Annotated in this window: 85 protein-coding genes, 3 tRNA genes and 5 pseudogenes; 44 read left to right on the forward strand and 49 right to left on the reverse strand. The window is 43.2% G+C overall.

Going from position 1 to position 104,014, the window contains the following annotated elements; translation table 11 throughout:
- Window positions 1–166 precede the first annotated feature (166 nt).
- The 4 genes from M2R47_RS04510 to M2R47_RS04525 all read left to right on the forward strand — a co-directional run bounded on the left by M2R47_RS04510 (window position 167) and on the right by M2R47_RS04525 (window position 3,410).
- Window positions 167–694, forward strand: coding sequence for a GspH/FimT family pseudopilin (locus M2R47_RS04510; RefSeq protein WP_249099578.1), 528 nt, complete (start codon window positions 167–169; stop codon window positions 692–694).
- An 8-nt stretch (window positions 695–702) separates the two neighbouring features.
- Entirely contained in the window at window positions 703–1,734 is a 1,032-nt protein-coding gene (locus M2R47_RS04515; protein WP_249099807.1) for a 5'-nucleotidase, read from the forward strand.
- Between the two features lie 76 nt (window positions 1,735–1,810).
- Window positions 1,811–2,650, forward strand: a complete 840-nt coding sequence (locus M2R47_RS04520) for a TatD family hydrolase (protein WP_249099581.1) — start codon at window positions 1,811–1,813, stop codon at window positions 2,648–2,650.
- Window positions 2,643–3,410: a tRNA threonylcarbamoyladenosine dehydratase gene (locus M2R47_RS04525; protein WP_249099585.1), complete on the forward strand. Its 768-nt coding sequence runs from the start codon at window positions 2,643–2,645 to the stop codon at window positions 3,408–3,410. Before M2R47_RS04520 ends, M2R47_RS04525 begins: the two co-directional genes overlap by 8 nt.
- 441 nt (window positions 3,411–3,851) lie before the next feature.
- Here the strand turns inward: M2R47_RS04525 and glyA are convergent, their stop codons facing one another.
- The 5 genes from glyA to nagZ all read right to left on the reverse strand — a co-directional run bounded on the left by glyA (window position 3,852) and on the right by nagZ (window position 8,665).
- Entirely contained in the window at window positions 3,852–5,231 is a 1,380-nt protein-coding gene (glyA, locus tag M2R47_RS04530; protein WP_249099589.1) for a serine hydroxymethyltransferase, read from the reverse strand.
- Window positions 5,232–5,365: 134 nt separating this feature from the next.
- Window positions 5,366–5,827: a chorismate--pyruvate lyase family protein gene (locus tag M2R47_RS04535; RefSeq protein WP_249099591.1), complete on the reverse strand. Its 462-nt coding sequence runs from the start codon at window positions 5,825–5,827 to the stop codon at window positions 5,366–5,368.
- A 78-nt stretch (window positions 5,828–5,905) separates the two neighbouring features.
- On the reverse strand, window positions 5,906–6,553 hold the full coding sequence (leuE, locus tag M2R47_RS04540) for a leucine efflux protein LeuE (RefSeq protein ID WP_249099593.1): 648 nt from the start codon (window positions 6,551–6,553) through the stop codon (window positions 5,906–5,908).
- 34 nt (window positions 6,554–6,587) lie between these two features.
- A complete protein-coding gene (locus tag M2R47_RS04545; protein WP_249099596.1) occupies window positions 6,588–7,571 on the reverse strand; it encodes a DHH family phosphoesterase in 984 nt (327 codons plus the stop codon).
- A 14-nt stretch (window positions 7,572–7,585) separates the two neighbouring features.
- On the reverse strand, window positions 7,586–8,665 hold the full coding sequence (nagZ, locus tag M2R47_RS04550) for a beta-N-acetylhexosaminidase (RefSeq protein ID WP_249099599.1): 1,080 nt from the start codon (window positions 8,663–8,665) through the stop codon (window positions 7,586–7,588).
- Between the two features lie 166 nt (window positions 8,666–8,831).
- Between nagZ and M2R47_RS04555 the strand changes: the two are divergent.
- Window positions 8,832–11,005 (forward strand): annotated as a pseudogene (locus M2R47_RS04555) (carboxy terminal-processing peptidase).
- 33 nt (window positions 11,006–11,038) lie between these two features.
- On the opposite strand, the gene M2R47_RS04560 reads toward M2R47_RS04555, so the two are convergent.
- The 3 genes from M2R47_RS04560 to M2R47_RS04570 all read right to left on the reverse strand — a co-directional run bounded on the left by M2R47_RS04560 (window position 11,039) and on the right by M2R47_RS04570 (window position 14,580).
- A complete protein-coding gene (locus tag M2R47_RS04560) occupies window positions 11,039–12,562 on the reverse strand; it encodes a HAMP domain-containing sensor histidine kinase (protein ID WP_249099602.1) in 1,524 nt (507 codons plus the stop codon).
- Between the two features lie 93 nt (window positions 12,563–12,655).
- The gene (locus M2R47_RS04565) at window positions 12,656–13,378 is read right to left on the reverse strand and encodes a response regulator transcription factor (protein ID WP_249099605.1); all 723 of its coding nucleotides are present in this window, start codon (window positions 13,376–13,378) and stop codon (window positions 12,656–12,658) included.
- Between the two features lie 179 nt (window positions 13,379–13,557).
- Window positions 13,558–14,580: an efflux RND transporter periplasmic adaptor subunit gene (locus M2R47_RS04570; protein WP_249099608.1), complete on the reverse strand. Its 1,023-nt coding sequence runs from the start codon at window positions 14,578–14,580 to the stop codon at window positions 13,558–13,560.
- 461 nt (window positions 14,581–15,041) lie between these two features.
- Here M2R47_RS04570 and M2R47_RS04575 point away from each other — a divergent pair, with 461 nt between their 5' ends.
- The 3 genes from M2R47_RS04575 to M2R47_RS04585 are packed head-to-tail and all read left to right on the forward strand — an operon-like array spanning window position 15,042 to window position 17,264.
- On the forward strand, window positions 15,042–16,352 hold the full coding sequence (locus M2R47_RS04575; protein WP_249099611.1) for an FAD-dependent oxidoreductase: 1,311 nt from the start codon (window positions 15,042–15,044) through the stop codon (window positions 16,350–16,352).
- 9 nt (window positions 16,353–16,361) lie between these two features.
- Window positions 16,362–16,727 (forward strand): rhodanese-like domain-containing protein, encoded by a 366-nt coding sequence (locus M2R47_RS04580; RefSeq protein WP_249099614.1) that lies wholly within the window; start codon window positions 16,362–16,364, stop codon window positions 16,725–16,727.
- Between the two features lie 27 nt (window positions 16,728–16,754).
- A complete protein-coding gene (locus tag M2R47_RS04585) occupies window positions 16,755–17,264 on the forward strand; it encodes a cytochrome b (RefSeq protein WP_249099617.1) in 510 nt (169 codons plus the stop codon).
- A 100-nt stretch (window positions 17,265–17,364) separates the two neighbouring features.
- Here the strand turns inward: M2R47_RS04585 and M2R47_RS04590 are convergent.
- Window positions 17,365–17,440, reverse strand: a tRNA-Phe gene (locus M2R47_RS04590).
- Window positions 17,441–17,598: 158 nt separating this feature from the next.
- Here M2R47_RS04590 and M2R47_RS04595 point away from each other — a divergent pair.
- The 10 genes and pseudogenes from M2R47_RS04595 to M2R47_RS04640 all read left to right on the forward strand — a co-directional run bounded on the left by M2R47_RS04595 (window position 17,599) and on the right by M2R47_RS04640 (window position 28,086).
- A complete protein-coding gene (locus M2R47_RS04595) occupies window positions 17,599–18,501 on the forward strand; it encodes a polyprenyl synthetase family protein (RefSeq protein ID WP_249099620.1) in 903 nt (300 codons plus the stop codon).
- 429 nt (window positions 18,502–18,930) lie between these two features.
- Window positions 18,931–20,055 (forward strand): annotated as a pseudogene (locus tag M2R47_RS04600) (ABC transporter substrate-binding protein); the annotation flags it as partial.
- 392 nt (window positions 20,056–20,447) lie between these two features.
- Window positions 20,448–21,902 (forward strand): prephenate-dependent tRNA uridine(34) hydroxylase TrhP, encoded by a 1,455-nt coding sequence (gene trhP / locus M2R47_RS04605; protein WP_249099626.1) that lies wholly within the window; start codon window positions 20,448–20,450, stop codon window positions 21,900–21,902.
- 24 nt (window positions 21,903–21,926) lie between these two features.
- Window positions 21,927–22,886 (forward strand): DNA (cytosine-5-)-methyltransferase, encoded by a 960-nt coding sequence (dcm, locus tag M2R47_RS04610; RefSeq protein WP_249099629.1) that lies wholly within the window; start codon window positions 21,927–21,929, stop codon window positions 22,884–22,886.
- Window position 22,887: 1 nt separating this feature from the next.
- Complete coding sequence (locus tag M2R47_RS04615; RefSeq protein WP_249099631.1) at window positions 22,888–23,628, forward strand: PDDEXK family nuclease; 741 nt, start codon at window positions 22,888–22,890, stop codon at window positions 23,626–23,628.
- A 5-nt stretch (window positions 23,629–23,633) separates the two neighbouring features.
- Window positions 23,634–24,740, forward strand: a complete 1,107-nt coding sequence (locus M2R47_RS04620; protein ID WP_249099634.1) for a tetratricopeptide repeat protein — start codon at window positions 23,634–23,636, stop codon at window positions 24,738–24,740.
- A gap of 36 nt (window positions 24,741–24,776) precedes the next feature.
- Window positions 24,777–25,187 (forward strand): FKBP-type peptidyl-prolyl cis-trans isomerase, encoded by a 411-nt coding sequence (locus tag M2R47_RS04625; RefSeq protein ID WP_249099637.1) that lies wholly within the window; start codon window positions 24,777–24,779, stop codon window positions 25,185–25,187.
- 49 nt (window positions 25,188–25,236) lie between these two features.
- Window positions 25,237–25,596, forward strand: coding sequence for a DUF4298 domain-containing protein (locus M2R47_RS04630; RefSeq protein WP_249099639.1), 360 nt, complete (start codon window positions 25,237–25,239; stop codon window positions 25,594–25,596).
- An 8-nt stretch (window positions 25,597–25,604) separates the two neighbouring features.
- On the forward strand, window positions 25,605–25,862 hold the full coding sequence (locus M2R47_RS04635) for a YfhL family 4Fe-4S dicluster ferredoxin (protein WP_249099642.1): 258 nt from the start codon (window positions 25,605–25,607) through the stop codon (window positions 25,860–25,862).
- A 199-nt stretch (window positions 25,863–26,061) separates the two neighbouring features.
- Window positions 26,062–28,086: a TonB-dependent receptor domain-containing protein gene (locus M2R47_RS04640; RefSeq protein ID WP_249099645.1), complete on the forward strand. Its 2,025-nt coding sequence runs from the start codon at window positions 26,062–26,064 to the stop codon at window positions 28,084–28,086.
- A 153-nt stretch (window positions 28,087–28,239) separates the two neighbouring features.
- On the opposite strand, the gene M2R47_RS04645 is transcribed toward M2R47_RS04640, so the two are convergent.
- From M2R47_RS04645 to lptM, 4 genes are all read right to left on the reverse strand, one after another.
- Complete coding sequence (locus tag M2R47_RS04645; RefSeq protein WP_249099648.1) at window positions 28,240–29,307, reverse strand: tyrosine recombinase XerC; 1,068 nt, start codon at window positions 29,305–29,307, stop codon at window positions 28,240–28,242.
- Window positions 29,308–29,346: 39 nt separating this feature from the next.
- Entirely contained in the window at window positions 29,347–30,246 is a 900-nt protein-coding gene (dapF, locus tag M2R47_RS04650) for a diaminopimelate epimerase (RefSeq protein ID WP_249099651.1), read from the reverse strand.
- Window positions 30,247–30,498: 252 nt separating this feature from the next.
- Window positions 30,499–31,830 carry a diaminopimelate decarboxylase gene (gene lysA, locus M2R47_RS04655; protein WP_249099810.1) on the reverse strand — a complete coding sequence of 444 codons (1,332 nt, stop codon included), beginning with the start codon at window positions 31,828–31,830 and terminating at the stop codon, window positions 30,499–30,501.
- Between the two features lie 56 nt (window positions 31,831–31,886).
- Window positions 31,887–32,048 carry an LPS translocon maturation chaperone LptM gene (gene lptM / locus M2R47_RS04660; protein WP_249099655.1) on the reverse strand — a complete coding sequence of 54 codons (162 nt, stop codon included), beginning with the start codon at window positions 32,046–32,048 and terminating at the stop codon, window positions 31,887–31,889.
- A gap of 221 nt (window positions 32,049–32,269) precedes the next feature.
- Between lptM and M2R47_RS04665 the strand changes: the two genes are divergently transcribed.
- Complete coding sequence (locus M2R47_RS04665) at window positions 32,270–33,457, forward strand: acetate/propionate family kinase (RefSeq protein WP_249099659.1); 1,188 nt, start codon at window positions 32,270–32,272, stop codon at window positions 33,455–33,457.
- Window positions 33,458–34,090: 633 nt separating this feature from the next.
- Window positions 34,091–35,128, forward strand: a pseudogene (gene pta, locus M2R47_RS04670) (phosphate acetyltransferase); the annotation flags it as partial.
- A 538-nt stretch (window positions 35,129–35,666) separates the two neighbouring features.
- On the opposite strand, the gene mrcB reads toward pta, so the two are convergent.
- Complete coding sequence (gene mrcB, locus M2R47_RS04675) at window positions 35,667–38,027, reverse strand: penicillin-binding protein 1B (RefSeq protein ID WP_249099662.1); 2,361 nt, start codon at window positions 38,025–38,027, stop codon at window positions 35,667–35,669.
- A gap of 312 nt (window positions 38,028–38,339) precedes the next feature.
- On the opposite strand from mrcB, the gene M2R47_RS04680 reads away from it, so the two are divergent.
- On the forward strand, window positions 38,340–40,922 hold the full coding sequence (locus M2R47_RS04680; RefSeq protein ID WP_249099664.1) for a heavy metal translocating P-type ATPase: 2,583 nt from the start codon (window positions 38,340–38,342) through the stop codon (window positions 40,920–40,922).
- Between the two features lie 51 nt (window positions 40,923–40,973).
- On the opposite strand, the gene M2R47_RS04685 is transcribed toward M2R47_RS04680, so the two are convergent.
- The gene (locus tag M2R47_RS04685; protein WP_249099666.1) at window positions 40,974–41,696 is read right to left on the reverse strand and encodes a Bax inhibitor-1/YccA family protein; all 723 of its coding nucleotides are present in this window, start codon (window positions 41,694–41,696) and stop codon (window positions 40,974–40,976) included.
- Window positions 41,697–41,861: 165 nt separating this feature from the next.
- Here M2R47_RS04685 and M2R47_RS04690 point away from each other — a divergent pair, with 165 nt between their 5' ends.
- Window positions 41,862–42,836 (forward strand): NAD(+) kinase, encoded by a 975-nt coding sequence (locus tag M2R47_RS04690; RefSeq protein WP_249099669.1) that lies wholly within the window; start codon window positions 41,862–41,864, stop codon window positions 42,834–42,836.
- Window positions 42,837–42,847: 11 nt separating this feature from the next.
- Window positions 42,848–43,138 (forward strand): YeaC family protein, encoded by a 291-nt coding sequence (locus M2R47_RS04695; protein WP_249099672.1) that lies wholly within the window; start codon window positions 42,848–42,850, stop codon window positions 43,136–43,138.
- Window positions 43,139–43,287: 149 nt separating this feature from the next.
- Here the strand turns inward: M2R47_RS04695 and M2R47_RS04700 are convergent, their stop codons facing one another.
- Entirely contained in the window at window positions 43,288–43,620 is a 333-nt protein-coding gene (locus tag M2R47_RS04700) for a helix-turn-helix domain-containing protein (protein ID WP_249099675.1), read from the reverse strand.
- A 306-nt stretch (window positions 43,621–43,926) separates the two neighbouring features.
- Here M2R47_RS04700 and M2R47_RS04705 point away from each other — a divergent pair, with 306 nt between their 5' ends.
- Window positions 43,927–44,289: a hypothetical protein gene (locus M2R47_RS04705; protein ID WP_249099679.1), complete on the forward strand. Its 363-nt coding sequence runs from the start codon at window positions 43,927–43,929 to the stop codon at window positions 44,287–44,289.
- A 29-nt stretch (window positions 44,290–44,318) separates the two neighbouring features.
- Window positions 44,319–44,732, forward strand: a complete 414-nt coding sequence (locus M2R47_RS04710; protein WP_249099681.1) for a hypothetical protein — start codon at window positions 44,319–44,321, stop codon at window positions 44,730–44,732.
- Window positions 44,733–44,875: 143 nt separating this feature from the next.
- On the opposite strand, the gene M2R47_RS04715 is transcribed toward M2R47_RS04710, so the two are convergent.
- From M2R47_RS04715 to M2R47_RS04730, 4 genes and pseudogenes are all read right to left on the reverse strand, one after another.
- Complete coding sequence (locus tag M2R47_RS04715) at window positions 44,876–46,507, reverse strand: ABC1 kinase family protein (protein WP_249099683.1); 1,632 nt, start codon at window positions 46,505–46,507, stop codon at window positions 44,876–44,878.
- 10 nt (window positions 46,508–46,517) lie between these two features.
- Window positions 46,518–47,129 (reverse strand): SCP2 sterol-binding domain-containing protein, encoded by a 612-nt coding sequence (locus M2R47_RS04720; protein WP_249099686.1) that lies wholly within the window; start codon window positions 47,127–47,129, stop codon window positions 46,518–46,520.
- Window positions 47,129–47,875 (reverse strand): annotated as a pseudogene (gene ubiE / locus M2R47_RS04725) (bifunctional demethylmenaquinone methyltransferase/2-methoxy-6-polyprenyl-1,4-benzoquinol methylase UbiE); the annotation flags it as partial. The gene M2R47_RS04720 and the pseudogene ubiE, both read right to left, overlap by 1 nt.
- 231 nt (window positions 47,876–48,106) lie before the next feature.
- Complete coding sequence (locus M2R47_RS04730; protein WP_249099690.1) at window positions 48,107–48,838, reverse strand: FFLEELY motif protein; 732 nt, start codon at window positions 48,836–48,838, stop codon at window positions 48,107–48,109.
- A gap of 250 nt (window positions 48,839–49,088) precedes the next feature.
- Here M2R47_RS04730 and M2R47_RS04735 point away from each other — a divergent pair, with 250 nt between their 5' ends.
- The 5 genes from M2R47_RS04735 (at window position 49,089) to M2R47_RS04755 (ending at window position 53,407) form a co-directional block, all read left to right on the forward strand.
- Window positions 49,089–50,678 carry an inorganic phosphate transporter gene (locus M2R47_RS04735; RefSeq protein WP_249099693.1) on the forward strand — a complete coding sequence of 530 codons (1,590 nt, stop codon included), beginning with the start codon at window positions 49,089–49,091 and terminating at the stop codon, window positions 50,676–50,678.
- Window positions 50,679–50,866: 188 nt separating this feature from the next.
- Window positions 50,867–51,130, forward strand: a complete 264-nt coding sequence (locus M2R47_RS04740; protein WP_249099696.1) for an FAD assembly factor SdhE — start codon at window positions 50,867–50,869, stop codon at window positions 51,128–51,130.
- Entirely contained in the window at window positions 51,117–51,596 is a 480-nt protein-coding gene (locus M2R47_RS04745; protein WP_249099698.1) for a hypothetical protein, read from the forward strand. Before M2R47_RS04740 ends, M2R47_RS04745 begins: the two co-directional genes overlap by 14 nt.
- Window positions 51,597–51,846: 250 nt before the next feature.
- Window positions 51,847–52,479 (forward strand): YidB family protein, encoded by a 633-nt coding sequence (locus tag M2R47_RS04750; protein ID WP_249099701.1) that lies wholly within the window; start codon window positions 51,847–51,849, stop codon window positions 52,477–52,479.
- A 253-nt stretch (window positions 52,480–52,732) separates the two neighbouring features.
- Window positions 52,733–53,407: an HAD family hydrolase gene (locus M2R47_RS04755; protein WP_249099706.1), complete on the forward strand. Its 675-nt coding sequence runs from the start codon at window positions 52,733–52,735 to the stop codon at window positions 53,405–53,407.
- A 15-nt stretch (window positions 53,408–53,422) separates the two neighbouring features.
- On the opposite strand, the gene M2R47_RS04760 is transcribed toward M2R47_RS04755, so the two are convergent.
- The 3 genes from M2R47_RS04760 to ahcY are packed head-to-tail and all read right to left on the reverse strand — an operon-like array spanning window position 53,423 to window position 55,947.
- The gene (locus tag M2R47_RS04760; RefSeq protein WP_249099709.1) at window positions 53,423–54,142 is read right to left on the reverse strand and encodes a 16S rRNA (uracil(1498)-N(3))-methyltransferase; all 720 of its coding nucleotides are present in this window, start codon (window positions 54,140–54,142) and stop codon (window positions 53,423–53,425) included.
- The gene (locus M2R47_RS04765) at window positions 54,139–54,519 is read right to left on the reverse strand and encodes a DUF1294 domain-containing protein (RefSeq protein WP_249099712.1); all 381 of its coding nucleotides are present in this window, start codon (window positions 54,517–54,519) and stop codon (window positions 54,139–54,141) included. Before M2R47_RS04765 ends, M2R47_RS04760 begins: the two co-directional genes overlap by 4 nt.
- Before the next feature lie 57 nt (window positions 54,520–54,576).
- Window positions 54,577–55,947: an adenosylhomocysteinase gene (gene ahcY / locus M2R47_RS04770; protein ID WP_407069331.1), complete on the reverse strand. Its 1,371-nt coding sequence runs from the start codon at window positions 55,945–55,947 to the stop codon at window positions 54,577–54,579.
- Between the two features lie 313 nt (window positions 55,948–56,260).
- Between ahcY and M2R47_RS04775 the strand changes: the two genes are divergently transcribed.
- Both M2R47_RS04775 and glnA read left to right on the forward strand, forming a co-directional pair.
- Window positions 56,261–57,862: a mechanosensitive ion channel family protein gene (locus M2R47_RS04775; RefSeq protein WP_249099718.1), complete on the forward strand. Its 1,602-nt coding sequence runs from the start codon at window positions 56,261–56,263 to the stop codon at window positions 57,860–57,862.
- 370 nt (window positions 57,863–58,232) lie between these two features.
- Window positions 58,233–59,663 carry a type I glutamate--ammonia ligase gene (glnA, locus tag M2R47_RS04780; RefSeq protein ID WP_249099721.1) on the forward strand — a complete coding sequence of 477 codons (1,431 nt, stop codon included), beginning with the start codon at window positions 58,233–58,235 and terminating at the stop codon, window positions 59,661–59,663.
- Between the two features lie 80 nt (window positions 59,664–59,743).
- On the opposite strand, the gene M2R47_RS04785 is transcribed toward glnA, so the two are convergent.
- The 3 genes and pseudogenes from M2R47_RS04785 to M2R47_RS04795 form a co-directional block, all read right to left on the reverse strand.
- Complete coding sequence (locus M2R47_RS04785) at window positions 59,744–59,992, reverse strand: DUF2789 family protein (protein WP_249099723.1); 249 nt, start codon at window positions 59,990–59,992, stop codon at window positions 59,744–59,746.
- Window positions 59,993–60,180: 188 nt separating this feature from the next.
- Complete coding sequence (miaB, locus tag M2R47_RS04790; protein ID WP_249099726.1) at window positions 60,181–61,626, reverse strand: tRNA (N6-isopentenyl adenosine(37)-C2)-methylthiotransferase MiaB; 1,446 nt, start codon at window positions 61,624–61,626, stop codon at window positions 60,181–60,183.
- 307 nt (window positions 61,627–61,933) lie between these two features.
- Window positions 61,934–62,323 (reverse strand): annotated as a pseudogene (locus tag M2R47_RS04795) (IS1595 family transposase); the annotation flags it as partial.
- 107 nt (window positions 62,324–62,430) lie between these two features.
- On the opposite strand from M2R47_RS04795, the gene M2R47_RS04800 reads away from it, so the two are divergent.
- The gene (locus M2R47_RS04800; RefSeq protein ID WP_249099728.1) at window positions 62,431–62,931 is read left to right on the forward strand and encodes a hypothetical protein; all 501 of its coding nucleotides are present in this window, start codon (window positions 62,431–62,433) and stop codon (window positions 62,929–62,931) included.
- A 108-nt stretch (window positions 62,932–63,039) separates the two neighbouring features.
- Window positions 63,040–63,393, forward strand: a complete 354-nt coding sequence (locus tag M2R47_RS04805; RefSeq protein ID WP_249099730.1) for a hypothetical protein — start codon at window positions 63,040–63,042, stop codon at window positions 63,391–63,393.
- Between the two features lie 54 nt (window positions 63,394–63,447).
- Here the strand turns inward: M2R47_RS04805 and M2R47_RS04810 are convergent, their stop codons facing one another.
- A complete protein-coding gene (locus tag M2R47_RS04810) occupies window positions 63,448–64,089 on the reverse strand; it encodes a tetratricopeptide repeat protein (RefSeq protein ID WP_249099732.1) in 642 nt (213 codons plus the stop codon).
- 246 nt (window positions 64,090–64,335) lie between these two features.
- Between M2R47_RS04810 and M2R47_RS04815 the strand changes: the two genes are divergently transcribed.
- The 3 genes from M2R47_RS04815 to cysS all read left to right on the forward strand — a co-directional run bounded on the left by M2R47_RS04815 (window position 64,336) and on the right by cysS (window position 69,194).
- The gene (locus tag M2R47_RS04815; protein WP_249099734.1) at window positions 64,336–66,354 is read left to right on the forward strand and encodes a lytic transglycosylase domain-containing protein; all 2,019 of its coding nucleotides are present in this window, start codon (window positions 64,336–64,338) and stop codon (window positions 66,352–66,354) included.
- 187 nt (window positions 66,355–66,541) lie between these two features.
- Complete coding sequence (locus M2R47_RS04820) at window positions 66,542–67,531, forward strand: malate dehydrogenase (protein ID WP_249099736.1); 990 nt, start codon at window positions 66,542–66,544, stop codon at window positions 67,529–67,531.
- A gap of 223 nt (window positions 67,532–67,754) precedes the next feature.
- Window positions 67,755–69,194 carry a cysteine--tRNA ligase gene (gene cysS / locus M2R47_RS04825; protein WP_249099738.1) on the forward strand — a complete coding sequence of 480 codons (1,440 nt, stop codon included), beginning with the start codon at window positions 67,755–67,757 and terminating at the stop codon, window positions 69,192–69,194.
- A 93-nt stretch (window positions 69,195–69,287) separates the two neighbouring features.
- Here cysS and M2R47_RS04830 read toward each other — a convergent pair whose 3' ends face one another.
- Window positions 69,288–70,592: a homoserine dehydrogenase gene (locus M2R47_RS04830; protein WP_249099740.1), complete on the reverse strand. Its 1,305-nt coding sequence runs from the start codon at window positions 70,590–70,592 to the stop codon at window positions 69,288–69,290.
- Window positions 70,593–70,738: 146 nt separating this feature from the next.
- Window positions 70,739–71,578 (reverse strand): DsbC family protein, encoded by an 840-nt coding sequence (locus M2R47_RS04835; RefSeq protein ID WP_249099741.1) that lies wholly within the window; start codon window positions 71,576–71,578, stop codon window positions 70,739–70,741.
- A 235-nt stretch (window positions 71,579–71,813) separates the two neighbouring features.
- On the opposite strand from M2R47_RS04835, the gene guaB reads away from it, so the two are divergent.
- Window positions 71,814–73,286, forward strand: coding sequence for an IMP dehydrogenase (guaB, locus tag M2R47_RS04840; protein WP_249099743.1), 1,473 nt, complete (start codon window positions 71,814–71,816; stop codon window positions 73,284–73,286).
- A gap of 623 nt (window positions 73,287–73,909) precedes the next feature.
- Window positions 73,910–74,119 (forward strand): hypothetical protein, encoded by a 210-nt coding sequence (locus M2R47_RS04845; protein ID WP_249099746.1) that lies wholly within the window; start codon window positions 73,910–73,912, stop codon window positions 74,117–74,119.
- 481 nt (window positions 74,120–74,600) lie between these two features.
- Here the strand turns inward: M2R47_RS04845 and M2R47_RS04850 are convergent, their stop codons facing one another.
- From M2R47_RS04850 to M2R47_RS04920, 15 genes are all read right to left on the reverse strand, one after another.
- Window positions 74,601–76,784 carry a DUF3987 domain-containing protein gene (locus M2R47_RS04850; RefSeq protein WP_249099749.1) on the reverse strand — a complete coding sequence of 728 codons (2,184 nt, stop codon included), beginning with the start codon at window positions 76,782–76,784 and terminating at the stop codon, window positions 74,601–74,603.
- A 153-nt stretch (window positions 76,785–76,937) separates the two neighbouring features.
- Window positions 76,938–77,573 carry a CHC2 zinc finger domain-containing protein gene (locus M2R47_RS04855; protein WP_249099752.1) on the reverse strand — a complete coding sequence of 212 codons (636 nt, stop codon included), beginning with the start codon at window positions 77,571–77,573 and terminating at the stop codon, window positions 76,938–76,940.
- A gap of 39 nt (window positions 77,574–77,612) precedes the next feature.
- The gene (locus tag M2R47_RS04860; protein ID WP_249099754.1) at window positions 77,613–77,963 is read right to left on the reverse strand and encodes a hypothetical protein; all 351 of its coding nucleotides are present in this window, start codon (window positions 77,961–77,963) and stop codon (window positions 77,613–77,615) included.
- 17 nt (window positions 77,964–77,980) lie between these two features.
- Entirely contained in the window at window positions 77,981–78,259 is a 279-nt protein-coding gene (locus tag M2R47_RS04865) for a hypothetical protein (protein WP_249099757.1), read from the reverse strand.
- The gene (locus M2R47_RS04870) at window positions 78,256–79,194 is read right to left on the reverse strand and encodes a hypothetical protein (protein ID WP_249099760.1); all 939 of its coding nucleotides are present in this window, start codon (window positions 79,192–79,194) and stop codon (window positions 78,256–78,258) included. The genes M2R47_RS04865 and M2R47_RS04870 overlap by 4 nt, the downstream gene beginning before the upstream one ends.
- A gap of 62 nt (window positions 79,195–79,256) precedes the next feature.
- Window positions 79,257–79,436 (reverse strand): hypothetical protein, encoded by a 180-nt coding sequence (locus M2R47_RS04875; RefSeq protein WP_249099763.1) that lies wholly within the window; start codon window positions 79,434–79,436, stop codon window positions 79,257–79,259.
- A 74-nt stretch (window positions 79,437–79,510) separates the two neighbouring features.
- Window positions 79,511–79,927: a hypothetical protein gene (locus M2R47_RS04880; RefSeq protein ID WP_249099766.1), complete on the reverse strand. Its 417-nt coding sequence runs from the start codon at window positions 79,925–79,927 to the stop codon at window positions 79,511–79,513.
- Window positions 79,928–79,930: 3 nt separating this feature from the next.
- Window positions 79,931–80,296 (reverse strand): helix-turn-helix domain-containing protein, encoded by a 366-nt coding sequence (locus tag M2R47_RS04885; protein ID WP_249099769.1) that lies wholly within the window; start codon window positions 80,294–80,296, stop codon window positions 79,931–79,933.
- Between the two features lie 26 nt (window positions 80,297–80,322).
- Entirely contained in the window at window positions 80,323–80,592 is a 270-nt protein-coding gene (locus M2R47_RS04890; RefSeq protein WP_249099773.1) for a helix-turn-helix transcriptional regulator, read from the reverse strand.
- 158 nt (window positions 80,593–80,750) lie between these two features.
- Window positions 80,751–81,722, reverse strand: a complete 972-nt coding sequence (locus M2R47_RS04895; RefSeq protein ID WP_249099776.1) for a hypothetical protein — start codon at window positions 81,720–81,722, stop codon at window positions 80,751–80,753.
- Window positions 81,723–81,829: 107 nt separating this feature from the next.
- Entirely contained in the window at window positions 81,830–82,312 is a 483-nt protein-coding gene (locus M2R47_RS04900) for a GNAT family N-acetyltransferase (RefSeq protein ID WP_036364981.1), read from the reverse strand.
- Entirely contained in the window at window positions 82,299–82,568 is a 270-nt protein-coding gene (locus M2R47_RS04905; protein ID WP_036364985.1) for a type II toxin-antitoxin system TacA family antitoxin, read from the reverse strand. Before M2R47_RS04905 ends, M2R47_RS04900 begins: the two co-directional genes overlap by 14 nt.
- A gap of 501 nt (window positions 82,569–83,069) precedes the next feature.
- On the reverse strand, window positions 83,070–83,339 hold the full coding sequence (locus M2R47_RS04910; protein WP_249099779.1) for a hypothetical protein: 270 nt from the start codon (window positions 83,337–83,339) through the stop codon (window positions 83,070–83,072).
- Window positions 83,340–83,572: 233 nt separating this feature from the next.
- On the reverse strand, window positions 83,573–84,901 hold the full coding sequence (locus M2R47_RS04915) for a tyrosine-type recombinase/integrase (RefSeq protein WP_249099781.1): 1,329 nt from the start codon (window positions 84,899–84,901) through the stop codon (window positions 83,573–83,575).
- A gap of 160 nt (window positions 84,902–85,061) precedes the next feature.
- Window positions 85,062–85,138, reverse strand: a tRNA-Arg gene (locus M2R47_RS04920).
- Window positions 85,139–85,380: 242 nt separating this feature from the next.
- Here M2R47_RS04920 and M2R47_RS04925 point away from each other — a divergent pair.
- The 4 genes from M2R47_RS04925 to queF all read left to right on the forward strand — a co-directional run bounded on the left by M2R47_RS04925 (window position 85,381) and on the right by queF (window position 88,822).
- Window positions 85,381–85,965 (forward strand): c-type cytochrome, encoded by a 585-nt coding sequence (locus M2R47_RS04925; protein WP_249099785.1) that lies wholly within the window; start codon window positions 85,381–85,383, stop codon window positions 85,963–85,965.
- 168 nt (window positions 85,966–86,133) lie between these two features.
- Window positions 86,134–87,114, forward strand: a complete 981-nt coding sequence (locus tag M2R47_RS04930; RefSeq protein ID WP_249099787.1) for an ABC transporter ATP-binding protein — start codon at window positions 86,134–86,136, stop codon at window positions 87,112–87,114.
- Window positions 87,111–87,878: an ABC transporter permease gene (locus M2R47_RS04935; RefSeq protein WP_249099789.1), complete on the forward strand. Its 768-nt coding sequence runs from the start codon at window positions 87,111–87,113 to the stop codon at window positions 87,876–87,878. Before M2R47_RS04930 ends, M2R47_RS04935 begins: the two co-directional genes overlap by 4 nt.
- Before the next feature lie 92 nt (window positions 87,879–87,970).
- Entirely contained in the window at window positions 87,971–88,822 is an 852-nt protein-coding gene (queF, locus tag M2R47_RS04940; protein ID WP_249099792.1) for an NADPH-dependent 7-cyano-7-deazaguanine reductase QueF, read from the forward strand.
- Window positions 88,823–88,934: 112 nt separating this feature from the next.
- Here the strand turns inward: queF and M2R47_RS04945 are convergent.
- The 5 genes from M2R47_RS04945 to M2R47_RS04965 form a co-directional block, all read right to left on the reverse strand.
- Window positions 88,935–89,010: transfer RNA gene (locus M2R47_RS04945), tRNA-Glu, on the reverse strand.
- Between the two features lie 175 nt (window positions 89,011–89,185).
- Window positions 89,186–89,674: a YajQ family cyclic di-GMP-binding protein gene (locus M2R47_RS04950; protein WP_249099795.1), complete on the reverse strand. Its 489-nt coding sequence runs from the start codon at window positions 89,672–89,674 to the stop codon at window positions 89,186–89,188.
- Between the two features lie 29 nt (window positions 89,675–89,703).
- A complete protein-coding gene (gene rnt, locus M2R47_RS04955; RefSeq protein WP_249099797.1) occupies window positions 89,704–90,399 on the reverse strand; it encodes a ribonuclease T in 696 nt (231 codons plus the stop codon).
- Window positions 90,396–91,457 (reverse strand): dihydroorotase, encoded by a 1,062-nt coding sequence (gene pyrC, locus M2R47_RS04960; protein ID WP_249099799.1) that lies wholly within the window; start codon window positions 91,455–91,457, stop codon window positions 90,396–90,398. Before pyrC ends, rnt begins: the two co-directional genes overlap by 4 nt.
- A 251-nt stretch (window positions 91,458–91,708) precedes the next feature.
- Window positions 91,709–92,209 (reverse strand): hypothetical protein, encoded by a 501-nt coding sequence (locus M2R47_RS04965; protein WP_249099802.1) that lies wholly within the window; start codon window positions 92,207–92,209, stop codon window positions 91,709–91,711.
- A gap of 294 nt (window positions 92,210–92,503) precedes the next feature.
- Here M2R47_RS04965 and M2R47_RS04970 point away from each other — a divergent pair.
- Window positions 92,504–104,014: ESPR-type extended signal peptide-containing protein (locus M2R47_RS04970; protein WP_249099804.1), on the forward strand; the 11,511-nt coding region annotated here is incomplete at its 3' end.

Genomic DNA, 104,014 nt, shown 5'->3' on the forward strand with positions numbered 1-104,014 from the left:
AACGTCTTAGCGCCGATGGTAGTGTGGTTCGCCCATGTGAGAGTAGGTCATCGTCAGCACCTTATTTGATTACCCCCTTCATCAGATGATGGAGGGGGTTTAATGTTGATATTAGTGTCATGTTGGTTGTATATTATTTACTAGAATTGATTGCTATCGGTGGGTTATGTGTCGACAAAAGGGATTTACATTATTTGAGTTGATGCTTGTCTTGGTGATTGTTGCTGTTCTCATATTCTTTGCACAACCTTTTTATTGGGGCATAATGCAAAGAGTTGAGTCACACGCCATCCGCAGACATATTCATGATGCAATTCGTTTGGCGAAAGTGGAGAGCCGAATTCGTAATAAGGATGTTTTGATTTGTATCATGAATGACGATGTGTGTCATAGAAACGCTCAGGGGAGCTTGATAGTTTTTGTGGATATGAACAAAAACAATAAATATGATAACAAAGATATTATTGTCAGTAAAGAAAGACTGTCGCTTAAATATGGTATAATCAGTGTGAATGCTTCTGCTAACCGAGACTATATGAAATTCATGGGAGATACAGGTAGACCTCGTGGTAATTTTGGTCATATTAAGTATTGTAATGTTCTAAAACAAGAATATCATAGTTTTCAAGTGGTTGTTAATATGCATGGGTTAGTTTCAGAAAAGCGCGGTGATCGACTGGATATTGGTTGTTAGGAGTAAGGGTGGCGGTAGATTTTTCACAGACCTTGATTGTTGCCATTTCGGCGACAGCATTATTTGACTTGACGAATATTGAAGCAAAATACATGCAATTTATGAAAGAGGATGTAAGCACTGCCATTAAGCGTTTTCGTGAGTACATGCAGGCACATGAGAATGATCCGTTGCTGCCAGGAACTGGTTATCCGCTGATCAAAGCCTTGCTTAATCTAAACAAATATCAAGACCGTAAAGATTATCATGATGAGTCTCCATTTGTTGAAGTGGTAATTGTTTCTAAATCCACGCCTGACATGGGCATTCAAGTATTAAATGCCATTCGTTCACATGGGCTAAATATCACTCGCTCAGCGTTTATTTCTGGTGGTTCGGTTGCTGATTACATTGATGATTTTGATGTGGACTTATTCTTAACGACCAATCCGAGTGACGCACAAAAAATCACTGATGCTGGCGTATGTGCTTGTGCCATTTTGGATACAGCACCAATTGACATATCCATGCTTGATGATAAGCAATTACGCATTGCTTTTGACGGAGATGCGGTGCTTTTTAATGAAGCAAGTGAACTTGTTTTTCAGCAGCATGGATTAAGGGCTTTTCATCATTATGAAAATGAAAAGATGAATATGCCAATGGATAAGGGACCCTATGCGGATTTTTTGATTAAGCTTTCTAAACTGCAAGCCAAACTGCCTGTCTATGATGAGGTAGATGATAATCCAATTCGTATCGCCTTGGTAACTGCTAGGAATGCCCCTGCTGACATGCGTGCCATCAAGACCCTGCGAGCATGGGGTGTTAGTGTGGATGTGGCTTTTTTCTTGGGTGGATTAAATAAAACGCGTGTATTACAAACTTTTGCACCGCACATCTTTTTTGATGATCATATTAAACACATTAATGCTGCACGCAGTCATGTGCCATCAGCACATGTGCCTTACCACTCTGCATCGTTACTGAATGAATTTACCCAAGAACCCTTACACGCTAGAGTGTTTAAACCTATTAAAAAAGATAAAAGGTCTGAGTAATGAAAATGGCAAATTTCACGGTATTGGCCATCATCGTGCTATTATTGAGACGCAGCAGTAAAAAGTCTTGCAACTCATGATTCGTTTGATTGATACTCATACGCATTTTGATGTGCCAGAATATGACGGTCTTAGATCAACTCTTGCAACTGATGCTTTTGACCGTGGTGTCCAGCACTTATTATTGATTGGTCTTTTGGCAAAATATTTTGGACGAATGGTGCAGGTGCGTGATCAATTGGCACTGTTAAAAACAGCTCCCATGCCTCATCTTGCTTTTGGATTGCATCCTTTGTATGTTCGTCAGCAGCATGAAGATGATTTGGAGACGCTTGCTACCTTTATGGCAAGTCATTCAACAGTGGCAATTGGTGAAATTGGCCTAGATGCTTATCAAGACGAATTAAAAGATGCTAAGGTGATGGTCAGGCAAGAAATGTTCTTTATTGAGCAAATTAAGCTTGCTAAAGCCCATGAGCTACCCATTTTATTGCATATTCGTAAAAAGCACGCCGATGTTTTGCGGATTTTAAAAGAACAGTCTTATCGTGCGGACAATCTTGGGGGGATTGCTCATGGTTTTAGTGGTGGTGAGCAAGAAGCATTGGCATTCGTGAAAATGGGGTTTAAGCTTGGGATTACTGGACAAATTACCAATTTAAATGCCAAAAAATTGCGTCGTGCTGTGATGGCGGTGTTCAAAAAGTATGGAGCACAAGCTTTTGTGATTGAAACAGACTGTCCTGACATGATACCTGCGTGTTGCCATCATCATGGTCGCTTGAATGTGCCCGCCAATCTGATTCATGTGTTTGATGAGTTATCACTTCTTTTTGAGATGGATCAAGAGGTTTTGGCAAGACAATTATGGCAAAATACTAATTCGGCTTTACGCCAAGAGTGGATTTATGAGTGATTTTATAGCAATGCGTCGTTTTACAGGTACTCGTACGCTTTATGGGTCGGATTTTGAACGGTTTTTTAAAGCACATGTTTATGTGATTGGCGTGGGTGGTGTGGGGTCTTGGGCAGCAGAAGGTCTTGTCAGGACTGGTGTTGGGGAGATTACCCTTGTGGATCTGGATGTTTTGGTTGAAAGTAATATCAATCGTCAGTTGCCAGCACTTGACACAACACTGGGCGAATCAAAAATTGAGTCTATGGCAAACAGACTGCGACAAATCAACCCTTGTATCAAGCTTAATTTGGTGGATGATTTTTTGACCCAAGATAATGTCGAAAAAATCCTACCGTCAAAACAGTACGCTCAACAGTTGCAGGAGAGTGGTGGTCAAGTGGTGGTGCTTGATTGTGTGGATGATATGAGTGCCAAGCTTGCCATCAGTTTACATTGTCGATTTAACAAAATCAAATCCATCATCTCAGGGGGTGCGGGCGGTAAGATTGATCCAACAAAAATTCAAGTGGCGGATTTAAAAGATGTCATTCAAGACCCTTTGTTGGCCAAATTGCGTACACGCTTAAAAGACAAAGGCATCACTCAAAATAAAAAAGGTAAATTTGGCATGAAGTGCGTGTATTCTACCGAGCAACTAAAAATGGCAAAAGCATGCGAAAGTGGGCTGAATTGTGGCGGTTATGGCTCTTCAGTGGCAGTTACCAGTGTTGTTGGTATGGTGATGGTGTCGGAGTGTTTGGCCATGCTGTCTAAATAATACTTTAAAGCTGGCGTATGAACAGAAAATCTATTTTATTAAATCGCACTCCAAAAGTTAGACACCGCTTTTGGGGTGTTTTATATCACAAATACACAGTAGATTTTAACCTGTTTATCATCATAATCACCAAAATTACCGCAAAAACCACAAGATGTCTGAACTTGAAATCGCAGCGTCTTTAAAGATTAACTCAAATTTAATGAATATCAAAGGCATATCATTGATCGATGTCATTGATTAACCAATCTCAATAAACTTGATAATACCATTGATGAACATGCATAACACTCACCATGATAATGATGATAGAAGAGAGCTAAAATTAAAAAAGACCAAGTCCTGTAGCAAACAGATACTTAGTCTTTGATAAAATCACTTAACCTACCATCTGACATTGAATCTTGTGTTTAAGATTTGGAGGTGATGGTGGTCGGGTGCCTATTTGGTAATTTTTTTCATCGCTTTTTCGTAAAGTTCGTTAAATTTGGCTTTAGCGGCATGTGCAAATTCACTGTCAGTTTGCTCATCAATCATGTCGCTGATTTTATTGAGCAACTCTTTGGTTTTGGATTGTTGATAGACTGGTAAGCGTGCACAAATCTCGCCAACCTTGATGCGAACATCATTCAAAACGCTTTCATCGCCACGGGCATCAAGTATGTCACAAATCCAATTTGCCAACTCTGTACATTCTGCTTCTTTAAAGCCACGAGTGGTGATGGCAGGAGTGCCAATTCGGATGCCGCTGGTAACGAATGGCGATTTTGGATCGTTGGGCACGGAGTTTTTGTTGACGGTGATGTGTGCATCGCCCAGCCATTTGTCGGCTTCTTTACCTGTAATGCCTTGCTTGATGAGGCTGATCAGCATGAGGTGGTTTTTAGTGCCGCCAGAAACGACATCATAGCCACGATCTTGAATGACTTTTGCCATTGCGTTGGCGTTGGCAAGTACTTGTTGTTGATATGTCTTAAAATCATCACTCATTGCCTCTTTAAAGCACACGGCTTTGGCAGCAATCGCATGCATGAGTGGGCCGCCTTGTGTGCCAGGAAATACCGCAGAATTGAGCTTTTTCTCAATTTCTTCATTGGCTTTGGCAAGAATCAGACCTGAGCGAGGGCCACGCAAGGTTTTGTGAGTGGTTGTGGTGGTAACATCAGCGATTTGTACTGGATTGGGGTAGAGTCCTGCTGCTACCAAGCCTGCCACATGAGCCATGTCCACCATCAAGTATGCACCAACATCATCAGCGATTTGGCGGAATTTTTGCCAATCCATCACTTGTGAGTAAGCGGAAAATCCTGCAATGATCATTTTTGGTCGATGTTCATGAGCAAGTCGAGCCACCTCGTCATAGTCAATCAAGCCGTCATCATCAATGCCGTAATGCACAGCATGGTAGGTCTTGCCGGAAAATGATACAGGTGAGCCATGCGTCAAATGTCCACCATGAGCCAAGCTCATGCCAAGAACGGTATCGCCTGGTTCTAGTAAAGCAAGATAAACAGCAGCATTGGCATTTGAACCAGAATGTGGTTGCACATTGGCATAATCTGCACCAAACAGCTCTTTGGCACGGTCAATGGCAATTTGTTCAATGATATCAACATGTTCACAGCCACCGTAATAGCGTTTGTTTGGATAGCCTTCGGCATACTTGTTGGTCAGCTTCGAGCCTTGTGCTTGCATGACGGCGGGTGAGCAATAGTTTTCTGAGGCAATCAGCTCAATGTGATCTTCTTGACGCTGACTCTCCTTGTTGATGGCATCGGCGATTTGTGGATCGTAAGTGTGTAAATGAATGTCTTTGAACATGATGAACTCCCTCTTTAAAATAATAAAAACAACAGTTAGTGTATCATAATTTAAAAATATCACAAGGTTTTATGTGTTTTCGCATGGGTGTAAACACCCCTATGCCAAGCATCTTTACTGAACGCACGGAATGACTAAATGACTTGTAAAAAGTTTTGTAAAAAAATTTCCTCAATCAAAATGCGACGACCTTGCCAATGATAAATGTTTACTCGTCCAAATTGCCCATCTTGTTCAAAAATTTGCCGAATGTATGGCAGTTTTTTGTTTTTTTTGAATAGTACATAGCCGATGGGTGTGTTGCCCAAATGGCGTAATCGCCTGCCTTCACCTGTCAAACTTGACAGTGGAAAGATGCTTTTGGCGTGTACCCATGCTTGATGCTCATCACCGAACAGTAGAACTTCTCTTACCCATGCCAAACTTTGATGACGAAGTGGTAGTTTTAGAGTTTTTTTATGTGCAAAATCAATCGCTTGCCATCCTTCTTTGATGACTTTGACCTGAATGGGTTGACCTGATTTTTTTTCAAGCAAGGTGGTTAAAGAGCCTTTCGCGTTGAGGTAGGGCAATAGCTTGGCAGGGGGTGATGTCATGATTGTGATGAATGATGCTTTAATGATTGGCGTGCTTTGGGATATTGTAGCACAGAACCGTCAAATTACTGAATGAATTCACAATTTTTCTAGCCATAAATTCACACCGAAACCGATGAATACACAAGCGGCAAAAAACATGGCGATTGTCGCCGCTGCAGGTCGAGAGCCAAATGCACGAGCAAGCTTTTTGCCACCAAAAATTAATAAAGTCAAATAGCTCATGCTGACTAATTGCAAAATGACTGCCAATATCAAAAAAGGTAAGAATGGTCGGTCATAATTAGGATCGACAAACTGCACAAAAAAAGATAGGAAAAATAAAATTGCTTTTGGGTTGGTTAAGCTAAGTAGTAGCGAGCGATAAAAATGGTTTTGTTGCTTGGTGGTTGTGGGTTGGGGGTTTTTGATGGGTTTTTGGTGATTTCTTAGGGTGTCATACGCTCCCATCAATAACCGTATGCCGATATACGCCAAATAGCAGCCGCCAATCAGTTTTATCCCATCAAAAACGGTGGGGTATGCTTTGAATAAAGTGCCAGCCCCCAAGATGGTTGCAGTCATTAGCACGCCATCACCCACCAAAATGCCAAGCATCGCTAATGCCCCAGCTTTCTTACCGTGATTGGCTGATACCAATAGGCAATATAAGCTATTTGGGCCAGGTAATAAAATGATGATGATGACGCCAAGTAAGTAAGTGGTTAAGTCGGTAATGCCAAACATGAACGAATCTTTTTTTGATGAATGTGGTGTGTGCTTAAAGTGATTGGTAGTATTGTTCAATTTTAGGAATGATTTGTCGCTTTCGACTGATGACACCTGTCAAAGAAAACACGCCATTTGTCATGGTTGTGTCAAAGGTTTGAGTGAGAATGGCGTTTTGGGCGTCGTCATAAGCAATCGCATACCCAGTTTTTTCTTGAATGTCAGCGATGGCAATCATCAGATGGGTTAGGTTTTTTTCCTGTTTAAGTATTTGTGCCGCCTTAATCAGTTCATCACGGCGTGCCAGCAGTTGTGTGGTGTGCATTGTCTCAATCCCTGCGACACCCCACCGATGACCGCATAAATCATACTCTTTATAATCCAGCAATAGAATTTGACGCACGGTTAGGTGATTGGTATTGCTTTTTGCCAAAAACATCTGATGGGCGAAGTTGTCTTTGTCGGCTGTTGACAGTCCGATGATTTTTAATAATTTATCCACGACTTGTTTGTCATCATCTGTGGTGGTAGGGCTTGTGAGATTAAGAGTGTCAGAAATGATGGCAAATAGCATGAGCGTGGCAAGCATTGGTGTGATGGCGATGGCTTTTTGAGCGAACATTTCATATAAAATCGTACAAGTGCAGCCAACAGGGTGTATGCGAATGTAGGCGGTGTTTGATGTGGTGAGATTGGCTTTGTGATGGTCTATGATGAATCGTAAGTCAAACTCATGCAGATTTTTGATGGATTGGCTTGCTTCGTTATGATCGGTCAGACCGATTTTATCCCCCTTGGTCAATGTATTAAAGGGTTGATCTGGATTGAGATGGGGTAAAAGCATGTCTGGCGTATCTTTTAACTCTTCGCCAAACCTGGCGAATAAATGGCGAATCACGAAGGCTGTTTCAGGATTCGGTTTGCCCAAGCGATAAGCAGTGGCTTTGATGTTTTGGGCGTTAAGCCAGTATGCCAATGCAAATGCGGAGGCAAAAGCATCGGTGTCTGGCGAGGTGTGTCCAAAAATGTGGTGCATGAGTGTTTCAAGTCCTAGCAGTGATATTGAGTGGGGTCTTTGTCGTTGGCAGAAACAGTGGTTGGCATGTCCATAAAAAATGCTTGCTGTATGTTGTCTTTAGCTTGTTGATAATAAGAAAAGGCATGTAAGCAAGTGGTGCGTAGGTCTGTTTGCCAGTTTGGAATTTGACTTTTCATGCAGCCAAACTTATTTGGTCTGTCGGGCAGCGTTTTGGCAAAATCGGCGGCCAATAAAGCATCTTCACGATTATTGCAGACCAGTGCCATGTCGCAGCCAGCATCAATGGCGGATTTGACACGCATGGTAACATCACCTGCGACATGTGCAGCTTTCATGGACAAATCATCTGAGAATAGCACGCCGTCATAGCCCAGCTGATCCCGCAGAATGTCTTGTAGCCAGATTTTGGAAAAGCCAGCAGGCTTGTCATCGATTTGGCTAAAAATCACATGTGCAGGCATGAGAGCGGCCAGTTTGTCTAGGTTGTGTTTAAAGCTGACCAAGTCGCATGCTAAAATTTTTTCAAAACTGCGATTGTCGATGGCATCTGACACATGAGAGTCTGGGGCGATGGATCCATGACCTGGAAAGTGTTTGCCTGTTGCTTGCATGCCAGCGTCATTCATGCCGGTGATGAAGCGATCTGATAACTTACTTACCGTTTGTGGATTGGTATGAAACGCTCGATCACCAATCACGAGACTGACCCCATCAATGTCCAATACGGGTGCAAAGCTGATATCCACCCCCACCGCCAGCACTTCACATGCCATTAAGTAGCCTGCATCATAAGCAAGCTGGCAGGCTCTATCGGCATCTGTGTCATAAAGCTTACCCAGCTTGCCCATCGCAGGCAAGGGAGAGAATCCTGTACGAAATCTGGCCACTCGCCCACCTTCTTGATCAGCGGCGACGATGATGTTGGGATTGATTAGTCGTATTTGGTCGGTTAAAGTGCGTACCTGTTCAGGGGTGTCTACATTGCGTGCAAATAAAATCACTCCGCCGATGGCATCGTTTGCCAAAAATACTTCATCTGCTGGGGTAAGAGTTTTCCCTGCCACATCTGCCATAATGATGCCAGTTGCCATGTTTTACCTACTGTTTGCTGAAAATAAAAAACATTGCTTATTATGCCATGATTTTTAGCAAATGTATCCATGTAAAGAATTTTACTCACAAAAACCATCACACAAGCAAGATGGAATGTGCTAACATAATGCGAATTTTTCTTAACTTTGATTTTAAGGATTGGTAATGAGACAGCAATTTTTATGGTCGGGTGTGGCGATGGCGGTAGCAGGCGTGATGTTGATGCAAAGCATTAATGCGGTTGCACAGGTTGCAGATGAACGAGGGTTTGAGCCGAATATTGAACAAAGGATTACCACGCGCCAGGTATCACTATTGCTTGATCGTGCGCACTATCTTAAACAGCCCTTAGATCGTGAAATGGGTAAAAAAATTCTTGAAACTTATTTTGATAACCTGGATGCATCACGCACGCTTTTATTGCAGTCAGATGTTGATGAATTCATGGCAAAGTATGGCGATACTTATGCTGATAGCTTAAAGCATGGCGATTTGAGGCCTGGGATTGAGATTTTTGAGCGTTACCGTACTCGTGCTAATGAGTATTACGACGCAGCCATACAAATGCTTTCTGGCGAGGTGGATTTGCGTACCGATCAGACGATCGTGCTTGACCGTGAACATGCCCCACGCTTTAAGGATAAGGCGGAGCAATTGAATTATTGGAAAATTCAAATCACCAATTCTTTGATTGCCATTACTCTAAATCAAGAAAATGAAAAAGCAAAAGATCAGGCTTTTTTGGAACACCCTGAATTGACCAAGGGTCAAGATTTGATTAAGGATGAAAAGCGTACACCTAATGAGATTTTGTTAAATCGCATCAATCGCCAAAAGAAGCAACTGGCACGCTTAAAAAATGATGAAATCATGGAGAATATCTTAAATTCTGCCATGTTAACTTATGATCCGCACAGCAACTACTTTGCTCCTGTGCAAGCAAATGAAATGCAAATTAGGTCCAATTTACAGTTAGAGGGTATTGGGGTGTCTATCCGTCCAGACCGTAAAAACCCTGACTACACTCGCATCATTAGCTTGGTGGATGGTGGACCTGCACAAAAAACAGGGCAAATCCGCCCAAATGATCTGATCATCGGCGTGGCAAAAGAAGACGGCACCATGATTGACACCGTGGGTTTTAGCACTCGTGAGATTGTAGCACTCATTCGTGGCCCAAAAGGCACGCCTGTTACCATTAAAATAAAAAGACCCAATGCACCAGATAGTGCCGCTCGGTATGTTACCATCATGCGTGATGTCATCAAGCAAGATGAATCGGGTGTGCAGCACCGAGTGATTGAAGTGCCTTATGGCAAGGACATAAAACGCGTGGGTGTGATAGAGATTCCAAGTTTTTATCTGAATTTCAAGGCTCGCCGTAGCGGTGCTAACATCAGCGACTACCGCTCTGTGAGTTTGGATACCGAAAAAGCAATCGAAGCTCTTAATCAAGAAGGTATTGATGGCTTGGTGGTGGATTTGCGTAACAATCCAGGTGGTTCGCTAAGTGAAGTGGCAAACATGCTGGGCTTTTTCATCAAGGAGGGGCCTGTGGTGCAGATTCGTGATAATCGAGGTGATGTGCAGGTCTACTATGATAAAGATGGTGGCGAACAACTGTACAAAGGCGATATGGTGGTTTTGGTTAATTTGGGATCAGCATCAGCCTCTGAGATTTTCTCAGCAGCAATCCAAGACTACGGTCGTGGCTTGGTGGTCGGTAGCACCACGACAGGCAAGGGATCGGCACAATCACAACGAGATGATTTGGCATTGGGTTCGGCGACCATTACCCAACGCAAGTTTTATCGTGTCAATGGTGGCAGTACTCAGAACAAAGGAGTGGTGCCTGATATTGAGCTGGTGAATGTCTATGAGGGGATTGAATTTGGTGAGCGTGAGTATAAAAATCCACTTGAATGGGATACGATTGATGGTACTGACTATTTGCCAGAAGGTAAATACAGTCAGGAATTGATAGACAAACTGACCAAGATTTCAAGTGATCGCCAAGCCCAAGATGCACAATTTAAATACCTAACTCAATTAAATGCCATTCGTGCATTTGACGATGATAAAAAACCTTCTGATGTCAATATTGACAAACGCCGTGCTAAAAATAAAGAGATAGAAAATCGTACTTTGGCGGCTGAAAATGCTCGCCGTCAAGCGACTGGAGAACAGCCATATACGGATTGGGCAACTTATCAGGCCAGCCAAGATGCTTTGGATGAAGAGCGTAGTGCAATGAAGGAGAATCTGCGTCCAAAACTGCCAGAGAGTGAGGCTTATGTTTGGAGGCGGCTCGATTAATGTTTGATGCCAAATCTAAGTAATTGTGAAATTGAGTAGATAAAGGGGTTGGCCCTTTATCCGTCTTTCTGGGCTGTTTTTGTTTTTACTAGGGGCAGTGTAACTAAAAATCGTGTCTTTCCTTGGTAGGTGTCAGTGATGATTTGGCCGCCATGTGCATCAACGATTTGTGAGACAAGAGAAAGACCAAGTCCTGACCCCTTTTTTTCTTGTTTGAGACGCACAAAAGGGCTAAAAATATCACGGCGTTTTTCCTGGGGAATGCCATCGCCTTGGTCAATGACTGCAATCACCGCAAGGGCTGATTCTTTATTTACCCCTTCTTTTTGCCTGGAAAAACCAAGTAGTGACTTTTTGGGTTTTTTGGGTGTGTCTTCATCAAAGGTAAGTGTTTCTGTGAGGCTTTGTGGGATGTTGCCGGCACTGTCGCCATCCATCGCTTCATAAACATATACTTCAATCGGTGGCACGCCATGAATCATGGCGTTATTAAGCAGATTTCGTACTGCATGCGTCAAAAGCTTGGGTTGTGCTGTCATCACCACCGACTCGGCAAAAAGAGACACCTTGGAGTAATGTTGACATTCGGCTCGCACCAGTTCATATAAATCGACTTGCTCATCAGAGCCTATGGCATGACCTGCATCAAGCCGACTGACCAGCAAAATACTCTCTACCAAGTCATTCAATCCTGTCAAATCACGATTGATGGCTGTGGCTCGCTTGTCAAATTTGGTTTTATCATCACTGTTTAGTTTATTGGCAAGCACATTCATCATTTCGATTTGTAGGCGAATGCGTGTGATGGGGGTGCGGAACTCATGGCTGGCGTGTGCAAGTAAAAGGTTATTTGCGTTGATTAGCTGTTCTATTTTTTGGGCAGATTGGTTAAAGCCATATGCCAAGGCGGCAATCTCATCATTGCCTTGTTCGTCGGCACGCACACTAAAATCACCGTCTCCAAGCTTTACCATCTGTCGACTTAGGTGATTGATGCGCCAAGTGATGTTGCGAGCAATCCACCATAGCACTGCTGACATAATCAGTACCAGTAGTAGGGTGCCTGTGAATAAGTTGAGTATTGCTGAAAAAGGTCTTTCTGGTGGTGGGGTGCGGCTTTCATACCATAATTTATAACCTGCCGCATTTGTCAAGGTAACATGATGATGTGCAGGCGAGAGAACGCCTGGAATGATTGTATCAAGCCATGATTTGTCATCAATGATTTTGGGTGGTAATCCACTGTCTTCAGTCTGTAAAATCAGATCGCCATTAGGGGCGTATAAGCCTATTTTGGCATTTAAGCTTTCATCAAAGATATCAAAACTGCGTTTTACGACCGCCAAAATAAATCTGGCTTTTAGTAGCTCATTATGACTGTTTAGCGTTTCAGCTTCTGTGATGAGTGGATTGATTTGTGTCATGATTTGTTCGGCGACTGCTTTTGAACGCATGCCATCAGAATTGTTATGTACCAGCTGGGCGAGTAGCACCATAGCAATGGCAAAAGCAATGATTGCCAAAAATACGCTCACAAAAAGTTGGGCAAAGACTGAGTTAAGACCAAGCTGTTTTTTCATAAATCACGCCGTTTATTTAGGTCGTTGAAATCTTCAATGTCATTCATCATTGATAAAAAAAGACCATCATGATGATGGTCTTTTTTATCTCATTTAGACCTGATCGGTGGCAAATTGATAACCAACACCACGCACGGTGATGATGCGTTTTGGCTGACGAGGGTTGTCCTCAATCAAGGCTCTTAAGCGGGAGATATGTACATCAATCGCACGATCGATATTTTCAGAGCTGTCATCATTTGGCATGGCATGCCATAATTGCTCACGATTAAGTACCTTGCCCGCATGAGTGGCGAAATAGTGCAACAGCTGGAATTGATGCGTGGTCAGACGAACAATTTTATCGTCAATCGTAACTTCATGGCTGTCAGGAAACACTGTTAGGCGACCAAAAGTCAAACTGCCAGAGTGCAAATCTGCCTGGTTTGGTGTCTCATGACGGCGTAATACCGCACGAATGCGAGCAAGCAACTCTCTTGGTTCAAAAGGCTTGGAAATATAATCATCCGCACCCATTTCCAAACCAAGTACACGGTCGGTGGTGTCGCCTTTGGCTGTGAGCATGACGATCGGCACTTTATTGATCTGTGGGTTTTTGGCGTTGCGTACTTTTTGGCAGACTTGCATGCCATCCATGTCAGGCAGCATCAAATCCAGCACAATCAAGCTGATGTCTCGTTCTTTGGTATCAAGTAGATCAAGACCTGCTTGACCTGTGGCAGCATGATGCACTTCATAATAATTCATTGATAAATATTCACTGACCAGTTCTGCCAAATCTGGATCGTCTTCAATGAGCAGTATTTGTTTGTTCATGATTATCATCCCAAAAAATATTACAATAAAAAGTATGTCATATCTTGCCAATGTTTACAAAGATTAGCAAGTATTAAATTGTAGCCAATTTTGAATTTTTATGAATTTTGTGCAATTTTTCCAAGAATTGTGCAAAAAACCCCATTTTTTTGCTGATTGACTGTAACAATTATACAGTTTCAATCAATGATGACCTGTTTGTCATCTGCATTCTTAGGTAGGGTGGTAAGCACAATAAGGCTGTCATCTGTGATGCCAGATACCAAAAAACGACGCGTATCGGGCTGGTACTCAATGACATGAATATCAGCTAGGTGTAAATGAGCATTTTGCTTAACCACCCAGGCGTGAGCAGCGATGGGTATTTGTGGCTTGTAAGGCGGTGCATACAATGCGTTTAAATCAAGTGGTTGTAAATCATTGCCTATGATGGCAAAGTCTGGTAGCAATGCCCCCACTTCGATTTGCCCATACTGAATCATGCCTTTGGCAAATTGACCAATTTTGAATGATTGGGAGTCATTTTGCGTGGTAAGAATGCTGACTTGAACATTCAAATCGTGCAAATTGTTTTCATCAGCTGTAACAGAGATGACCTGTCCACCGAACATCTGACCTTCAACGGTAAGCTCTACCGTATCGCCAATGTGAATGTGTGGCTTAAAGTAGCTGGGCAATTGACTGACGAATTGGTATTGGGAGATGTCGGTGATGGTTAGCAATGGCGTGCTTTGATTGGTATTTGCTTGTGGATTGATGTTACCGATCATGCCAGCATGCGGTGCGGTCAATGATATGAAAGCATCCTTATTGTGAGACTTGAGCAAAGCGATGGACTGACCCTGTTTGACCAAGTCGCCATCTTTGACAAGTATTTGTTGTGGCTGTGTGTCGTCAGGCAGTTTGACGGCAGTTTGTTTGATGGGTTCTATCGCCCCTTCTAGTGAAAAGGTTGGGTGATAGCGTGCCATCTTAACATAGGCAAGTTGTGATTTGTTTAACATGATTGCATCACCATCGATGATGGCAGGACTTGTGCTGATTTCTTCTTTGATTTTTTGATCTCGATGGGCGATGACAGAGTCATCTCTTTGTTCAATTTTTTGGTTGAGTGTGTCAATTGTAGGTGGATGCGGTTTGCAGCTACATAAAACAAAGCTTGCCATGCCAAACAGGGCAATTTTTGTAAACAACTTCATCATGTTGACTCTTTATGGGGATCATCGGTGGATAAAAACACTTATACTAACATGTTATCATCAGATTGAATATGGTTTTTGTGAGTTTGAGGTCGCATCGCCATTACCACCATGACTGATATTTAGGCTAAAAAGGTGTGTGACTAATATCATGATGATTGGTAGGTTATGTGATGTTGCTGAGTTTATCGTGGCAAATTTTGCCATCAAACCTTAACTTGCCATGCCTAAGGGGATTAAATTGCATTTGTATGATTAAAATTGTAAAATGTCATTCTGTCATGTCTGACAGATGGATTAAAATGCACAGATGTGTGCTTTTGATATTGCTTCATATTGATGATGGCAAGTAAGCAATCCATTATTAGAGATGATGATGTTTTTATTGAGATTTTACTGTTGTGGTTTTGATGAATCTAAAAAATGACAGTTTTTTTATCATTTAATTTTAAATGAGGTGAATCATGCAAACAAAACACTTGATTATCGGCTTTGGTAAGGCGGGCAAAACTCTTGCCAAAACTTTGGCACAAAAAGGCGAAAGTGTGATTTTGGTGGAGCAATCCGCTCAAATGTATGGTGGTACTTGCATCAATGTTGGTTGCATCCCTAGCAAGAAAATTAAATTTTTAGCAGAGAATGGTAGCGATTTTCATCAAGCCATCATCAAAAAAAATGAATTGATTCGCACTCTCAATCAAGCCAACTTTGAGATGATTGACAAGGTGGCGACCGTCATCACAGGCAAGGCAAGCTTTATTGATGCTCATACCGTTCAAGTGGTGCGTGAGCAAGACACCTTAACCATCAAAGCGGACCACATTTACATCAACACAGGTGCATTGAGTCGTATTCCTAATATTGACGGTATTGATACTGCCCAAAATGTGTATGACAGCACAGGCATCATGCAGCTTGATAAACTGCCACAGCATCTGGTGATTATTGGCGGTGGTTATATTGGACTTGAATTTGCCAGCAGCTTTGCTGAGTTTGGTAGTCAAGTTACTGTTCTAGAGACAGGGGATACTTTTGTCCCCAAAGAGGATAGACAAATTGCCGATGCTTTATTGGGAATCTTAAATGATCAGGGCGTGAGCGTAAAGCTTTCCCAAAAAATCCAAAAGATTGGCAATCAAGACGGTCGCACGCTCATCACAACCGAAACCGAGTCATTCTTAGCTGATGCTGTGCTCATTGCCACAGGAAGACAGCCGAATACAGATTTGGCATTACAAAATACTCAAATACAGCTGACAGAACGGGGTTTTATTGCAGTGAATGAACACTTGCAGACGCATGAACCGCACATATACGCCATGGGTGATGTCGCAGGTTCGCCACAGTTTACCTATATGTCGTTAGATGATTTTCGAGTGGTGAGAAGTCATTTGTTTGACGGTGGAAAGTATACAACCAACAATCGCACATTCCCTTATAGTGTTTTTGTCAATCCGCCATTGTCTGTGGCTGGCTTAACTGAACAAGCTGCCAAGGATCAAGGCTATCAAGTAAAAACTGCCACTTTGCTGGCAAATGCCATTCCAAAGGCAAAGGTTGTGGAAAAAACACAAGGCATGTTAAAAGCGGTGGTGGATGCTGACACGAATAAAATTCTGGGGGTGCAACTGTTGTGTGATAACTCTCATGAAATGATTAATTTTGTGGATTTGAGCATACGCCAAGGCTTGACCTATCAAGATCTTGCCAATCATATCTTTACTCACCCTACCATGTCAGAAAGTTTGAATGACTTGTTTGGTGCCATTTCATAAGGAGAGATCATGAAAAAAATTACTCTGCTTGCCTCATTGTTTGTTGCCATGACTGCCTGTGCAGTGCCAAATGCCAAGTCGCCAGTACAACCTGCTGATGTCCAAGAGGTTAAAAAAGCTGAAGGCGTCTGGATAGATGTCCGCTCTGCTGAGGAGTACGCCCAAGGTCATCTGCAAGGTGCGTTAAACATCACCAATGAGCAAATCGCTGACCAGATACCAAGCGTTGCTCCTAATAAAAATACACCCATTCATCTTTACTGTCGCTCTGGGCGTCGTGCCGAAGTTGTCAAAAATACGCTGACCAAGCTTGGGTATGTCAATGTTACCAATCATGGTGGCTATGATGATTTGCTCAAAAAAGGATTTAGGTAACATTTTTTCGTTTCATTGGAGGTTTTTGTGAATTCTGTATGTCCCACCCAAAAGCATGTGCTTGCTGTGCGCATTTTTCACTGGGTGGGTGCCTTGCTCATTTTGATGGCGTTCATCGCCATCAATTTGGGCGATGGCTATGTTGATTTGCACAAATCAATTGGTGCGATCTTTTTGATTTGGACGCTATTACGCATCATCACTCGCTTGATGACCAAGGCACCTGCTGCCATATCAATGCCGATGTGGCAGACGGCGATGGCACATTTGGTACATCTTGCTTTATATGTAGTGATGCTTGCCATGCCGATCACTGGCATGCTGATGTCAATGTATGCTGGTCGTAGTGTGAGTGTGTTCGGATTGTTTGAGTTGCCGATGTTGGTAGGGGCGGATAAAGAGATGGCTAAGCTGATGAATGCTTGGCATACAGGATTTATTTGGACGACGATGTGGCTATTGATTTTGTCGCACATTCTGGCGGTTGTATACCATCAGTTAATTTTAAAAGATGGTCTGCTAAACAGAATGCGTTAGCTTGTAATAAAAAATCACCCTTAACGGTGATTTTTTATTAAGTAAATTTACTGTTAAAATAAAAAAGCACTCAAAATAATTATTGAGTGCTTTTTAAATGTGGTGGCGTGAGGCAGGATCGAACTGCCGACACACGGATTTTCAATCCGTTGCTCTACCGACTGAGCTATCGCGCCGTAAATCAGTCTTCATGACTAATTGGTGCGTATTATATACGAATTTTTGAACTTTGCAAGTCTTTTTTTTAAAAAAATGAATTTTTTGTCAAAAATTTACAAAAATCACTACTTTTCAAGTATGATAGCGACAAAAGATGAATGAACATGGGGTAAAAATGTTTCAAAAAAACGCATTAAATGATGTGCATGAGTTTGTCATACGACAGCTTGCGACAGATTTTCCGATGGTATTTAACCAAATAAATCTGCCAAAGCCTCTGGATCAAGCGGCATGCTATGCGATGGCCAATGGCGGAAAAAGAGTGCGACCGCTTTTGGTGTTGGCAAGCTTTTTGGCAACTGGGGGCAATGCTGATCGGCTTGATGATGTTCGTCGGGCCATGATGGCGATTGAGATGGTGCATTGCTACTCTTTGGTGCATGATGATCTGCCATGTATGGATGATGATGAGCTACGCCGTGGTAAACCAACTTGCCATTTGGTCTATGGTGAAGCGACAGCGATGTTGGTGGGAGATGTGTTGCAGTCCTTGGCGTTTGAGGTATTGGGCATTCAGCTAAGTGGAATGATCTTAATGAATGATGATGTTTTTGCCAAACTTGTCAAGATTTTATCAACAAATGCTAGGCGTATGGTTGCAGGTCAGCAGGCGGATCTTAATGGTGAGCAAAGACTGCTTAGTCAAGATGAATTGCAGTGCGTCCATAAAGACAAAACAGGGGCGTTGATAGAGGCGGCGGTATTGATGGGGGCGGTATGTGCTCAAGCTGATGATGTGATGTGCCACCGCTTGGGTGAGTATGCCCGTCTGATTGGGCTGGCGTATCAAGTCCAAGATGATGTGCTGGATGTTGTGGCGGATACGGCGACGCTGGGTAAGATGGCTGGCAGCGATGAAAAATTGGATAAATCTACCTATGTTAAGCTTTTGGGGGTGAATGAGGCTCGTGCTTATGCTGATGAGCTGTTTGATTGGGCAAAAATTCAAGTGGCTGATTTGGGCGATGATAATTTGTTGCTACAGATGGTGCAATGGCTACAATATAGAGGATATTAGGCTGCTTGAGGTGAGATGGTGTGTTAAATTGTTGTGTGGTTATCTTTGTATTTTTTGTTATAAAATTTTACAGTTTGGTATAGACTTTATGTCAAATTTAGGTTAAATTACAAAACACTCCATCTGTTATGCAGCTCAATAAAAACTTTTAAAAAAGGATGATTTATGAAATTGACACTCAACCCTTTGTTTGCAGGCTTGATGGCAGCAAGTTTTTTAATGACTGGCTGTGGCAGTGAAAAATCAGCATCATCGGGTGCTAATAGCACCATCTCTACCAATAAGATTGCTGATGTTGTCATTGTGAATGCTTCTGAACCAGCATCACTTGACCCACAAAAGGCATCTGATGCTCCTTCATTTGCCATTCAGCGTCAAATGTTTTTGGGTTTGACTGCTTCAGATGCTAATGGTAAGACCGTACCTAGCATGGCTACTGAATGGCAGAGTGTTGATGATACAGTCTGGACTTTCAAATTGCGTACTGATGTTAAGTGGTCAGATGGTACGCCTGTGACGGCACAAGATTTCGTCTATGCTTTGCAGCGCCTGACCGATCCTCAGACAGCAGCGCCTTATGGAGCTTATTTGGTGGATGCCAAAGTGGTGAATGCTCAAGCCATCAGCCAAGGTAAGGCTCAGCCTAATACTTTGGGTGTTAAGGCACTAGATGACCATACCTTACAGATCATTACGACAGAGCCGGTGCCATATCTGCCAGACTTGATGCTCTTGCCAGCAACCTTTGCTACGCCAAAGCAAGCCATTGAAAAGTATGGTAATAAATGGACAGATCCAGCCAATATTGTTGTTGATGGAGCATATAAACTTGATGACTGGAAAGTTAACAGTCACATCATTTTAAAGCGTAATGAAAGTTATTTTGATGATGCTAAAACTAAGATTAACAGCGTGGCATTCCTACCCATGAGTGCCCAAGCTGCCATGTCTCGATATAAGGCTGGTGAGGTTGATTTTTCTGCTGCACCTTCCGAGATGTTCAAGGAACTAAAAGCGGAAATGCCTAATGAAGTGGTGGTTACGCCAATGCTATGCACCAGTTATCTTGAATACAATACCAAAAAAGCACCATTAGATGATGTGCGAGTGCGTACCGCATTATCAATGTCATTAGACCGTGATTTGATTACTAAAGAGGTTTTGGGTCGTGGCGAGGAATCAAGTTATCAATTAACACCTTACTACACTCAAGGCATGACTAAGGTTGTACCAGACTGGGCAAAACTACCAATGGCTGAGCGTGCTAAGATGGCAAATGACTTATTGGCACAAGCAGGGTACAGTCAGCAAAAACCTGCCAAAATAGAGATTTTATACAGCACAAGTGAAGCTGGCAAACGATTAACTTCAGCAATCTTGTCATTGTACAAGCAGTATTTGCCAAATGCGAACATATCCATCATCAATCAAGAGTGGAAAATGTTCCTAGATACTCGTGATCAAGGTAATTTCCAAATGGCCGCTGCGGCATGGTGTGCAGACTATAATGAGCCTTCCACTTTCTTAAACATCATGCGTACTGGCAACAGTAATAACACCAGTTTTTATAGTAATCTTGAATATGATCGCCTGCTAGATTCTACGCTATCTGCTGGTGCTACGAATGAAAGTCGTCAGCAAGCTTATGTTGAGGCTGAAAAGATATTACAAAAAGATGCTGCCATCATGCCCATGTACACTTTGGTAAGTCCAAGCTTGATTAAGACACATCTTAAAGGCATCAATAAAGATGATCCGCTTAAGAACTGGCTTGTCAAAGATTGGGAAATTACTCAGTAATGCACTCTGATGACTTTAAAAACAGCTGTCTTATGATGGCTGTTTTTTTTACTATTTGGCATTTGGTCTTACAAATTTACCATGATTTTTATGCATAAAATTTGTTATAATGAATGATTTTAACATAGCAAAATCTTATTCTTATTATGACAAGCCAAATCAAAAAACCCGAACTTCTTTGCCCTGCTGGTACTTTTAAAAATATGCAATACGCTTTTGCCTATGGTGCAGATGCTGTGTATGCAGGGCAGGCACGCTATTCGTTGCGTGTTCGCAATAACGATTTTGATGAAGATAATTTACGCAAGGGCATTGAGTACGCCCATTCACTTGGCAAGCAGTTTTATGTGGTGGTCAATATTCAGGCTCACAATGCCAAATTAAAAACTTTTATCGAAGACATTCGCCCCATCATTGAGATGAATCCAGACGCCTTAATCATGTCGGACGCTGGCATGATTATGATGGTGCGAGAGCATTTTCCGCATCAACCAATCCATCTGTCAGTACAAGCCAATGCAGTAAACTGGGCAACGGTAAAGTTTTGGAAACAAATGGGCGTAAGCCGTGTGATTGTCAGTCGTGAGCTGTCTTTAAAAGAAATTGAGCAAATCATTATCGAAGTCCCTGATATGGAAATTGAAGTTTTTGTACATGGGGCGTTGTGCATGGCGTATTCTGGGCGTTGCTTATTGTCAGGCTATATCAACAAACGAGATGCCAATCAGGGTACTTGTACCAATGCTTGTCGGTGGAGCTATAACACTTATAAAGCAGTGGAGAATGAAACAGGCGATATTGTGCCAGTACTACAAAATGATAAGACAAGCACCAATGCCGAGCTTTTTATTCCTAATCCTAATGAAAACAGCATTGCCAATGTCAATTTAAATGATGGCTTTAATTTGAATGGCGATAAAATCATGGGTGATGAGTATGTGGAAAAGCCATCTGATGAAGTGGTGTTGCTAGAGGAGCAAGGTCGCAAAGGCGAATTGATGGCGATGTATGAAGACGAGCACGGCACTTATATTATGAATTCCAAAGACTTGCGTGCGGTGGAGTTGGTTCCAGAATTGACACAAATGGGCGTGCATTCACTCAAAATAGAAGGGCGTACCAAATCGCATTATTATGTGGCACGCACTGCCCAAGTCTATCGCCGTGCCATTGATGATGCGGTTGCTGGAAAACCGTTTGATACAAGCTTAATTACTGCTCTTAATGGTCTTGCCAATCGTGGTTATACCGAAGGCTTTTTAAGACGGCATGTGCATTCTGATTATCAAAACTATGAATACGGTTCATCAAAAACAGACAGTCAGCAATTTGTGGCAGAAGTGTCTGATATCGTCGATGATAAATTAACCTTGACCGTCAAAAATAAATTAAGTGTCGGTGATGAAATTGAGATCATGACACCGCAAGGTAACATCGTGTATCAATTAGACAAGCTTTGGGATAAAAAAGGCAATGCCATAGAATCTGCTTTGGGTTCTGGTTGGGTTTGTCAAATCATCAATCCATTTAAAGAAATGGACAAAGAAATCTTAAAATTTGCATTGGTCATGAAAAAAGTGGACGAGCCGATTTTTAGTTGATAAAAGTACAGTTGGAAAAATAAAATGAACTTAACTTTTATGGACTTTTGTTCTGGTATTGGTGCAGGTCGCTTGGGGCTTGAACAAGCAGGTATGCAATGCGTGGCACACAGCGAGATTGACTCCAATGCCGACTTCACTTATCAATTATTTTTTGATGACAAAAGCAATTTAGGCGATTTGACTTTATTAAATCCCAATGATCTGCCTAATTTTGATGTGATGCTGGCAGGATTTCCCTGCCAGACTTTCTCTATTGCGGGCAAAAGAGCAGGACTCAATGACGATAGGGGGCAGATTATTTATTATCTGACCGATATTTTAAAACAAAAAAACACCCCCTATTTTATTTTAGAAAATGTCAAAGGCTTAATCAATCATAATAAAGGCGAAACTCTGCAATCTATTCTTAAATTATTGTCTGATACAGGCTATAAAACTTATTATCAAGTTTTGGACAGTCAGTATTATGGCGTACCCCAAATGAGACAAAGAGTTTATTTTGTTGGGATTAGAAACGATATTCATCACAAACCTTTTGAATTTCCAGAGCCGATCCACTCAAAGCCCATAGAATACTATCTAAGTGATGATAGGGATTATCATTTTGATAAAAATAATCCCACTTTTGTCAAATATCTGCTTAATAAATATAATCACAATCAATACAATATTGATGAAATCATTCAAACAGATTATCAAATGATTGATTGGCGACAATCTGATTTTCGTCTTTATGATAAAAAATGCCCCACTTTGCGTACAGGTCGGCACGGTATTTTGTACACCAAAAATGGTAAATTGCGTAAATTAAGTGGATATGAAGCCTTGTTATTGCAAGGATTTCCAAAACAGATTGCCAATCAAGTCATTCACCATAAATTGCCTGACAGTAAAATCTTATCGCAAGCAGGCAATGCAATGACTGTAACAGTGATTGAGCAACTAGGCAAACAACTGTTAAAATCTTTGGGCGAGTATTAAAATGACAAACAAACAAGACTTGGTTGAATTAGGTTCGCAAACTGCAAAAAATGGTTTTAAAAATGAACAAGATATTTGCAAGCGTTTTTGTGATTGGCAAAATGATGAAGTTTCTCAAAGCTGGCTTGTGATAATGGGTTATGAGTTAAGCCAAATAAAAAGTGTAAAAGCAGTTGTATTGCACGGCTACAAAGCAGATATTAATGTACAGGTTTTTGTATTTTATAAACAAAGTGTGGATATTAAAAATATCCAAGTAAAACTTGTGAGTAATAAAAAAGGCTTTAATCAAGTTGATAAACGCTGGGTAAAAACTTATCAACAACTGTGGCAATTTGATGATAAAATTTGTGAGCTTTTGCAGTATTTTACAGGCGAGTTAAATAAAGACAATAAAAAACGCTTGTTTATTTCTGATTTTAGTGAAGATGAACAAAAATTGTTATTAAAATGGTTTAGGGACAATAAAATTTTGGTATTGACTGATATTTTGCGTGGGCGTGGAGAATTTAGTGCCGAATGGGTGTTGGTTGCTCAAAAATTAACCACAAATGCTCGTTGGGTTTTAAAAAATATCAATGATGTTTTGGGGTATTATGGCAATGGCGATGTAATAATTTCACCAAAAGGCTCATTAAAAATTGGGCGAGTTACAATGCAACGCAAAGGCGGCGATAATGGACGACCAACAGCCAATATGCTTCAATTTAAAATTGATCCTACCCAATTATTTGATATATGAATAAAATGCAAAATTCACAAATACAAAATTTGTTAGCCCTAGCACAACAAAACCCAAACGATGACAAATTGTTATCGCAAATTGCCTTTGCTTATTTGACCACGCCTTATATCAAAAGCGATGAATTGACTTATTTTAAAAAGGCGTATGAAGTCAATCCAAGCATCAAAAACACCCACAATTATGCGTTTTGGGCATACTATGAATATGGGGAAGATGAATTAGCTTTAAAGCTATTTGAAGAATTGATGACAAAAAACCCAAGCTCATTTTATCCTTATATGGCGTATGCCCATTTTTTACTTACGCCATTAGATTATAGCGATAATGCCAATATTGACGCTGTTCAGCATAATTTGGATTTAGAGATTGAATTGTACCAAAAAGCCATCACCTTATTTGATAATTCACCACAAAATTATCAAAATAACCATTTATATGAATTGGCATATGTTTATAATAATTTAGCCAATATTTATGCCATTAACCAAAATTTTATAGAAGCTGATAAATATTATAATCAAGCAATTCATTTATTTTCCACGATTGTTAATGACAATCAAACCGATTTAGATTGTGAGACACTTAAAGAATATCTTTATTTTACAGCTTTAAATAAAGTAAGATTAAAAATATTGGCAAATGATATGATGACTGCCAAAATATTTTTGGAATTAGCTAAGCATAATGAATGTGCAAGCAATGCCGATATTGCGCATATCTATGCACTCATGGGCGACTATCAGGCTTGTTATCATGAAATTCAATATGAAGATATTCATTTAAGTTTTGATTGGGTTTGCTATGCGATTTTTAAAATAAATCCGATTGAATATAAAAATAAAGTTGCCAAAGAAATCAAAGAAATACAAATTTGCCTAAATGAATACAGAGCAAATCTGGCAGATTGCCAAGAACCACCTGAACAAGAAGACCTTAAAAGCTGGATAACGGATTGTGAAACAGAATTAGCTGATTTAAAAAATAAACAAAATACACCGCCCACCCCAAAATTATCTGCCAAAGAACAATGTTTGGTGGATTTGCATTATTTTTACAAATGCTGGCTATTTGGCTGTGAGCGTTGTGGTAATTTGGCAGACGATGATTGAGTGTGTTATAATCAAAAAAATTGTTCAGAACCATTTATGAAAAAAATCATCTTTTTTGTGCTTGCCACGCTTTGTTATCTAAGTTCGTTGGCGGCAAACTCCGTTTTTGCACATGGCAATATACCAATCCAAGCTACCGCATCAGGGCTTGACCATACTGTTTTAAAGGAGGGTCATGGTCAAAAGCCAACCATTCATGACGAAGTGGAAATTCGTTTTACTTCCTATAATTCTAAAGGTGAGATCGTAGATGGTACGCTTAATCAGGTGCCAGTCATACTGCCAATCAGTGAGATGTTCGCAGGGTTACAAGAAAGTTTGCTATTAATGACTGTTGGTTCGTTTTATGAATTTGACATTCCTATGCACTTGGGCTATCAAGAAGAGGGTAAGCGTGATAAGCAGGCCATCAAATATCGCATTGAGCTTTTGCGCATCATTCCTTGATGCCAAACACAAGTATTAATCATCTCTAAATTTTAAAAGGGGAAATGTCATGATCATTCAAAATCACATTAACGAAATCCAATCAATTTATAAAGAATGGCTTGCTGTCCAAAAGCGTTTGGAGACAGCCAAGCGGGATTTGACAAAAAGTATTGAGTTGATGAGTAAGCTAGAATGCTTTTATTTTGATGGCGAGTATCGTGAATTTTCTGAACAGATTGAAAATGGTGCGAAAGTGGATTTGACTACCGATGGCGAGTACAGTGTGATGGGCGAGGATACCATTTGGAATGCTTTTCATGAGCAGCAGGTTTTGTTGTGGGATTTTTTGCGTACCGCCACCAAAGCGCTTGATAGAGATGCTCCTGAATTTTATGCCCAAGCGTCAAACACGCCCCAAAAGGACTGACGCCAACAATGGCACTCAAAATCACCACCGACTGCATCAACTGCGATATTTGCGAGCCAGAATGCCCTAATGATGCCATTTTTTATGACCAAAAGGGGCAAAAAACCTATGTCATCAAGCCTGACCTATGTACTGAATGCGTGGGTTTTTATGATGAGCCGACCTGCGACAAAGTCTGCCCCATTGATTGCATTATTAAAGATGATGATCGACCAGAAACGATGAATGAGCTGATGGAAAAATACAAGCGTATTTGGGGTAAGTAATCTGAATGATGGAGAGTCCATGAAAATGGGCTTTTTTTTCGTGTCATGGTTTTATGGTAGCATAAATAATAATAATTTTTGTTTGCAAATTGATTTATCTTTGGTATAATTGTTGTTGAGTTCTTACCAATTGCTAAGATTTTATTAAAATCTAAAAGAATCTTAGCCAATCGTTAATCATAAACATCAGAGGTAATGTATGAAACAAACCTTGAAACGCCTACCATTAACTGTTGCTGTGCTTGGTGCATTGAGTGTGCAAGTAGCAATGGCGCAGGGCGAGCCTACTGTTACTTTAGATCCTCTAAAAGTTACTGTTGATCGTCAAGGGGCAAAAATCAAAACGAATGTTGTAACACTACAAGAAAAAGACGAAAGCACTGCCACAGAGCTTAGAGATTTGTTAAAAAATGAGCCTTCCATTGATTTTAGTGGTGGCAACGGAACTTCTCAGTACATTACCATTCGTGGCATGGGTCAAAACTCGGTAGATGTTAAGATTGATGATGCTTATACTGACAGTCAAATCCTATACCATCAAGGTCGCCATATGATTGACCCAGCAATGGTGAAGATTGTCAGCGTCCAAAAAGGTGCTGGTTCTGCATCGGCTGGTATTGGTGGTACTAACGGTGCGATTGTTGCCAAAACTTTAAGTGCTAAAGACTTGCTAAAAGATGATCAAAGCATTGGTTTTAAGGCAGGTGCAGGTTACAGCTCTAACAATGAGCATTCTTATAATGCCGCTGCCTACGGTAAGGCGGGTTATTTTGACTTTTTATTAAGTGCTAATAAAGTAGAGCAAGATGACTATAAAGCAGGTAAGGCCAAGAAAAAGATTGATTTTACTGCCCTAGATAAGACCAACTATTTGGCGAAAGTGGGGGCAGAGTTTGGTGATAATCGTTTTGAGCTTAGCCACCTAAGACAAGAAAATAAAGGCACTCGACCAATTCGTGAGGAGTTCATCAACTTTGATAGTGATAAACAAGACCCTCAGTATCGTGAGGTAAAAACTCAAAACACCAACCTACAATGGAATGGTAAGAATCTAGGCTTTGTCAGTGAAGCCACTGCCAATATTTATCATATCCTAAACTCTCGCTATACCGCTGATGACAGCAAAGCTGGCTATGCAGGTAAGCTGGCAGGTGCAAGCAAGTCTAGCATTGACACCAAAGGTCTTAACATCAATCTTGACAGTCAGGTCAACGATGATGTGCTGCTCAAATACGGCATCAATTATCGCCAACAAGAAATCACACCAAACCGCTACAAAGCTGGCATTGTCAATCAAGAAAAAACAGACACAGGCCTGTATGTAGAAGCGATCGCTGATATTGGTAAGCTGACGGCCACAGCAGGGCTTCGCTACGACATGTTTGAGATTAAAGACATGGCGGGCGGTCGTGTTAAAGGCGATAATTTAAACCCAAGTGTTGGCTTAATCTACCAAGCAACGCCAAGCCTAAGCTTTAGTGCCAACCACAGCTACGCTACTCGTAGCCCACGCCTATATGATGCCCTAACGGCTCACGGCTATCGTGCTGTTGTTAAAGTAGCTGACGGCCTAAAAGCGGAAAGAGCCCAAAACACTGAAGTTGGCTTTAACTTCAATCATGGCAATGCTTTTGTTAACGGTAGCTATTACTGGCAGAGTATTGATAATCTGCTAAAAAGTGCAAGTAATGGAACAAAGCATGAGAACGGCACAAAAATCGACGAAATCAAAAATGTTGGTTATGCCAAAAACAAAGGTTATGAGCTGAATGCTGGCTACAAATGGCAGGGTCTAACCGCTCGTGTGGGCGTGGCAGACAGTAAGCCTGAGTTTTACAGCTCTCAAAACTTCAGTAACCGTGAATATGCGTCACGATTGGGTCGTACTTGGACGGCTGCCTTATCCTATCGTTTTGCCCAGCCAAACTTAGAGGTGGGTGTGCGTCATCGCCGTGCTGATGATGTGATCGGTGATTCTGCTTGGACAGGTAAAGTTGTTGACAAGGATCCAAGAAAAAATCATGATCCTAAGAAATTGCGTCCTGGCTATAACACCACAGATGTGTTTGCCAACTGGAAGCCTTTGGGTAATGATAAGGTGAATGTCAACATGTCAGTGAATAATGTTACTGACGAAAAATACACCTCTCACATTTCCAGTGCAGGTGTGGCACTACCTGCTGCAGGTCGTGAATATCGCTTAGGTGTGAATTTTACTTATTAATCATATCTCATCGATTTAAGTTTTCTCCACCCACCCTGTCTTATTGGCAGGGTGGTTTTTATTTGGTATTTTAATGCTGTTGTTTGAGTGGGTTTTTGGGAAAAACTGAGCCAAAATGAGGGGTGTGTAGCGTGGCTTATGATGAAATGTCTTTTAGTCGTCGTGTTGGCGAGAAGTACTGTATTTTGAGACACAAACCACGGCTCTTGGGTGGGCTTTGTCATAAACCTTGGTCAGTGTCCCAAAATCAACTTGTGTATAAATCTGTGTGGTACTGATGTCAGCATGCCCAAGCATTTCTTGTACGGCACGCAGATCACCACTGGAAGAAAGCAGATGAGAGGCGAAGCAATGACGAAGCAAATGGGGGTGGAGATGTTGAGGAATGCCTGCATTGATAGCACATGCTTTTAGGCGTAGCTGTATGGCTCTAGGACTAAGGCGTGTGCCGTGTCGCTCACTGATGAATAGAGCGTCTGTGTTTTTTTGCCAAATTTCTCGATGGGGTAGGTACGCATTGATGGCTGCGATGGCTTTTTTGCCAACAGGGATGATTCGCATTTTATTGCCTTTTCCTAATACTTGTACCACGCCTGCCATCAGATCGACATCATGGACATTAAGATTGGTCAACTCTGATAGGCGAAGACCACTACCATACATCAACTCAAACATGGCACGGTCTCTTATCCACAATCGAGCTTTTGTATCATCTTTTGGCATCGGTTGATCAAGTAATTGAGCCATCATATCAACATCGCCGATTTTGGGTAGAGGTCTGGGTTCGGTTTTGAGACGATACCCTGTGGTTGGATTGTGAGTCATTTCGCCAATCGCCATCAAATGAGCATAAAACTGACGAATGGCAGAGAGGTCTTGTTTTGCACTGATGGCTTTGATATTGTCTGTTTGTAATCTTAATGCCAAAAATCGACTTAAGTCTTTTTGGTCAAACAGTAAATGGTCGCCTTGCAATCTTACATCTTCTGCAATGAATGCCATGAGTCGCATGAGAGTGCTTGCGTAAGCTGTGATGGTGTTTGATGAGTAATTTTGTATGGATAATTGGTCTAGCCATCTTTGTACAATCGGCCAATTTTTTGGTAAGTTGTCTGCTTGTTCGGTGCCGTTTGTATTTAAAGATGGCGTGGTTTTTTTAAGTAACTCTTTTATTCGCATGATTTTTATTGAAAAAGCCAGCAATGACCAAAGATTAAGCATCGGCTACTCTGGGCATGTTGCTTTGGCGTATTGATTATTTTAGTATTTGTCAGCGTCATCAGGAGTCAGATTGATGCCTGCCTGAGCTGCCATGCCATCTGGACTAAACACACCTTCAAAAACGAATGCGGTAGGACCTGTCATCATCACAGGGTAACCGTCTTGCCAGCGAACTTCCAAACTACCTCCATAAAGCTGAGCTCGAATGTTTGCCCCTTCATCTAGCCAACCTTCACGAATGCCTACGACCACAGCAGCACAAGCTCCTGTACCGCAAGCTTGAGTTTCGCCAACACCACGCTCATAGACACGCAGGCGGATATGGCGTTGATTGACAATCTGTAAAAAACCGACATTGACACGCTCAGGAAATGCTGGGTGGGATTCGATGGCTTGACCCAATTTGTCAACATCGGTGGCTAAGACATCATCAACTTTAATGACGGCATGTGGATTGCCCATATTAACGATATAAAGCTCAATGGGCGTACCATTAACATTGAGGCGATAAGAGTTGCCAATCTTAGTGATGGCTTGGGGGGTGAATGGAATCTGAGCAGGCTCAAATTTAGGTTTGCCCATATCTACTTGCACCCAGCCGTAGCGATCGGTAGATAAAGTGATGATGCCGCTGGCGGTCTCGACACGCAAGCGTTGCTTAAAGGAGAGTTTGCGAGCTTGTACAAATGAGGCAAAGCACCGTGCTCCATTGCCACATTGGGATACCTCTGTGCCGTCAGCATTAAAAATACGATATTTAAAATCCACATCTGGGCGAGTTGGCGGCTCTACCAGCAATAATTGATCAAAGCCTACACCCAAATGGCGATCAGCAAGCAGACGCACCAGATCCGTCGTCAAATCCATGCGCTGGGTAACCAAATCAATGACCATAAAATCATTGCCTAAGCCGTGCATTTTAGTAAATTCAATCAGCATTGTTTTTCCTTTTTGTTCAAGCTAAGAATCATCTCCCTTTCTTTTATCGCATCCGTGCCTGTGATTGTATCTTACCATGATGTGCCAGCTTTTGCTTGATAATTTTGTTGTCAGTTGTTAAAAGGGTGGTTTGCTCAACGAGCAGTTGGCGTTTTGATGATGTTTGGTTTTGGTGTTTTTGTCATGGGTATGTCATGAATTTAGATGGGTAAATGCCATTGCAAGCACAAAAGACTTTCACCGCATCATTCGTCAGACGGATTCGCCACGCCATAAATCTTCCATGCTCTCACGCATTCGTACCAATCGGTGCAGACCGCCATCAACCATCACTTCGGCAGGGCGTGGGCGACTATTGTAATTACTTGACATGGTGAATCCATAAGCACCAGCGCCTGTTATGGCTAAGACATCGCCGACTTGTAAAGCCAGTGCTCGATTCTTACCCAAAAAGTCGCTTGATTCGCATACCGTGCCGACCACATCCCAGACTTTCATGTCGGCGTCATCAGCATCGAGTTTGGTTGGAATGATTGCCATGACCGACTCATACAAAGCAGGACGAATAAGCTCACTCATTGAGGCATCAACGATGGCAAAATTTCGGTGCTCGGTAGGTTTTAGCACATCGACTGTGGTTAATAATACGCCTGCATTGGCGGCAATGTTACGACCAGGTTCCAAATATAAGCCCAAATTGTATTTGGTTTGTAAGACGAGTAATTTTGGTAAAAGTGCTTCAGCAAAATCATGCACGCTGACAGGGTTTTCATCAACATAACGCACGCCCAAGCCACCACCTAGGTCGATGTGTTGTAACCGAATGCCGTGATCGTGCAGCTCTTCAATCAGTTCAATGACTTTATCCAGTGCATCGACAAAAGGCTGAATTTCTGTCAATTGTGAACCAATATGACAATCAATACCAACGATTTTAATATTTTCTAGACTTTTGGCGTATTCATAGGCAGACAGTGCCATTTGATGAGTGATGCCAAACTTATTGTCTTTCATGCCTGTTGAGATGTAAGGGTGGGTCTTGGCATCAACATCGGGGTTGATGCGTATGCTGATGGGTGCGGTTTTGCCAAGCATTTTGGCGACATGATTGATGACATCAAGCTCACTGATTGCCTCAACATTAAAGCAGCCAACCCCTGCTTGCAGGGCGATTTGAATGTCTCGGGCGGTCTTGCCAACGCCAGAATACACCACTCGGCTGACATCTCCACCCGCTTTAATCACACGATGCAGCTCACCTACTGAGACGATATCAAAGCCTGCACCCGCCTTGGCAAGTGTGGACAGTACCGCTAGGTTTGAATTTGCTTTGACAGCGTAGCAAATTTGTACATCATTCAATGCACTAAAACTCTCTACATAAGCAGTATAATTGGCCAGTAGGGCATGTTTTGAATAGACATACAAAGGCGTGCCATAGGTGTCAATGAGAGTCTTGCTGCTGACCCCGTCAATATGCAACAAGCCGTCGTGGTAATCAATAAAAGGCAGTGCTTGGATGAGTTTGTTTGCATCAATATGTAAAGTGTCATCAGCATAACGACTGGCAATATCAAAATTCATCATGATCCCCTAGAATCTGAACATTTCATTAATAATTAAAATATTTTTGTGTTTTGCTATTGCCTTGGGTTGGTTGTATTTTGAGATGCTAAAGTCGTGCTGGCATCGCCGCTTGAATTGGTAGCTTCTGGCGTAGGTGTGGGTAGGTATAATGCCCCTTTTTGACCACAGGCACACAGAATTCCGCAGAGCATGATGACAATAAAAATGTTATTCATGGTGGCTTTTTTATTAACAATGTCGACTCATTGTACCTAAATTTTATAAAAATACCAATGAATTTTCATGCAATGATGGTAAATTGATGAATGTTATAGAGTGGGAGTCTCTAAAAACTGACATTTTCTTAAAGACTTTCGACGCATTTATTGCTATAATGCCAAGAAAAAAATCACCGCTTAATCAACCGTTACTTTTAGATAAAAATAAGGAGACGCTCATGGCGTTAATCAATCCAACTTTAATACTCAACTGCGGCTCATCATCATTAAAATATGCTTTAATTTCAGAAGATGGCGAGACTCGCATCGAAGGTTTGGCAGAAGCATTGGGCAATAGCGATGCACGCATTAAGCATAAGAATCTTGATGGTTCTAAGGTAGAAATCAGCATTCCTGATTCAGGTGCTCATACGCAAGCCCTAAAAATCATATTGGGCGAACTCATCGCAGAACATAAGCCTGTGGCGGTGGGTCATCGTGTGGTGCATGGTGGTGATAAATTCACAAAGGCTACCATCATCAATGATGAGGTGTTGGCTCACATTGAAGAGCTGGCAAGTTTGGCACCATTGCACAATCCTGCCAATGCCGCAGGCATTCATGCCATCAATGAACTGTTTCCAGAATTGCCACAAGTGGCGATTTTTGATACCGCTTTTCACCAAACCATGCCAGCACATGCCTACCGCTATGCCATTCCTAAAGAGTTGTTCACAGAGCACCACATCCGTCGCTATGGATTTCATGGGACTTCACACGCTTATGTGTCAAACCGTGCCAGCGAATTGACGGATAAGCAAGGCAAGCATGGTTGGATTGTGGCACATTTGGGTAACGGCTGTTCAGCAACCGCCATTTATGATGGTCAAAGTTTGGACACCTCCATGGGCATTACACCGCTAGAAGGCTTGATCATGGGTACTCGTTCAGGCGATGTGGATCCAAGTTTGCATGCCATGTTAAACCGTAAGCTTGGTCTGTCGATTGAAGAGATTGACACATTGCTCAACAAAAAGAGCGGTCTGCTAGGCATCTCTGGTCTGTCGAACGACATGCGAATTTTGGAAGATGCTGATAAAAATGGTAACGATGATGCGACACTGGCTTTGGACATGTTTGCTTATCGTGTTGCCAAATACATCTTAGGTTATACTGCAGCCCTACCAGAATTGACTGGCGTGGTGTTTACTGGGGGTGTTGGTGAAAACGGTGCAGAAATGCGTGCTAAAATCATCGGTCATTTAAAGCACTTGGGTGCAAAATTTGATGAGCAAAAGAACCAAGAATTATTCCGTGGTGCAGAAGGTTCATTCCACAGTGCGGATTCTGCCATTGAACTTTGGGTGGTGCCGACTGATGAAGAATACCAAATCATGAACGAAACTCGCTCAGTACTGGGTTTGTAATGGGCTTTTGGAGGCTGAATGACGCATCATTCAGCTTCTGTGTTCATACGGATTGATGCTGCGTCGTATGTCATTTCTTAAAGATTTTTGATGTTGTCAAAAGATATGGCATGATTTTCTATTCATCATAGAACATGGCATCGACAACATCATTCACCAGTACATTTGATGGCGATAGACCATCTAAGTATCAAGGAAAAAACCATGAAAACACTATTATTAATTCCAGCCACTCGCCAAGTAGACATTGTCTCATTGGCAAAAAACATCGCTAAGTTATTGGACGCGTCAATATTAGACACGCCAAATCATGATGAGCTTAGTCGTGCCATTAGTGAAAATAATTTAGATGGCTTGCTTGAAAATTTCATCGCCAAACAAAATTCTCCTGTCAATGTGATGGCAGGTGTGGTTGCTGATGAGGATACCCCATTCGCCAGCGAGGTGAATGGTGAGTTGGCAAGTGGTCTTGATGCTGACATCATTCTTGTCGGTGATGATTTATCTCGCTTGCGTCTGTTTGCTTCTGCATTTGGGGGTATTAAGGGTGAGCGTATTTGGGGTGTTGTTGGTACGGATCAGCTGTCAGGTGAGCTTCAAGTGGTTGCACGCACCGATGCTGATGGCCAGCTTTCTGAGATTGACACCAATGCTTTCGATTCCTATAAAACAGCCAAGCGCACTCAAAAGCTCTCGCCATACGCTTTTCGCAATCAAGTTGTGCGTTTGGCACAGTCAGCTAAAAAACGCATCGTGTTGCCAGAGGGTGATGAACCGCGTACCATTGAAGCGGCAGCGATTTGCCAAAATCGTGGCATTGCTCAATGCGTATTGCTTGGCGATCCTGCGAAAATTCGTGCGACCGCAGACGCACAGGGTGTGACCCTTCCTGAAAGCATTGAAATCATCGATCCTGCCAGCATGATTGAACAATATGTCGCACCAATGATGGAGCGACGCAAGGGTAAGATCGATGAAGAAGGGGCGCGTGCAGCACTGCAAGATACCGTCTATCTAGGAACGATGATGCTACACATGGGCGATGTTGATGGTTTGGTGTCAGGTGCGGTTCACACCACGGCTGACACCATTCGTCCAGCATTTCAGTTGATTAAGACAGCACCGCAGTACAGCTTGGTATCAAGTGTGTTTTTCATGCTATTGCCTGAGCAAGTGGTGGTGTATGGAGATTGTGCAGTCAACCCAAACCCGACCGCTGAGCAGCTTGCGGAGATTGCCATTCAGTCAGCACAGTCTGCCAAAGCGTTTGGCATTGATCCAAAAGTGGCAATGATCAGCTACTCTACCATCAATTCAGGCTCGGGTCCTGATGTGGATACGGTTAAGGCGGCTTTGGAAATCGTGCGTGAAAAAGCACCAACGCTAAAGGTTGATGGCCCATTACAATTCGATGCAGCATCTGTCCCAAGTGTGGGTAAACAAAAAGCCCCAAATTCACCAGTGGCAGGTGAAGCAAATGTTTTCATCTTCCCTGATTTAAATACTGGCAACACAACCTATAAGGCAGTGCAGCGTACTGCTGGCGTGATTAGTGTTGGCCCAATGTTGCAAGGCTTAAATAAGCCTGTCAATGATCTGTCTCGTGGCTGTTTGGTAGATGATATTGTCTATACCATTGCTTTGACAGCCATTCAAGCGATTGACGAATGAGCTGAATTTTGACATCATAAAAAACTCTTATCAGATGAACCCGCTTCCCAAATCCTAGACAAAAGATTAAGGCTGGGTTCATCAAACTAAGCGATTTTACTAAGGACTAAGTTTTTGTGCTGTTTTTTGAGCTTTACAGGACTTGGTCCTTTTTAATTTGTCCTTTTGGTTTACTCTGTATTTCATCATGATCGCAGGGCAATCACTCATTTCAAATCCAGTCATGTCCACTGTTTATTATTAATTGGTTTTGCCTACTTGAAAATCATATTAAAATAGTGCATTATCACTCATCTCGTCCGCCTTAGCTTTTGTGTTTGATCATAAGTAGCTTGCTGTTTTTTTGTTGTCTTTTAATGCCATCTGTGTTGTGTGTATGATGGCATTTGATTTAAAGGCTTTGTCATCTTATGATCGTAGTTAAAGCATTCTGTGTGGTTTTCCATGAAAACACCCCCAAAGGTTGGGGCTAACCTTTGGGGTGGAATTGATTCTGATGGATTTTTTTTATGAGTGCAAGGCCACCAAATGCTTGGATTTAAAACTCATCAATAGGAGCTAGCGATTCTTCATGCGTCATATTTTCTAAGTCATGTTCTGATTGATGAGCATCGTCCTGCATGATAAAAAAATACTCACCGAATTCTGCAAGACGCTGTCTTAGTTGGTTGATGTAGAATGTTTGATTGGCACAATCGCCATAGTCTTTAGGTGCGTATTCGGCAATGACAGGTAGCCATAAGGCGTTTTGACAACCTTCAATAGAGCGTTTGCCGGTGCCATTATCCAGCCACATCCATTCGACATCATCAGGCTGTTTGAGATTGACAGGGATATGCTTGAGTGGCTGCATGAAAGCACGCCAAATCGGCAGGGCATTCTTGCTTCCTGTCAAACCCATCGGTCTGTTGTCATCATGACCAACCCAAACCACAGAGACATAGTTACCGCTATATCCTGCAAACCAAGCATCTCGACCATCATTGGTTGTGCCAGTTTTGCCTGCTAAGTGTAGATTTGGCTGAAAGTTACCTGCCTTGGCAGTGCCTTGTGTGAATACTTGCTGCATGGCGTGGTTGATGAGGTAAGTTGCTTCGGGTGATAGGCGCGTTTGGATCATTTTATCATTGCTTTGTAATATTCTGCCTTGGTCATCAATGACTTTGGTGATGGTGTGTAATGGTGTCGCCACACCACCGTTGGCAAAAATCTGATACATGCCAAGTACCTGCATGGGCGATAAATCCATCGATCCTAGCAGTGCCGATGGGTAGTTTGTATGAGGGGTGTTGATGCCCAGTAAAGTTAATTGACGATAAAAAGTGTTCAGCCCAAACTCCATGCCAACATTGACCGCAGCTTGATTATAAGATTGTGCCAAAGCGGTCATCAGCGGTGTGTGTCCATGTGATGTGCCATGGTAGTTTTTTGGTGTCCAAGAGTGCCCGTTGACACCATGGCTGATTGGGCTGTCATCAACACTGCTGGCAAGATTATAGCGACCTGATTGCAAGGCAGTAAGATAAATGACAGGTTTTAATAAAGAGCCGACTTGACGCTTGGCATCAATAGCACGGTTGAACCCTGTAAAATGAGTGCTGCTACCGACAATGGCGATCACTTCGCCACTGGCAGGAATGGCACTGACGAGTGCGCCTTGTAGTGAGCCTCGTGTGCCGTTTGCCACTGCTTTAGTAGCATGAGCTTGGGCAATCGGATCGAGGGTTGATATGATGCGAAGCCCTCGGTTTTGCAGGTCTTCTTCTTTATAATATGTTTTTAAATCACGAAAAATTGCATCAAAAAAATCAGGAAATCGGCTTTTGGCGATGATGGGTGTTTTGACCACGCCAAGTGGCTTGTTGATGGCACTTTGATACATGTTTTGGTTGATTTTGCCAGTGATTAGCATGTTGTGTAGTACGGTGTTGCGTCTTTTTAAGGCGCGTTCTGGGTTTTTTCTTGGGTTGTAGTAGCTTGACCCTTTGGCAATGCCGACCAAAAGTGCGTACTGGTCCAGTCGAAGTTCGGATAAGGGTTTATTAAAATAAAACTGTGAAGCAATCCCAAATCCATTCACTGAGCGATTGCCGTTTTGTCCCAAGTTAATTTCATTAAGGTAGGCAAGTAAAATGTCGTCTTTGCTGTAATGTAATTCCAACAGTACTGCCATGATGGCTTCATTGGCTTTGCGTTTTAGGGTGCGTTCGGAGTTGAGATAAAAGTTTTTGATGAGCTGTTGAGTGATGGTTGAGCCGCCTTGCCGCTTGCCGCCTGTTAGGTTTGATAAAACAGCACGAGCTGTACCACGCAGTGATACGCCATGATGTTCATAAAAATTGCGATCTTCTGTGGCGATGAGTGCATCAATCAATTGTTGCGGCACTTCTGGCTTTTTTAATAATATGCGGTCTTCATTATTTTTTGGATAAATGCCGCCCACATTGACAGGTTCTAAGCGTAGCATGCTGTTTTTGGTGGGGCTGCTGGTCATTAAGCGAGAAATCTTGCCATTTGAGAAACTCACTTGAATCACTTGCTTATGCTCAACATCACCGCCACCATAATCAAAGCCACGAGTGCGTATCGTATAGGTGTTGCCTGATTTTTTGTAGCCGCCTTGGGAAGAGGAGTGTTGGCTGTAGTTGAGTAATTGTAGCCAAGCTTCCAAATCTTTTTGGGTAACTGGGGCATTTGGGTAGAGTTCAAGGGGGCGAGAATAGACGGTGGCAGGAATGTCCCAGCGACGATTTTCAAATTTATTGATGATGGTGCTGTTTAAATAATAAGCATATAATCCAAACAAGATCATTACGATGATCATGATGGTGAGGATGAAAAAGCTGATGATTGCACCTTGTTGGTGTGTTTGGCGTCTGTTTTGGGGTGGGTTTTGCATTGCATCAGTGACCACATTAAAAATGATAAGTCATACTAGCGATTTGTGCAGATTTTGGCAAGTGTTAAAATGCGATTCTGTTTTGGTTTTTTAGGTACTTAATGGCACGCAGTCTTGATTGACATTGATTGATGATGGAAGTGCTTCATTAAATGCTGTTGCCATGCGTTCAAATTTCGACCATATCAACATTCGGTCATGACGCTTGACAATTCATGCTGATGGCAACTGTGTTATAATGCAAGCGATGAGTATTCATAAAGCTATGCGTGATGTGGCGTTTGTGATGCTATGCTGATGGTTATCGGAACGATGAATATGAGCCATGATATTGACATGATGACTGATGAGATTGCCCAGTCTTTACTACTACCACCTGAAGGTGCGTGCTTTCATTGCGGTGAGATCCTGCCAAAAGAGCCATTTAATGCGGTGGTTTTGGGTGCTGTACGCCCAATGTGTTGCTTAGGTTGCCAGTTGGCCGCCCAAAGCATCGTGGAGGCCAATCTTGAGCAATACTACTTAGATCGTCGTAAGATTAGCCCAACAGCAAGCTTGCCTAACGCCATCAATTTTGAAGCGTACAATCATGATGATATCAAGGCTCAGTTTGTCTACGCTGAAGATGGTGGTAGCACGGCTGAACTGTCAGTGGCAAACCTTCGTTGTGCTGCTTGTGCTTGGCTGATTGAGAGTCGATTGCGTGCCATTCATGGCGTGCGTGCGTGCCAAGTAAACTTGACGCAGCAAAGAATGCGAGTGAGCTGGAATGAGGAGCTTTGCGATATTGGTCAGATTTTACAAGCGGTACATTCAGTCGGCTATGATGCCAAGCCCTATCGCCAAGACACTCACGAGGCCATGTTAAAACAACAAAATAAGCAGATGCTGATCCGTCTTGCCATCTCAGCATTGGGGGCAATGCAGGCAATGATGTTCTCTATTGGCATGTATTTTGGCGAGTATTCAGGCATTTTGATTGAACATCGTGATTTTTTGCGATATGTGGCGTTATTTGTTACCATTCCTGTGATGTTCTATGCAGGTGTGCCATTTTTCTCATCAGCCATGAGTGCTATTAAAGCCAAAAGAGTCAACATGGATGTGCCTGTGTCCATTGCTTTGTTTGTTACCTTTGGTGCCAGTGTGTACGCTACCCTAACTGGGACTGGTGAGGCGTATTTTGACTCAGTATCGATGTTCATTTTCTTTTTGTTGGCTGGTCGTTATATTGAACAAAACGCTCGCTTAAAAGCATCAAACATGGCATCGGATTTGGTGGTGATTGAGCCGACGCTGGTTTTAAAGCTTACTCATGACCCAAAACTGTTGCACCAGCTTGATGGCGGTGATGTCCAAGATGCTCAAGCCATCATTGAGGATTGGATGCAATCTCATCAGGACTTGGTTAGATCGGCACATCAGCATGACAGTCATCAAAAGATTTTGGCACAATCGGTCGAGGTTGGTGATGTGATTGCCATTGATGCAGGTTCTCAAATCATCGCTGATGGCATACTGCTATCAAAGACAGCAACGGTATCACAAAGCCTTTTGACTGGCGAGAGTGATTTGATTGTCAAAGTGTGTGGCGATCAAGTGGTGGGCGGCTCTCAAAATGACAGTCAACCTTTCATGATGATGGTAACGGCACAAGTACAGGACAGTCAAATCGCTTTGATTGACCGTCTGATGAACCGTGCCATGAGTGAAAAGCCACAAATCGCCCAAGATGCTGATGACATGGCAAGATGGTTCGTTGCACGAGTGTTGGTCTTGTCTTGTCTTGTTTTTGCGGTTTGGTGGTTTATTGATAAAAGTGAAGCTTTGTGGGCGACGGTGGCAGTGCTGGTAGCGACCTGCCCATGTGCGTTATCCCTTGCCACACCGATTGCCTTGACGGTATCAACCAATCGTTTGGCAGGGCTGGGATTTTTAGCAACCCGTGGCCATACGATTCAGACACTCTCCGATGTCTCTTATGCGTGTTTTGATAAGACGGGGACGCTCACATTGGGGCAAGTAAATCTTTTGAGTGTGGTGAGTCTTGTTGATAAGAATCAAAGCGTAAAGATTGCTGCAGCACTTGAAGTTGGATCAAAGCATCCTGTGGCACGAGCCATATTGACCGCAGCTCATGGATTGCATCTGCCTGCGGTGGAACATGTCATGCATCATACGGCAGGTGGGGTGGAGGGGTGTATTGATGGTATGTCATATCGCATTGGTCATCAGCAGTTCGTCCTACCATCAGGGGAGTTGCCAGCATGCTTGGCTGAATGTTTGTCAGAGCATCAAGCAAATATGTCGGTACTGTTGTCCTGCTTTATTGATGGTGCGTGGCAAGCAGTGGCGAGATTTTATTTTAATGACATCATTCGCCAAGATGCACGGCAGATGATCGATGATTTAAAGCGGCAGGGCATCACGCCCATCATGCTGACAGGCGATCCTAATCCGAATGCTCTGCTGGTGGCGAAATCTTTGGGGATTGAGCGTGCTTATTTTGGATTAACACCGAAAGATAAAGTTGATCACATCAAGGAATTGCAGCAATCAGGTGCTACAGTGTTGATGGTGGGAGATGGCATCAATGATGCACCTGTATTGGCGGCCGCCAATGTCTCTACGGCGATGGCGGAGGCGGCAGATTTGGCACAGGTATCGGCAGACAGCGTGCTGCTGGGCGGTCGTTTGATGGCGATTGGTTGGGCGATTGCATTGGCCGCCAAAACACGAAAAATCATCCGCCAAAATTTACGCTGGGCATTGATTTATAACAGTTTGGTATTGATTCCCGCGGCGGCAGGTTATGTCCCACCTTGGTTGGCAGCGATTGGTATGTCGTTATCCAGTTTGGTTGTTGTGGCAAATGCCATGCGGCTAAAACACTAAATCGAAAAAAATCGCACTCAAAAAAAGTGCGATTTTTTAATAGGTATGACATCAATCATCTTGAAGATAGCCAATCAAGCGTAAAAACTCAATGTACATCCATACCAGTGTTGATAAAATGCCAATACTATAGGTCCACTCGTATTCTTGTGCAACGCCAGCATGTACACCTTTTTCAACATTGTCAAAATCCACAAGCAAGCTTAGCGAGGCAATGATGGTAACAAACACACTAAAGCCAATCGCCAATGCACCACCATTGAACAATAGTGGCAAACTTGAACCGAACAAAACAAAGCCAAGCTGCACCAAATATAAAATGCCAATCGCAATGACGGCAGACATCACGATGGAGCGAAACTTTTCTGTTACTTTGATGATGCCAGTGGTATAAAGTGTCAGCATCACAGCAGCGGTGATGAAAGTGGCGGATAGGGCAGATAGAGGTACGCTAGGATAGCGAAAGTACATGATGGTGCTAAAAGCACCCAGTAACACACCCTCGCATAAAGCGTATGGTACAGCCACGCTTTTGGCAAGATGAGGCTTGAACGCACTGACCAGACCTAAGCCAATGCCAGCAAACAGACCAATCAAGGCAAGTGGATAAAGCATGTTGGGCGAGATGCCACCCATGAGTGCATAAAAAAACACCCCAAACCCAGCGACAGCAGCCAAAGTCAGCAAAAAGGCACTTTTTTTGACCACGCCGCCAACAGTCATGGCAACATTGCCAACTGCAAGATCGGTGCGACTAATGATGGGATTTGCCATAAATTTTTTCCTTAAAAACGAGATGATGACCCGTGATTATATAAGATAGAATTCCAAAAAATCAAGTGTTTTTATGGGTTGTTGCCTGTGTGATTTTATGATGGCTTGGGTTGTTTTTGGTTTGGGTTTTTTGTTATCATACGCCTTATTTTTCTATTGATTCTTATGTCAAATTTCATCAATAATCACCCAAAGCGTGCGCCATTTCATCGGATTGGCGTGATGGGGCGTGCTGGTAAAAATAGCGTGGTTGAGAGTTTGAATGAACTCATCGCCTTATTGACCGCTCGCAAGTTGTCCATCATTATTGACACTGAGACTGCCGCCATTGAAGGCTTGCATATTGACTTTGATGGGGTTGGGCATCATTTTAAGATTGTACCACGCCAAAAGATGGGCGAGCATTGCGACTTTGTCATTGTTGTGGGTGGCGATGGTTCAATGCTGCAAGTAGCGAGCGTGATGGCAGGAACCGATGTCCCTGTGCTTGGCGTTAATCGTGGGCGATTGGGCTTTTTGGCTGATGTCAATCCTGATGAGCTGACCGAGCGTGTGTCGCAGGTACTAGATGGGAATTACTGGCTGGTAGAGCGTTTTTTACTGACCTTTAAAATCGTACAAAATGATGCCGAGGGCAAACCTACCGATGTTGTCCTACATGAAGATGTGGCGCTTAATGATGTGGTGCTGCATGCAGGCAAGTCGGTGCATACGATTGACTTTGAACTACACATCAATGGCTCACCTGTTTATCGTCAGCACGCTGATGGGTTGATTGTCGCTACACCAACAGGATCAACCGCCTACGCACTTTCAGCAGGTGGTCCCATCATTCACCCAACCATTGATGCGATTTGTCTGGTACCCATGCATCCGCATACCCTTTCTAGTCGACCGCTTGTAGTGGCAGGCAGTAGCCAAATCGCCATCAATATCCACAAGGACAACCGCACCCAGCCCATGGTCGGAGCGGACGGCAAAGCCTCTGCCCCTTTGGATAACGACCAAACCCTACTGATTTTTAAGCACGACAAAACCCTATTGTTATTACATCCGCCCAGCTATAATTTCTATGAAGCATGCCGCACAAAGCTCAACTGGAATTTATACAGCGAACAATTCTCTTTAAACCTTCACTAACAAAAAAACTTATGAACAAGCACGATATTTTAAATAGCCTAAATCCAGAAATCATCAACAAATTTCGCACTGCCATAGAAATCGGCAGATGGGAAAACGGCACACGCTTGACAGATGAACAGCGTCAGACCTGCATGCAGGCAGTGATGATATGGGAGCATGAATATCTACCCATTCATGAACGCACAGGCTACATTGAAAAACCCAAAGATGACAAAGGTGATATCATCGGTGAGGCGTGTGATGTCGAGCATGAGCATCACTATCCGAATGTTGAGCGACCTGTGAAGTTTAAGAACTAGAAAATGTTTTGACTTTTAAAACCCCTGTTGACTACTTTTGTCAATAGGGGTTTTAAGCATTGAAAATCTAAAATAATATATTCGAAAGATTGGAGTTTTGACATGTGATTGGCAATTTTAATCCAGTTTCTATGATCAACTTAATAGCATTATTTGGTCAAGGTCTGGATAAGTGTTAAAACTGCCCTTTTCTGTTCATTAGTCAGTTTTTGCCAAGCTGCATCATAAGAGTTTTGTCGATAATCCACTTTCTTTATACAGTCTTTAAAAAAATAGTCAATTGGAGTTTGCAAAAGATTAGCAATTTCAACCAAATGAGCTACATTAATTTTGTTCACACCTCTTTCATATCTTGACAGTTGTTGTTGTGATACATCTAGTAGTTCTGCCATCTTTTCTGCAGACCATCCTTTTTCTTTGCGTTTTAATTGAATTCTTTTTCCGATTAATTTATCAATCTGAGTGCTGATAATTTGTGCCATCTTAAAACCAAGTTGATTTATAAAATAATCTATTTTTGTTCAAATTCACACTTGAAAGAAGAGTAATAAAAGTGTAAAATATAAAATAATTACTCATCTATAGACTATTGGAGATTTTATGAGCGATTCTCGCAATGCATTTAGCGGTATTTTTTGGTTTAGTATTTACCGCAGCATCTGTCATTTTGCCTATTTATGCAGCGATTGTTGATTTCGCACGCGATAAATTTTTATGGGCAGCTGTTGATATTATTGTTTTTCCAATAGGTATGATTCGAGGGTTAATGTACTTCTTTAATTAATTTTATGGCAAAATTTGTTTTGATATCTATAGTTCTTGCTTTATTGGCTGCGTGTAGTAAGTATGACAGAAATGATATGCTTCAAAAAGCCACATCTGATGACGAGATGAGAGAATTATTTGTTGAGCGTAATATAAAGGCTTGTCAGCAGGGTTTTTTGCTTAAGGAGGATGGCTGGGTACAAAATTCTAAAGAGTCGTGTAATTGTCTCTTGAATTATGCTTCCTACTACATCGGTGGTGATGATATTCGACTTATGATTGCACCTACAACACCTATCGGCGACTATGAAAAAGAGAGATTAGGAGGATTGTTGTACGATTCTTTGAAATTTGGAGCTTCACAGTGCTTGGGAGGTCTTGATTGATGTTGAGCAAAGAGAATTAATGGCGTTTTATGAAAAAGATATTGGTTTTTATTTGTGCTTCAGTCATTTTATCAGATTGTGGTGATATAAACGGCCGTTTTGTTTCGTCTATTGATAAAGAAAAAAATACTGTGCATTTCTCCTCGGATGATGAATTTAGGAAAGTTTTTGAACAAGAATTAAAAAGAGATTGTTTAAATACTATCCAAAAAGAACATCTAGTAAATGGCATGACAGCTGAGTGGTTTTGCGACTGCTCAAATCTTTATTTTATGGATGGAATGGATATCTCAATGGCAAGAAAGATTTTTGAAGAGCCAGAGAAGGTGTCGGGGCAGGATAAAAATGATTTGGTTGAGAGAGGTAGAGCGCTGCGTTTAATATCCACAAGTCTGTGTATGGGTGATTTTCATGATGGGGAACAGCCAGGATGGAAACGATAGCTCTATCCTATCTATCTACAAAGTTAAAACACTATTTCCTTGTCTATTTTTATATTGCAAAACTTATTTTTTAGTAGATTGCTTGATCAATAGCTTATTCTTTTTTTGAATAAGCTATTTTTTTTTTAATCGCCAGTTAATTTTTATATTAGCATTCTCCAAATCACAAACCCAATCGCCAATACATGAAAAATCACGCCCACCCACCAGATTGGTACAGTCAGCCCAATCGCAATCAAACTGACAAAACCGCCCAAAGCGATCCAATCGTGGCGTTTTTGATTGAGAAAATCAGCTCGCAAGGCTTGGATTTCTCGTAACTGTTTATCCTGCCTTGCCCCAAGTGCCGCCATTGACTGTACGCCTTGGGTGAGTAGTTTTGGTAATTCGGCGGTGGATAGTAGTAACTCTGGGGCTTTGGCTTTTATGTCATTGAGATTTTTAATGGGGTCGAGCTGATCTTTGACCCATGCGGTGAGTATTGGCTTGGCGAGCGACCAAATGTCAAGCTGTGGATAAAGCTCACGCCCCAATCCTTCGACATGAACCAGTGTTTTTAGTAGCAACATCAGTTGTGGTGGTATGCTCATTTGATGACGACGAGCAATATTTAAGATTTCAAATAAGATGCCAGCAAAATCAAGCTCACTCATCGGCTTGGATACCATGGGGCTGACGGTGCGAGCCATGTCTTTGATGAGTGCGTGTTTGTCAGCTGATGGCGGTATCCAGCCTGCCTGTGCGATGATATCCACAAGTGCTGTGTAGTTGCCATTCATGACTGACAACAGCAGGCGAGCGACCACAAGCTGATCTTCACGGCTCATCTCCCCCATGATGGCACAATCCAGCCCTAGGTATCGTGGATTTGCTACGGCATTGCCATTAGGCAATGTCTCCACAAAAATATTGCCAGGGTGCATGTCGGCGTGAAAGAAGTTATCTCGAAATACTTGGGTAAAGAAGATCATCAGGCCGTTTTTGGCAAGTATCGCCCTGTCATAGCCAAGTGCATCAAAAGTGGCGGTCTGAGAAATGGGTATTCCAAAAATGCGTTCGGAAACCATCACTGATTTGGTTGCAAAATACACCTCTGGCACATAAATCAGCTGTGAACCAGTAAAATTATTTCGCATTTTTGTGCTGTTGGCAGCCTCTAATGTCAAGTCCAGTTCATTGAGCATGATTTGCCGATACTCTTCAACAATGCTGGTGATGTGCATTGCACGAGCTGCCTCTATGCGGTTTGATAGCCAGATGGCAAGCTCTCTTAGTAACTCAAAGTCTTCAATGATGGTTTTTTTGATGTTGGGGCGTACGACTTTAACCACCACTTCACGCCCATCGTGTAACGCAGCGGTATGGACTTGGGCAATACTTGCTGCGGCAAGTGGCTGATCATCAAATCTGGCGAACAGTTCATTAACATGTTTGCCTAGTCCAGTTTTTGGGTGTTGAATTTGCGATTTTATCATCTCAACATCAAAAGGAGCGACCTTATCTTGCAAGAGTGATAATTGTTCAATGATTTTTGGAGGGAGTAAGTCTGATCGAGTAGAAAGCAGCTGCCCAAGCTTTAAAAATAATGTGCCCATTTCTTCAAGGGCAAGCTTGATGCCCATTGGGTGGTGCGATTTGCCAATGCTGGCTGGATGTAGCCGAATCAATCGAGCCAATGCTGCCAGCTCTGGCATGCCATCAAGATGTGTGTCTAGACGATGCTTGGCAGCGATTTTGTATAGAGAGAGTAAGCGATTTTTATGAGAAAAGAGCATGGCGAACAGATCAGTTTGCTTGGTTTTTTAAGGTGTCTAAGCGTGCTTTTTCACGGTCAATGTCAGCTTGCAAGCGTAATAACTCTTGCTTTTTTTGGCTGATGATGTCATCAAAAGGCGTGTCAGTGGTGGATTGGGTATTGGTCATCAGTGATTTGAATGATGACAGTACAGGTGAAATGACAGGCAGCAGTTCTTGGGTAATTAAGTGAGTGTAACTGCTGGCACTTTTACCGATGATGTGCTCAATGCGATCCAATAAATCAGGTTGAAACTCATCCATCAAGGCTTTTAATTGCATGGGCACACGATGGTCGCCTTTGATGGGTAGGTTGCCCGATTGACGCATGAGAGACATGAGATGGCTTGGCGTGGCTACTTGAAGCGTGCAGTTGGGTTCTTGAATGACACCGCCTTGCGGCTCGAACATTCTTTGGCTGACAGGCTCAAATCGCAAGTGATCCTCACAAAACAAAACATCTACTTTAAATGCAGGCTTGTCAATAATCAGGCGTAAGACCTTACCTGATAATGCCATCAGATGACTTCGACTGGTTGGGTCGCATGCAAGCGTGCTATTAATGGCACGCTCAGCAAGACCGAAAGCTATTACATGAATCATCAGCGAGCCTTAAAACCACGATGAACTGCCACAATGCCACCAGTCAGATTGTGATAATCACAGTTGACAAAACCAGCTTGTTCCATCATGCCTTTTAAGGTGGTTTGGTCTGGGTGCATGCGAATGGATTCGGCAAGGTATTGGTAGCTTTTGCTATCGCCTGCGACAATCTTACCCATCAAAGGTAGGGCGGTAAATGAATATAAATCATAAGCTTTGGAGAGTGGTTCAAAGATGGGCTTGCTAAATTCTAGCACCAAAAGTCTGCCACCTGGCTTTAAGACACGATGCATGGCTTCTAGTGCTTTTTGTTTGTCAGTAACATTTCTTAGACCAAAGCTGATGCTGACCAAATCAAAAGATTCATCACCAAAAGGCTCTAATGTTTCGGCATTCGCCAGCACAAAGTCCACATTGTTACAGCCAGCATTGATCAAGCGTGTACGACCGACTTCCAGCATGGCTTCGTTGATGTCGGACAGTACGACACGACCAGAGCGTCCCACTTCACGACTAAAAACTTTTGCCAAATCGCCTGTACCGCCTGCAATGTCTAACACCGACTGACCAGTACGCACACCTGACAGGCTGATTGCGTAGCGTTTCCATAATCGATGAATGCCAAAGCTCATCAGATCATTCATGATGTCATATTTGGTGGCAACCGAAGTGAAGACCTCGGCAACTTTATGCTGTTTTTCTTTGGCGTCCACAGTCTGATAGCCAAAATGCGTGGTAGCACCGATATGTTGAGAATAACGACTGTCTGCATCACTGGCATCAGCAGGGGCTTGCATGAGTGCTTGATCTTGGGGCTTGCCAGTGGGCAGGATATTAGGATTGATGAAATTGTGATCGGTCTTGTTGTCTTGGCTCATGAGACTTCCTGCTAACTTTATGAATGATGAATGATGGTAATGATACTATAAAATGGTCAATTTTTATACACAATCTATGAAACAACCTAAAAAAATGTGTCATTCGTCATAGATTTTCCCATGTCGATGAATGCGTTCAATGGTGGCAAGTTCATTTTTAGTGAAAGGCACGATAAAATCATCAATGTTCTTAATACTTTTGATGGCAAAAAGCCCATCGTGAATGAAATCATATAGGGGTTGGTAGCCATGACGGTAAGCGGCAGATTTAGCAAGCGAAAATGCTTGGTATAATAACAATGAATCAAACTGAGCATAAGATGCCATACAAACGGCTTGTATGTCTTTGATTTGATTGGTTCGTAGTGATTGGGAATCAAGGCTGTGGTAGGCAAAGACCATCATCTCATCGCTGATACCACTTGCTTGATATTGCTGATGGCACAAGGGGGTTTGACGAATGAACTGGGCGACTTGCAAATCCAATTCCACTGCCAAAATGGCAGACTTGATGCCTAAAATGCCTGTCGCCAATGTCTTTTTTGGAATCAGTTTTTCGAGGCGACCTGAACCAATTAGGGCATTATTGCCTGCGGTCAGCAGTTGATCAACCAAGGTGTCAAAATCCTGACTGCCATAAATGCGATCGATCAGATAATGAGCAAAGGCTGCGGTGTTTGGATTGGCAAATAAAGCATGATTGCTTTGATGAATACGCTGTTTTTGCCATCGTTGTACCGCAAGGAAAATGGCTTGTAATTGTTGATCGGCATGGTGTGGTAGTGCTTGGTAGGCAGTGAGTGTTTTTACCAATTCTTCAACATGAGACATAAAACTTCTCCTTGGTTGCATTGATGATAATGTTGGGTTTTTTGAGTCAATTTCAATCAGTCAAAGATGACAAAAATTGGTGCATTGTTTGATAATGTGGTAAAATTGTCATAAAACTGTCATATTTGTTATATAAGATGTCTGAACATTTATTTGGTTGTTTGCCTTAGGTGTTTGGGCAAAATATAACGGTCATCAGCATTGATGCTGAGTATCTTTTACTAAAGTCTTTTTAATTTTTGGCGGATTTATGGTAAATTCAGCAAAACAGACCACGCCAATATGGGCAAATGCTTTTTTTGCTCTGTTATTGGCAATGGTGTGTGTTTATTTTGCGTTTTGGGGGCTAGAATATACAGCACATCAGCAGGTAGCACTGTTCATGGTGGCAAGTTTTTTTGGCATATTCATGGCATTTAACATCGGCGGTAATGATGTGGCGAACTCATTCGGCACTTCTGTCGGTGCAGGCACTTTGACCGTTACTCAAGCATTGGCGGTGGCGGCCATTTTTGAAGTGTCAGGTGCGGTACTGGCTGGTGCTGCTGTGACTGATACGATTCGTAGTGGTATCGTAGACATCGGTAAGCTTGGTGTCAGTCCAAATCAGTTCATTTATCTGATGCTGTCAGCATTGGCAGCGGCAGCGTTTTGGTTGTTGTTTGCAACAAAAAAAGGCTTGCCTGTCTCAACCACGCATGCCATCATTGGCGGTATCGTCGGTTCATCCATTGTACTTGGTATTAGCATTGGTGGTGCAGATTTTGCCTTTTCAACGGTAAAATGGTCAAAGATTATTGAGATTGTTATCTCGTGGGTGATATCGCCATTGCTAGGCGGTATTTTATCGTATGTCTTGTACAGCTTAATTAAGCGTAATATTTTGGCTTATAACGAGAAAGTTGAAGCTCGTGTTAAGGTGTTAAAATCACAAAAGAAAGTACTTAAGCGTGAACAAAAAGAGTTTTTTGAAAGCTTGAGTGATGATGATAAGTTGCCATACACCACAGCATTACTGCGTGATCAAGAAGCATTTAGCGAAAGCGACTGCCATCGAGATGAATTGGAGACGGATTACTACCGTTCACTTTATGACATTGAGCATGAGCGTAGTGGCATGGACACGCTCAAAGCACTCAAAACTTGGGTACCGCTCATTGCGGCATTTGGTGCGGTCATCATGACGGCAATGGTGGTATTTAAGGGCTTAAAGAACACTGGTCTGAATCTGTCTGCTTTGCATGCGTCTTTGGTGATGGGTATGATTGGTGCGATGGTATGGTTGACGGCGTTCATTTACACCAAAACCATTCGAGGTAAGCACAAAGAGGATTTAGGTAAAGCGACTTTCATCATGTTTAGCTGGATGCAAGTATTTACCGCCTGTGCATTTGCGTTTTCACACGGCTCAAACGACATTGCGAACGCAGTCGGTCCTTTTGTGGCAATTTTGGATGTGATTAAAGAAAACGCCATTGCTGCTAAGGCGACCGTACCTGCTCCTGTGATGCTAACTTTCGGCGTGTCTCTCATTGTGGGCTTGTGGTTCATTGGTAAAGAAGTCATTCAGACGGTCGGTACCAATCTCACTGAAATGCATCCAGCATCAGGATTTGCAGCAGAGCTGGCAGCGGCGGCGGTGGTGATGGGTGCATCAAGCCTTGGCATTCCTGTATCAAGCACGCACATTTTGGTGGGTGCTGTGCTGGGCATTGGTGTGGTCAATAAGAACACCAATTGGAAATTAATGAAGCCGATCGGTTTGGCGTGGATCATCACGCTACCTGTGGCAGCAAGTGTGAGTGCGGTATTTTTCTTGATTTTAAATCAGGTTTTATGATGACTCATCTTAAAAAAACGGCTTATTGTGATGAGCCGTTTTTTTTTCATGATTTTTAAGACCATGAGAATCATCATTATTTGTTTTGTTGGTAGGAATCATGCACCAATGCGACTGATGGATTTGTTAAACATGCTTTGTCTTTGATATACTAAGCAAATCAATCCTATTTTTAACAAGAGGCATTCATGAGCGGTGAACCTACCTTAGCGCAAAGAAAAATCATCTACCAAGCCAGGCGAGGATTAAAGGAGCTGGACTATTATATTGATCCTTATGTCAAGCTTAACTATTTGACTGCACCAAGCGATGAGCAAAGAGCATTCGAACGACTGGTGGAGTATGAAGACCCTGATTTGTTGTTGTTTTTTTTGGGTCAAGAGCGACCAGATGATGACGAAGTATCAGCACTCATTGAACGCATGAAACAGCTAAAACATGCCCAATCCTAACATCAAATCAACCATCCATCACCACTCTAAAAATCGCTTGCATTTAGAGCTTGTATTGCATCGTCGTGGCAAACCATTTGTTTGGTCCATATATGTCTTGACGACACTACTACTTGCTCTGTGGGCTGATTTATCTTGGTGGATGATGGGCATTGTGTCTTTGATGGCGGTGCTGCTGTCCGTATGGCTGGCATATCAAGTAAGACCACTCACACTCAATTGCCATCACATTGACGAAGCTTGGGAAATTGGCGTAGCAACCAAAAGAGGGCTTGCTTTGTGGCAAGGGTATTTGACACAAGCACAGGTGATTGGCACGCCTAATAAATCCGTATTTTTAAGATTTTATGTGATTGAACCCAGTCGATGCACGATGGAGGTCATCATTCGTCGCCATCAAGTGAGCGATGAAAATTTTCGTAAGCTTTTGGGTGTGTGTGCCATGAATGCGGCTGGTGCTGGTTAATCGTGATTGTCAAAATCAGAATGATTCATTGATATAAAACCATTTAAGGTTACATAATACCGACACTTTTATTGGCAATCTTTGATAAGATGAATATTTGGTTAGGTTCGTTGATTTGCCTGTGTGGGCAATATTGAGCTTGATTTATTTGATGGTCATCATTCATGATGCAGGCTCATTGTTATGTGCCTTTGAATAACGATTGGTGGCTTGTTGGTTTTTTATTTTGATTTATTATTAAGGATAACTCATGAGTTTATTACAATCTATCGTTACACAAGTGGCTCAAAATGCCTTAAAAGACACCAAAGGTGTGCAAAATGACATGGTCGGTACGGCCTTGGGTGGTCTTTTGGGAGGTATTGGTGGTCAGTCTCAACAAGGTGGCTTGGGCGGTCTTTTGGGGAGTCTTGTGAGTGGTCAGGCGAACCAAAGCCCAGCCAATCTTGGTGGATTGCTTGGCAGTTTTTTGGGTAATCAGACGCAATTAACCAAATCTCAAAGCGGAGGCTTTGATAAATCGACTCTATTGCTTGCGTTGTTGCCAGTCGTCCTTAATTATATCCAAAAAAATGGCGGTCTGTCTGGAGTACTTTCTAAATTACAAGGCAGCGGCTTGGGTGAAAAAGCACAATCATGGGTTAATATCGACAAGGATAATGATGGCATTGATGCACAAGATGTCGCTCGCTTATTTGGTAATCAAGAAATATCTGAGGTTTGTTCGCAGACAGGGGCAAGTGAACAGGAGGTCTGTCAAGGCATTGCAGACTTATTGCCAAAAGTGGTGAACGACTTGACACCAAAGGGTGATTTGGGTAGTGAGCAGCAAGCGAATGATGAAATTGCCCAGATTTTATCTCAACTTAAAGGCAGATTCTAATCACCTATGGTGGCATATTGTTGTCGCTGTTTAAAAAGCCATCAATGATGATGGCTTTTTTTGTGGTTGCTAAGTGCGTCATGGCTAAAGGATGGATTTGAAAGTTATTTTTTAATGATGCCTTAAAAATTTGCCAAATCAATACAAATGATTCAAGGTTTTGGCGGCATCTTTTCATCAATATCAAAAAAATGGTTTGGCTTTGAGTATTTTTTTGATATGATGCGTGGGTTGATTTTGGATAAGGTAAATTATGGCAAACTTGGCATTATTTGATTTGGACATGACCATGCTTGATGTTGATAGTGATCACAGCTGGGGTCAATTCATTGTTGATGAGGGTTTGGTGGATGCGACCGTTTACGCCCAGGCGAATGATAAGTTCTATCAAGATTATATCGCAGGCACGCTAGATGCGGTGGAATATAACGAATTTGTGGCAGCATTTTTGACCACGAAGACGATGGATGAGCTGCATGAATACCGTCAAAAATATCTAGACACTTGGATCATTCCGAATATGCGCCCCAGAGCCATTGCTCAGATTAAAAATCATCGTGATGCTGGCGATACCGTTGTGGTCATCAGTGCAACCAATGATTTTGTTGTTAAGCCAATCGCCAATCTGTTTGGTGTTGATGATGAGCACACACTGGCGACGGTGTTGGAAGTTAAAGACGGTCGCCATACAGGTCGTGTGAGTGGTCGACCAAATTTCAAAGAGGGTAAGTTGTATCATTTGCAAAAACTGATCAGCTCTTACCAACAAAAAGGTGTGGTGTTTGAACGGATGATTGCTTATTCAGACTCTAAAAATGATTTGCCATTGTTGTCATTCGCTGATGAAGCGGTCTGTGTCAATCCTGATGACATATTAAAAGCCGAAGCGATGCAAAGAAATTGGCGTATTGAAAATTGGGCATCATGACTTTTGGGTGTGTCATCACGCCATGCCATAAATGATTTGCAATGCTGTCAGTGCCACCACAGGTGCGGTTTCTGTGCGTAGCACTCTCTCACCGATTGTCCAAGGAGTAAAGCCGTGCGATTTGGCCAGTGCCATTTCTCTGGGTGATAATCCTCCTTCGCCACCAATGAGTAAGGCGACGGTGTTGGGCAGTGGATGATGAAAATCAGGTTTGCCATCACTTAATGCCAAGACTAATTTTAGTTCATCTGTACAGCTGGCTACCCATTCATCAAGCGTCTTGGCTGGTGCGATGGCGGGTATTTTATTCAAACCGCATTGTTCGCAAGCAGCAACGGCGATGCCTTGCCAGTGGGCGATTTTTTTTCTGTTGCGTTCGTATTTTAGGGGTTCTTGGCAGCGTTCACTGGTCAGTAGCTGAATGTGCGATACGCCCATTTCACATGCTTTTTGAATGGCGTAGTCCATTCTATCGCCTTTACTGATCACAAGACCGATCGTCGCTTGGAACATTGGTGTGCGATTGATGGGATTGAAATCATTGATATGCACTTTGGCAGATTTTTTATCAATCTGAGTGAGTGTGGCGGCATATTCGCCACCTTGACCATCAAACAGTATGGCAACATCACCCACCTTAGCACGCAAAACCCTGCACCAGTGATGAGTAACCTCATCAGGCAGGCACAAATCTTCGCCAATGCTTAATCCCTGCTGAACAAAAAAACGATTCATAAATAAGGCTCAATTAGAAATAAATAGCCAACAAAACTGATATTGGCGACCACACTTAGCCAAAACACCCATTGAAATTCTGCTTTTTGTGTCTTATGGCGTAGTATGTGCTGGGCAAAAGCACCGCCAATCCAACCACCAAATAACGCCCATAAATGCAAGCTGTATTCTGGGGTGCGACGCTCCTTTCTCTTGGCGGCCGTTTTGTCAAAAGCATACAATACATAGCTTGCCAAGCTACTCAGTGCGTAGGCGATGAGCAGGGCAAATGGCAATGCGCCAGCCATCACTAAGGTTATGATGATGACCGTGTATGTCAGAGCAAACAGACATGCCCATGATGAGCGTGATGTGGGATTTTTATTGGGTGTTGTCATGAGCGTCCTAACAATGGCAGTCATCAACTGCCATTGCTTTGTTATTGAGAGTTAAGATTAGTATTTGTACTCATCACTCTTAAATGGACCATCTACAGAGACGCCCAAATAGTCAGCTTGCTCTGCTGTCAGGCGGGTGATGACGCCATTAAATCCTGCAACCATGGCTGCTGCCACTTCTTCATCAAGCTTTTTGGGTAAAACTTTGACATACAAGTTTTCCGCTTTTTTATCAGCAGGCAAATCGGCAAATTTTTCAGCAAATAGGTGCATTTGAGCCAAAACTTGGTTGGCGAATGAGCCATCCATGATGCGAGATGGGTGCCCTGTGGCATTGCCCAAATTAACAAGGCGACCTTCGCTTAACACAATCAGATAATCACTCTCATCGTTTGAGCGGTATACTTGATGAACTTGTGGTTTGACTTCCACCCATGTCCAATGATCACGCATGAACTGAGTGTCAATTTCGGTGTCAAAATGCCCAATGTTGCATACCACTGCCGTTGATTTTAATGCTTTTAACATTTCACTATCACACACATGATAGTTGCCAGTGGTGGTTACTATCAAATCCGTGTCTTGCAGCAGCGTTTGATTAACCCCTTGATTTTGATCGCCATTGATAAAAGGCGATACCACTTCATAACCGTCCATGCATGCCTGCATGGCACAAATTGGGTCAATTTCAGACACACGCACGATCATTCCTTCTTGACGCAAAGACTGTGCCGAACCCTTACCAACATCGCCATAGCCAATCACCAACGCTCGGCGTCCAGAAAGTAACATGTCTGTACCACGCTTAATGGCGTCGTTTAAGGAATGGCGGCAGCCGTATTTGTTGTCATTTTTGGATTTGGTGACAGCGTCATTGACATTGATGGCAGGGACTTTAAGCTCACCTTTATTCAGCATGTCAACCAAGCGATGAACCCCTGTTGTCGTCTCTTCGCTGATGCCGTGAATGTGGTCTAGCATTTGTGGGTATTTGTTGTGAATTAAGGCGGTTAAATCGCCACCATCATCCAAAATCAGATTGGCATCCCAAAGTTGCCCATCTTTATGGATTTGTTGTTCAAGGCACCATTCGTATTCTTGCTCGGTTTCGCCTTTCCATGCAAAGACAGGAATGCCAGCTTCGGCAATGGCTGCTGCTGCGTGATCTTGGGTAGAAAAAATATTGCATGATGTCCAGCGAACTTCTGCACCCAATGCCACCAAAGTCTCAATCAACACCGCTGTTTGTACGGTCATGTGAATGCAACCGACAATTTTAGCACCTGCCAAAGGCTGTGTGTCTTGATAGCGTTTACGGATACCCATTAAGGCAGGCATTTCTGTTTCGGCAAGTTTGATTTCTTTGCGACCAAACTTAGCAAGGCTGATGTCGGCAACTTTGTAGTCGGTAAAATCTTGGGCTGTGATGGTAGACACTGCGTCCACTCCTTATAAAGATTGATGAATAAAAAAGCAAAAAACGCAGATGTCGTTGTTTTTTATTAAAGCAAGCAGCCTTAACAAACCAAGCCTGACTTTACCAATCGGTAAAATTGCAACATCTCTTGGTGGGTTGGCATTATAACAAATTTATGATGAATTTGCTAAATGCCTAGTGAGTATGCTGGCTTTTTGGGGGGGGTTGATGACTTGTCTTTATGGTTAAAAGTTGATAGCATGGCACTTTTTTAGGCAGTGTGCGATTTTGGCTGTTAAGGTTAAGAATGATGGGTGGTGCAAGATGAGCTTGGCACAAAAGGTGTTGATGTTGATTGTGTTATTTTGGGCATTGATGTTTGACCAATTTGCCCACGCTGCTCCCACGCAAGGATTCTTAACTCCCATCACTGCTCATAATGAACCTAAGCATAAGGATACCTTTGGTAGAGATACGCCAAGAAGTGCTGTGCAAGGCTTTATGCAGGCGATTGGTGATGGTGATGTCGTGCTAGCAACGCATTATTTAGATGGTCGGTATTTGTCAAGCATGAAGCAAGATGATGCCAAAAAAATTGTAGGGCGATTTAAAAAAGCACTTGATGCAGGCGGTAGGCTTGATGCGGACTTGCAAATCAGTGGAGACTCGCTGGGAAATCTGTCGGATAATCTGCCTGCTGATCTGGATAAGGTTGGCGAAATTCATCTGATGAATGCTCACATCGACATTTTGATGGTGCGACATGAGAGTGCTGATGGGGCGGTGTATTGGCAATTTGCCAAACAGACGCTTGCTAACCTGCCACACATCACCAAATCCACACCCACGCTTGCTGAAAATATGGGGCTGGATAAACTCAACCATCATCGCATTTTTGGCGTGAATGTTGGCGATATCATGGCATTGGCTTTGTTGGTGGTGGGAGCTTATGTGGTCATCTATGTATTGGTATGGCTGATGTACTGGCTAGCCAAGATGATTTATCAAGGTTTGATGGGTGGCAAATACCGCATCACACCGACCGTCATCATGCCACTTGCCATCATCATTGTGGCGATGCTATTACCGCAAATCATGCTGCCCATGGGTGTGCCTGTCAATTTGCGTACATCTTTTGGGCGTTTTAAGGATGTCATTGCATGGGGAGCAACAGCTTGGCTGGTATTAAGACTGATAGATGCACTGTTTGGTCGTGCCGAAGCATTGAGCATTAAGCACAATCACCCTGAGCAAGTGTCAATTTTAAGTTTGCTGCGCAAAATTGCTAAGGCATTGATGCTTATTTTGGCTGTCATCATCATCTTGGGCAACTTGGGCTTTGACTTAACCACAGGTATGGCGGCACTTGGGGTGAGTGGTTTGGCACTTGCTTTTGGTGCACAAAAGACCATTGAAAATCTCATCGGATCGGTCGTTGTGGTTGCAGATCGTCCTGTGCGTGTCGGTGATTATTGTCGTTTTGGTAATCTTGAAGGGACGGTGATTGATATTGGCATTCGTTCAAGTCGCATTCGCACACTTAATCGTACGGTGGTAACTGTGCCAAATGGTGAGTTTTCATCCATGCAGATAGAAAACTATGCCAAAAGAGACATGTTTCATTTTTTGCATCAGTTATACATTGCCCGAGATGCTGATGCTGATGAGCTTGGTAGAATGATTCGTGAATTACAAATGTTCATCAGTAGCCATGACTATGTCAATAACGAATGGACGCAGGTGCATATCATTGAGATGCGTCAAGATTGCTTTGTGGTACAAATCAGATGCTATATTGATGCGTTGGGGGTTATTGAGTTTTATGGTAAGCAAAGCGAGCTGATTTTAGACATTTTAAATCAGTTAAAAAACTATCAAGTTAGCCATGCTTTACCTACCCAAACAGTTCATGTTCAGAGTGATTGATGATGGTAATGATGGGGGTTGTAATGTGGTTTTGACACAAAAGGGGTTTCATCAATACTTTGTCATGTTGTCAGATAAAAAATAATTTGTACCAAAACATGGGTGCATTTGACCAACTGACTGACCCAATAAGAGTTGGTCGGTGCAAAAAAAGATGTCGCTCAAAAAACCAATCAAAAAACAAAAGTGGTTAGGAGATAAAATTTTAGAAAGTTGGTCTGATTAAGTACCCATTTTTTTATTTTTAATTGTATAATATGCCAAGCGTATCACGCAATAACAAGACCGCTAGGATATGTCATCAAAGCAAGGTTGTGAATCTAATTCCAACACCCATCAACCGCCATTTTGGTAAGATTTAGGAGTTCTTATGAGCATTCAAAAAGCAGTCGAGCTGATTAAAGACAGTGAGGCTTTATTTGTGGATTTGCGATTTACCGACACCAAAGGTAAGCAAGCACATGTTACCATTCCTGCACGCATCGTTCTTGATGATCCAGAAGAATGGTTCATGGACGGTCAAGCATTTGATGGATCGTCTATCGGTGGGTGGAAAGGCATTCAGGCATCAGACATGCAGCTCATCGCCGACCCTAACACTGCTTATCTTGACCCGTTTTATGATGATGCCACTGTTGTGATGACTTGTGATGTTGTTGATCCTAGCAGTGGACAAGGATATGACCGTGATCCACGCTCCATCGCTAAGCGAGCTGAGGAATACCTAAAAGCGACTGGCATTGGTGATACGGCTTATTTTGGTCCTGAGCCAGAATTTTTTGTGTTTGATGGTGTGGAATTTGAGACCGACATGAGCGGCACTCGCTTTAAAATCCATTCTGATTGTGCGGCATGGAGTAGCGGTAAGCCAAAGGACTGCCAAGAGTTGGGGGTAAATTTGGGGCATCGTCCTTTTGTTAAGGGCAATTATTTTAGTTTGGCGCCTGTGGATAAAGGTCAGGACTTACGCTCGATGATGACTCGCCTGCTAGAACAGATTGGCATTCCTGTTGAAGTGCATCATGGTGAGGTGGCTACTGCAGGACAAATGGAGATTGGTACGAAATTTAGCACATTGGTTCAGCGTGCTGACTGGACACAAGACATGAAGTACATCATTCATAATGTTGCAGCAAGCTTTGGTCAGACCGCCACCTTCATGCCCAAGCCTTTAATGGGTGATAACGGCAGTGGCATGCATGTGCATCAATCCATCTGGAAAGATGGTGAAAACTTATTCGCAGGTGATGGCTATGCAGGTCTGTCTGAGACGGCCTTATATTACATTGGTGGCATCATTCGTCATGCCAAAGCTTTGAACGCCATCTGCAACCCATCTACCAACAGCTACAAGCGTTTGGTACCGCACTTTGAAGCACCTGTTAAGCTGGCTTATTCTGCCAAAAATCGCTCGGCATCCATTCGCATTCCCGCTGTCAACAGTGCGAAAGCTCGTCGCATCGAAGCTCGTTTCCCTGACCCAATGGCAAACCCTTATTTGGCATTTTCCGCCTTATTGATGGCAGGCTTAGATGGCATTCAAAATAAAATTGATCCAGGTGAACCAGCAACCAAAAACTTGTATGATTTGCCCCCAGAAGAAGATGCACTCATTCCAACCGTCTGTGCATCGCTTGATGAGGCATTGGAGGCACTGCGTAATGATTGTGAGTTTTTAACTCGTGGTGGGGTGTTTAGTCAAGATTGGATTGACAGCTACATTGACTTTAAGTATGAAGAGGTTCGTCGTCTACAAATGGCACCACATCCATTAGAATTTGAGATGTATTATTCTTTGTGATGACTGAATCACTTCTCAATCAAAAACCCAAGTCAAGATTCGGCTTGGGTTTTTTGTAAAACGACTCAAACTCATTTTAATCAGTTTGACATCGCATCTTCATGTAAGAGCGTATTGAGTTCATCAATGGTCAATGACCAAACAGAGTCAAGCTTGTACTCTTCTTTTAAAAAAGAGCGTTGCTGCTCATTCCAAAACGGAGCATCAATGAGCATTGTTTGTTGGGACAGCTGATTGGTGCGGATGAATGAGTCAATGGCAGCATCTGAATTATCAAGCCCCAGCTGCTTAAACAATTGATTGAGGGTGTAATCGACTTCACCTAGCATGATGATCTCCTGATGATTGTTTTAAGTTGTGTTGCCATGATTGTAGCACAGTCAAAAAAATGAGCAAGGCGTCAACCTTGCTCAATTGTGGGCATTTTGTAGATGAAAATTCTCATGCGATGACGGTAAGATGAGCAGGTTGGTAACCTTGCCAATTGTTCACACTCATCAAGTCACGCAAATTGCCCTTAGCCAAGCACTGACACCAGCTCGCCCTCAACCAAGTGCATGCTGATGGCTTTGGTGATGTGGACGCTAACAAACTGACCAAGCAGTTCATCACCGCCTTTAAAAATCACTGAGCGTGTGTTGTCGGCTGTGCCGTGCAGATAACCATCTCGGCGATTGGCTCGCTCTTCGACCAACACGCGTACCACTTGACCAACCATGGCATGTGTTTTGGCAAAAGTAGACTCCTTGATGACTTCTTGAAATTCAGCCAAGCGTGCTTTTTTGGTCTCAAGACTGACATCGTCAGGCAAATCAGATGCTGGCGTGCCAGGTCTTTTTGAATAAATGAAACTGTATGAATGATCAAAATCCAAATCTTTGGCAAGTTGTAGAGTGTCATTAAAATCAGCATCGGTCTCGCCTGGGAAGCCAATGATGAAATCACTTGATAAGTGTAGGTCGGGACGCACAGCTTTGAGTTTGTTGATTTGATTGACATAGACATCAATCGTGTGGTTGCGTTTCATTGCTGCCAGCACATTGTTTGAGCCGCTTTGTACTGGCAAATGCAAATGCGATACCAGTTTTGGCAAAACTTTATAAGCGTCAATGATGTCATCAGTGAATTCTAACGGATGGCTTGTGGTGTAGCGAATGCGTTCAATGCCATCAATGTGCGAAACATAATGTAATAACTCGCTAAATCGGCAAATCGTACCATCACTTTTCTCGCCACGATAGCCATTGACATTTTGACCAAGCAGGTTAATCTCACGCACGCCTTGTTCAGCAAGGCTGTCAATCTCTGCCAGCACATCATCAAGTGGACGAGAAAGTTCTTCGCCACGCGTATAAGGGACAACACAAAAAGAGCAATATTTTGAGCAACCTTCCATGACGGATACGAAAGCCTTAAATCCTTCAACTTTCGGCTCTGGTAAAAAGTCAAATTTTTCAATGCTTGGAAAAGACACATCGACCACGCCGATGCGATTTTTTGGGACTTCCAAGCTTTGTTTGGTGGACTGTTCATAAAGCTCTGGCAGTCGGTGCAGCGTCTGTGGGCCAAAAATCATGTCAACAAATGGGGCGCGTTTTTGGATATTATCGCCTTCTTGGCTCGCCACACAACCACCCACGCCGATGACCAGATTTGGATTTTTTTGTTTCAGCTTACGCCAGCGACCCAGTTCGCTAAATACTTTTTCTTGGGCTTTTTCACGGATTGAGCAGGTGTTCATGATGAGAACATCTGCTTCGCTAATATCTTTTGTGATGATCATGCCGTGCGATTGACCCAAAACATCTCCCATCTTTTGAGAGTCGTACTCATTCATTTGACAGCCTTGGGTGGCGATGTAAACTTTTTTGGCCGTGCTGGTATTTTGTGAGGTATTCATTGCCACCGCTGTGTTTTGGGTGGTGGTTTGGTGTGCTTTTGGGTCAAACGTGACGACTTTCATGACGGGGTTTTCCAAAATGACAAAATAAGCTATTTTAGCATAAATGGCATCGATTATGGTAATGGTTTTTGCCCAGATTGACATCACTGACCCAGTTTTGGGTATGGACAAAATATTTGATAAGAAAATGTGGTTTTATGGCGGTTTTGTTTTAGTATATGAAAAGTGTAATATTGGCATCATTATTTTGGCATTTTGGGGGTTTTTGTGAGTAAGTCATCACAAATCGGCACCGATCAAAAATATGGCTGGCAGCTTGCCACCATCATTTTGGCAAAATTTTTTAAGGGATTGTAGCAGACAAGCCCTAAATCCCACACCATTTTCTCAATATCTTAAGCTGATTAGATGGTGTGCTGTAGTTAAATCTAAACTCACATTCTTTGATAAAAAGATGGAAGTTTTTCTTGGGGGTGTCATTGTATTTTCTAAGTACTCGTTTAGCTTGCAGCCAAAAGTTTTCAATGCCGTTGATGTGGCTTTGGTCTTTGACAAACTCTTTGGAATGATTGATACGAAAGTGTTTAAACTCACTCACATCAAAGGCATTATCGCTTCTATAACCATCTGTGTAAACGATGCCATCTGGCTTGATTTTGCTTGAGATGATAGGCATTAAGGTGCTTTGCTTGGTATCTGTTACAACAACAGTATACACCCTGCCATGACGCTTCAAAAGACCAAACACAGCTGTTTTAGTATCCTTTTTATCGTTTTGCCACCGAGTACGCTTACAATACAGGCGAGAGCCTGGTGGCTGGCTACGCCAAAAAATCTTGGCTGTATCTGTGGGTTTTTTTCATCATGAGCATCATCTCAGGCGTCATCACCACAGGTGCGGTTACTTTACTATGTGCGGTGATTTTGGGGTATGTTTTGCCATTTGAGCTCAACACTTTGGCTCTATCAGCGATCGTGATGGTGTCATCGTGGGTACTGCTGATCGGTGGTCGCTATAAGATGCTGGATAATCTGATCAAGTGGATCGTTGCCGCCTTAACCATCGCAACCGTAGCGGCAGTGGTGATTGCAGCAGGCAAGCCATCTGTCATGATCTCTGATTTTATTGAGCCATCGCCTTGGAGTCTGGGGGCATTGAGCTTTGTGATTGCCTTGATGGGCTTTATGCCAGCACCGCTTGGATTTTCGGTCGTCACCTCGTTGTGGACTGCCGAAAAAATCCGCACCGATCATACCAGCCGTTATCAAGGCATGGCGGATTTTAATGTTGGCTATTTGGTATTTACCGTGCTGGCACTGTTTTTCTTGGCACTTGGCGTATTTTTGCAATACGGATCGGGTTAAGAGATTGCCATGCAAGGCGGTGCTTATGTCGGCCAGCTGATCGAGATGTATGCGACGACGATCGGCTACTAGACCAAGCCTTTGGTGGCTTTCATTGCGTTTTTGTGCATGTTTGGCACGGTCATCGCATCGGCTGACGGCTATGGATGTATCACTGCTGAGAGTTTGTCCTGGATCATCAAAGACAGCAGCGAGCTGACCGAAAAATATCTCAAGTCTTGGACGACTTTTGTGTTGGTGTCTGGCTATGCCATCATTGCGTTTTTCTTGGGGCAGATGGCGGCTTTGTTAAAATTTGCGATGATCTCTGCCTTTGTCGCTGCACCGATTTATGCGTATTTGAACTACTCACTGATCAAAAACGAGCCGACCACTTCATTTGGCATGCGATGGTTTGCCATCAGTGGCATTGTCTTTTTGGCTGGATTTAGTGCGTTGTTTTTGTTGCAGTTTTTGGGGTGATTGGTTAAGCATAAAAAAGGTGGGTACAGCCCACCCGCATTTTAATAAACAGTATCAATGGCCTGCTTGATTCAGCTTTCTATATGCATCACAGCCTAGCTGTTCGCCCAAATCACAGGCTTTACCATACCATTCTTTGGCGGTGGTTTTATTTTTGCGGACGCCTTGCCCTTTATGATACAAAACACCGATATTATAGGCGGCTTTTGCAGAGCCTTGAGCATGGGCTTTTTGAAACCATTTCATCGCCTCAGTATGGCTTTGGCGTACGCCTTGTCCCTTGGCATACATATTCCCCAAATTAAATTGAGCACCTGCATCTCCTTGCTCGGCTGCTTTTTGATACCAATACACCGTTTGATGGGAATCTTGTTTTACGCCCCATCCATTAAAATACATCCAACCCAGATTATTTTGAGCGGCTACATCTCCTTGCTCGGCTGCTTTTTGATACCAATACACCGCTTGACGGTCATCTTGTTTTACGCCTTGTCCTTCGCTGTACATCCAACCCAGATTATTTTGAGCGGCTGCATCTCCTTGCTCGGCAAGTCTTTTAAAGATAGGGAAGGCTTGGCTGTAATTTTGATTTTGTGCATAATATAAGGCAGTATCAAAATCATCCGCCATTGCAAGGGTGGTGCTTAGGCTAAGTGCCAGTAGGACGGTGCAAAGTGTGCGTTTGACTGTCATCATAAATATTCCTTGATGGGTTAAAAATTTTATCATATAAAATTTGATGAATGTTGGCAAGGCTGCAGGCTTTAAGCATGGTTAAAAATTTTCGCTGTCAGGCATTTCTTATTTTGTTTTTTCTTGTTGACAACATTTGTGGGTAAAAATTACAACTTTTATACAACCAAGCAACTTTGATTTGATAGGCTAGATGGCATTTGACATTTCATTTATCATCATTTCAGTTGACAGTCTAAGTGAGCTTTCATGAAAATCCACCCAACCAAACTGCATTTGGCGACCGCCTTGTGCGTGCTTGGCACCATCGCTCAGGTCGCTTGTGCACAGAGTAGCCCTAATGATGGCAGCATCTATCAATTCATTGATGCTGAGCGACAAAAATCCAACCCTGATGCCATGTATCGATATGAGCAAAGCATGCAGGGTACGCTATTTGCTGTGTATCCTGAATATTGGCGACTCAATCAGAATCTGTCATTACAAGATCCACAAACCATCAATCATTTTGTCATTAAGTATCCCAGTCAAGTGATGAGTGAAAAATTGGCAGCTGATTATGCTGAAATCAAAGCACGCCAAAACGATTATGCGTCGGTGCTTGCTGTATCCCCATCAATCGAAAATGCTGATAAATCAGAAGCTTGTGCCATCGCACTTGGCTATAACCAAAGCCCTGAATCCTATCGTGCTTTGGAGCAAAAGCATCATGTTTGGCTAAACACGCAAATCAAACAATCATTGTGCGATAAACTTGCGACTGAGATGGTGGATAACCCACGCATCACACGCACCGATCAGCATGAGCAACTGATTCGCATGATGCGCATTGATCGTCGACAACTTTCTAAACGCCAAGCACCACTGGATAAAACAAGGGACATTTTGACCTTGTCAGCTCGCTTGGGCTTGCCAATTTCTTATGAAACTTTGCGTAGCATTGCTAATAATCCCTATGAATTTTTTAGTCAATTTGCCATGAATGGTTATGATGAGGTCAGTCAGTATTTGTATGTTTATGCCATCAGCCAGCTGGCACATCGCTCTTATCATGATGCCATCATGCAGTTGCAATTTGACATTAATCAAGATGACACTCGACCGCAAAAGCGTCTTTCCGACATGGCTCGCCGTTATGCTTACCGTGCGATTGCGGTCAAGCGTATGAATATGAATACTGATGATGGATTTAGCATGGATGCGATACATTGGTTTAGGCAGTCTGTGGGTGAGCCATTTAATTTTGAAGAAGCGGAGGATTATGCACAAGCGGCCATTTATTTTGGTCAATGGGAAGATGTCATCACTGCCATTTCATCAATGAGCACACTACATCAAGATGAGAGGGTGTGGCGGTATTGGCTGGCTCGCAGTTATGAACAAACAGGCAAACAAGCTTGGGCAAGAAGCATTTATCAAGAGTTGGCTGCTGGTGTGGACTATTATGGTCTGTTGGCTAAAGATCGCTTGGGTCAAAAACTAAGTTTGTCGGAGCTTGGAGGCAATGCCTTACCAAACATCAGTCAACAAGATGCCTATCGTGTCATGCAAAACCCGCATTTTGCTCGTGCGTTTTTGATGATGCAAAACGGTGTTTCAAATGAACATAGCGGTCGTGAATGGAATTGGGCGGTCAGGGCTGCTCGTGATAGCAATGACAATACTTTGGCACTGGCGGCCGCTAAGCGTGCATATGATTTGGGCATGTATCATCGCAGCATTTATGCCATTGATAACATGCCAAATCTAAGAGCGGTGTCGTTATCACACCCCATGCCTTATCAAGCCAGTGTCATGTCTTACAGTCATCAAGTCGGTATCGATCCTGCATGGGCATACGGCATCATGCGTCAAGAAAGTCGTTTTCAACCGACGGCACGCTCAGGAGTGGGTGCAGGTGGCTTGATGCAAATCATGCCAGGCACTGCCAATCAAATTGCTCGCAGCATGGGTGAGTCATCAGGCAACATGAATCGTCCAGAGACGAACATTCGCTATGGTACCTGGCATCTCAATGATTTGGCAAATAAGTCTGGTGGGCAGATTACGGTGGCCACCGCAGGTTATAATGCTGGGTTGGGTGCGGCAAGAAAATGGTTGCCATCGCATGGTGCGATCAGTGCGGATCAATATGTTGAGGCGATTCCTTATTTTGAAACTCGTGATTATGTCAAGCATGTCATGGAGAATGCGACCATTTATGGGCTGTTGTTGGGTAATCATGTACCAATCACCCAGCGTATGGGTACGGTCTGGCCACGCCACTAAGGTATGATGATGCTAATGTTTGCCCAAGCCTTTGATGATATAGACTTGAAAATAAGGCATTTTTAGCTTTGCGATTTATGCTTAAAAGTGCTACACTAAGGATAATTTTGTGATGCCATCTGCCAAGAGGGCAGGAGATGACAAAATTACCCAAATTGATTATTGGATATTAAATAAGGAGAATGTCATGAGTAAACAACCTGTTCGTGTTGCCGTGACTGGTGCTGCTGGTCAAATCGGTTATAGTCTGCTGTTCCGCATCGCCTCTGGCGAAATGCTTGGTAAAGACCAACCAGTGATTTTGCAACTACTGGAAATCCCCAACGAAAAAGCTCAGCAGGCACTACAAGGGGTCATCATGGAGCTTGATGATTGTGCTTTTCCATTGTTGCATGATGTGATTGGTACAGATGATCCAAATGTGGCGTTTAAAGATGCTGATTATGCCCTGTTGGTCGGTGCTCGTCCTCGTGGCCCTGGCATGGAGCGTGCTGACTTACTTCAAGAGAATGCTAAGATTTTCACTGTTCAAGGAAAAGCATTAAATGATGTGGCAAGCCGTGATGTCAAAGTGCTTGTGGTGGGCAATCCAGCCAACACCAACGCATACATCGCCATGAAATCAGCACCAGACTTGCTAGCCAAGAACTTTACGGCCATGTTACGACTTGATCACAACCGTGCATTGACTCAGGTAGCAAAGAAAACTGGTCAAGCAGTCAAGGACATTAAACAGCTGACTGTTTGGGGTAATCACAGCCCAACCATGTATGCAGACTATCGATTTGCCACCATCAATGGCGAGAGCGTCAAAGACATGATTAATGATCAAGAATGGAATGCCAATACTTTCTTGCCAACCGTTGGTAAGCGTGGTGCGGCAATCATTGAAGCTCGTGGATTGTCATCAGCGGCATCTGCTGCCAATGCTGCCATTGACCACATGCGTGATTGGGCATTGGGTACAAATGGCGAGTGGGTAACAATGGGTATTCCGTCTGACGGCTCTTATGGCATTCCAGAGGGCGTGATGTTTGGCTTCCCTGTAACTACTGAAAATGGTGAGTATAAAATCGTTCAAGGCTTAGAAATTGACGAATTTAGCCAAAAGTATATCGACATCACACTCAATGAGCTTGAAGAAGAGCGTGCTGCGATTGACCATTTGTTCGGTTGATTGATGTCCGCTTAATGTGGCGATGACCTGTTAAGTAATACCCCAAAAGCAAGTATTTTTTGGGGTATTTTTTTATGTTTCATGCTGGCTGGGAGTAACGGCGATTTTTGGTGATGAGGCGTGCTACTTGAGGGAGTGATGTGGAAAATTGATGGTATTTTTGGCGGATTTTCGGTATGATAGTGCATTTGATTTATTGATATTTTGATATGAGTGTGTTGCCATGAGTATGTTTGCCAATCATCAGAACAACCTAACAATGTATGATACTTTGACTGCCAGTAAACGACAGTTCATACCAATAAAGACAGGTGAGGTAGGTATGTATGTCTGTGGCATGACTGTATACGACCATTGCCATATCGGTCATGCACGGGTGATGGTGGCTTTTGATGTGATTTATCGTCATTTATCATCATTGGGGTTTGTGGTGAATTATGTGCGAAATATTACTGATATTGATGACAAAATCATCAATCGTGCTAACGAAAATGGCGAGTCAATCGGTGAGTTGACGACACGATTCATCGCTGCCATGCACGAAGATGCAGATCGCTTGGGCTGTCTTCGTCCTAACATAGAGCCAAAGGCGACAGAACACATCGATGACATGCAACGCATCATTGCCAAGCTGATGGACACCAATCATGCCTACACCAAAGGTGGTGATGTGTATTATGCCGTGGACAGTTTTAAAGATTATGGCAAACTGTCCAAAAGAAACCTTGAGGAGATGCGTGCAGGAAACCGTGTGCATGTGGCAGATGACAAATCCAATCCTTTTGATTTTGTGCTGTGGAAGCGTGCCAAGGTAGGTGAGCCTGCTTGGGAAAGTCCTTGGGGTAGTGGTCGTCCTGGTTGGCATATTGAATGTTCAGCGATGAGTGGTCGTTGTCTTGGTGAAACTTTTGACATTCATGGCGGTGGGCATGATTTGCAATTTCCCCACCATGAGAATGAAATCGCACAATCAGAAGCATGTACAGGTAAGACTTATGCCAATCATTGGCTGCATGTCGGCTTTATCAATGTTGATGGCGAAAAAATGAGTAAGTCTTTGGGGAACTTTTCTACCATCAAAGAAGTGCTTGCCAAATTTCATGGTGAGACGGTTAGGTTTTTTATCCTATCTAGTCATTATCGCAGTCAGGTCAATTTCTCTGACGGTGCATTGAATGACAGCCATGTTGCGATCAGTCGTTTATACCATGCGTTAAAATCTGCTGAAAGTGTGGGCGAGATTGTTGTAGATCATGACATCGTAACCATGGCGTTTGCCCAGCCTTATGCAGATGACTTTGTCAATGCGATGAATGATGATTTTAATACACCAAAGGCAGTGAGTGTCTTGTTTGCGGTGGCAGGCGAGATTAATAAAGCGATGAAAGTCGGTGATGATCTTGGTGTCATGCAATATGGCACGCTGTTAAAGACATTGGCAAGTAATTTGGGCTTGCTGATGGTGTCTGCCAGTGAGTTTTTGCAAGCAAGCCTGGATGATGAGGCATTGACGGTAGAAGCGATTGAGGCATTGATAGCTAAGCGTGCCCAAGCCAAAGCCAGTAAGGATTTCGCTCGTGCTGATGAGATTCGTCATGAATTAAAACAGCAGGGCGTAGAGTTGGAAGACAGTCGTGCAGGAACGACTTGGCGACGCATCTGATTGCCTACTAAAAAAAGAGCATGAACCATGCTCTTTTTTTAGTAAACTACCAAGCCGTTCTTTGTTTCATCAGATGACTGAGTGTGGGGCATGTCATTCGTCCAGGCTTTCTAGGCGAATGCGTACCACAGGTTCGGTAACACAGCTAAGCTGTTGGATTTGTTTGATGGCGGCATTCATTTGCTTTTCTAGTACAGGCAGGGTTAATATGATGACTGGCACCAACCCTGATTTGTGTGCATCTCTTTGTAAGATGGCATCAATATTGATTCCATTATCACTCAAAATACGCGTGGCATCAGCCAGCACTCCCAGCTCATCTTTGACTGTCAAACGCAAATAGTAACCACAGGTCATCTCATCACTTGGCAGAATGCGAGTATCTGACAGCTCCTCTGGGACAAATGCCAAGTGCGGCACATCGCTTGGTGTGGCAGCGGTGATGACATAGATCAAATCCATCACATCTGCCATGACTGCAGAAGCGGTCGCCCCAGCCCCAGCCCCGTCGCCGTAATATAACGACTGTCCTAATGGGTGGGCATCAACCATCACAGCGTTTTTGACACCATGAACATTAGCAAGCAATGTGGTATTTGGAATCAAGGTTGGGTGGACGCGCAACTCAAAGCCATGCTCACGGCGAATCGCTAGCCCCAAATGTTTGATGTTATAGCCCAGCTCGTTGGCATAGACGACATCTTGTAAGCTTACCTTGGTAATGCCTTCACAGTATACTTTGTCAAATTGAATCGGAATGCCAAAGGCAATAGACGCTAGCAGGGATAATTTATGCGCTGCATCTATGCCTTCAACATCAAAAGTCGGATCTGCTTCAGCATAACCCAATGCTTGGGCTTCCGCCAACACTTCACCAAACTTGCGATTTTTGGTTTGCATTTCTGTCATGATGAAGTTGCCAGTGCCATTAATGATGCCAGCCAGCCAGTCAATCTTGTTGGCGGCTAAGGCTTCACGAATGGCCTTGATGATGGGAATGCCACCAGCTACCGCCGCTTCATAGCGAACTTGCACGCCATTTTCATCTGCCAAAGCAAAAATCTCATTGCCATATTTGGCCAATAAGGCTTTATTGGCGGTAACAACATGTTTTTTGTGACGGATGGCGTGCATGATGACTTCTTTGGCGACATCGGTACCGCCGATGACTTCTATGACAATATCAACATCGTCAGCAGCGGCAATCGCAAGCAAATCATCGCTTTGGTTAATGGCGGGGTCAATATCGGTGCGATGGCGACGCGTACCAACATGAGTGATGTTGATGATGTGTCCGCTACGGCGAGCCAATTCTTCTGTGTTGTCTTTGAGCAGATTGACCACACCAGTACCCACGGTGCCAAGACCTAATACAGCAAGATTGATGGATTTATTCACGGTTGTTCTCGGAGTTTTGTGTTGAATAGGAGTTTATTAAAAATTTGTGATGCCTAACTTAGCACAACTTAATCAACTTGTCAGGATTTTTCATAAGATTTCATGAATTTTTTTGACAATGCTCTTAGCCTGTATGGCAGTTGCTGTTATTGTCGATAGTCAATAGCCAGTTTGGCAAGTTCGTCTGCTGGCAAATATCCGCCAATTTGTACACCAGATTCGGTAAAGATGGCAGGCGTGCCACTGACACCGATTCGCCGACCCAATTCAAGCTGTTGGGCAACAGGATTGTCGCATGCTGGAGCGGTGATTTTCTCACCGTTTTTGGCACGGTCAAGGGCTTCTTTACGGTCTTGACTGCACCAAATGGCTTCGGTAAGTGGCGTGATTTTATCGCTTCTAGGCCATGCCAAATAGCGTACTTCGATGCCTTTGGCATTGATGTCTTTGATTTGGCCGTGTAGTTTTTGGCAGTAATGGCAAGTTGGATCAAAAAACACATAAACCGATGCCAAGCGTTCGCCCATGGCAGGGTAGATGATCATCTGAGAGGTGTCGACTTTCTCAAGTAATTCTTTGGCAAGTTTGGATTGCAATGCCGTTGTGATATCAACAGGGTGTTCGCCACTCAAGCTGACAATCTGACCTTGGATAAGGTATTCGCCTTTTTCATCACTAAACATTGGAGCCGCTTCTTCAAACATTACCCAGTATATGCCATTCATTGCGGTGGGCGTGGCAGAGATGGCGGTCAGATCGATGTTGGATTTGTCAAGGTTGTGCTGTAAATTTTGAATCACTTGACTGTCTGATCGACCATGCTCAATCGCCACACTTTGTTTTTTGGGTGGTGGTGTGGTTTGAGAGTTGTCATTGCAAGCGGTTAAGCCGATGAATAAAGCCACCACGGCAATCCATGTCATCGGCTTGTGTGTTTTATTGATGTGCAGACTTGCCATTGAGAAAAAATTAAGATGTTTCATCATAAATACCGAATATTTATTTCAAGTTGATTTATGTGTTTAAAATCTAACAATTATGCCAAAGATTGATGAATAATGCTACTAAAATTTTAATTAATGTATGGAAAATACAACAAAAAATTCTTGATTTGGCAAGATGAATTTTGATACAATACAGCGTTATTTCATAACCTGCCTTTAACTGACTGCTAGCCTTTTTCAGTGGTCATGAGTAGGGCAATCTCTAAGGAAATGACCTATGCTACGCATTGCTTATGACGCTCTTACTTTTGATGATGTGCTGCTGTTGCCAGCCTATTCAGAAGTCCTTCCAAAACAAGCCAATCTCACCACTCGTCTAACCACCGACATCAACCTAAACCTACCCATCATCTCAGCCGCCATGGATACGGTAACAGAATCTAAGATGGCGATATCAATGGCACAACTGGGTGGTCTTGGTATCATTCATAAAAACATGAGCATTGAACACCAAGCAAGTCGTGTTCGCCATGTCAAAAAATTCGAAGCAGGCACTGTGGCCGATCCTGTAACGGTCCATCCAGATATTACCGTGGGCGAATTGCTTCGCATCACTCGTGAACACAAAATCAGTGGCGTGCCTGTGATTGAACGCGGTACGGATAAGGTAGTAGGTATTGTAACACACCGTGATTTACGCTTTGAGACAAATTTGGATCAACCAGTGGCGAATGTCATGACTCCAAAGAACAAGCTGGTTACTGTCAAAGAAGGCACGCCACAAGAGACCATCAAGGCGTTGTTGCATGAACATCGCATTGAAAAGGTGGTGGTGATTGACGATGATTTTCATCTCAAAGGATTGATTACTGTTAATGACTTTACCAAAGCAGAAAATAATCCAAATGCATGCAAGGATGATAAAGGTCGTCTGCGTGTGGGTGCAGCTGTTGGCACAGGTGCTGATACTGAAGCTCGTGTGGAAGCCTTGGCGGCGGCAGATGTTGATGTGATCATCGTGGATACTGCTCACGGTCATTCTAAGGGCGTGATTGATCGTGTGGCATGGATTAAAAAGAATTATCCAAACATGCAAGTCATCGGTGGTAATATTGCCACAGGCGATGCAGCACTTGCGTTGATGGATGCAGGTGCCAATGCGGTAAAAGTGGGCATCGGTCCAGGATCGATTTGCACCACTCGTATCATTGCAGGCATTGGCGTGCCTCAGATCAGTGCGATTGACAATGTGGCTACAGCATTACAAGATCGCATTCCACTCATTGCTGATGGTGGCATTCGTTTTTCTGGCGATATGGCAAAAGCCATCGCAGCTGGTGCGTCGTGCATCATGGTGGGCAGCTTGTTGGCTGGTACCGAAGAGGCTCCTGGCGAAGTTGAGCTATTCCAAGGCCGCTACTATAAGGCTTATCGTGGCATGGGTTCACTGGGTGCGATGAGTGGTCAAAACGGTTCGTCAGACCGATATTTCCAAGATGCCAAAGAAGGGGTGGAAAAATTGGTACCAGAGGGCATCGAAGGTCGTGTGCCCTATAAAGGGCCTGTCAATGCCATCATTGGTCAGTTGGTCGGTGGGTTAAAGTCATCAATGGGATATACAGGGTGTCAGACCATTGAAGAGATGCGAAAAAACACCACTTTTGTAAAAGTAACCTCAGCTGGCATGAAAGAATCCCATGTCCATGATGTGCAAATCACTAAAGAAGCACCGAACTATCGTCAAAACTGACCCTAAACGCCCCAAAAAAATCACTTAACCATTTTAAGTGATTTTTTTTATTTGTGAGAAAGTGGTTTTTTAAGTCAAGAATGAGTTTTGATGGTCGGTTTTGTCAGCCTGTGGACATGATTTTGAATGGTGAAAAAAGAAAGTGGTGAGTTTTTTTGAGAGTTTCAATGGTTTTATACGGACGACATAGGACAACAAAACCAATAAAACCCTTTAAAATAAAAGGGTTCAAATACTGATTTGAACCCTATAGGAATGTTATGTGGCGCACCTAGCGGGCATCACACAAAACACATAAGTTATTGATATTTAAATAATTATTTTGTATTAAATTTTGTTTATACCAGTAAATATACCAGTTTTTTTCAAAGTAACCCCCTATTTTTACCATTTTACCCTATTTTTACCACATCATGCAGGCGTGCGAAAATTGGCGTAAATAAGGGCGGTTTTATGTAATTTTATGTAACTTTGTTACATACCCTACTTTCTCCATCTTTTTGGAGTTTTTTTTTCAGAACAGAATTTTTTTTATGCGTGAGAGGGGGCGTGGTGTCCGATGGTGTGATGTTTGGCATTTTTTGCACACCCCCTCGACTGGTTTCGGTGGTGGGTATACCCCTATGGAATTTTACCCACACGGAAAAAGTATTATGCTTGCCCATGCTGGGGCGGTTCGGTGCTGGTGGTCGGTTCGGTCGGTGCTGGTGCTTATCTTTGTTGATGGCTATATCTGGGCGGTGGGGCTGGTGTTTGCGTGCTGGTTTTTATCATCAACACAACCACACCTTTACAAGGATAAATTTAAAAATACACCCCTAAAAGTCTGCTAAGTTTGCTAAGTTATTCAAAAAAAGCCTTGTAAGCCTTACGCCATAAGGGTTAAAAACTTTCCACCCATTTGCTAAGTTTTGCTAAGTTATTGGAAAGTTTACCCCAAATACCATAAAAACCAGCATAACCATGACTACACCAAACACTAGCAATCCCTTTATTGACAAGGCTTTGCGGTGTTTTGCCATCATAATTGAATAACTTAGCAGGGTTGGGAATAACTTAGCAGATATATGAATAACTTAGCAGGGCTAGCACGGTCGCACGGTTCACGCCTGCTGTTCGGTGCTGGCGGTCGGTTCGGTCGGTGCTGGTGATGATCATTGATGATGGCTATATCTGGGCGGTAGGGCTGGTGTTTGCGTGCTGTATGCTTTGGTGGTTGCTATATTCAAACAAAGCACCGATAAAAAAACAACAAGGGCGAACGCTCACTCTTGTTGTTTTTATTGCTTGTATGATAAGCCTGTTTTACTAACATTAATTTAATAATGCTGGGTTTAGCTCTATCACACGCTTTGGACGGCGGTTGGTGGTCTCGGTGTCCAGATAGATATAATTGTTATCGCTTAACAATTCCAATGCTGTTTCTAGTGTTTGTTTAATTCGTAAATGCTGGGGTGTTACGCTCGTTTGTAGATATGACAAATAAAACTTATCTTGTCCTGTCTCTTTGGCTTTTTTAACCAGCCATTGTAACAGCTTTTCAGCGTCTGTAATGTCGGTGGCAATGTCATCATAGCGTCTGCGTTCGCTGGCGGAATACTCCACAATCTCCATAGCACCTTGTATGTCGTCAATGCCAATGGCATTTTTACCATTAAACCAAGCGAACAATGACGCAATGCGGCTGGCATTCTCAACCATACGGCTGGCATAGGCTTTGGCATTATGGTTGATACCGCCTTTTTGTTGGCTGTTTTCTACCTTTTGCCAGTAGCTTTGTGCCAGCTTCAATGCCTGTGCTTGCCATGCCAGCTGTTTTCGTTTGCCTTGTTCAGGTGGCAAGGATAAAAAGTTATGGCAAATTTTCCAGTATTCTTGCAAAACTTCATCATTGATAAAATTTTCGGTAATTAGCGTTCTATTACCTCTGTTGTCAGGGGGAAAGGCAAATAAACAGCGTGGCAATAGCCCTTGTTGGGTTAGGCGTGGATTGTTTAGTGCTGGCTTTAATGCCACATCTTGCCCACATAAAAACAGCGTCAAACGCACGCCGTACGCTATTTGATTGCCTGTATTGCTTATTGTGATACGCTCTGCGATACCCTTACTATAAATATCACAAATCGCACCAATGCTTGAACCTGCTGTTTCAGCTTTTAGGCTTGCACCGTCCAGCAGGTTCGCCCCTTCGTCAGCGGTGTAGCTGGCGTTTTGGTAATTGCCATCAGTAAAGCCTTGCATGACTTTTTGAACGCTCCCACTACCAAACATACTGCGTGGGTCTGCTGGCTTGTGGTTTTGTTCGTGAAAGGCTTTGATTTCTTTTTTGCTTTTGCTGGATAATTCGTTATCATACATTCGCTTATCATCTTTGTAGGTCTCGTATTCGCTCCGTTCAAAATCCAAAATAGCTTTATGAGTAATTTTGATGGTTTGAGTTTTACCGCTCCCACTTTCGCCCTGCACCACCAAAAATAGGCTGGCTGGGTTGTAGTCGCTGTTGATATAAGGTGCGTCAATAAATCCTTGTCCAATATGACTTAACGCACCCAACACACCAAAGCCAGCCATAGACAAGGGGACTTGCTGATAATAGGCGGTTTTTTCAACGACTTTGGCAAGTAGGGGTGGAAAGGCAGTTACTGGGAATGGCGTTTCAATGTTTTTAACTTCATCAAACGCAACCATCTTACCCCATTTGTCATTATCCCCATCTTTGGCAGGGGCGGTACTATTTACCGATTTTGGGGCGTGCATTGCTTTTAGGTATGCCGTGCCAGCGATAAGCGGTAAATTTTGAATGTTTTGGTAAATGTCTAGCGTGCCAGCTTGTGCATTTTCTAGCCGTGTGATGTGGTCGTGTGCGTCGTCTGATGGGCTAAGCGGTGTTTGCTTTGCCATGCTATCCACATCAACCACATCAAAAGCGATTTTAAGCCCATCTAAGGCGTTCGCCATGTCGTCTAGCCATTTCTTGCCAGCCGTGTCATAATCACGCCATAATCGCACGCTACGCCCAATAAGGGGCGTTAAATCGGTGGTATTGGTACTGCTAGATGCTCCAGCGGTGGTTACGACAAAGCCCAAACGGTTTAACGCACTTGCACACTTTTCCCCTTCCACAAAATACACCACTTGATTAGGGTGGGCGTTCACCAAATTTGGCAATAGATACAGCGGTTTGGCTTTGGGCGAATAACGGGCGTGTTCGCCTTTGGTCGGTTCGCCTAGATAACAGCGATTGCCATCATACCAGCACGGCTTAATCCATTTTTTGCCGTCCTTGTCAAATCTAGGCTTAAAATACAATAAATTGCCGTCTTTATCGCAATAATGATAAATGGCGGTCAGGTGTGCAGGCGTGTAGCCGTTTTGGGCAAGCTCTTTGTCAGCTCCGATTAGAAAATTTGTCAAAAGCTGGATAAAATGGCGGTTTTGATTGTCAAAGCTCGGATACTTTGGCGGTGGCATTGTGCCAGTGTAATTCAATTGGCTCATTTGCTAGTCTCTATTTTGTCGTTTTTTCTCTATGGTTTTAAAAAAAATGGGCAAATATTGGCAAACTTTGGGAAAATGTGGGCGGTTTTTGGTGTGGTATTACTCCGAAATACTCCGAATTACTGTGAACCGCTCTATTTTCGCCATATTTGTCTAATACTGCGATAAATTCAGCTCGTGGCAAGCGGTCAAAAAATCCACACCATGATACCGCTGGTAAAAATCCAGCACATCACCGCCAGACGCACCACAACCAAAGCAATAAAACGCCCCTGTATCAGCATTGATACTTAGGCTGGGTGTTTTGTCGCTGTGAAATACGCATTTAACATTGGTTTGCTTGCCTTTTAGGGCAATGCCATAGAGTGCGTAAAAGCTGACTGGGTCAGGCTTGTTGTCGGTGTCAAATTGCATGGGATAATTTTGGGTTGTCTGTTTGCCATGCTTGCCAACCGCTCTATTTTCGCCTGTATGATGTCTGTTTGGCGTTTTAGTGGCATGGTTGGTATGTTTACCCATGCTGGGGCTGTTTGGTGCATTATGGGCGTATGTGGCGTTGTTATGATGGTTTGGTGTGTGCTGGCTTGAAAATGGCGTTTTGTGAAAAAAGGCATTTTTGGCAAATAATGGGCGGTTTAATAAGTCGCGGGCGTTTGTCATGATAACTTCCATTGAGATAATTTTAATCATTTGCTTAATCAGTATTTGGGCTGGTGCTGGCGGTTCGGTCGCCAGCTTGATAATCCAGCCATCAGACGACAATGCAGACAATAAAAGCCATTTACCCAAAATCAGATAAACGGCTTTTTTTGGGTGTCGTGCCTTGGGTTAGGCTGGTTTGTTGTGATTTGGCTGGCGTGCCATTGGTAGCAGTGCCAGCAGGTCTTTTTTGTTGCGTTCAGCGTTATTTGCCATGTTGTAGCACGCCTGCTGGATTATCTCGCATAGAATGTTAAAGTCTGATTTGTTATCTCTATGCTTTTTGAGTAGCTCTACCGCTTCGGATAACAAACAAAAATTTGTAGATGCCAGATTGAATTCATCTGCTGAACACTCAACATCATTCACGGATAAGCCAATGCTTGGTGCTAGGCGTTCATGTCCGATATTTTGGGTGTTGGTGTTGCTGGTGGTTTGGTTGAGATTGGCGGTTGTGCCAGTGTTGATAACTACATTCATGATACTTTCCCCTTAGATTAAAATTGCTCTGTGATGGTTTTGATGGCGACGCTGACGCTTTCGTCGTCTGCGATACTTTGGGCGTACTTGATGGCTTGCCCCAGCTCGTCAAAATGCTGGCAAGTGATGACAAGGTGCTTATCTTTGCCATTGCCAAACACACAAGCAGACGGTAAAAACGGCTGAATGTCTTTGAATGCTATCGCTTGGCTGGTGTATGGCGTGGTTTGGTTGCATGGTGGGCAAATATACACGGCGTTGGCGTTGGCTGGTGTAGTCAGTGCAAATTTAATCATCTTGCACCCCCTACAATGCGATTTAACGCTGTTTTTAGGCGGTTTGGTTTTTGGGTGGTGCTTTGGGTGCTTTTGATGGCGTGAAGCTCATTTAGGGCGTGCATGGCGTTGTAGATGGCGTTTGCACGGTCTGCATGCCCTGCATAGGGATTGTCAGCGTGTAGCTGGGTGTGGCGGTGGTATTCGTCAGCCAGGACGGTTAGGGAATGATGAATAACGGTATTATTCATGGTGGAAGTTCCTGTATTTTTAGTTAGTGATACCACCCCGTAAATAGGGTGGCAGGTCTCAACTACCGATACAAGACGGCTGGGGCTATTTCCTTTCGGTTTTGTATTTACCCCTATCAACCCGCCAAAAACTGATGATAAAGCACGGATTATCCATGATGGGGCGTGCTTATCTTGTAATGACGCATTTACGCCTGTGGTGCTGTTATTGCTAACAGTAGGCGTAAAAATAGCCAATGAATGACGGTTTGGCTTTACCGCTTGTATTTTAGTAGTAGCGGTATTATTGCCTAAACCGTGCGATTTTGCAAGGGAATTTTTGGCTAGAATGCCAGTAAGAAATGCTGTCATGATTGACGCTCCTTTTGCATTTTGAGTTAAAAGCCCTAAAAATGGGCGGTGTGGTCTCACTCTCGGTTGCAAAAGAAACCGCTTTACATATTCGCCAATAGGCTTATTTTGTAATATCAACCACACCATAAAGGGGCGAAAATTTGCCAGCATGGGCAAAGTTTGCGTATATGATGGGCTTACGCTTATACCAATGCCAGCTTTGGCGGTGTTTGGGCGTAAAAAAAGCCAATTTAAACCGTTTGGCGTAACGGCTTTTGCATTTTGAGAGAGAGGCTCATCATATTTCACGCCTGCATTTTTGGCAAGTGAAATATTTTTAATCAATTCTTGTTTTAATGAAATTTCTTTCATGTTATAATCTCTGATGTGGTTAAAATCTGTATTTCTCATTTGCTTTTCTCTTAAATTCGCTCCTAATTCATTAGGGGCGTTTTGTTTGCTTGCAGTTGCTCCAAACCAGCTTGTAGCGTATCCGCTCTTAAAACAGCGTGGGCGTATGCCTTGAAGTAATCAGCGTGGGCGGTGTGTTTGTCTAGCTTGTCATAAGCTCGTTTGATGAAATATCTAAGCTTGTCTTTTTCGTATTGGGTCATTGCCGTTCCTATTGATTAAGATTGCAGGGGTGGCGGTTTGGTCGCACGGCTCACGCCTGCAAGTTGATTTTGGTTTATCGGATTAACCCCCAAATGGCATCAAATTCATCTTGTGTTAATGCTGGTAGCAAACCACCTAGTAGTATTGACGGATTAACCACGCCTTGAATATTGCCTAAATGCCAATCTTTAATGTGCAAAACTCTTGAATATTCAGCATCTGTTAGCGAAATGCGTGTTTTACCGCTCTCTTCAGCGTGGCGAATTTTGTAGCTGATTAGCTCGGTGGTGCGATACAGCTCATTCAAAAAGACGACAAGGCTTGATAGTAATCTTTCGCCTTTTTCTCTAAGTTCGGGATATTGCCCACGAAAGCTATCATGATAAAACGACTGCAATTTATCATAGTTTTTATAAGTGCTGTCATGGTTGGGTAATAGCTTCAGTATTGCGTGGGCTTGCTTTAGGGTAAATTTGTTAGATTGTGTCATTTTTCATTTTCCTTGTGGTTTGCCGTTGTTTTGGCGTTTGGTTTTTGGTTTGGTGGTTTTTGGTTTTGCCGTTCGTGCTTGTGCGACAACTTGATAAATGCTTGCCGTTCCGTCTAGGATTTCTTGATAACGCTGTTTGGCGGTGGTCTTATCTTTGATGAAATAGACTTTATAGCGTGAGTTTGGGCTATTTTGCCAACGCCAATCAATGACAAAACCCATCTTTTTTAGCTCTGCGATACGGGCTGACAAGCTGGCTATGTTCATCGTGTTAATGGCGTACTTGATATGTACTTCCACGCCGTCTAGCATGGCTTGTAGTACCTGTATGGCTTGATGGCTTTTTTGATTATGGGAAATGGGTAGCATGGTTTCGCTCCTATGTTGGGTGCTGGTTATTGTTTGGTGCTGGTGGTCTGTGAAATGGCTGGATAGTCATCAACCGTTTCTAGGCGGTTAATCCAATCCAAAATATCGCTGTTACGCCATGCGGTCATTGTGGGGGATAACTTAATGGGTGCTGGAAATTTACCAGCTTTTACCCATGCGTAAATCGTGGATTTGGCCAATCCTGTCATCATGCACACGGTTTTAATTCTGCTGATGCCTTGACGCGGGAAGGTGTCGCAGGGGGTGGGTTTGGGAGATTGGGTTTTTGGGGTCATAAAATACGCCTTTTTTTAGTTGTCCGATTTGGGCTGTAGCACTACTAGGCGGTGCATGGGTGTATTTTAGGGGGTGGGGTATGGGTAACCGCAAAGGGTAACATAGAAAAAAAGGGTTACCCTTGAAGGGTTACCCTTTGATAAGTGATTGATTTTATTTAATTTAAGCTATTTTTATTTTTGGTTTTGTTTTTTTGGCTTTGGGGTGTGGTTACCTTTTGCAGGCGGTTTTTTATTGCACTTTCGGTAAAATTGAACCTTAAATTTCTACACGCCTGCGTAAATTTCTCACTATGATTTGTAAAATGCTTTGGCATATTATCAGTTCGGTAAATCTCGTGCCATATCCGAACCGCCATATCTAATTCAGGTGGATAAGTATAAATATCATCTTTATCAAAATATGGCTCACTAGCAGGCGTGCCATTCTCTGACTGACTAGCAAGCTGGCTTTCAAGCTCTGCTATACGGTTTTGTAGTTCGCTGATGGTCTCGGTTTGGGTTTGTTGTTCTAGTTGTTCGCTAAGCGTGCCATATTTTTTGATGTTGGGTTGTAGTTTGGCTTGTAGCGTCTCGTTTTCTTTTCTTAGGCGGTCATTTTGCGATATAAGGCTGGATAAATAACGCCCATCTAACACCTGCTGTAATTGCCTTCTTAGCCGTGCGATTTCCCTGTACTCCTCCTGCATGGCAAAATTCAGCTCTAGGCATTTTGCAAGTGGTTTAAATGCCAATAAATCTTGTCGCTTGAAATAGTATTCTTTTTGCCATTCCTGATAAAAGTAGCGTTTAATGTGTTCTTGCCAACCACAAATCTCATTTAGTCCCATCAAACTTTGAACAACCAATTTTCTATCACTTTCATCTTGTTTCAGATGATTGGCAATGTCATCAATAATACTTGAAACAGCATTCAAGCCGTCCATGTTTTTGATAAAGTCTTTGCACTCGTACAATGCAAAATCTTGATTGATTTTGTAGGGGGTTACTGCTTCGCCAAATTTTACCGACTGCAAATAAAGGCAAATATCATACAAGGGGTTTTGTGTATTTTCGCCAATCAATAACAGCAAGTCGGGTAAGCTGACATAATCCTTTAAGGGGTTTAATACCACATCTAGCAATCCCATCTCATACCTTACCATACCTTAACCAAAAAAAGAGTGCAGGCGGGGCGGTCTAAGGTATGAAAAATAACCGCCGTTCGGTAGCTACTCCTAGCCTGCAAAAGGGTTTATTAAAAATTCGGAATATCTTTAATCGCATAGCATAACCGCAAAGGGTGCTGGCTTAGCTCCACGAACCCAAAACGCTCATAAAAGGCTTTGGCGGTGTCGTCTTTAGCGTCCACAATCACATAAGCAAGCCCCATCATCTGTGATAGTTTTTTAGCCGTCTGCATGGCGTGTAGCAATAGGTCAGCACCCAATCTACGCCCCTTGTACGCTTTATCCACCGCCAGCCGTCCCAAAAGTACGCACCCTATGGGACTGTGCGGGCTTTGGCGTTTTAATAACTCTGTATCGTCTGATTGCATAATCTGGCACGCTGACAAAGTATAAAACCCTGCAAGGCGTTCGCCATCAACCGCCCCATAAATTACTGTTTCATGGCGTTTTAATAGCTGGCTCGCCTGCTGTCTGATAAAACGGTTTAAGGCTTCATTCTCACAATCAAAACCGCTTTTGTCATGTTCTTTGGCAAGTTTAGCTATCAACATTGACAAAACCCCTGTCAAATAATGCTTGCATGGCAGGCGTGGGGCTGGCTGGTTCGTCTAGGCGGTCAATGGCTCTTTGCCAATCATCGCTATTTAGGGCAATTTGGGAATTATCTTTGATGGTTTGGCTTGCCTTTTGATAAGCACAATCCAAAATAAAATAGCTCATACTTACGCCTAATTGTTGGCTTGCTTTTTCTATGATGGCTTTGGCGTGGGCGGTGGTGCGTAAATTTATGCGTTCGGTTGCTTGCATCGGTTTATTTCCTTGTATGTCTGTATTATGTACATGATAACATAGATATGTTTATATCATCAACATAACACGCCCTCATGTTTAAAAAACGCCAAAATTTAAAGATGACAACCAACAAATTAACCCCCTGCTAAGTTATTCCCATGTCTGCTAAGTTATTCGCACCCCTGCTAAGTTATTCAATCATGATGGTAAAACACCGCAAGGCCTTGTCAATAAAGGGATTGAATGTGTTTAGTGTAGTCATGGTTATGCTGGTTTTTATGGTGTTTGGGGTAAAATTTATAATAACTTAGCAAAACTTAGCAAATGGGTGGAAAGTTTTTAACCCTTATGGCGTAAGGCTTACAGGGCTTTTTTTGAATAACTTAGCAAACTTAGCAGACTTTTAGGGTGTGTTTTTTAATTTTGTCATCAAATGATGCAGATATATGAGTATCAAAAACAAGCACGCAAGCCCCATCAGCGAACCACGACAATGCCAATTAGGGTAAAAATAGGTCAGCTTTGGGCAAGATTGGTTACACGGCTCACGCTCACGCCTGCTGGCGGTTCGGTCGGAATGGCTGGAATGGCTGGAATGGCTGGAATGGCTGGAATGGCTGGAATGGCTGGAATGGCTGGAATGGCTGGAATGGCTGGAATGGCTGGGAAATGAAAAGTTATATCATAACATATAAAAAATTGCAGGCGTGGCAAGCCCATAAAAAACAACACCGCCAAAGCTGGCAAAAACACCGAATAAGCACGAACGGAAAAACCAAAAACCAACGGTACATAAAAAAATCAAAGACGGCAAACGGCAAAAGGATAAATATATATAAAAAATATTATTTTTATTTTTTTATATATTTTTTTGGGTGGTTTTTTGTTTGAATTAGCTGGTACTGGCACAAATTTTTGCACTTTTTTTGTTATATTATAACATTACATATATTCTTTAAAATAAATATTCCCTTTTGATTTGTATTTTTAATCATTTGGGCTTGCAGGCGTGGCGGTTTTTATTGCATGGCTTGGATTTCCAGCGGTTGTGTGTTTGGTGCATGGCTGGCTTTTTCTTTATTCAAGCGTTCTAAAAATAGGGTAAGCTGGTCGGTGCTGGTGTCAGCAGTTAGGCGGTTTTGGTAGGTTTTGAAGTCGCTTTGTCGGACTTCATCAACGATATTTGCCCAGTCGTTCATCATTTGAATGCGTCTGGGTAGCATTTCAGCGTCATTGTACGCCCGTTCGGTTTTATCTCTGCTGATATGGGCTAGTTGCAACTCAATGGCTTTGGGGTTGTACTGCATTTCATAAAGGCTGGTACTTGCCAATCCACGAAAGCCGTGTCCAGTCATTTTGCCTTGATAGCCCATGCGTTTTAATGCGGTTGTAAAGGCGTTTTCACTCATTGCGCCTGTCTTGCTTCGGTTGCTATACAGCACATAATCACTATCAAAGCCAAAAGATTTAATTTTCTGTAGTATCTCTATCACTTGCGGGGCAAGTGGGACGATGTGGGGTAAGCCGTTTTTCATGCGGTGGGCTGGTATTCGCCAAACTTTGGCATTTAGGTCGATTTCTTGCCATGTCATGCCTAGCAGTTCGCCAGTTCGTACAAAAGTATAAGCCAGCAGATAAAAGCCGTAACGGGTCATGGGTTCAATGTTGGCGGTGTCGATGTCTAGCATGAGTTTGGGTAATTCTTGTATTTTAATTCGTGCGTATTTGATTTCTTTGTGTGTGATGGTGCGTCTGATGTTTCTTGGAATGGGGTTATATAGGTTTGGCGTTAATTGTTTGAGTACAACAAAGCTATAAATGCTGTTGAGTTGTCCGATGATACGCCTTGCGGTATATGTAGCCCCTTGATTGGTTAGGTTTTCTGTCAGTGTTAAAATGTCGGTCAGATTAACAGCGTGAATGTCCTTTGTGCCAAACGCTCTTTTGATATGATTGTTATAAATGCTTAAATCTCGTTCATAGGTTTTGATACTAACATTATTTTTTTGATGATGTAGCCATTTTTGCGCGAAAAAATCAAAAGAAGTCTGATTATCCTTTTTGGCTTTTTCAGCTTTGATGATGTCTTTTGGGTTTTTGCCTTGTTCTAGTAATTCTCTGATTTTTAGATTTTCACTTCGTGCATGGCTTAGGCTCATGGCTGGATATTTGCCCAAAGTGATTTCATGTTGCTTGCCCATGTAGCGATAAACCGCCATAAATACTTTATTCCCTGTATTTCTCACATACAGCCAAAGCCCACCAGCGTCAGCATATTTATCTGGTCGGTTCGGTTTGCATTTTTCGGACGGTTTTAGTTTTTTAATGGCGGTATCTGTAAGGCTCATACTGGTATATTTCCTGTATTAAATTTTATACCAGTAAATATACCAGTTTTTTTCGTGGATTTAAACGGTTTTATACGGACGACATAGGACAACAAAACCAATAAAACCCTTTAAAATAAAAGGGTTCAAATACTGATTTGAACCCTATAGGAATGTTATGTGGCGCACCTAGCGGGAATCGAACCCACGACCTTCAGCTTCGGAGGCTGACACTCTATCCAACTGAGCTATAGGTGCAAAATTGATGAATAGCGTGAATTTTACCAATTTTTGTGCCAAAATACCAGCCATGAACCCAAAAAGTCATTAAATTTTAAAAATATTACTAAAATTTTACCAATTTATGGAGATATTGCATAAAAAACATGGCTTTTCACCCCTTTTTTCCTTTATAATAGTAAGGAGAAATTTTATTCGTTTGGGCATGGTTGTATGAATTGCCCAATTACCCCAGAGTTCATGCTCAAGGCTAAGACGAGATGATGACAATGAAAAGAATCTTAATGTTATCTGTTGCCGCTACACTGGCGATTTTTACCATAACAAGTCAAGCAGAAGAGGCAGCCAAATCTACCGAGGATGCTGTAAAGGGTGGCGAGGTCATGACTGCTGAAACGACACCCAACACAGCAGATGATAAGAACAAGACAGATGCAGCCACCGAACAGGCAAAACAAGATGTGCCAGAGGACAGCGATCAGGTTAAAAAACTCATCGCCTTGCACCCAAAGCTCATCTCTCGCATCGCTCCTTATGGCAAAGTGTGCTTTGATGGCGAAGAGTGCGACATCAACATCACTGTATTAGCCCCTGCGGTAGAGGGTGAGGCTCGTCCAGGTGATATGTTATATAAGGCGATTTGTGCTACTTGTCATGATGCAGGCTTGGTTGGGGCACCAAAATTTGGTACGGCTGATTGGGTGCCACGCATCGCCAAAGGTAAGGCGACCTTGTACAATCACGCCATCAATGGCTTTAACGCAATGCCTGCCCGTGGTGGTGCTGACATCTCTGATGATGAGGTGAAAAACGCGGTTGATTACATCATTTCACAAAGCCAATAACTCTATTTAATCTCAAACGGCTTAGGTGGGATGCTGCTTAGGCTGTTTGTTGTTTTTATACCAACTGACATCAAAAAACCTAAATGACCATTTCAATAATCGTTGGTTCAAAGCCAATCATATTGACATTAAAGAGCATCATTTTTCAATCACTTGACTAAGCATACCATGACCATACCAGCATTACGAATCTCTCGTTTAAAAAAGACCTATAACAATGGCTTTACTGCGTTAAAAGGCGTGGATTTGTCTGTCCCAGAGGGTGAGTTTTTTGCACTGTTGGGGGCGAATGGAGCAGGAAAGTCCACGATGATTGGCATCATCAGCTCGCTTTTTGCACCCACAGAGGGCAAGGTTGAGATTTTTGGTGTTGATTTGCATAAAAACCCAAGCCTCGCCAAATCGTATTTGGGCGTTGTCCCCCAAGAATTTAACTTTAATCAGTTTGAGAAGTGTATCGACATATTGGTAACGCAGGCTGGCTATTATGGTATTAAGCGTGCACAAGCACTGCCTCGTGCTGAATTTTTATTAAAAGAGCTGGGGCTGTGGGATAAGAGAGATGTCAAATCTCGAGCGTTGTCTGGTGGCATGAAACGCCGCTTGATGATTGCCCGTGCCTTGATGCACCGACCACGCCTTTTGATACTTGATGAGCCAACCGCAGGCGTGGATATTGAGCTTCGTCGTTCCATGTGGGAATTCATACAAAAGATTAATCGTGAAGAAAAAACCACAATCATTCTGACGACGCACTATCTAGAAGAAGCTGAACAGCTGTGCAAATATGTTGCCATCTTAAATCAAGGTGAGATATTGATTAATACAAAGATGAGATCATTACTGACACAACTGTCGCTTGAAACTTTCGTCTTTGATTTGAAAGATGAACTGTTGACATTACCAAAGTTTGATGCGGTAACCGATGCCAATTTGGTGGATAATAAAACCTTAGAAATCACACTGAATAAAGAACAACATCTTAACGCCGTATTTGCCTGTCTAAATGCGTTAAACATTTCAGTGCTTAGCATGAGAAATAAAGCCAATCGTTTAGAAGAGTTGTTCATGAAAGTGGTGGACAGTCATTTTCATGACGAAACACATGCAGCAAGCAGCCTCAAAAAAGATGGTGGAGAATATTCATGAATGCTCAATTGGTCGCCTTTCATACTTTATTATCTAGAGAAATTAAGCGAATATTACGCATTTGGCCGCAGACGCTTTTACCGCCTGTGATTACCATGACGCTGTATTTTGTCATTTTTGGGCAGATGATTGGCAGTCGTGTTGGTAACATGGGCGGAGTGAGTTACATGCAGTTCATCGTGCCAGGTCTCATCATGATGGCGGTCATCACCAACAGCTACTCGAATGTTGTTTCATCATTTTTTAGCACCAAATTTCATGGAAATATTGATGAAATGCTGGTGTCGCCAATCTCGAAACATGGCATATTATTGGGTTATGTTGGTGGTGGGGTGTTTCGTGGATTATCGATTGCCTTGATTGTGAGCATGGTGGCTTTATTTTTTACTCAATTGGGCATTGCTCACTTTATGATCATGTTCATGACCATCATTGGTACTTCGGTATTGTTCTCATTAGGGGGGTTCATCAATGCGGTATTTGCTCGCTCGTTTGATGACATTTCCATCGTGCCAAGCTTCATCTTGACACCCTTGACTTATTTGGGGGGTGTCTTTTATTCATTGGAAAATCTGTCTGAATTTTGGCAGAATGTGTCGTTATTAAACCCAATTGTTTATATGGTCAATGCCTTTCGTTATGGCATCTTGGGGCATTCTGATGTTGATGTTGGGTATTCATTGATGGCGATTTTGGTGTTTTGTGTGGTGCTTTATGCCATTGCTTACTGGATACTCAAAGATGGCAGACGCATTCGTATCTGATCATCTGAATGCAGGCATGATGCGATGCTGATTTGTGTGATTGCTTGCTTTGAGTCGTCTGATTTTTGTAGCAATTCTAAAAGGAAAATTAAATGAATACGACCGAACATTTGGGCGTGCTTGGTGAAGTTACCAGTTACCCAAAGACTTATGACCCCAGCATTTTATTCCCCATCTCACGGAGCATTGGTAGAAATGATGTCCTTGAAAAATCTGGGTTTGATCTGTCTTTGGTGCAAGGCATTGATGTTTGGCAGGCTTTTGAAATCTCTTGGTTGAATGCCCTTGGGGTGTCCCAAGTGGCAATGGCACGCTTCATCATTCCTGCCAATTCGCCAAATATCGTAGAATCCAAATCTTTAAAGTTATACCTAAATGGTCTAAACTTTACCAAATTTGATGATGTTCAAGCAGTGCAACACACCATTGAACAGGATCTGTCGGCTTGTGTTGGTATGCCAGTACAAGCCCAAATCATATCGCTTGGTAGCGACGAACTTACCATCGTCAAGCCTGTTGGGATATGTATCGATGAGGTACTCAATCACCAAAGCGATGCTGTTCATTTGACCGATGATGTTGATGTGTCTTTTTTAAAAAATGCCAAAAAATGCGATCTGAAAACCCATCAGTTTTATAGTCATTTATTGCGTTCAAATTGTCCTGTCACCAATCAGCCTGACTGGGGAACTTTACAGATTCATATGACCAGCCCCCATGAGGTGGATCATGGTCAGGTGTTGAGATATGTTTTGTCATTTAGGCAACATAACGGCTTTCATGAGCAGTGTGTGGAGCGAATCTTTGCGGATTTGATGGTGCATTTTAAACCGAACGCTTTAAGAGTGTCTGCCAACTATACCAGACGAGGAGGAATCGATATCAATCCTGTACGAGTGTTTGGTATGCAGGTTGGTGAAATTGGGCGATTGGTGCGTCAGTAGCTTGATTTTGATTAAAAAACCGCTTATTTTCTATTAGATAAGCGGTTTTTTAATCATTTGATGAATAAAAAACAGCTCTTAAAATAGTATAAGAGCTGTTTTTTTGAAATATTGGCACTCCATAGGGGATTCGAACCCCTGTTACCGCCGTGAAAGGGCGATGTCCTAGGCCTCTAGACGAATGGAGCGCAGGGTTTGTAAGACGAAAATGTATGAAACTGCCTTACCCACTTTTTGAACGCTTTCACCGTATTTCCAAAAAGTGGGGCTATTATAACAAACAATTTAAAATCGTCAAGAAAATATTTTAATGAAATTTAAAATATTTTGTAAGTCATTGATTATGAATTAAAAAATTTATAATCAATCTTTGAAATTGTTAAATTGCAGTGGCACACCAAAAGACTTTTCCTTTAAAAATCCCATGCAGGCTTGCAGATTGTCTTTTTTCTTGTCGGAAACACGAATTTTATCGCCTTGAATGCTGGCGGATACTTTTAGGTCGGATTCTTTGATGGCTTTGCTGATTTTTTTGGCGGTGTCGCTGTCCAAGCCATCTTTTAGGTTGATGATTTGTTTGGTGTGTTTGCCTGACTGAAATTTGTCTTGTGGGTCTAATGATTGTAGATCCACACCTCGCTTGATGAGTTGTTTTTCAAAAATGGCATAGACATTATCTGCTTGCAATTCGTTATCGCAAGTGATGCAGACGGTTTTGTTTTTTTCGTTTAACTCAACAGTAATATCGCTGCCTTTAAAATCAAAGCGAGTGGCGATTTCTTTGTCGGTATTGCCGATGGCATTACGCACTTCTTGGACATTGAGTTCTGAGACGATGTCAAATGAAGGCATGTTTTTTCTCCTTGTTGGTTTGGTTGATGTTAAGGCGTTTGGTCTGAATCTGTATGTGGGCTTATGGCATTAAGCATGGGTAAGTCATTGAAAATCTGACAAAACAGTTCAGCGGTTTTTTGGGTGTCATAAAGGGCAGAATGTGCATGATCGTTATTAAATTCAATCCCAGCCATAATACAGGTTCTTGCTAGGACGGTGTGCCCATACGCCAATGCAGACAAGCTGGCGGTATCTAGCACGCTAAATGCATGAAAAGGCGAATGGTTTTTGCTGTTGGTGCGGTGAATGGCAGCGTTTAAAAACCCCAAATCAAAATGGGCGTTATGCCCAACCAAAATGCACTGACGGCAATCATGCTGCTTGCGAACTGCTTTTAATTCCTTAAAAATACGACGCAAGGCGACCTTTTCGTTTTCACTGACGGCCTTGCGAATGGGGCTGTCTGGATTGATGCCTGTGAATTTTAGGGCGGCAGGTTCAAGATTTGCCCCAAAGAATGGCTCAATATGAGCGTTTAGTGCTTCGCCTTGATACAATTTACCTTCGTCATTCATCAAAATCGGCACGCAAGCAATCTCCAACAACGCATCGGTTGAAGCATTAAAGCCTGCGGTCTCCACATCAACAACGACTGGCATGAAGCCACGAAATCGCTCTTTTAGTGTGGTTGGCTTGACCGCAAAACATTCTGTAGAGTCGGTAGGTTGATGAAAGTCGGTCATGAAAGTTGTGTCCACGCCAAAGTCTGTCCTGCTAATAATGGGGTGAGTGTTTTATCGCCAAGATAGTCGTATGCCGTAGGAATGCTCTGCTCTTGCTTGGCGAGTGTGATGGTTGTTGTGTTGATGGGTAATCCATAAAATAACGCACCAAAACGACTGGCAAAACCTTCAAGCTTATCAAGTGCATTGACGCTTTCAAAGGCGGTCGCATACAGTGGCAAGGCATGAACAGCAGAATAACAACCAGCACAGCCACAAGCGGATTCTTTGGTATGAGTGGCGTGTGGGGCAGAATCTGTGCCTAAGAAAAACTTGGGGTTGCCAGAGGTGGCGACTTCAAGCAGTCTTTTTTGGTGGCAGGCTCGCTTTAAAATCGGCAAGCAGTAAAAATGTGGTTTAACGCCACCTACCAGCAGATGATTGCGATTGAACAGTAAATGTTGCGGTGTGATGGTTGCGGCGATATGGTCGCCTTGAGCCAAACAAAAATCAGCCGCATCAGCGGTGGTGATATGTTCCATCACGATTTTTAGATTGGGGAAGGTTTTGATGATGATGGATAGCACTTCATCTAAAAAGCGTTTTTCACGGTCAAAAATATCAATCTCTTGATGCGTAACCTCGCCATGTACCAATAAGGGCATGCCTACTTTTTGCATCATCTCAAAGACGCTCGCTCGCCCCAAAATGTCAGTAACGCCATCAGCGGAATTGGTGGTTGCACCAGCAGGGTAGAGTTTGACGGCTTGTACGACGCCTGATTCTTTGGCTCGTAGAATTTCATCGGCGGTGGTGTGATCGGTTAAGTACAGCACCATGCGTGGGTCAAAACCATCTTTACGGTCATGAGGCATGTCTGCATTGAATAGTACGCCTAAGATTCGCTCACGGTAGGCGATGGCATCGGCAGTGGTCTTAACTGGTGGTACCAGATTTGGCATGCAAATCACACGATTAAAGCTTTTGGCGGCGTGCGGTACTGTGGTATGCAAGGCATCGCCATCACGCAGGTGAATGTGCCAATCGTCTGGCTGGATCAGAGTGAGAGTTTGGGTCATGGTCGGCTCGTTTTGATGAATGAATGATGACAGTCTCAAGTGCTTGACTTGGGATTATGTGGTAGTTATTTTATCATAATTAAGGGTGTGGGCGTCATGACTTTTTAAAGCAGTAAAAACCAGATTTTTGATCTTAGGTGTGTTGTCAGTAGCTTTGGAGTGGCAATTGAAGCCTGATGATTGGCTACTAAGCTTGATTGGTGTTGGTTCATCAGGCGGTCAAAAGGTTTTTTTGCCGTGCTTAAGTGGCATCAATGACCAATTTTTAGCCAAATGATGGCAATGAATAACAGCGTCTGCAACACGATGGTGATGACATTCGTCCAGATGTTGTTTTTCTTGCGATACAATGATAATAATGAAAATAACAATAACTGTATCAAAATCGCACCGATGCTTGCCACAATTGCAGTTTTTAGAGTTACCCAGCCAATCCATGCAATCGCAGTAAACACAATGGGAATGCGTCCTGCAATCAGAATGCCTAGACTGGCATCAAAAGCGTGTCTGTGTGCGTGTTTTCTGTCTTGCTTGTCGATGATGGTGATATTTTGTGCTAAGATGTCAGCAAAAAAGCACGCCAGCCATAGCCCTATGGTCGTCCCTAGTATGATGCTGAATGTCTCAAAGGGTGTGCTGTCATGCACATGCAATAACAGCGTAATATTCGTCGCCAATAGAGTAACAAGACCGTAGATGACTTCTTTGATTTTTTCTTTTTTGCTAAAAATTTGTGGGGAGTGTGTGGACATGTCTACTTCCAAATGTTTACAAATAATGAGTGTGAAAATTTGGCGTGTGTTGTGTCATTGATTTACATTCCATTTACAAGTGATTTACATATTTTATCAAAAAAACTTACATTTTTTGATAAAATATGTAAGTTTTTATCATATCTGGCTTAAATCAAGCATATTAATTTCAATCAAGCATTGTTAATGCACAGTTTACTGTGTTCTTCATGGTCTTACGACAGGTTGGCTGTGATGGGTGCGTGATGGCTTGATGCTTTGTTTTTTTATTACCATCAGGAAGTAGTGATAGCTATGAACAGTATCTACAAAGTCATTTTTAACAAAACGACAGGCACCTATCAGGCGGTGGCTGAATTTGCCAAATCGCAGACCAAGTCATCTGGCGTGGTCGGTAGCATCGCCAGCCCTGCATCATCACCTGCCATGTCAAAATACCTCACTCTCCCAGCCATGGTCATGCTGGCGATGGGGGTGATGGTGGCCGTACCAGCAAATGCAAATCCTAGTGGAGAAAAAGTCGCTACTGCTTTGAAGATTGATTCAAAAAAGAGGGGTCAAATTACTAGCGGTCTAACAGCAGCTGGCATCACAGGCACCGTCAATCTGTGCTATTTCGTAGATTCCCCCTATTCCTCAGTATTTTGTTCTAACAACATACAAGACTTGCATAGTGATTTGCGAGACTCTGTCTATATCGGTAAAAATGTTCAAGCGGCTGATGGAGACCGTAAGGGTAACTACGCAGTCGTAATCGGTGAAAATGCCTATGGAATAGATAAGTATGTGATCTCTTTGGGTAAGTATACGAAAGCAACAGCTAATAGTGCGACCGCTGTTGGTGCAAAGGCCGCAGCATTGGCCTCCCATTCTGTGGCACTGGGGGGTGATGAGTCAACGGGTGCTAAGGTTGAGACAGATGCTGACTACAGCCTTGCAGTGATGGCAGGTGCAAAGGTCAATAAAAATAAAAAAAATGGTATCGCCATCGGTCAAGGGGCAACGATTGGCGTTGATGATAGTGATGCAGATAACAGCAACCGTGCCACTGCCATCGGTACCAATGCCTTTGCCAATGGCAATCGTGCCTTGGCACTGGGGGCGAGTTTGCTGAATGATGATTTAACAAGTGATGATGCACAGGAAGATACAGACTTATCCGAAATAGAAGAAGCAGATGAAAGAAGTAGGGCCATCAGTGCTCGCTACAGCAGAACTCGTGCTACCGCGGACGACACCATCGCGATCGGTACTGCCGCGCGTGCTACCGCTGATAAGGCGACTGCACTGGGTTATCGTGCTGCCGCTGAAGGGGCGAATGCACAAGCCTTTGGTTCGCAAGCTGTCGCATCGGGCATCAGTAGCCTAGCACAAGGCACTTCTGCTAAGGCAACCAGTATCAACGCCCAAGCCTTTGGTAATCAAGCTCAAGCAAGCGGTGTGAATGCCACTGCCATTGGTACAGATTCACAAGCCAGCGGTCACTTCTCTCAAGCTTTGGGTGCAACTGCCGAAGCAACGAAGTTTGGTGCTCAAGCTTTCGGTCTGCTAGCCAGTGCAAAAGAACACAATGCGATTGCTATCGGTACAGGAACAAAAGCATTAGGTAAAAATTCTCAAGCATTAGGTAACTCTGCAGTAGCTGAGGGTGCTGGCTCGCAAGCATTGGGTACCAAAGCCAAATCTCGTGGTAAGCGTTCTTTGGCAGCAGGTTTTGGTGCAAATGCAGCCAATCAACTTTCCTTAGCATTGGGTGCAAACGCACAAGCCACTCAAGATAATAGTGTGGCACTGGGTGCAGGCTCAGTGGCAGATCGTGTGGCGATTAATGCAGGGTTGGTGGATACTAGCAGTGATACGGCTAATCCTACTGCCAATCAGGTTTACACGCCATTGCCTACTCAATCTCAACAAGGCGAAATGCAAAAATTTCATCAAGGGATTAAAGATACAGTCAAAGGCAGTAACGGTGCGGTATCTGTTGGGTCATCTACTGCAACACGCCAAATCATCAATGTCGCTGCTGGCTCTACTGATACCGATGCGGTGAATGTCGCTCAGCTTAAAGCGTTGGCGAATTTGCCGATGAATTTTGAGGCGGATAATAATGGTGCAGTGCCTGTGAAGTTGGGCGAGCGTTTACCAATTACAGGTGCAGTAGATGGGGGCATTACCACTAATGCAGATTTAGCCAAAAATGGTTTAACGATTGGCATTAAAACAAGACCTGATGGTGGTCTTGACCTTAATGCTCAGGGTGTTGGCATTAAGTTAGATCAAAATAATGGTGGTCAACCTGCAGGCTCTCCGCTTTCTTTAAGCAACAATGGTCTTAAGTTTAATTTTAAAGATACTGATTTTCAGCTGGTTGATGACGGCGGTGTAAAAAAACTGGCATTGAAAGCTGGGGCTGACGAAACGAAATATTTTGCTGATGCCGATAATGATACTGTTACCCCTGCTACCAGCAAAGATGCGGCCAAAGCATTTACCAACGATAAAAATGTATTGGGTATTAAAGGTGGTCTTACAGGTGAGGAGGCAAAAGCAGGTGCAAAAAATATCATCACCAAGATTGATACAGACAACAACACCATCGAAGTCGCTCTAAACCCTGATGTGAAAGGTTTGCACAGCTTGCAGTTTGCTGATGGTCAAGGGATTAAGATTGGGGATGGTAATACTCAAGTAAACCACAATGAAAATGTAGTGATTGGTAAAGGTGCCGTAGCGAAATCCAGTTCTCAAGTTGGTTTGGGTTTGCGTAAAGCACCTGGTTTTGATGAAAAATTGACAGGTTCACCAACTGGTAAAAATCACATTGGTACTTATTATCAAATGATGCAAGGTGTCGCTGTTGGCGATCATGCCTATTCTGGAGATTCTTCAACTGCTGTCGGTGCTCGCTCTAAAGCTGAAGGAACTTACTCTGTCACAGTAGGAGCTAATGCCTTTACCAAGAATGAAGGTGGTGTTGCACTGGGTGCGGCCAGTTTTGTGACTGGAGCAAGTGGTGTGGCGATCGGTCGTGAGGCTGTTTCAACAGGTGCTTTTGCACAAGCCTTGGGTAGCGTGTCTTCTGCCACAGGTGAAAAATCCTTTGCGGTAGGGCATTCTGCCACGGCCAGCGGTAAGCGTGGTATTGCGATTGGTGCATCATCGAATGGTTCAGACGGTATGAATAAACTGTATCAAAAAGATGCCAATCAAGGTGCACATGCCACTGCCGATGACACCATTGCTTTGGGTTCAAACAGTAAAGCCACTCAAGACAAAGCGATTGCCATTGGTCGTGCTGCACAAGCAACCGTAGCTGATGGCGTGGCTTTAGGTTCAGAATCGATGGCTGATCGTGCTGCCATTGATGCAAATGCAGTTCAGACGATCGATAGACAGATTGTCAATACTGCCACCAATCAAGTTTATACACCTCTACCTAATGACGCTCAGACCAATCCAGCCACTCAGCCTTTTAATCAGGCTATCAGACATACCGTCAAAGGCAATAAAAGTGCGGTATCCGTGGGTAATGGCACGAATACACGCCAAATCACCAATGTCGCGGCAGGCTCTACTGACACCGATGCGGTGAATGTCGCACAGCTAAGAGCATTGGCAAATCTACCGATGACTTTTGAAGCTGATGAGGGCGGACAAGTAGAACGCAAACTGGGCGAGCGCTTGCCAGTTAAGGGCAAGGAAAATGGCGGTATCACCACCAGCACCAATCTAAAAACCAATGGCATTGACATTGCGGTAAAAGCAGGTAATGGCATTGCGGTTGATGCTACTGGCGTAAAAGTTAAGCCAAAAAATGACGGTGCATTAACCGTTAACGCTGATGGCGTGGCGGTTAATGTCAATAATAAAAAAGGCATCGAGATTGGCACTGATAATAAACTTGCGGTGAAAGCTGATACCACAAAAGGCATCAAAGTTGATGGCGATGGCATTGGCATCAACCTAAAAGCAGGTGATAATCTATTAAGCTTTGATGATAATGCTCTTGTTGTCAATCCACAAAATGTGGTAGAACAAGCCCAATTGCCAGTGGTTTATACTGACAAGCAAGGCAATAAGCTGACTAAGGTGGGTGATGAATTCTATCAAGTGATTAATGGTGGAAGAGCTAGAGTTGCTACGCCAAAAGACCAAGTCATCGCTTCAATGAACAATGGCACTAATAACACTAAGCAAGCCCCAATGACCTTGGCTAATGTTCAAAGCAGCATTAACCTTAAACAGCCTTTGGGTAATGGTCCACAAGTAACTGCTGATAAACCAGCTGATTTTGACACCATCAAAAACAACGCAGCGACCGTTGAAGATGTGATGAAAGTTGGCTTTAATTTGCAAAATAACAGTCAAGCCAAAGACTTCGTCCAAGCCTTTGACACCTTAAATGTTGTTGATGGCAATGGTACCATGGCGATCGTTGAGACTGATGGTCAAGGTAAAGTTAGCACCATCAAAGTTGATGTCAAGCCAAAACCACAAGGTGGCATTGAAGTGGATGCTGGCGGTGTCGGCATCAAACTTAAAGCTGATGATCATGCTAATAAGAATCCGCTAACCGTGTCTGATCAAGGCCTTAACCTAAACATTGACTCTGATACGCTGACAGTTGATGGTGCTGGCACTGATAAAAAACTGAAAGTCAAAGTAAAACCACAAGGCGGTATCACCACCGAGGGTGGTCAAGGTTTGGCTGTACAAACTGGTGATGGTGTTGAGGTTGCTGAAGGCAAAGTCAAAGCCAAAGCACATCATGGCATTACGGTTGACGGTAATGGCATCAGCGTGAAAGCAAAACAAAATGATGGTGCGTTAACGGTTGATGAAAATGGCGTAGCGGTTAATGTTGATAATCAAGGCATTCAAGTTAAGGATAATAAGTTAGCGGTCAAACCCAACACCAACAAAGGCATTGAGGTAACCGATGCAGGTGTTGGCGTCAAGCTTGCTGAGCAAAACAATCCACTAAAAGTGGATGGCAATGGTTTGACGCTTAATATCGATGATGAAACATTGGAGCTGGCAGACAATGGTGGGGTTGGCAAGAAGCTGCAAGTAAAATCTAATAAATATTTTGCAGATGAAGATGTACAAAATGATGATGAGGCCGCCATCAGCAAAGAAAAGGCTAAAGAGCTTGCCAAAGACAAACGCATCTTGGGCATCAAGGGCGGTCTTACAAATGGACAAAAGAACATCACTACCAAGATTGATGCAACCAATAACACCATTGAAGTCGCTTTAAAGCCTGATGTGAAAGATTTGCACAGTTTGCAATTTGCTGATGGTCAAGGGATTAAGATTGGGGATGCGGCTACTCAAGCCGATGATCCGTCAGCCATCGCAATGGGTCGTGGTGCACAGGCAACCGTAGCTGATGGCGTGGCTTTAGGTTCAGAATCGATGGCTGATCGTCAAGGGTTTGCACAACCCGTAAATGCCACCGATAATGCAACTGCTAACAATAATCAAGTCTACACACCGATCAGTGATGCAGTCATCAGAGATGCTCAAGGCTTGGCAGACCAATTAAATCAGCATAAAGAAGGCATCGTCGCAACAGTCAAAGGTAATAGGGGTGCGGTATCTGTGGGTTCATCCACTGCCACACGCCAAATCATCAACTTAGCCGCTGGCTCTGAAGATACCGATGCGGTGAATGTCGCACAGCTAAAATCATTAGCGGCCATGCCAATGATTTTCCAGGCTGATGAAAACGGACAAGTAGAACGCAAACTGGGCGAACGCTTGCCGATTAAGGGTAAAGAAAATGGTGGTATCACCACCAGCACCAATCTACAAACCAATGGTATTGACATTGCAGTGAAGGCCGATGACAAAAAGGGCGTTGAGGTGGGGGTTGACGGTGTCTCAGTTAAGTTGAATACTGATAAGGGTGTTAAATTTGGTACTGATGGCAAAGTTGAAGTTAATCTTGCCAACAACAAAGGCTTAGAATTTGACGGTGCTGGCGATAAGGGCATTGCGGTAAAAGCAGGTGATGGCATTGAGGTTGATGCTACTGGCGTAAAAGTTAAGCCAAAAAACGACGGTGCGTTAACTGTCAACGCCGACGGTGTCGCTGTCAATGTTGATAACAGTAAGGGTGTTGAAATCAGTGGTAATCAGCTTGCTGTTAAAGTCAATAACCAAAAAGGTGTTCAGTTCGGCACTGATGGCAGAATTGAAGTCAAGCCTAATGCCCAAAACGGCATCAAAGTTGATGGCGATGGCATTGGCATCAACCTAAAAGCAGGTGATAACCTATTAAGTTTTGATAATAATGCTCTGACTGTCAATCCACAAAATGTGGTAGAACAAGCCCAATTGCCAGTGGTTTATACTGACAAGCAAGGCAATAAGCTGACTAAGGTGGGTGATGAATTCTATCAAGTGATTAATGGTGGAAGAGCTAGAGTTGCTACGCCAAAAGACCAAGTCATTGCCTCAATGAACAATGGCAATGGCGAAACCAAACAAGACCCAATGACCTTGGCGAATGTTCAAAGTAGCATTAATCTTAAACAGCCTTTGGGTAATGGTCCACAAGTAACTGCTGATAAACCAGCTGATTTTGACACCATCAAAAACAACGCAGCAACCGTTGAAGATGTGATGAAAATTGGCTTTAATTTAAAGAACAATAACCAAGCCAAAGACTTCGTCCAAGCCTTTGACACCTTAAATGTTGTTGATGGCAATGGTACCATGGCGATTGTGACAACTGATAATGAGGGTAGCACCATCAAAGTTGATGTCAAAGCCAAGCAAAAAGGCGGCTTATCCATTGATGATCGTGGCGTAAGTGTTGATGTGGATAATAAGACCATTCAATTAAGCCCGGAGGGTAAAGTAGCTGCCAAAACCACAAACCTAACGGTTAATCAGGCTGGCGATGAGCAAGGTAAGGTCAAGCTGGCTGACGGTCAAAATGATGGCAATGCCCTAGTTACCGCCAATACCGTGATGAATGCTATTAATGATAGTGGCTTTACCTTGACTACTGACAAGACAGGCACAGGTACGGTTACGGGTAAACAAGACCAGCTAATTAAAGCAGGCGAAAAAGTGACCATTGAAGCGGGTGATAACATCGCTATCACTCAGGACAAGGGTAAAGTATCTATCAGAACCAAGCGTGAAGTAGATTTTGGTAAAGTAACCGTAGGTGATGACACCGATGAATTTTATGGTGTACGCACGCCAATACGCATCACTAGTAATGGTATGGGTGGTCATGAACAAAACCACATCACTGGCTTGACGCATACTCTGCAACCTGCTGGCGATAGCCACCAGCAGCTGACACTAAATAATGATTTGGACATCTCAAGTAAAGATGCTGATTCACTCAAACTCTCTCGTGCAGCCACTGTTGCAGATGCTCTATCAACAGGCTTTAACCTACAAGAAAACGGTAATTCTCGTGATTTTGTTCGAGCTTATGACACGGTCAACTTTGTTGATAGCGATTCGGTACAAACCAAAGTTGTGACTGACAAAGATGGTAAGATTAGCCGCATCAGCAATGAGATCAAGGTGAACCCAAACCAAGGTCTAGAAAGAACCCAGGCAGGTGTTGGTATTAAGCTTAAACCATCGGCTGGCAACCCATTGAATGTCAATGAGTACGGCTTGGGATTGGATTATGATGTTGACAAGCTGGCTGTTAAAGACCAAATCTTGACAGTTAATACCACTGACTTGTTTGTGTCTGATGACCCAGACAATGCAGATGGCAATACTGGCAGAGTTCAACTTGACGATCCTGCCAAAGGCAAAGCATTGGTAACAGCACAAGGGGTGGCTGACGCCATCAATGAGTCAGGCTTCTTGTTAAAAGCAGAAGATGAAACCGTCAAAATGGTATCACCTGGCGACAGCGTTAACATCAAAGCAGAAAAAACCGACCAAGGTAATGGCAACATCCGTGTCTTTGAAGACAATGGCGACATTGTGATCGGCACAGCAGATGATGTGAACTTTAATACGGTGAAAGTTGAAGAAGAGCTGAAAGTTGGCGATGTGAAGATTGACCAAGACGGCATCAACGCTGGCAACAAGCAAATCACCAATGTTAAAGAGGGTGAAAAAGACACTGATGCGGTCAATGTCAAGCAGCTAAAAGACTCAGCAACCAAATACTTTGCTGATACTGACTTTGATGAGTCACAAACTGCTGCGACCAGCAAAGACAAAGCCAAAGCTGCCAAAGACAATGTGATTGGCATCAAAGGCGGTGTGACTGGCGATGAGAAGCAAGATGGTGCATCCAACATCACCACCAAGCTGATCTCAGATAAAAACACACTAGAAGTGACACTAAACCCAGTCCTTAAAGGATTAAAGAGCATCCAGTTTGCCAAAGATCAAGGCATCACCATGGGTGATACTCGTACGCTTGCTTCTGACCCAACTGCCACTGCCATCGGTCGTGGTGCCAACGCCACTGCCTTTGGTAGCCAAGCCTTTGGTCGTGATGCGATGGCAAATGCTGATTATGCCAATGCTTTAGGTAATCGTGCGATTGCCACGGCACAAGGTGCCCAAGCGATGGGTGCGTTCAGCAGTGCAGACGCTGACTTCGCTCAAGCCTTAGGCATGGCTGCAACAGCAAGCCAAGAGGCAGCCGTGGCCTTGGGTGCAGCAGCAGAAGCTAAGAGCGTGGGCGGTGTGGCATTGGGTGTGTTGTCTGTGGCTGACCGTGCTGCGATTGTTGGTGCAACCACAAACCAATCAGCAAATCCTCTTGCTAATCAAGTGTACTCAGCAGTAACTGGCGATCAAAATCAAGCACTTAACAATGCCATCGCAGCCACCGTCAAAGGCAACCTAGGTGCGGTATCTGTTGGTGATCAAAACAACACTCGTCAAATCACCAATGTCGCGGCAGGCTCTAGCGATACCGACGCGGCCAACATCGCTCAGCTTAAAGCGGTGGCAGAATTGCCAATGAGCTTTGAAGCGGATAAAGGTCAAAATGATCAGGATAATGACAAAGTTGTTACTCGCAAACTGGGCGAAAGCCTAAAAGTTAACGGCAAAGCCAACAGCGGCATCACCACTTCTGTGAATGCTGGTAAAGATGGCATTGACATTGCCGTTAATCTAAACACTGACAAAGGTGTTAAATTCGGTACTGATGGCAAAGTTGAAGTTAATCTTGCCAACAACAAAGGCTTAGAATTTGACGGTGCTGGCGATAAGGGCATTGCGGTAAAAGCAGGTGATGGCATTGAGGTTGATGCTACTGGCGTAAAAGTTAAGCCAAAAAATGACGGTGCGTTAACTGTCAATGAAAATGGCGTGGCGGTTAATGTCAATAATGAAAAAGGCATCGAGATTGGTACTGATAATAAACTTGCGGTGAAAGCCAATACCAACAAAGGCATCAAAGTTGATGGCGATGGCATTGGCATCAACCTAAAAGCAGGTGATAACCCACTACGCTTTGATGATCAAGGTGCCTTAACCTTCAATACACAAAAAGCCGTAGAACAAGCCCAATTGCCAGTGGTTTATACTGACAAAGCAGGTAATAAGCTGACTAAGGTGGGTGATAAGTTCTATCAGGTTAATCCGTTAAACGGTAATCCAACACGCCAAGAAGTTGCACCAAATGAAGTGATCGCTTCACTCAATAACGGTTTAGGTCAAACTCAAAATGCCCCAATGACCTTGGCGAATGTTGCTCACAACATCACGCCTAAGAAAGACTTGGGCAGTGAGGTGATTTCATACGCCAACAAACCAACTGGATTGCAAGAGAACAACGCAGCCACTGTAGGCGATGTACTAAACGCAGGCTTTAACCTAAAAGAAAGAGGTAATAATAAAGACTTCGTCCAAGCCTTTGACACGCTAGACATTATTAATGGTGCTGGTACCACTGCACAAGTAACAACCGATGACAAGCATCAGGTCAATCAAATTACCTTCAATGTTAAAGCTGATCACCAAAAAGGCATCAAAGTGACAGATGAAGGCGTTGGCATCAACATTGATGACAATGCTGGCCTTGAGTTTAAGCCAATGACCGACAAGTCAGCATCTAAGCTTGCAGTTAAAGCTGATGGCACCACCATCAAGGTTGAGGGCGGTGAGGTGAAAGCAAATACAGCTGGCTTGACTGTTAATCCTAGTACTAAACCTGATGCTGGTAGAGTGATCATTAACGATGGCGATAGTGGCAATGCCCTAGTCACCGCCAATACCGTGATGAATGCCATCAACGAATCTGGCTTTACTCTTGCAACTTCACAAAGTGGTACTGGTCAAGCAGTTGGTGAGTCACAGCTGATTAAGACAGGTGAAAAAGTCATCATTGATGCTGGCGATAACATGAGTGTCATTCAAGCAGGTGGTCGTGTTAGCATTGCAACCAAAGATGATGTTGTGTTCAAGCATGTGCTTGCTGATGACATCATGGCTAAAAACAGCCTAACTGTAGGTGATACTACAGATGGTAGAAAAGCCGTCAAAATCACAAGCACCGGTAAGGCAGGTAGTGAGAAAAACATCATCACTGGTCTAAGCGACACCTTGCCACGCCTAGGAGATGCTGCAATACAACAGGCCATCTCTGCAGACTTGGACATCTCAAGTGATCAAGCTGACAATGCCAAACTCTCTCGTGCCGCAACAGTGGCAGATGCCCTATCAACAGGCTTTAACCTACAAGAAAACGGTGTGGCCAAAGACTTTGTGAAAGCCTATGACACCATTGATTTTGTTGATGGACAGGGTACCAGAGTGATGGTTGACTCACCAGCAGGTGATAAGAAAAATACCATCAGAGTTGACCTCAACCTCGATCCAGCAAAAGGCCTGGAGATTAATCAAGAAAAAGGTGGCTTGTTGGGCATCAAGCTAAGAGATGAAGACAGCAATCCATTGTATGTGGATGAAAACGGTCTGACCGTATTGACCACCAATTTGGCGACCACTGCTGATGGTAAACTTGTCGAACCAGACACTGATGATGAAAATAGCTTGGTAAATGCCAAGTCAATAGTTGACGCCATCAATCACTCAGGTTTTGTTGCTAAAGCGAATGGCGATGCAGGTGAAGTGATTCATCCAGGCGATACGCTTGAATTGACAAATGGCAGAAATATTGAAATCAGTCGTGATGGGGGTAAATTTACCATCAATACAGCCAAAGATGCCATCTTCAACAGTTTGAGTGTTGGCGGAGAGTATGGCAATGTCATGATTGATGAACATGGTGTGCGTATGGGCGATGTACATATCGGTCCTACAGGCATTAATGCTGGCGATACTCGCATTACCCATGTGGCCGATGGGGTTGATCCAAGTGATGCGGTGAATGTCAGCCAGCTATTAAATGGCATGGCACAAAGTGCGGAGCATGTGACTTCTGAAGATGGTTCCATTTTTGTCCAGCAAAGCGTCAATCCATCGACCAAGGCAACAACCTTTGATCTGTCTGTCAATACAGATGATGTTACCATCACTAAAGGTGATGAGGGTAAAATTAAAGCCAAAACCACAACCTTAACGCCAAATGAGAATGGCAAGATTGACACACCAAATGGTAGTAATGAAAACGCTTTAGTTACTGCTGGTGATATTGCCAATGCCATCAACAACTCAGGCTTTACCCTACAAGCCAACGGCAAAGAAGGCAAGCTGGTCAAAGCTGGTGACACCATCAGCATCAATCAAGGTGACAACATCAATGTTACCCAAGATGAAAGCGGTAACCTAACTGTTGCCACCAAGCAAGATGTGGCGTTTGAAACTGTGAAAGTGGGCGATACGCTACAA

The organism is Moraxella oculi (genome assembly GCF_023336735.1).
GTDB lineage: Bacteria > Pseudomonadota > Gammaproteobacteria > Pseudomonadales > Moraxellaceae > Moraxella > Moraxella oculi.

Bases quoted from the DNA above. Each gene is read 5' to 3' on its own strand.
- M2R47_RS04875 (WP_249099763.1), bottom strand. From the start codon at position 79,436: ATGACCCAATACGAAAAAGACAAGCTTAGATATTTCATCAAACGAGCT.
- M2R47_RS04890 (WP_249099773.1), bottom strand. From the start codon at position 80,592: ATGACCCCAAAAACCCAATCTCCCAAACCCACCCCCTGCGACACCTTC.
- leuE (WP_249099593.1), bottom strand. From the start codon at position 6,553: ATGTTTGGCATTACCGACTTAACCACTTACTTACTTGGCGTCATCATC.
- M2R47_RS04545 (WP_249099596.1), bottom strand. From the start codon at position 7,571: ATGCACCACATTTTTGGACACACCTCGCCAGACACCGATGCTTTTGCC.
- M2R47_RS04930 (WP_249099787.1), top strand. From the start codon at position 86,134: ATGACCATACCAGCATTACGAATCTCTCGTTTAAAAAAGACCTATAAC.
- M2R47_RS04900 (WP_036364981.1), bottom strand. From the start codon at position 82,312: ATGTTGATAGCTAAACTTGCCAAAGAACATGACAAAAGCGGTTTTGAT.
- M2R47_RS04805 (WP_249099730.1), top strand. From the start codon at position 63,040: ATGTTTGGCACGGTCATCGCATCGGCTGACGGCTATGGATGTATCACT.
- M2R47_RS04740 (WP_249099696.1), top strand. From the start codon at position 50,867: ATGAGCGGTGAACCTACCTTAGCGCAAAGAAAAATCATCTACCAAGCC.
- M2R47_RS04665 (WP_249099659.1), top strand. From the start codon at position 32,270: ATGGCGTTAATCAATCCAACTTTAATACTCAACTGCGGCTCATCATCA.
- M2R47_RS04565 (WP_249099605.1), bottom strand. From the start codon at position 13,378: ATGAACAAACAAATACTGCTCATTGAAGACGATCCAGATTTGGCAGAA.
- mrcB (WP_249099662.1), bottom strand. From the start codon at position 38,027: ATGCAAAACCCACCCCAAAACAGACGCCAAACACACCAACAAGGTGCA.
- rnt (WP_249099797.1), bottom strand. From the start codon at position 90,399: ATGACCGACTTTCATCAACCTACCGACTCTACAGAATGTTTTGCGGTC.
- M2R47_RS04695 (WP_249099672.1), top strand. From the start codon at position 42,848: ATGAACAAGCACGATATTTTAAATAGCCTAAATCCAGAAATCATCAAC.
- M2R47_RS04580 (WP_249099614.1), top strand. From the start codon at position 16,362: ATGAAAAAAATTACTCTGCTTGCCTCATTGTTTGTTGCCATGACTGCC.
- cysS (WP_249099738.1), top strand. From the start codon at position 67,755: ATGAGTATGTTTGCCAATCATCAGAACAACCTAACAATGTATGATACT.
- M2R47_RS04510 (WP_249099578.1), top strand. From the start codon at position 167: ATGTGTCGACAAAAGGGATTTACATTATTTGAGTTGATGCTTGTCTTG.
- M2R47_RS04860 (WP_249099754.1), bottom strand. From the start codon at position 77,963: ATGAATGTAGTTATCAACACTGGCACAACCGCCAATCTCAACCAAACC.
- nagZ (WP_249099599.1), bottom strand. From the start codon at position 8,665: ATGGCAACTGGCATCATTATGGCAGATGTGGCAGGGAAAACTCTTACC.
- M2R47_RS04520 (WP_249099581.1), top strand. From the start codon at position 1,811: ATGATTCGTTTGATTGATACTCATACGCATTTTGATGTGCCAGAATAT.
- M2R47_RS04680 (WP_249099664.1), top strand. From the start codon at position 38,340: ATGAATATGAGCCATGATATTGACATGATGACTGATGAGATTGCCCAG.
- M2R47_RS04935 (WP_249099789.1), top strand. From the start codon at position 87,111: ATGAATGCTCAATTGGTCGCCTTTCATACTTTATTATCTAGAGAAATT.
- M2R47_RS04690 (WP_249099669.1), top strand. From the start codon at position 41,862: ATGTCAAATTTCATCAATAATCACCCAAAGCGTGCGCCATTTCATCGG.
- M2R47_RS04870 (WP_249099760.1), bottom strand. From the start codon at position 79,194: ATGAAAGAAATTTCATTAAAACAAGAATTGATTAAAAATATTTCACTT.
- M2R47_RS04570 (WP_249099608.1), bottom strand. From the start codon at position 14,580: ATGATGAAGTTGTTTACAAAAATTGCCCTGTTTGGCATGGCAAGCTTT.
- M2R47_RS04820 (WP_249099736.1), top strand. From the start codon at position 66,542: ATGAGTAAACAACCTGTTCGTGTTGCCGTGACTGGTGCTGCTGGTCAA.
- M2R47_RS04645 (WP_249099648.1), bottom strand. From the start codon at position 29,307: ATGCTTAATCTTTGGTCATTGCTGGCTTTTTCAATAAAAATCATGCGA.
- lysA (WP_249099810.1), bottom strand. From the start codon at position 31,830: ATGAATTTTGATATTGCCAGTCGTTATGCTGATGACACTTTACATATT.
- glyA (WP_249099589.1), bottom strand. From the start codon at position 5,231: ATGTTCAAAGACATTCATTTACACACTTACGATCCACAAATCGCCGAT.
- guaB (WP_249099743.1), top strand. From the start codon at position 71,814: ATGCTACGCATTGCTTATGACGCTCTTACTTTTGATGATGTGCTGCTG.
- pyrC (WP_249099799.1), bottom strand. From the start codon at position 91,457: ATGACCCAAACTCTCACTCTGATCCAGCCAGACGATTGGCACATTCAC.
- M2R47_RS04775 (WP_249099718.1), top strand. From the start codon at position 56,261: ATGAGCTTGGCACAAAAGGTGTTGATGTTGATTGTGTTATTTTGGGCA.
- M2R47_RS04845 (WP_249099746.1), top strand. From the start codon at position 73,910: ATGGAATTTTACCCACACGGAAAAAGTATTATGCTTGCCCATGCTGGG.
- lptM (WP_249099655.1), bottom strand. From the start codon at position 32,048: ATGAATAACATTTTTATTGTCATCATGCTCTGCGGAATTCTGTGTGCC.
- M2R47_RS04905 (WP_036364985.1), bottom strand. From the start codon at position 82,568: ATGCAAGCAACCGAACGCATAAATTTACGCACCACCGCCCACGCCAAA.
- M2R47_RS04755 (WP_249099706.1), top strand. From the start codon at position 52,733: ATGGCAAACTTGGCATTATTTGATTTGGACATGACCATGCTTGATGTT.
- M2R47_RS04625 (WP_249099637.1), top strand. From the start codon at position 24,777: ATGAAAAAAATCATCTTTTTTGTGCTTGCCACGCTTTGTTATCTAAGT.
- M2R47_RS04640 (WP_249099645.1), top strand. From the start codon at position 26,062: ATGAAACAAACCTTGAAACGCCTACCATTAACTGTTGCTGTGCTTGGT.
- M2R47_RS04720 (WP_249099686.1), bottom strand. From the start codon at position 47,129: ATGATTCATGTAATAGCTTTCGGTCTTGCTGAGCGTGCCATTAATAGC.
- M2R47_RS04705 (WP_249099679.1), top strand. From the start codon at position 43,927: ATGGCAAAATTTGTTTTGATATCTATAGTTCTTGCTTTATTGGCTGCG.
- M2R47_RS04730 (WP_249099690.1), bottom strand. From the start codon at position 48,838: ATGTCTCATGTTGAAGAATTGGTAAAAACACTCACTGCCTACCAAGCA.
- M2R47_RS04915 (WP_249099781.1), bottom strand. From the start codon at position 84,901: ATGAGCCTTACAGATACCGCCATTAAAAAACTAAAACCGTCCGAAAAA.
- M2R47_RS04850 (WP_249099749.1), bottom strand. From the start codon at position 76,784: ATGAGCCAATTGAATTACACTGGCACAATGCCACCGCCAAAGTATCCG.
- M2R47_RS04965 (WP_249099802.1), bottom strand. From the start codon at position 92,209: ATGTCCACACACTCCCCACAAATTTTTAGCAAAAAAGAAAAAATCAAA.
- M2R47_RS04880 (WP_249099766.1), bottom strand. From the start codon at position 79,927: ATGACACAATCTAACAAATTTACCCTAAAGCAAGCCCACGCAATACTG.
- M2R47_RS04785 (WP_249099723.1), bottom strand. From the start codon at position 59,992: ATGCTAGGTGAAGTCGATTACACCCTCAATCAATTGTTTAAGCAGCTG.
- M2R47_RS04865 (WP_249099757.1), bottom strand. From the start codon at position 78,259: ATGATTAAATTTGCACTGACTACACCAGCCAACGCCAACGCCGTGTAT.
- M2R47_RS04710 (WP_249099681.1), top strand. From the start codon at position 44,319: ATGAAAAAGATATTGGTTTTTATTTGTGCTTCAGTCATTTTATCAGAT.
- M2R47_RS04620 (WP_249099634.1), top strand. From the start codon at position 23,634: ATGCAAAATTCACAAATACAAAATTTGTTAGCCCTAGCACAACAAAAC.
- M2R47_RS04885 (WP_249099769.1), bottom strand. From the start codon at position 80,296: ATGCTACCCATTTCCCATAATCAAAAAAGCCATCAAGCCATACAGGTA.
- M2R47_RS04835 (WP_249099741.1), bottom strand. From the start codon at position 71,578: ATGATGAAACATCTTAATTTTTTCTCAATGGCAAGTCTGCACATCAAT.
- trhP (WP_249099626.1), top strand. From the start codon at position 20,448: ATGACAAGCCAAATCAAAAAACCCGAACTTCTTTGCCCTGCTGGTACT.
- M2R47_RS04535 (WP_249099591.1), bottom strand. From the start codon at position 5,827: ATGACATCACCCCCTGCCAAGCTATTGCCCTACCTCAACGCGAAAGGC.
- M2R47_RS04750 (WP_249099701.1), top strand. From the start codon at position 51,847: ATGAGTTTATTACAATCTATCGTTACACAAGTGGCTCAAAATGCCTTA.
- miaB (WP_249099726.1), bottom strand. From the start codon at position 61,626: ATGAAAGTCGTCACGTTTGACCCAAAAGCACACCAAACCACCACCCAA.
- M2R47_RS04815 (WP_249099734.1), top strand. From the start codon at position 64,336: ATGAAAATCCACCCAACCAAACTGCATTTGGCGACCGCCTTGTGCGTG.
- dapF (WP_249099651.1), bottom strand. From the start codon at position 30,246: ATGCTGATTGAATTTACTAAAATGCACGGCTTAGGCAATGATTTTATG.
- queF (WP_249099792.1), top strand. From the start codon at position 87,971: ATGAATACGACCGAACATTTGGGCGTGCTTGGTGAAGTTACCAGTTAC.
- M2R47_RS04760 (WP_249099709.1), bottom strand. From the start codon at position 54,142: ATGAATCGTTTTTTTGTTCAGCAGGGATTAAGCATTGGCGAAGATTTG.
- M2R47_RS04700 (WP_249099675.1), bottom strand. From the start codon at position 43,620: ATGGCACAAATTATCAGCACTCAGATTGATAAATTAATCGGAAAAAGA.
- dcm (WP_249099629.1), top strand. From the start codon at position 21,927: ATGAACTTAACTTTTATGGACTTTTGTTCTGGTATTGGTGCAGGTCGC.
- M2R47_RS04560 (WP_249099602.1), bottom strand. From the start codon at position 12,562: ATGAAAAAACAGCTTGGTCTTAACTCAGTCTTTGCCCAACTTTTTGTG.
- M2R47_RS04575 (WP_249099611.1), top strand. From the start codon at position 15,042: ATGCAAACAAAACACTTGATTATCGGCTTTGGTAAGGCGGGCAAAACT.
- M2R47_RS04525 (WP_249099585.1), top strand. From the start codon at position 2,643: ATGAGTGATTTTATAGCAATGCGTCGTTTTACAGGTACTCGTACGCTT.
- M2R47_RS04950 (WP_249099795.1), bottom strand. From the start codon at position 89,674: ATGCCTTCATTTGACATCGTCTCAGAACTCAATGTCCAAGAAGTGCGT.
- M2R47_RS04895 (WP_249099776.1), bottom strand. From the start codon at position 81,722: ATGGGATTGCTAGATGTGGTATTAAACCCCTTAAAGGATTATGTCAGC.
- M2R47_RS04765 (WP_249099712.1), bottom strand. From the start codon at position 54,519: ATGACAACACCCAATAAAAATCCCACATCACGCTCATCATGGGCATGT.
- M2R47_RS04745 (WP_249099698.1), top strand. From the start codon at position 51,117: ATGCCCAATCCTAACATCAAATCAACCATCCATCACCACTCTAAAAAT.
- glnA (WP_249099721.1), top strand. From the start codon at position 58,233: ATGAGCATTCAAAAAGCAGTCGAGCTGATTAAAGACAGTGAGGCTTTA.
- M2R47_RS04635 (WP_249099642.1), top strand. From the start codon at position 25,605: ATGGCACTCAAAATCACCACCGACTGCATCAACTGCGATATTTGCGAG.
- M2R47_RS04615 (WP_249099631.1), top strand. From the start codon at position 22,888: ATGACAAACAAACAAGACTTGGTTGAATTAGGTTCGCAAACTGCAAAA.
- M2R47_RS04735 (WP_249099693.1), top strand. From the start codon at position 49,089: ATGGTAAATTCAGCAAAACAGACCACGCCAATATGGGCAAATGCTTTT.
- M2R47_RS04715 (WP_249099683.1), bottom strand. From the start codon at position 46,507: ATGCTCTTTTCTCATAAAAATCGCTTACTCTCTCTATACAAAATCGCT.
- M2R47_RS04810 (WP_249099732.1), bottom strand. From the start codon at position 64,089: ATGATGACAGTCAAACGCACACTTTGCACCGTCCTACTGGCACTTAGC.
- M2R47_RS04630 (WP_249099639.1), top strand. From the start codon at position 25,237: ATGATCATTCAAAATCACATTAACGAAATCCAATCAATTTATAAAGAA.
- M2R47_RS04685 (WP_249099666.1), bottom strand. From the start codon at position 41,696: ATGGCAAATCCCATCATTAGTCGCACCGATCTTGCAGTTGGCAATGTT.
- M2R47_RS04800 (WP_249099728.1), top strand. From the start codon at position 62,431: ATGAGCATCATCTCAGGCGTCATCACCACAGGTGCGGTTACTTTACTA.
- M2R47_RS04925 (WP_249099785.1), top strand. From the start codon at position 85,381: ATGATGACAATGAAAAGAATCTTAATGTTATCTGTTGCCGCTACACTG.
- M2R47_RS04595 (WP_249099620.1), top strand. From the start codon at position 17,599: ATGTTTCAAAAAAACGCATTAAATGATGTGCATGAGTTTGTCATACGA.